The organism is Chryseobacterium sp. MIQD13 (assembly GCF_050496705.1).
Taxonomy (GTDB): domain Bacteria; phylum Bacteroidota; class Bacteroidia; order Flavobacteriales; family Weeksellaceae; genus Chryseobacterium.
The window spans coordinates 57,672-173,014 of the sequence record NZ_JBNWAF010000004.1 but is presented as its reverse complement, the minus strand read 5'-3'; the positions used below and the strand labels follow the sequence as shown (position 1 = coordinate 173,014).

Sequence of the window (115,343 nt, the reverse complement as noted above, 5' to 3'; positions counted from 1 at the left end):
TGCACGGAATGTCATTCCTGCTAAAACTTCAGCTGTCGTTAATTTTTCAAAAGTTGCTAAAACAGAAGCCTGGGTAATTAAATTCCCCATCGGGGCCGAACCAGGATTCCAGTCACTGGCAATAGCAACAATAGCTCCCGCATCCAGCAATTTTCTGGCAGGAGTAAATTTTTCTCCCAGTCCTAAGCTAGCGCCCGGAAGTGCTGTTGCCACTGTATCTGATTTTGCCAGGAATTCAATGTCTTCATCAATAGTAGCTTCCAAATGGTCTGCAGACTTTGCTCCCACTTCTACCGCAATTCGGGAACTTCCGGGTGTAAACTGATCAGCATGAACGGTAATATCAAAACCTAAGTCTTTAGTTTTAAGAAGAAAATTCCGACTTTCTTCAGGCTGAAATGCAGACTTTTCTATAAAGATGTCCACACGTTGTGCAAGCCCCTCTTCTTTTACTTTCGGTAAAATTTCAGTAAGGATATAATCTAAATATTCCTGGTTGGTTCCTTCAAAATCTCTTGGTTTCAGGTGAGCAGAAAGGCATGTAGGGACCAGTTTAGCTTTTGTCTGCCCCTGTGCTTTTTTGATAATTCTGAGCATTTTCAACTCATTTTCCACGTCCAATCCATAACCACTTTTTATTTCAATGGTTGTAATTCCTAATGAAACCAGAAAATTGATCCGTTCAAGTAATGTTCTTAAAAGTTCTTCTTCTGAAGCGTTTCTCGTATGCTGTACAGAACTCCATATTCCCCCACCGCTTTCTGCAATTTCAAGATATGTTTTCCCGGCATTACGCATTGCAAAATCATTGGCACGGTTTCCTCCGAAACAGATATGGGTATGAGAATCTACAAATCCGGGAAGAGCAATCTGGTCTCCTTCGATAAGTTCTGTCTCTGCATCCTGGTTTTCAGTCTTTAATGTCTTAAAGTCTCCCACTTTCTTAATCAAGCCATTTTCTATCAAAATTCCTCCGTCCGTAATAATATTGATTTGTTCATCAGATATTTTCCCTCTTAACGAAAGATCTGCCAACGTCACGATCTGCTTGAAAGGTCCTATTAATTTCATTTATTTAAGATTAAAGCTACAGCTTGTTTTATAATTAATTTTTCCTCTCAAAAATACTTAAAAATATCTTAATATACTTAATCAAAATTAGCTTTGACTTCAGCTGATATCTTTATCTCAGCCTTATGGCTCTCATTTTTTCAATTCCTGAATTTTCTCAATCTAATCCTTAACCTTAGTCTAAATTTCCTATCTTTGAAGTAAATGAAATGAATTAATGCCAGATTTTTTACATCCAGATAAAGAAAACTACTCGCATGAAGAGCTTATGCAGGAGGAGCAGATCCGTCCGCAGAGTTTTAAGGACTTTGCCGGACAGAGAAAAACTCTGGAAAATCTTGAAGTTTTTGTAAGTGCTGCCAAAAGACGTGGTGGCGCTCTTGATCATGTCCTTTTGCATGGTCCGCCGGGTCTGGGTAAAACGACTTTAGCCAATATTATTGCCAATGAACTTGGGGTAAACTGCAAGATTACTTCCGGTCCTGTTTTAGATAAACCTGGAAGCCTAGCTGGTTTGCTGACAAATCTGGAAGAAAATGATGTTCTTTTCATTGATGAGATTCACCGTCTGTCTCCTGTTGTAGAAGAATATCTGTATTCTGCCATGGAGGATTACAAGATAGACATTATGCTGGAAACCGGTCCTAACGCCAGAAGCGTCCAGATCGGTCTGAATCCTTTTACTTTGGTAGGGGCAACCACAAGAAGCGGAATGCTTACGAAACCAATGCTGGCAAGATTTGGGATTCAAAGCAGACTCGAATATTATTCGGTTGAACTTTTATCTATGATTATTCAGCGAAGTTCAAGGGTTCTGGGAAGTAAGATTTATGAAGATGCAGCGATAGAGATTGCCAGAAGAAGCCGTGGAACACCTAGAATTGCCAACGCTTTATTAAGAAGGGTACGTGATTTTGCCGAGATTAAAGGAAACGGAGAAATTGAGATCAACATTACAAAATATGCCTTGAACTCTCTCAATGTGGATGAGTTTGGCCTGGATGAAATGGATAATAAGATCATGCGCGTCATGATTGAAAATTTTAAAGGAAAACCTGTAGGAATTTCCGCTCTTGCGACTTCGATTGCTGAAAACCCTGAAACACTGGAAGAGGTTTATGAACCATTTTTGATCCAGGAAGGATTCATTATCAGAACACCAAGAGGAAGAGAAGTAACAGAAAAAGCTTATCAGCATTTAAAAATAGCCCGTCCGAAAAATCCGGGAGAATTATTTTAATCATTTATGTTTATTCCAAAATTATACAGAAGCGAAGATCATGATCTGATGAGGGAAATCATCAGAGAAAATGCGTTTGCCTTACTCATTTCTTCGGTTGAAAAAATCAGAGCAACTCATTCTATGATGATGCTTAATGAGGATGATCCTGAGAACATCTATGTGGAAACCCATATTTCAAGAGCTAATCCGCAGGCAAAAACATTAAAGGACGGGGATGAAGTTCTTTGTGATTTTCTGGGAGCTCATGCTTATATTTCGAGCAGCTGGTATGATCATATGAATGTTTCAACATGGAATTATGAAGCTGTACAGATTCATGGAAAGGTACAGCTTATGAATAACGAGGAACTGTATCAGCATCTGGAAAAATTAACTGCCAAGTATGAAAAGTTTCAGAAGTGTCCTGTGATGGTAGAAAATATGGGAAGGGAATTTGTGGAAAAGGAAATGAAAGGTGCTTTTGGCCTGAAAATAATTCCTACAGAAATATTCATCAAGCAAAAACTTTCTCAGAACAGAAAAGACCATGATTTTCAGAACATTATTGCAGAACTGGAAAATTCAGACGAGAACGGCAGAAAAATTGCCGGGAAAATGAAATTAATAAAGAAATAATAATCAAAAATATATATGAAGCTATATCCAATACAATGTGGAAAATTTAAACTGGATGGCGGTGCCATGTTTGGAGTCGTCCCAAAGAGTCTGTGGGAAAAAACCAATCCTGCAGACGAAAGAAACCTGATTGAACTGGGAACACGTTCCCTCCTTATAGAAGACGGCAAGAAACTGATTCTTGTAGACTGCGGTCTTGGCAACAAACAAGATGATAAATTCTTCGGGCATTATTCGCTTTGGGGAGATGATAACCTTGATAAGAATTTAAAGAAATTCGGATTTGTAAAAGAGGATATTACAGATGTATTCCTTACCCATCTTCACTTTGATCATTGCGGAGGTGCTATTGAATGGAATGATGACAGAACGGGATACAGACCTGCTTTTAAAAATGCCCAGTTCTGGACAAATGAAAACCACTGGCAATGGGCTACAGAACCTAACGCAAGAGAGAAAGCAAGTTTCCTGAAGGAGAATATCATGCCGATGCAGGAAAGCGGGCAATTAAACTTTTTACCGCTTCCTACTACAGGAAATTACGGCTTTGCTCCTGATCTTAAAATGGATGTGATTTTTGTGGACGGACATACTGAAAAGCAGATGCTTCCGGTGATCCAGTACCAGGAAAAAACAATTGTTTTCGCAGCAGATCTTATTCCTACTGCGGGGCATATTAACCCTGTGTATGTGATGGGATACGATACAAGACCCCTTCTGACAATGGAAGAAAAAGGAAAGTTCCTGAAACAGTGTGTAGATAATGAATATCTTCTGTTCTTTGAACATGATGCCCACAATGAGTTAGCAAGTCTTAAAATGACTGAAAAAGGGGTAAGATTGGACGAAATTCACAGTTTTAATGATGTTTTTGGATATTAATTTTGATTATGGAAGATTTACATTCAGAAACACAGAAAGCAGAACCGGAACCATCGTCACCCAAGATCATTGGACTTACCGGCGGTATAGGTTCAGGAAAGACTACAGTAGCCAGATTTATTGAAGAATTCGGATTTCCGGTTTATTATTCGGATGACCGGGCAAAAGCTATCGTAAACGAAAGTGAAGATTTGAAAATAAAGATCAAAGGGTTATTAGGTGATGAAGCCTATGATGCGAATGGTCTTTATGACAGAAAATTTGTGGCCGAAAAAGTTTTCAATAATAAGGAACAGCTTCATGAATTAAATGAAATCATTCATCCTGCTGTACGGATTGATTTTGAAAAATGGCTGAAGCAACAAACTAAATATTTGGTCTTCAAAGAAACAGCCCTATTATTTGAATTAAAACTGAACAGACAGTGTTATAAATCACTTCTGGTTACAGCAGAAGATAATATCAGAGCCAAAAGAGTGATGGACAGGGATGGAAAAACCTACCGCGAAGTAGAAGCTGTCATGGAAAAGCAAATGCCAGAAAGGGATAAGATAAAGCTTGCAGATTATATTATCTATAACAATACCAACCTAGAGGATCTTAAGGAACAGACCGAACAGATTATTTTCGGGATTGAATAAAATAAACCTCGTTAGAAAAATTCTAACGAGGTTTTTATTTAAATTAAAAACCATTAGCAGCTGTTTTCTTTATTCATTTTTGTAAAGGTTCAGTTATTTAGAATTGAAAAAAAAATTTTATGATAATGATAAAAAACTATTGAACCTAAAAATATTGCGAAATATTATTTACAAAAAGCTCAAAAAGATATTTTGATAAGTAGCAACTATTTGGTTTACCAGAGCTTTAAGTCAGGACAAAACTCACCAAACTTTAGCATAAAAAAGCCCTCATTTCTGAGGGCTTCTTGTATTTGAAATTTAAATATTATTCTTTAATAAATTTCTTTTGAACTGTTATACCATTGTCTTCGATATCTATTACATAAATACCATTGATCAATTTGCTAACGTTGATCTGATTGTTCAGCAGAATACCGTCTCCGATAACCTGTCCTGTAGAATTGTAGATCTTATATTTAGCTTTTTTGCTGATATTTTTCACATGTAATATCGTGCTTACCGGGTTAGGGTATATCATGATATCAGTCTGGTTAACAGAATTTGGCACTCCCGGTTTAGAGATTCTTACTGAGTAATCTTCCACTTCCCCATTGGCAAAATTTGTACAGTTCACAGGAATTCCGTCTCTCATCATTGCCACTCTCATTACTACATACTTATAGCTTGTCATGCTTATGTAAGCATCTACCGGTACATTGAATGTTCCTGTAACAGGACTTGTGGTATTTGGAGGTGACGTAAATACTCTTTCATCAAGATCAAAGTATCCGTTTCTGTTGAAGTCGATCCATACTGCAATACCTTCGTCATGATTAGTTCCGTTCCATTTTTTCTCGATCGTTATCTGATTCCCTGTAGATCCCTGAACCATTTCAATGAATGTATCAGGTACTCCTGTGTAATTCGTATAACTAGAAGGTCCTGAAGCATTTTCCATTTTAGGTCTTCCGTTTGGAACTACCGTAACTTTAGAAATATGTTCATTAACTGCATTTTGAGAACCCATCTGACAGTAGATAACTGTAGGTGTCGTGAAATAGTATGGAGGTGTATATGTACCCGGTGTACCGTTACAAACATTTACAACCTGCATTTCGTATTTCGTTTCTTCTAATAGTCCTGTTATTGTATAAGTATTCGTTGTTAAAGGAACATTTGTCCAGCTTGGAATACCTACTTTTCTATATCTCAGGATATAAGTAGCACCAGGGAAACCTTCCCATGTAACTTCAGCCCATGTAGGATTGATCTGAGTTATTGTTAATCCCGGAGGAGGAAGCTCACATGTTCTTTCCGTAGTAAATACTTTCGGATTTGAATATGGATTAAGAGTAGTTTCTCCCACACATTTATTAGCAACTCTTACTTCATATTTTGTATATGGGTCTAAACCTGTTAACAAATGAGTATTAGTAGGAGGTGCAATGTTAGGTACCTGAGTCCAAGTAGTAGCTCCTACTTTTCTCCATTCCAATGTATACGTAGAACTTGCTGAAAGCGGAGCCCATGTAATCAATGCAGAATTGGTTGTAATATTACTTACTGTAACATTCGGAGGTGTAGGATCACATCTTGTTACGAATGTTTTGATAGGTGTAAATGTACCAACAACATCTCCACAAACTGTAGCCACCTGAACTTCATATATGGTAGCCGGAGTTAAACCAGTCAATACAAGTGGAAGGTTGTTTAACAATGCTGAAGCATATACTTCCGTCCATGCTCCCGGAGGAGTAGCCTGAATTCTATATCTTACAAGATAAGTTACGTTAGTTGCTGATCCTGTTAATGTAAGTGTAGCAGAATTATGTGTTGCTGTAATTGTAGGCTGGTTTGGCGTTGCATTACTACATGGTCTGATTCTTACCGCGTAATCTTCAACTTCACCATTTACCGCATTTTGACATAATACCGGAGCACTGGTACGTTTAAGAACCACTCTCATAGTAGTAGTAAGCGGACCTGTATAAGCCGTTGCCGGAACAGCGAAACTGTTGTTAGTAACAGGAGTTGCAGTACTTGCTGCTGAATTGATAATCTGTTCTGATGTTTCAAAAACTCCGTTTCTGTTATAATCTATCCAAACTGACACTGCATCGTTACTTGTTGCACCTGTCCATCCTTTTGATACAGAAATTTTATTATTTGAAGAACCTGCATCAAGAGTGATTAATGTTTGAGGTGTAGTATAACTTGTGTAGTTATTCTGTACAGTTGTATTATTCATCACCGGAACCCCAGGGTTAGAAGAAGTAACAGTTACATTTGAAATGTGGTCGTTAGTTCCTGTACCCGTCATAGGGCAATATGTAAGCGGCGGTGTTGTAAACTGTATTGCTGTAGAATATGGTCCTGTAGAAGTTCCACATGTAGTAGAAACTTGTACATCATATTTAGTCTGTTCAGCAAGACCAGGAATAGTATAATAATTTTGTCCTGCTGGTAAAGTCACAGGCGGAATTGTATAGGTTCCTGCAGTAGCCAACTTCCATCTGATAGTGTAAGTAGCATTTGCTGCACCCAGCCAATAAACCGTAGCCGTAGAAGCTGTAAGGTTTGTAACAGTAATATTTGTAGGAGGTGCAGTAGTACAAGCAGGCTGATCAATAAGTTTCACAGCATAATCTTCTACTTCACCCCAAGTGAAGGTTCCACAAGGAGCAGCAGTTGCACTTTCTCTCAGTGCTACACGCATACGGGTAGTAAGGTTTCCTGTATAAACTCCTCCGGCTGCATTCGGTACCGCAAAAGTAGCAGTCACAGGTGTGGTAGTATTACTTGGTGAGTTCAATACCTGTTCAGAAGCTTCAAAAACCCCATTTCTGTTAAAGTCAATCCATACTCCTGTTCCGAACGACCACTGAGTGCCCGGCCAGGTTTTTTCAATAGTAACAGTATTAGCCCCTAGACCTCTTACTAAAGTAACCAACCTTGCAGGATCAGCAGTATAATCTGTATAATTGCTGAAATCTGAAGTACTGGTCATTGGTATTGCAGCATTTGGAGTTACATTAACTTTACTGATATACCCATCAATTGTAGAGCTTGTAGAAGCTGAAGTACAATAAGAAATAGCAGGAGTCGTGAAGGTTGTACTTGGAGAGAAGGCTCCTTGTGTACCACAGATTGTAGCAATCTGAACTTCATACTGTACCTGTTCTGTAAGGTTGTTTATTGTATAGCTGCTTGTAAGCGGTGTAGTAATATTCACCGTAGTCCATGTCCCACTAGATACTGGCTTATATCTTAATACATAAGTAGCACCTGTTGAAGGTAACCAACTCACAAGCGCTGTAGATGGTGTAACGTTTGAAACTGAAATATTACTTGGAGGTGCCGTAGTACATGGCTGTAAAGACATAACGGTTAATGTAAAGTCTACATAATTACCATAACTTGCCTGTCCGCAAGGAGTAAGTGCACCTGACCAAGATGTTGCTGTTCTTACCCTATAGTTACCTGGTGCTTGTGCTGCCGGGATAACAATTGATGCCGTTCCGTTGGTAGCATAGGTCGTAGTTGCCAGAACAGTTTCGCCCGGATCATTAAAGTTCATATTATTATTCCAGTCAACCCAAACATAATAATAATAAGTACTGGTTCCTGTATTCAGGTTCATAGTTACAGTATTACTAGGTAATGCTGTAATAGCTGAAGCTGTATTATTTACATAAGCTGAATAAGAAGTAGCCGTATAGTTTAAGTTCGTGATTCCTCCTGTTGTAGTAACAGTTTTCAGATAATATGAAGTTGAGGTACCTCCTGTCGGAGTACAGTATCCTGTAAATATATTAATAGGTCCTACCCATGTACTCTGATCTGCTGTACTACATTTTGATCTTACCCATACATAATAAGCAGTATTGGCTGTCAGTGGAGAAAGTGTTGCACTCGTTCCTGTAGTAACTGTTTGTGAAGCTGGAGTTGTAGGTGTTGGAGCTGTCGCAGATGTACTGTAATAGATTTCATAACCTCCTGCCGGTGCAGGCGAAGGAGCAGTCCAGCTGACTGCTGCAGTCGCTGGGGTTACAGTACCCAATGTAAATCCTGAAGGAGGTATACATGAAGGAGCTGGCCCAAAAGTTAACTGAACATTAGGTCTGTTAGAGTTAACATTTGAAGTATTCGTTGTAGGAGGTGAAGTATCAACCTCAATATACATATGTCGTGACGTAGCACTTGAGTAAGTAAAGCCGCTTCCTGCTGTACCTCCGGTTCCGCTGCCGCCATAATTGGTCTCAACCAATACCACTAAGTTCTCCGTTCCATTATAATAGTAAGGAGTTTGCAGGGTTAGTGTATTCCACCCTGTAGTTATATTATTAAGAGTTCCGGTATACACCAATGAAGCTCCGGCTGTTGCTGTAGGCCAGTCTTGTGATGTAAAAGTAGTTGTTCCAGCAGGAACAGATTTCATATAAACCTTTACCGGAGTAGCTGCACTTGTAGCTGTTGTCGCATTCCATGCTACAGACAAAACACTTCCGCCTGCAGGCAGACCAATTTCTGCAGCAGTATAAAGTGATGCATCTCTCTGATACCCATAGTACACACTCAAAGGATATCTTTGAGTAGTGGTGCCTGTACCAATGGTAACTGTTTGTGCCTGTGAAAACAGTCCGAAGACCATACAAAGCAATGTTATGAGCACTTTGAAGGGTCGGCTCATTTTACAGAGTAAAAATCCACTCATATTTTTTAAAATTTAGTTATAATAACAATAGTATAAGATAGTATTTCTTATTTGTTGATGTCCAAATACCCTTTGAGACATCCATTTTTACAGATAATCTGTATTGGAAAAAGTAGTTTTTTAATTCATACGCTAATATTTTAATAATTACACAAATCTAATAATTTTTTCACTATTAATATATTCATTCAAATATTTTTTTGTAAAAATTTCACAATAATAATACATTCTGCATATAAAAACATAAAATCCTCAAGAGAACCTGAGGATTTTATATTACTTTAATTATTGTTATTTTTTGATGAACTTGGACCTGAACTGATCTTTTCCTTTTTCATCAATTGTGATCACATATCCGCCTTTCACAAGAGAAGAAACATTGATCTTTCCATCATTAATATTTCCGTCTCCTACCAGCTGACCTGTAGCACTGTAAATTTTATACATTGCCTTATCTGATACTTTAGTTACATTTAAGACATCATTTGCCGGATTAGGATATAATTGAATACCATCCTGAGGGTTAGCAATATCTTTTGTACCTAAAACAGCTGCAACAACTACGTTATAATCTTCAAATTCTCCGTAAGTACCATAAGTACCACAAGGGTTGACAATAGCTGCATTTGCCTGAGTAGTATACAACATTCCGATACGCATTCTAAGACCTAAACCTGTAACTGCACCTGCAGGCACTGTAAAGTTTGCCGTAACCGGAGTTTGAGTAGTTGTAGTTGAAGTAAGAATTCTTTCTGCATCTTCAAAAACACCGTTTCTGTTAAAGTCTATCCAAGCTGATGTAGCTCCGGAATACGGACCTGTACCGCTTAACCAAGCTTTTGATACTGATAATGTATAAGTACCTCCTGCCGTTAAGTTAACCTGTAATGCTGCATTTGTAGAATAGTCTGTATATAGACTGGCTGATGAAGTATTATTTAAATTGGCTAAAGTAACATTTGAAATATGGTCATCCGTATTATTATTAGAAGAAACTGCACAATAAGCTATTCCTAATGTAGTAAAGTTTGAAGAAGCCGAATAAGCTCCAGGTGTTCCTGAACAAACTGCCGCAATTTGAACTTCATAAGCCGTTCCATCTACAAGGTTTGTTAATGTAACACTAGGAGATGAGCTTGTCGTTTGCTGCCAGGTCGTGTCAGCTATCTTTTTGTAACGGATGATATAGGTAGCTCCATTAACAGGCGCCCAGCTTACATTCGCAGAATTTATTGTAATACCACTAACTGAAACTCCTGTTGGGGCTGTTCCATCACATGCAGCAAAAGGAGCAACTGATGCAGATCTAATAGCATAGAATACATTTCCAATAGAAGAAATTCTTATTTTAATTGTCTGTCCGTTTAATGCAGCAGGGAAACTATAGTTTTCACTTCCGTCATTTGCTGTTGAAGCAGAAATAACTGTCCAAGTAGTACCATTATCTGTCGTATAGTCAATTTTTACATTAGCTACATTATATGGTGCTGCTGTAGTATTCGCTACATCCCATTCAATTACAGAAGGAACAGTCGGTTGAACATATTGCGTGTTCACTTTAAATGGTCCGTCATTACCTACAACAATAGTCTGCTCAGCATACTGAGTTTGTTGTTGGTTAGCTGCAGGATTATTATCTCTTACTGTTACAGCAAACTTAGTTGTTCTTGCAACCATAGAAACAGATTCCCATAAATTATTTGAATTGTTTAAAACTCCTGCTAATACGGAAGATAATTTAGGGAAATATCTGGTTGGGTTGGTTGTTGGCGCTAAAGATCTGAATGAAGCCCCGGTTGAAGTTGTTCCCAAATTGGTTTTATTAATGCTGACACTTGCATTATCTATCTCTTCCCAGGTATATGTCATCGGATCATTTTCAGCATCGGTTGCAGAAGCAGTCAGTACAAATGCAGTTCCTTTAGGAATATTATAAGTAGGAAGTGCAGCAATTACCGGTGGATTGTTGGCAATCGCAGTTTCCACATCACAAGTTTTGTTGATTAAATTAGTCTGAATCTGCTTAATACTTACATGATGAAAATAAGCATCAGAGTGTGGCTGAACATCAGTATTAGGTCCTGTAATACCTGCATATCCCATAATTGTCGTTCCTGAACCCGGTTCAACATTTACCCCGGACCCTTCAAGATTATGCGAGAATGTATGGTTACCTCCCAATTGGTGTCCCATTTCGTGAGCCACATAATCAATATCGAAATTATCTCCCTGAGGAATACCATCTGCCGGGGAAGTATATCCTGAACCTTTTCCTTTTGGAACAGCTGTTGTAGGATTAATACAAACGCATCCGATACATCCTGCATTTCCTCCGCCTCCGGAAGCTCCGAACAAATGCCCGATATCATAATTTTCATTCCCTACATTATTCGTTAAGGCTGTCTGTAATTCCTGATTCCAAGCTCCTCCAGCGCCGGTACTAGCAGCTGAATAAGGGTCAGTGGCAGCATTAGTATAAATTACATTCTGAAAATCCTGTAAGTTTAAATGTAAAGCGAAATCTTTTTCAAAAACACCATTTACTCTGGTCATTGTAGCATTGATAGCTGCCAATGCTCCGGGAACTGTTCCTCCAAAATACTGAGTATACTCGCCTGTTACAGACATTGCCAGTCTCATGGTTCTGTATTTCTTATCAGACATTTTTGAGAAATCAGTTGGCTGATTGGTAAACGTTTTACCGTTTTTATACATCTCATTGATCTGATTTACAGCTGCCGGACTTTCTTCAGTACTACAAACAAAGCTTTTCCCTTCTGTCGATTTTGTTTTAGGATGAACTCCATATACAGTTTTATCTGAATTTTGCGGCTCTATGAATTCATACTTCCCATCTTTGATAATCATAGACTGGAAATCATTAGGAGCTACCGAAAATCTTAGATATTTGGAAGGATCATCAATCCCAACTCCTACATAAGATCCTAGTTGATAGCGGTCAGCCAGTTCTTTTACTACAACCGGAAAGCTGTAAACTGCAAATCTTTCAACCTTACCGCCCAAAGTTGGTAAAGAAATCTCAACAGATTTTGCATTTGGACCTGTCTCCTGAGCATTTTTAAGCTGTTCTTTAATTTTATCAAGATCCAGCTTATAATAATTACGCACCAGTGAGAACTTTTCCTTTGCTCTGTAGGTAGTGGGAGTCCACTGTGCCAGAGCAGAGCCTCCTATCAAACTACAAAATAAAGCAGTAATGATTTTTTTCATAAAAACTATTTTTAAATTCCTCAAAAATAGCCATACATTTACAAAAAAACCAAATAATATTTATTTTATTTTAAATTTATCACAACAATACCAGAACAGATAGCAAAAACCCACAATAAATACAATAAAAAAAGTACTAGGAATATCCTAATACTTTTTATTATTTAATGGGAATTACATCTAATTCACTATATTTTTATACAAATTCAATATTTTTGCAAATATTATTTACATAAGAATCTTCAAGAGCTTTATAATGCCTATTCCATTCTAGAATTTATATGCAATATTCCATGCAAAACCCATATTGAATTTGGATGAACTTCTTCCAAATCCCGGAACGATCATAGGAGTAATATCATCCTGCTTGGAGGTGTATACCAGGTATCTTGGCTGAAGATTGACATCGATATAAAAGTTTGACTCAAACAGCTGCACTCTTCCTCCCAAAGTACCCTCCACCCAGGCAGAGGTTTGTGATGATGACGGAAACGCTACAGATGAAGCACTGCCCCCGAATCCGCGAACCGGAACTGCCATATATTCCTGATTATAGAATGCTGCTCCTATTTTTCCTCCCGCATAAAAACCGTTGAATTCATTTTCAAGATCTTTTGCAAGCATATAAAATGCTCCCAGTTTCACAAAAGGGCCGCTTGCTTTTGCATCGTAGCCATTTTTCTGGTACACATTTTTTTCGAAACCCGCTTCAGCAATAGCATGCACGTTTCCTTTTATTTTTGATGAAATAAAACCCTGGTAAAGCTTTCTGTCCGAGAAAAAAGAAACACCTGTATTAAGAACATCAACACCAACCATAAAGTTCGGCTTGTATTTCTCCTGTACCTTTTTAGTCTCTTTGGTTTCCTTTTTTTCCTGAGCAAACCCGGATATTGCTATCAGGCTAAAAAAGAAGGAAAAGATTAGTCTTGTCTTCATTCTCTATTTGGTTTTGTCCTGCTTCGAGCTGTTGTACAGGATTTGATTGTATTAATTCTGAGCTTAAATTCTCGTAAGTTTTTTTGATTCCGCACCCCGGAGACACATATTGGGTTTTCGTAGTATAATTAACCCGGACATGAGATTCCACTCCTTTATCTTCAAACCTGAAATAAACGTCTGTAAAAGGAGAATCATCAACTCTTAACGGGATAAGTCTTGAATCTATTTTCTGAAGTTTCCCAAGCTGTACTTTACCTGATCCATAATCTACTGCCACATATAACGAATCCAAAGTCACTGCCTTTCCGGATTCCAGAGACTTAAATGCTACCTTCATCCTAGGGGTTCCTTCACCGCTTTCGCAGATATCATCATCTCCTCCACAGGAAAAAAGCATTCCTAAAAAGCAGATCACGATGAGAAATTTAAAATATTTCATCTGTATATTTTTATTTTTTTATTTAGTCAGATGGAACTGGCGTTTTATATTAAGATTTGAAATTCAAATTTAAATAAATTTATTTTTTAACAAGCAATGCTATGTTTTCAACGTGGTGGGTTTGCGGGAACATATCTACCGGCAGGATTTTCACTAAGGTATAATGTTCTTTCATTAAAGCGAGATCTCTTGCCTGTGTTGCTGAGTTGCAGCTTACATAGACTACTTTTTCAGGTGAAAGTTTAATGATCTGTTCTACCACTTTCTGGTGCATCCCGTCTCTTGGCGGATCGGTAATTAAAACATCTGCCTTGGGATGATTTTCTAAAAATTCATCGTTAAAGACATTTTTCATATCTCCGCAATAAAAGGTCGTGTTGGTAAGACCGTTTAATTCGGCATGTTCGATGGCTGCATCTATTGCTTCCTGAACGGATTCTATACCGATCACCTGCTTTGCATTTCTTGCTACATACTGGGCAATTGTTCCTGTCCCTGTATACAGGTCATAAACCACTTCATCACCTTTTAAGTCAGCGAACTCTAATGTTTTTCTGTAAAGCTCCAATGCCTGTTTGTAATTGGTCTGAAAGAATGATTTGGGACCTATTTTAAACTTTAGCCCATCCATTTCTTCCATCAGGAATCCTTCTCCCGAATAAATGTTGATATCTAAATCGTAAATAGAATCATTCTGTTTTGAATTGATAGCGTAAACCAAAGTTTTGATCTGCGGGAATTGCTCAAGCAAGAACTGGAAAAGCTTTTCTCTGTTTTCTTTTTCTTCTCTGTAAAGCTGAAATAGTACCATCCATTCGCCTTTAGAGTTCTGCCTCATCATTAAGGTTCTCAAAAAGCCTTCCTGATTTCTTACGTCAAAGAAATCCAATCCGTTGTCTACGCCAAACTTTTTCACAGCCAGGCGGATCGCATTGGAGGGATCTTCCTGCAGGAAGCATTCTTTAAGATCTAAAATCTTGCTCCACATTCCGGGAATATGGAAACCTAAAGCATCTTTGTTTCCGAAATTCTCTTCGGAGCTTATTTCATATTGGGTAAGCCATCTCGCATTGGAGAAGGAAAATTCCATTTTATTTCTATAGAAATACTGTTCTTCGGCACCTAAAATTGAAATGGTTTCAAAGTCATCAATTCCTCCGATCCTTTTGATATTATTATATACTTCTTCCTGTTTGAAATCAAGCTGCTTTTCGTAGCTCATATTCTGCCACTTGCATCCTCCGCAGGTTCCGAAATGAATACATTTAGGATCTACTCTGAACGGCGACTTCTCTACAATCTCTGTGGTTTCAGCTTCATAGTATTTGGACTTGGATTTTTTCACTCTGGCATTGACTACATCTCCGGGAACTGCTCCGGAAACCAGTACGGTTTTTCCTTCTTCTGTTTTCCCTATGGCAACGCCTTTGGCTCCTGCACCAAACAATTTAATATTTTCAAGAATTATATCTTTCTTCTTTCTCATCCTAAACTCTATTTCTATTTTTCTAATACAGCCGAAAGAAATCTTCCGGTTTGATTCCGCAAAAATACAATAAAAAAAACCTTATCCGAAGATAAGGTTTCCATCTATATTAAAGTTTATTATTTTGCAGGGGCGGGTTGAGGATTTGCAGGCTGTGCAGAAGGATCAATCTGCATTCCCGGCATCATCTGAGGATTAGGCTGTACTCTCGGTGCAGTAAGGCCTGTAAGTTTATCCAAAATTGTCACTACTTCCTGTTCGCCAAGGTTTACAAAAGATCTGCTTGCAATTTTACCGTCTTTATCAACGATCACAAAGCAAGGTAATTTAAATCCGTAAACTCCATATTTTTTAGCAGCATCTGAGTCCAGACCTTTATCTCCATAAACATTTGTCCCCGGAATTCCTTTTAATAATGCACTGCTTGTTTTTACAAACTGATCTTTTGTATCGTCTACGTTTACAAAAACAAAGTTCATTTTAGATTTATAGAAATTCACCACTTCTTTCAGTACAGGAACTGTAGCTTCACTAATGTAAGGATTCCAAGATGCGTAGAAGAACAGCATGTATGGTTTTCCTTTATTTTCAGAAAGCTGGTAAGATTTACCGTCTGCTTTTACCAATGCTGCTTCAGGAGCAGCTTCACCTACTTTAAGACCGTTAACAGCTAACTGCATTTTAACTAAATCTGCTTTGATGGCAGCATCTGTAATATCTGTATCGATGATTTTTTTAACTTTATCCATATTCTTTGCCGGAGCACCTGGATGAATATCCTGAGCTACTACAAACGCCAAAAGATAATCTTTCGCTGTCTGAGAAACTTCTTTTCTGTCTTTCAGGAATTGTGCAAAGATTTCAGAAGTTGTTACGTCCGTTTTTCCTTTGGTTTTTGCTTCAGCAAATTTTTGAAAGTCAGGGCTCATTTTAACAAGCAGATATTGTCTGTATAATGGGATTGTTTTCACCATTACATCCTTATTTTCTTCAAGTTTTGTCTCGTAATCTTTGAAAGCTTTTGACACTTTAAATGAAGGGTTTCCTGACATCTGACGCTGTGCCATTTCATAATTGGCAAGAAGGTTAAGAATAGTTACTTTAACGTCATTCTTTTTCCATTCTAAGATTCCTTTACCAGGGTTATTTTTCTGAGCAAGGTCTTCTACATTTTTATTGATATCAGCTTCGATTTTCTGAGCTCCTTTTAAGAAAGTTTTTTCGTCTCCGCTCATTAGCTGCTGAACATTGATCTTACTTCCATACTCACCCAAAAATTTTTGGCTGGCCTGAAGAAAGTCGTTGTTTTTCTTAGCATCCCCTGTAACTACGAATTCGTTTGGAAAGGTCATTGCATTCCCTGAAATATTCAGCTTCTGCCCACCTTCAAGATAAATAAGATTTTGTCTTCCTGCATAGTTGATTACATACATTCCGTCTTTAGGAGCTTCAAAGCTTCCTGTAAAGTTTCCACTTTTATCTAAACCAATATTAACAAGCGGAAGGGTTGCCACACCGGAAGCTTCAACAAATTCAATTCTTTCGAGCGGTGAACTTCCTGTAATTTTTCCTTTAACTTCAACTTTTTTTGAACAAGACATCACAAAAGCTGTGATGATAAACAATAAAAGATATTTTTTCATTTCAATTTTAATATTACGCAAAAATACGTTTTTTACGGCTTGTTAATTAACACTATTTATTTTTTTTGAAAATTTTATGAAGACCTGTAAAAATGGGACTTTAAAGGTCTTTTTGTTCTATAAAATTTTTCACAGGAAAAAGAATACTGAAAGTAATAATCTTTTTCTGATGTTCACCAAATATAAACTTATTAAATAAGAATACCTTACCTGATCAACAACTTAACAAATTTTAACAGCCATATGGTATGTATAAAAAAATCGCCTTCATTATGAAGGCGATTTTAAATGTATCTGAATGGATTCTATCCGTTATCTACCATAGCGGCCATATATTCTCTGTTCATTCTTGCAATGTTTTCAAGAGAAATTCCTTTCGGACATTCCACTTCACATGCACCAGTATTTGAACAGTTTCCGAAACCTTCTTCGTCCATAGCTTTCACCATGTTCAGAACTCTTCTTTTCGCCTCTACTCTACCCTGAGGTAAAAGAGCGTACTGAGAAACTTTCGCTCCTACAAACAGCATTGCAGAACCGTTTTTACAAGTTGCCACACATGCACCACATCCGATACATGCTGCAGCATCCATTGCTTTGTCTGCATCTTCTTTAGGAACCGGAATTGCATTAGCATCCAATGTATTACCTGAAGTATTCACTGAAATGAAACCTCCGGCAGCCATTACTCTGTCAAATGCGCTTCTGTCTACCATTAAGTCTTTAATAACCGGGAAAGCGGCACTTCTCCAAGGCTCAATAACAATGGTTTCACCGTCTTTGAACATTCTCATGTGAAGCTGACAGGTTGTGATACCGGTATCAGGACCGTGTGCTCTACCATTGATGTAAAGGGAACACATACCGCAGATTCCTTCACGACAGTCGTGGTCGAAAGCGATAGGTTCTTTTCCTTCGTTAATGATGTTTTCGTTCAGAATATCCAGCATTTCAAGGAATGAGGAATCTGTAGATACATCTGATATTTTATAGGTCTCGAATTGACCTTTCGTTTTGCTATTTTTTTGTCTCCAAATTTTTAAGGTAAGATGAAGGCCTTTTTTTGCACTCATAATTATTTATTTATAGGTTGGAGATTATTTGTAACTTCTTGCTTTAACTTCAATGTTTTCGTAGATCAGATCTTCTTTGTGCAGAACTTCTGTTGTGATATCATCTGTCTGATATTCCCAAGCTCCTACATATTTGAAGTTCACATCATCTCTTTCTGCTTCACCTTCCGGAGTCGCATGATCTTCTCTGAAGTGTCCTCCACAAGATTCGTTTCTGTGTAAAGCATCGATTGCCATCAATTGACCAAGTTCGATAAAGTCTGCAACTCTGAACGCTTTTTCAAGCTCTGTGTTCATTCCATCGGCGTCACCAGGAACTTTCACGTCTGCCCAGAATTCTTTTTTCACTTGAGCAATTTCAGCAATAGCTTCTTTCAATCCTTCAGGTGTTCTTCCCATACCTACTTTATTCCACATAATGTGTCCTAATTTTTTATGGAAATGATCTACTGAATGAGTTCCTTTATTATTTAAGAAGAATTCTACTTTATCTTTAATCCCTTTCTCAGCTTCATCAAATGCTGCTGAATTGGTAGGAATTGTTCCTGTTCTGATATCTGCAGAAAGGTAATCGGCAATCGTGTAAGGAAGTACAAAATATCCGTCTGCCAAACCTTGCATCAAAGCAGAAGCTCCTAATCTGTTGGCACCGTGATCAGAGAAGTTAGCTTCACCAATTACGAAACATCCAGGAATAGTAGATTGAAGGTTATAATCTACCCAAACACCACCCATTGTGTAGTGAACTGCAGGATAAATCTTCATTGGAGTTTTATAAGGATCATCAGCTGTAATTTTTTCGTACATCACGAATAAGTTACCGTATTTCTCCTCGATCCAAGCTTTTCCTAAATCATAGATCTGCTGATCTGTAGGATTATGAATATGTTTTTCGATAGCGGCTTCTTTACCTTTTTTAATGATCTCTGTAGAGAAATCTAGGTAAACACCTTCTTTAGTATCATTATTTTCGATTCCAAAACCGGCATCACATCTTTCTTTACCTGCTCTGGACGCAACGTCTCTAGGCACCAAGTTTCCGAATGCAGGATATCTTCTCTCTAAATAATAATCTCTATCTTCTTCTTTAATATTTTCCGGTCTTAATTTACCTTCTCTGATCGCTACTGAATCTTCAATTTTCTTAGGAACCCAGATTCTTCCTGAGTTTCTTAATGATTCAGACATCAAAGTCAGTTTAGACTGCTGTGTTCCATGAACAGGAATACAAGTCGGGTGGATCTGCACATAACAAGGATTCGCGAAATACGCACCTTTTTTGTGAATCTTCCAAGCCGCAGAAACGTTTGAACCCATTGCGTTAGTAGAAAGGAAATATACGTTTCCGTAACCCCCTGAAGCAATAACAACCGCGTGAGCAGAATGTCTTTCGATTTCACCTGTTACAAGGTTTCTTGCGATGATACCTCTTGCTTTTCCGTCAACAATTACAAGGTCAAGCATTTCATGACGGTTGTACATTTTAATTCTTCCTTTTCCGATCTGACGGCTCATTGAAGAATATGCACCTAATAATAACTGCTGTCCTGTCTGTCCTTTTGCGTAGAATGTTCTTTTTACCTGAACCCCACCAAATGAACGGTTATCTAACTGGCCGCCATAATCTCTTCCGAACGGAACACCTTGTGAAACACACTGGTCGATAATATTCGCAGAAACTTCAGCTAATCTGTAAACGTTTGCTTCTCTGGCTCTGTAGTCACCTCCTTTGATGGTGTCATAGAATAGCCTGTATGTAGAGTCACCGTCACCCTGATAGTTTTTAGCTGCGTTGATACCTCCCTGAGCTGCAATTGAGTGCGCTCTTCTTGGAGAATCCTGATAGCAGAACGCTTTTACATTATATCCCTGTTCAGCCAATGTAGCTGCAGCAGAACCTCCTGCCAAACCTGTACCTACAACAATAATATCAATCTTATCTCTGTTGTTTGGTGCAACAAGGTTCATATGGTCTTTATGATGCTTCCATTTATCCTTTAAAGGACCAGCCGGAATTTTTGAATCTAATTTACTCATATTGGTATATTGATATTATTGAGTTACGAAGTGAAAAATTGCAATAAAAATAAAACCTGCAGGAATAAGGATTGAATACCATTTTCCAAAAGCTTTAATTACCGGAGTATATTTCGGATGTCTTGCACCAATTGACTGGAACGAAGACTGGAACCCGTGAGCCAGGTGTAATCCTAATAAAACAAAAGAGATTACATATAAAGCCACTCTCCAGATGTCTGCAAATTTCTCATGCAGCTCCGGCCAGAAACGTTCAGCATCGGGAGCAAGTCCTTCTACGTATTTGTAATTGATTTCATGCAACCAGAAATCATATAAGTGAAGCGCAAGAAATGCCAAAACAACAGCTCCGGAAATAATCATATTTCTGGACATCCATGAAGAGTTCACAGATGGGTTGTTGGAAGCATACTTTATCGGACGCGCTTTATTGTTCTTAATTTCCAGTACAAATCCCATGATGAAATGGAAAATAACTGCAAAACCGAGAACAGGCTGCATTAAGAACTGCACAAAAGGATTATAGCCCATAAAATCTGATGCGGTATTAAATGCATCACGATTCAGGACTGATAACAAATTGGTCGTCAAATGCAGTATAAGAAAGATCAGCAAAAACATAGCTGATAATGCCATCGCATATTTTCTACCTATCGTAGAACTCGTTAAACCTGCCATATAAGTTTAAATTTGAATTTCCCACAAAATTAAGAAATGTTAACAATATCGGGAAGTGAGAAATCTCACAATTAGCCAGTTTGTAATCTTTCTAAATAAGAATATAATACTTTATTTAAAGGGAATAATGAAATATGGGATTTATTATTTCAAATTATAAATTCTGCCATTATAAACCACCTTTTCTGCTGTTTGTGGAAAGGTCTTTATTTTAATATTCTGAATACGCCTCGAAGAGCAGTAAGGGTTGGCTATAAATCTGGAAATTTTCTCTCTGTCCGAATTTTCTCCTACCCAGAAACAGACTTTATTTCCTTTTTTCACAGATAACACTTTAGCTTTATTAAAATCATGAAGCAAGATCTCTTCTTTCTGGTTCTCATAGATATTAAAGCCTGTTCTAATCATACAAAAAGCTATAATCATTGCTGTCACCCTGATTAAATTTTTAAAATTGATCTTTAAAAATAATGGTCTCAGCATGTAAACGATAAAGGATAAAGACAGAACCTCAACAAAATTCATCGCTATATTTGAAAAAAACAGCCCGTCAGCTTCTGCAAACCAATGAATAAGATTTAATAAAAATTGGATGGATACATCATATATGGAATCAATCCATATAAAATCTAATTGTAGCCCGATGAGAACCGTCATCAGAAAAGAAAATACAATGAGTATTTCTGAAAACGGAACAATCAGAATGTTGGCAGGAATAGAAACCAATGAGAACTGGTGAAAATAATACAACATAAGCGGAAGTGTCGCCAGCTGTGCAGACAGTGAAATGGTAATAGTATTGCATATCAGCTTCTTGAAATAACCGTCCTGCCGTGGAAAATATTTCAAAAGAGGCTGGTTGAGCCAAAAAATCCCTAACACCGCCAGAAAACTCAACTGAAAACCGACATCGAAAAGCTGTTGTGTATCGCTAACCAGAATAATCATTGCAGATAATGAAAGAGAATGAAGCAGATCCGGTTTTCTCTGGAGAAGTACATAAATGAAATATACTGTAATCATAACGCAGGAACGCAGCACAGAATTTCCAAACCCTATAAATGCAGCAAACAGCCAGATAAAAGCAATACTTGAAATAATGGCATACTTTCTAAACTGCAAAGGACTGAACCGCGTCAACAAAAAATATAACATTCCGAAAATCACTACAATATGGGTTCCCGAAATTGCCAACAGATGAACCATCCCGGATCTGTTAAAATCCTGTACGGTTTCACTATCCATTTCCGTTCTGTCCGCCAGAATGATTCCTTTTAGAAATTCCCGTGTTTTTGATGACATCGCCACTTTGTCAATCTTTTGCAGTATTTCAATTCTGCGCTGTTGAATTTGCTCATTTATATTCAGATCAGTTCTTTCTGCTGAGGAAATTCCTTTAGACAGATAACATTGATATTCAATATTTCTCCTTTTAAGATATCGTGCATAATCGAACTGGAAATCAGATTTCGGAGGTTTTGGTTTTGACAGGTATGCATCAGCTTTATAATAATGTCCAAAGTCGAGTTCTTTATCTGTTTTGGGAATATAGAGAATGGCATTGAAATTTTCTTTTCCTGACTGAACAACAGCCTCATATTTTTTGTTTTTCTCTGTAGAATTCAGCTTCTTTGAGATTTTAAAGACGACTGTACCGTTTTGTGGAACAGACAGATTATTGGAAGAATATGTGCTGAAAAAATGAAGAAGTATTCCGGCTCCGAAAAACATCAATCCTAACATTACAGCTTTTGATTTATGCAGAAAATAAGAGTGTAAAAAGTATAAAAGGACAATCAACAGACAACCCGCAGATATAAGATAGATTATCATTACATCTAATGAAAATTTATCCTGAAGAAAAATTCCAAGGATAAAGCAGACGGACAAAATGAGAAGCGGCTGTTTGTTCAACTGATACAATTATTTACAGCCAAAAAGTAATTCATTTGCCCGGTTATTGAGTAACACAGATTTTGCAGAATTCAGGCATTATTTATTGTCTGAATGAATAATATAAGGCCTGATTATTTACTAGAAAATAAGAGTTTATCTTAAAGAACAAAAGCTACCCATAAAAGGCAGCTTTATATCTGAACAATGCCGGTAAAAGCAGTTGTATTCTTTCAGTTAATTTTTTCAATTCAACATCCTTATCTGAAAAATAAATCTGTCTGCAAAAAAGGAATTTTCAGAATTATTTACCATTCAGAAACTGATCTGTCAGCCGTTTGGTTTCTTTTATGTACATCCGGGAATCTTTTCCGTAATCTTCATAATTGAAGTTTCCTGATTTTTTCGGAATTGCAGGTTCAATCTGTGTTCCTTCATGCCATTCATTAAAAGAAGTGATTCCGATAAAGTCCGGATTTACTTTTGCAGCTGCATTAAACATTCTTTCGTAATATTTTCCGTTTTCCCTGCTTTTGAAATTGGCTTCATTCCAGGGTCTTATCCTTGTATCCGAGTACCCTGGCCCCACGCAAGGTATAAAAATAAGATTGTGACTTTTTGCAAATTCAGAAAGATAATTCCAATTGGAAGTTGTGCTCCCGAATACGAAACCTTCACTGGCAAAATAAGTATAAAAGCCATCAAAACCGGATGCATCAAAGAATGCAGAATGTTCTTTTTCAACCCACAGACCTATATAAAGTCCATCCAGATCTGTATTCCGTACGGTATTTTCTCCATTTTTAGAAAGCAGCTTTGACCATTCCGCAGGTGAAATCTTGTAACTGTCATATACATAATACAATGGTTTACCATCTTTTTTATAAAAGGCGTGATGATGAGAATATGTTTTGACCAGATAGGAAATCTGTTCCCTGAGCTCAACAATATTTTTGTAAAACGGTTCTATGTGAAAAGCAACTTTTAAATCAAGCTGATCGGCTATATCAAGATATTTTGTGATGCTTTTATCTATGGACGAATCTTTTCCAAGCCAGCTTAAAACAACCACACCAACACCGGATTCTTTGATCATTTTCATATGCTTCCTGATGATTTCCGGATCATTTGAACTGTAATTTCCTAAAGCAGGATAAAAATTAGCCCCGATATCATCCCCGCCTTTATGGTTTCCTAAATTATTCCATTTCGGGTTGCTCCAATGGGGTAAAATTTCATGATTCCAGTGTTCATACTTTCCGTCTGTTGCAGGATTTGCGTACCATCCGTAATAGAAAATCTGAACCTGATCCCTGGATTTGGTATTTTGAGCAAAGCTTTTCATTGAAATGCTCATCAGCAGAATAAATATAAGTAAACTTTTAAAATTCATTTAATAAAAATTTAAATCAGTAAATCATATGACAGAAGCCAGATTTCGGACCAAGCAACAGAAATACTTAAACACTTAAAATTACTTCAGCAGCTTTTTCACTTGCCCCTTTTCCGCCCAATTTTTCTCTTAAAAGGCTGTAATCTGCCAGAACCTGGTTTCTTTTTTCACCTGCTATCATTTTATTAAGCTCTTCTACAAGATTTCTGGTATTCAGGTCGGTCTGGATCAGCTCTTTCACTACTTCCCTGTCCATAATCAGATTAACCAGGGAAATATATTTGATGTTTTTAACGAGTCTCTTGGCAATAGCGTAAGAAATTTTACTTCCGCGGTAGCAAACGACTTCCGGAACATTAAGCAAAGCAGTTTCTAAGGTAGCTGTTCCCGAAGTTACCAAAGCTGCTTTCGAACACCTCAATAGGTTATAGGTTCTGTTGGAAACAAAATGAACATTGTCGTCCACATATTTCTGATAGAATTCCTTCGGAAGACTTGGTGCACCGGCAATAACAAACTGGTAATTTTTGAAATGCGGCCTCACGGAAAGCATAATTTCAAGCATTTTCTCTACTTCCTGCTTTCTAGAACCGGGAAGAAGGGCAATGATTTCTTTTTCATTAAGGCCGTTTTCTTTTTTGAATTCATCAATGCTTATATCTTTCAAACCTCCTATGGCATCCAGAAGCGGATGTCCTACAAAATGGGAATGAACACCATGTTTTTTATAAAAATCTTCTTCAAAAGGAAGAATAACCATCATTTCATCCACATATTTTTTAATGATCTCTACCCTGCCTTCTTTCCAAGCCCAAAGCTGAGGAGAAATATAATAGACTACTTTTATCCCAAGGTCTTTCGCAAATTTTGCAATTCTCAGGTTAAACCCAGGGTAATCGATCAGGATAAGGATATCGGGCTTATGTTTCCGGATGTCTTCTTTACAGAATTTAATATTATTCAGGATGGTTCTTAAATTCATAGCCACTTCCAGGAAACCCATAAAAGCGAGGTCACGGTAGTGTTTTACCAGGGTTCCGCCCTGTGCTTTCATCAGATCTCCACCCCAGAATCTTATTTCTGCCTGCGGATCTTTCTGTTTAAGGGCTTTCATTAAGTTACTCCCGTGCAGATCACCGGAAGCTTCTCCTGCAATAATATAATACTTCATTTCTATAGTAAGGATAGAGAACAAATTAAGGTTTGCTTGATCTTAATTTGTAAATTTGTCCAAAGATAATGATAAAAAATGTCAGAAGAATTTGAAATCCGAAATAAAGTTGCTGAAAGCGGTCTTGTGAATTTCGACCTTTCCACTCTGGTTCCCAAGGGAATAAGAAAGGGTATTGATCTTAAAGATTTTCTTTTCCAGGAAATGATTCTTAAGGAAAAAGATTTCAGGGAAAAAGTAGAAGCTGTCAATACGGAAGAATATAAAGACGCTTATATATATATTTACAATTCTGTGGATACCATTGTTCCGCTGTGGGCTTATTTTGTACTGACTGCAAAGCTTACAGACGTTGCCAAAAAGATTGTTTTCGGAGACCGTGAGGATCTGGAAGTGATCCTGATGCATAATGCAATCCAGACTCATGATTTTGAAGATATGAGAGGGAAAAGAGTTCTTGTAAAAGGCTGCTCTGACAAAGAAATTCCCGAAAATGCATACATAGAACTGGTTGAACAATTAAAACCAATGGTAAAATCCCTGATGTTCGGCGAAGCTTGCTCGAACGTTCCTATTGTAAAGAATTAATATATGTTTAAAAATTTTTACGCGGTATTTATATTTTTCATTTTCCTAGCTATTTATTATGCCGGAAGTTTTACAAGAATTCCATTTGCAGACTGTGTTGGTTTTGTTCATATGGTTGAAATAGGCAAATATATAACAGTGGCTACTGCAATTACCCATTTTCTCTATGCAAATACAGGTATTCTGATCAAAGATATTACAGGACTTGATGCTATTGCTGCAAGCCGACTTCTAATTATTGGTTCTGCTGCTGCTACGGTATCGGTTATCTACCTTACAATAATGAGTATTACCAAAAAAGAATGGGTTTCTATTACAGCAGCATTCGTTTTCGGGCTCAGTTTTTCTTTCTGGAGAAATGCGGAGATTGTGGAAGTATACACATACAATGCTTTTTGGATAAGCCTTTTCTTTTTTTCAATGGTAAAAACCTTTACAGAGCATAAGAAGAAGTATATTGTATTAAGCGGAGCATTTTTAGGAATAAGCCTGTGGCTGCATATCCAGAATGTTTTATTGGCTCCTGCACTGCTTGTTTTCCTTTATTATTTTAAAGAAGAGAAGAAATATGCTTACTCTTCTCTTTTCATATTTTTGTTTCTTTTTCTGTCTATAACTGTTTTAAATGTTTCTCAAGGCCTTCCGTTAAATTCCCCATACACTGCACAAGGAGCTCACTGGATTCAGGATACCTTTAAAAAAACACCGAAACAATATTTAATCGATCTTGTGCAATCTGTGGCCTATCTGGTTTACAATTTCAATATTTTTATCATTTTTGGGATCATCGGAATAATACATTTATACAGATCGGATAAAAAAATGTTCTTTGTGTTTTTCACTGCTTCTTTTTGTGTATATGGCTTCTCCACATTCTATGCGGTTTCAGATAATTATGTTTTTTTCATCCCTTTCAATATGATTTTTGCCCTTTCGATCGGGTATGGACTTTCATTACCGAAATATGCTCCATTAAAAAAATTCTCGTGGATATGCCTTTTTATTCCTTTAGGCTATTATGCAACTTATAAGATGGCATTTTTTACAGAACAGGGAAGAAATTTCCATGAAGCTAAAAAGTACAAAGGAGGTCTGGATTATTATCTGGTTCCCTGGATGAATAACAATGTAGGCATCCTGAAATTTATTATTGAAAAAAAGAAATCCCCTGACCCGATGCACTGGATGATCAACGGAGCAAAGGATTATATAGAACTTATGAAGAGTAAAGGATACACTGAAGAGGAGATCAAAAAACTTTAACAATAATTGTGAAGTAAAAAATTCTGCGAATCATATTTTTTGATAACTTTGATTTACTTAATATTTAAAAATAAACACAAACATGAGTTTAATCGACCTACTTACAGGTAACACCAGCAATCAGGTTGCTGAACAGGCAGAAAACAAATTCGGAATCAGCAAAAACCAGATAATTGCTCTTTTGGCGGTAGCTGCTCCTTTGGTTATTTCTTATCTTAGAAACAAATCTCAGGATGCTAACGAAGCAGAAGCTTTAAATAATGCATTAGATAAAGACCACGACGGAAGTATTCTTGATGATGCTTCACAGGCTGAAGCAAGACAGGCTGAAGGAGGATCTATCCTTGACCACGTTTTCGGAAGCCAGAAAAGCAATGTTGAAAACCAGCTTTCTCAGAATACAGGAATCTCAATTGACAAAATCGGGCCTGTTTTAGCTATGCTGGCTCCGGTAATCATGGGATATATCGGTAAAGAGAAACAACAGAATAATGTAGGAGCAGGAGGTTTAGGAGATCTTTTGGGAGGAATCCTTGGAAATGCATCCAACCAGGCTCAGGCACAACAATCTAACCCATTGAATGACATCTTAGGAAGCGTTCTGGGAGGAGGACAGGCTCAGTCAGGAGGAAATCCACTTAATGATATTCTGGGAAGTGTACTAGGCGGCGGTGGACAGCAGCAACAGCAAGGAGGTGGATTAGGAAGCATCCTTGGCAACATTTTAGGAGGAAGATAATTTAATTTTGTATATTAAAAAGGCTGAAGATTAATCTTCAGCCTTTTTATTTTTTAGCTCTTTGCCTTAGTCTCAGAAGAACCAACTGACTTAGAAGCTTTTTTAGGTCTTCTTTTACCATAGCTTCCAGCATTGATCTTTCCTCTTCTCGATTTTTTGTCTCCTTTTCCCATATTGATAAATTTTATTGGTTAAATACTAAATTAGTGAATAAGGTGTTTATCAAAAAATTAAGGCTGTTAAAATTTTTATAAAACTAAGCAAGGAAAGTTGAAGCCGGAAGAAGGAAGTTATCTTAAGTTACAGAAATAAACTTTCATCCACTACACTTTTACGGTCTTCCATTTTCCTTTTTTAAATAGAATAAAAGCAACGATAGTAATTAATATTTCGGCAACAGGAATAGAAATGAATACTCCTTTCGGACCTATTCCAAAATGTTTGGAAAGCAAATAAGCCAACGGAATTTGAAACAGCCAGAACCCGAAGAAATTCACCCAGGTTGGAGTCCACGTATCACCAGCTCCATTGAAAGCATTGATTAATACCATACCTATCCCATAAAAAAGAAATCCCACACTCATAATGTGCAATGCATTCCTGGCAAAAACTTTAATCTCTGGCTCCCGTGTAAAAAAGCTTACAAGAAAATCTCCGAGAAAGAAAAATATTAAACTTACAGCCAGCATAAAAATCACATTATATTTTACGGTTTTCATAACAGACTGTTCTGCTCTCAACATTTCATTCGCACCCATATTTTGTCCTACCAGAGTAGAAGCTGCATTGCTCAGTCCCCACGCAGGAAGCATAAAGAACATCATCAGCCTCAATGCTGTCTGATAACCCGCTGAAGCATTTTCACCTCCGGTAGTTGCCACCAGCTGAGCCAGAAATATCCAGCTGCATGAAGCTATCACAAACTGAAAAATACCAGGCGTTGCAATTTTTACAATGGATTTTATCTGTTTAAAATCAGGGGTAAAATAAGAAAGCACGATACGGATCTGTGTATCTGCTACCAAAAGATGATACAGCTGGTAAATCACACCAACACTTCTACCTATTGTAGTTGCCAGAGCCGCTCCCGTAAGCCCCATCGCAGGAATGGGTCCAAAGCCTTTAATAAATACCGGACAGAGAATGATGTTCATAATATTGGCGATCCAAAGAGATTTCATAGCAATGGCTGCATTTCCTGCTCCCCTGAAAATCCCGTTGATCAGAAATAAAAGCATAATAATGACACTGCTCCCCATCATGATCCTTGTAAAATCTTTCCCATAGGCTGCTGCTTCTGGTTTTGCGCCCATCAGAATTAAAATTTCCTCAGCATACATTACTCCGAACAAGCTTAGAATAACGGTAATAATAAACGAGACCAGTATAACCTGCGCAGCACTTCTGGAAGCCTGTTCCGGATTCTTCTCCCCTATTCTGCGTGCCACCAAAGCTGTTGCAGCCATACTCATCCCTATTGCGATAGAATACATTACCGAAAGTACAGATTCCGTTAAACCAACACTTTGAATCGCATAACCACTTTCTTTCAGATGCCCTACAAAATACAGGTCAACTAAAGCAAATACAGATTCCATAGCCATCTCCAACATCATTGGAATAGCCAATAAAAGAACAGCGCTTCTTATCGTTATTTTTGTGTAATCTACTTCATCACCGCTAAAAGCTTTTTTCAAAAAATCTATATATTTTGTCATTTTCTAATCAATAATTATCTGATTATCAAAAATACAAATTCAATTCTTACGAAAAATTAGTTACTCATATCAAAAAAATAATTTAGATTTGTATATTGTTAAAATGAATCTTATGAAAAAAATAATCTCTACTGCTTTTATTCTTGCAATATCGGTTTCTGCCAATATGCTTTCTGCTCAGACTCAGACACTAAGCAAAGCTCAGATGCAATCTATTCAATCTGACAATGTTGCTACATTTAAAAAGAATTTTTCAAAAGCAGATTATAATAAATGCTTTCCTCTTAAAGATGAGACTTTCAGTGCATTAGGTTTCAGCTCGCTTTATGGTAGAAACAATATTGTTAAATTTCTTTTAGATAATCAGGCAGATGTCAATAAAGAATGTAACGGCAAAACTCCTCTTGCCTTAGCAAAACTTGGAAATAAAGAGCAAACTGTACAGTTGTTGTTACAAAAAGGTGCTACTAATAATTAAAAGGCCTTCAGATAATATATAAAACTTCCTTTGGAAGTTTTTTTTGTTTCCAATTAAAATAATTTACAATAAAATTTTATTGTATTACGATAAAATTTTATACATTTACAATAAAACAAAATTATATGAAACTTATTGGTGAAAACTCTCTTTCAACGGCCATTAATAAACTTTTAATTATTGGTTTTGCAGGACAGGTTATGTATTTAGGATACCTGATTTTTGGATTTATAGTCAGTTATATCAATCAGAATACAGAAAGTAATTATTTCCCGGAAACATTCAAAATCGGAAACTTTGAGAATGAAATAAAAAAGACAAATCCCGAATCTTTAAGTTTTCAATTTAAAATGCCTTTTTCAGATGCTGTAACAAAAGGAGATTACACTTTGCTGGCTCTTACTTCCATTATTTTCTTCTTAGGATTCTATAGTATTTTTACATTTTATTTATTCAAAATATTTAAAGGAATGAGTATTGAAACTATTTTTAATCAGAAGGTTATCATTCATTTAAAGCAGTTCGGGCTACTGAATATTGTGTTTATCCCTTTTTATTGTATCCTTCTGTTTCTCATTGATCAGTCTCTGTTCCGTATTGATCCAATATTTATATTACTTCATCTCTCAATAGGAATTATTATCCTGTTTATTATAGAGTTTTTCAAAAAGGGTTATGAGCTGCAGACACAAAATGATTTAACCATATAACTATGCCTATTATTATCAATATAGATGTCATGCTTGCCAAACGTAAAATGCAGTCACAGGAACTGGCCGAGAAAATCGGAATAACGCAGGCCAACCTTTCCATTTTAAAAAACGGAAAAGCTAAAGCGATAAAAGTATCCACTTTAGAGGCTATCTGTACAGCTTTGGACTGTCAGCCCGGTGATATATTAGAATTTAAACCTTAAAAAAATAAATTATGAAATTATCTCAAATGCTGAGCGCAAAAATTATTGTTATCCTGAACATTCTTATTGGATCGCTTGTTTACGGGCAAGAAGAACTGACCAATGAACACAAGCAAATGTTGAAATATGACAATACAGCTTATTTCTCCACTTTGGTAAATAAAGAAAATATTGATAAATGCTATGTCATAGAAAACAATTCCTATACTTTACTGGCTTTGGCCATTAAGATGAACAGTACCCAGATTTTCCAGAAACTTATTGATGAAAAAGCAGATCTGGAAAAAATATGTGACGGAAAAACAGCTTTAATGTTTGCTGCAAAATACGGAAATACTGATATGGCAAAAAAACTCTTACAGAACGGAGCTAAAAAAGACACCAAAACGGATAAAGGCTATACTGCATTGGACTATGCCAGAAAATATGAAAAACCGGATATCATCAAACTTCTGGAATAATTTTAATGAATTGCTTCATAAATAAATCCTTTCAGGCATCAAAATCTGAAAGGATTTTTGTATAAAAGTCCTATCTTTGCAGCGAAAATTTCAAACAAATAATTATGTTTCGATCACACACGAACGGAGAATTATCTCTGAAAAATCTTAATGAAGAAGTTACACTTTCCGGATGGGTACAGACTATCCGTGATAAAGGATTTATGATTTGGATAGATCTTCGAGATCGTTACGGAATTACCCAACTGGTTTTCGACCAGGAGCGTTCTTCTGCACAACTGATGGAGGAAGCAAAAAAACTGGGCCGCGAATTCGTGATTCAGGTTACAGGAAAAGTAATCGAAAGGGTAAGTAAAAACCCTAATATTCCTACAGGAGAAATTGAAATTTTAGTTGAAAAACTGACAATTCTTAATGAATCCCAACTTCCGCCTTTTACCATTGAGGATGAAACAGACGGCGGTGAAGAATTAAGAATGAAATACCGTTATCTGGATATAAGAAGAAATCCTGTAAAAGAAAAGCTGATCTTCCGTCATAAAATGGCTCAGAAGGTAAGAAACTATCTTTCAGATGAAGGATTTATTGAAGTGGAAACTCCGGTTTTAATCAAATCTACTCCGGAAGGAGCAAGGGACTTCGTGGTTCCAAGCAGAATGAATCCGGGACAGTTTTATGCCCTTCCGCAATCGCCACAGACATTCAAGCAGCTTTTAATGGTAGGTGGAATGGATAAATATTTCCAGATTGTAAAATGTTTCCGTGACGAGGACTTAAGAGCAGACAGACAGCCTGAATTTACACAAATTGACTGTGAGATGGCTTTCGTAGAGCAGGAAGATATTATGAATGTTTTTGAAGGAATGACAAAAACATTGATCAAGGATATTACAGGACAGGAATTCGGGGACTTCCCTAGAATGACTTTCGCAGATGCAATGAGAAAATACGGAAATGACAAACCGGACATCCGTTTCGGAATGGAATTCGTAGAACTTAATGAGCTTGTAAAGGGAAAAGACTTTAAAATATTTGATGACGCCGAATTGGTAGTCGGAATCAATGTAGAAGGATGTGCTGATTATACAAGAAAGCAGATTGATGAACTGGTAGACTGGGTAAAGCGTCCGCAGATCGGAGCATCCGGAATGGTTTGGGCCAAATTCCAGAATGACGGTGTGAAAACATCTTCTGTAAACAAATTCTATAATGAGGAAGATCTTACTAAAATTATTGAAAAATTCGGAGCTAAAGAAGGCGACTTAATGCTGATCCTATCCGGAAATGAAAATAAGGTAAGAGCACAGCTTTCCGCTTTGAGAATGGAACTTGGAAACCGTCTGGGACTGAGAAAAGGGAATGTATTTGCTCCGCTTTGGGTAGTAGATTTCCCGCTATTGGAATTCGATGAAGAAAGTGGCCGTTATCATGCGATGCACCACCCTTTCACTTCTCCAAAACCGGAGGATATTCACTTACTGGAAACAGATCCGGGCAAAGCCAGAGCCAATGCTTATGATATGGTTCTTAACGGAAATGAGATTGGTGGCGGTTCTATCCGAATTTTCGATAAAGATCTTCAGTCTAAAATGTTTGATCTTTTAGGATTCACAAAAGAAGAAGCGGAGGCCCAGTTCGGATTCCTGATGAATGCCTTCAAATACGGAGCACCTCCTCATGGTGGTCTTGCTTTCGGATTTGACCGTCTGGTGGCTATTCTTGACGGAAACGAAGTGATCAGGGATTATATCGCATTCCCTAAGAATAATTCAGGCCGTGATGTGATGATCGACGCTCCGGCATCTATCGCAGATGCACAGCTGGATGAATTAGAAATACAATTAAATTTAAAAGCATAATATAAAGCGGGGCAAATGTCCCGCTTTTTTAATGAGAAAAAAGATGAAAATCGCAGCAGCACAAATCAAACCAATAAAAGGAGATATTACAGGTAATATAGAAAATCATAAAACACTGATTAATCTAGCCATTAACAATAAGGTTAATCTGATTGTCTTCCCAGAACTCTCAATTACCGGCTACGAGCCTGAATTGGCAGAGCAGCTTTCAATTTATTATGAAGATCCTGTTTTGGATATTTTCCAAAAAATGGCAGATGAAAATAACATCACCATCACTGTTGGAATGCCGACAAAAGCAGATGATAAATTACTGATCAGCTCAATAATATTCCAGCCGGGAAAGAAAAGAAGTATTTATTCAAAAAATAATCTTTTCCGGACAGAGACAGGTATTTTCTCTAAAGGCGACCTACCTTATCAATTAGATATATTACAAAACAAAATTTCACTGGCAATCTGCTATGACCTGTCTGATCCCATACATTCTCAGCAGGCTTATCAGGCTGGTTCCAACATTTATACTGCAAGTGTTCTTAATTCTGTAAATGGGATAGATGATGACCTTATTAAACTGTCCGATATTGCGAAAAAATATAATATGCATGTTTTAATGGCAAATTTTACAGGAGAATCCGGAGGTTATAAATGTGCCGGAAAATCTTCGATCTGGAATAACAAAGGTCAATTGATCGCGCAGCTTAATGATCAGAATGAAGGCATTATTATTCTAAATACAGAAAACAATCAGACTGAAACAATTTACATCAGTTAATACTAAAAAAGCGGAGAAAATTTCTCCGCTTTTTTATTTTACCAGTTCCAATTCTTTTATTTTCAATATCTGATCTCTTCCCGGACCGGTTGAAAGATAAGTAACAGGCACTCCCAGCTCTTGATTAAGAAAAGAAAGAAAATCTTTCAGCTCTGCAGGTAAATCAGAAGCGTCATTGATCATTGAAATATCTCCTTCCCACCCTTTCATCAATTTCAGAGCAGGAATGGCATTTTCCGGTAAGTTTCCGGAAATCATTTCATTTCTTCCGTCTTCCAGTTCATAGTGCGTACAGACAGCTACCGATTCTATTCCGCTCAAAACATCTGCCTTCGTTAATATAACCTGAGTAACTCCATTGATCATTATAGCATATCTTAATGCCGGAAGATCCAGCCATCCTATTCTTCTTGGGCGGCCTGTATTGGAGCCAAACTCATTACCTCTGTTTCTTATTTCCTCACCCAGTTCATCAAAAATCTCTGTAGGGAACATACCATTGCCTACTCTTGTACAATACGCTTTCGCGATTCCAAATATTTCACCGACTTTTTTAGGGGAAATACCCAATCCGCTGCTTGCACCTGCCGCTGTTGTTGAAGAAGACGTTACATAAGGATAGGTTCCGTGATCAATATCCAGCATAGCTGCCTGAGATCCTTCCGCCAGAATTCTTTTCCCGTCAGACAAAGCTTTATTTAAAAATATTTCCGTTTCTGTACGGATAAATTTCTTTAAAAAATCTATAGCATCGAAAAACTCATTCCGGATTTCCTCAAGAGAAGGAAAGATCATATCTCCACCGGCAAGCATCCTGTAATCTCTTTCTAAAATATGCTCTACCCTGCTTTTAAAATCAGCAGATTCTATATCTCCGACTCTTAAATTCTGTCTTAAAATTTTATTGGAATAAGCTTGTGCAATCCCGTTTCTTGTAGTTCCGATTGTTGTATAATCCGGATTTTCTTCCATAAAAATATCCAGAAGTCGGTAGGTCGGAAGAACCAGATGGGCTTTTCTTGAAATAATCAGATTCTTTTCCGGCTGAACAGCTCCGTCGAATTGCTGCAAGTTTAAAATTTCCTTTCTGAAACTTACCGGATCCAACACTGTTCCGGTTCCAATTACATTTTGAACACCATTCATGAAAATTCCTGAAGGCAGAGATTTCAGTGTAATTCTTTTTCCGTTACGTTCTATACTGTGCCCTGCGTTTGCACCACCGTTAAAACGGGCTGTAATATCATAATCTTCACTGATAAGATCAATAAATTTACCTTTACCTTCATCCCCCCACTGCAGACCTAATACAATATCCATATTCATACTTTACATTTTTTATAATGCAAAACTATAACAGTCAGTAAGGGAAGCCATTGTCATTTGGCAAAAAAGTATTCAGGTAATATTTCTTCTGATCCGGCTCAAGGAAGAAGGTGTGATTCCCAGATAAGATGCCAGCATAGATTGTGGCACCCTGTTGGCAAGTCCCGGATAATGATTTAAAAAATGAACATACCGGGATTTGGCATCAAGATTAAGCATTGTACTCGCTACTTTAAGCTTATTTTCTGCTACAAAAGCATGAAGTTTGGCAAATAACACAGGCCAGATGGCAATTTCTTTTTCCAGTTGTTTAAAATGTTCCAGATCTATTGCAAGAAGCACTCCATCAGTTATAGCCTCAATATATTCAAGAGAAGGAGTCTGGTCCGTAAAACCATGAAAATCTCCGATAAACCTTCCTTCGTAAATAAAATATCTTGTAAAATCATCTCCCTGCCTGTCATAATACAATGACCGGAAAACTCCTTCCTTTACAAAAGCAATCTTGCGGCTTACCTTCCCTGCTTCTATGAAAGCATCACCTTTCTCTATAGTAATTTCCTGCAATCCTTCAGCGATCAGCAGCTCTTCTGATGCATTCAGTATGCCGAATTTCCTTATGTAATTAAAAAGTTCTTCCATATTATTTTATCCATATTTCGGAAAAATATAAAGGTACAGAATCAGTCTTTAAAATCTATTGTCATTTGACAATAAAGCATATAAAATATACCACACCACCCTCACACGGCATGTTAATTGATTGATTTTTAAAAACGTAAGACAATGAAAGCAATTTGGAATGGCGCCATTGGATTCGGTTTAGTTAATATCCCTGTTAAGATCTACTCCGCCAACCCGGGCTGAAACCTACTGATTTTACCATTGATAATGCTTTGGAAAGAATTAAGGAAAAAGGGGATCTTTTTAAACCTGTTTTGGGCAAAGGGATTGATATGATGAAGGCGTTGGAAATACTACAGAATATCTGATAATTTTAATATTTTTGAATACAACCGAAAATTAAATGAAAACCTTTTTTTTGATCTGTTTATTATTACTTTTTACAAGCTGTTCAAATAAAGAAACTCTTGAGAAAATTAATTTAGAACAATCTAAATTTTCATTTGAAAATATTTTAAGTAATAATAATGAGGATACAATTTTTATAAAATCCCGATTTGCAGACTGTGGTGAATGGGGAGGTCATGAAGAGCTTATCAAAGTGTATCGTTCGGAAAGAAAAATCAAATTAACATATATTAAATATAAAGTTAGCTGTGATAGGATGGACAGCTCAGGCTTAATTATTCAGAATAAATATTTTACAACTAATTTTATTCTATCTGATGTACAACAATTAAGCTTAATGAATTACTTTAATAATTTGATGAAATTAAAATTCATCGATAAAGAATATGGTAATAGTGGAAATTCTTTTTTAATTGAAGATAGTAAAGGACAGTTGAGGATTTCTCAATATGGAAATAATATTCAATTACTTTATAACTACAATAGTTTGATGAAGAGTTTTGGTCTTTCAAAAGTCATTATTGAAAACAAATAATCTAAGGAAGCTTCGCAACCAAACTTTCCGGCAGTATTTTTAAAATAAGGTAAATAATCTTCCACTTAAAGTTCGGAACAATAATGAAAGTGTTTCCTGCATTCACAATATGTTCCGCCACATAATCAGGTTCCATAATCAAGAATTCATTGAGCTGAAGACCTTCATTGATCTTGGTTCTGATATAACCGATTACCAAAGCGTTGACTTTTATTTTTCTTGACACTAATTCCTGCCTTAAACCTGCTAAATATTGTGTAAATGCTGCTTTTGTACTTCCATACACAAAATTACTTTTCCTCCCTCTCACCCCTGAAAGAGAAGACAATCCAATGATTCTTTCCAGGTTTTTATTACTTTCATCCATGGCAATAATATTCAGAATGGAAACAGCTCCCATATAATTGACCATCATCATCTGTCGGGTACCTTTAAAATCTCGCAATGCTTTTTCATTATCCACCAAAAAACCGGCTGCATATACAACAATATGAGGCTTTACAAAAAGTTCATCATAAAATTTCTGATGAGAATCAAAATCTATAGCATCAAAATAAAGAATAGTCATTTTTGCATAATCAAGATGATTGTCGTCAACAAATTTCTGTAGTGAAGCAGTATCTCTTGAAGCTGCGATTACTGAAAATCCTTTTTCGAGGTACTGTTTGATGCATTGCTTGGCAACATCTGAATTGGCTCCTAAAATGAGAACGGTTTTACCTGTATTTTGATTCATAGTGCAAAGATATTTTATTTGTTTTTATGAAACGGGAATTTTAAAGGTAGTTGAGAGCTTAAGCACAAATCTAAACGCAAATTTTATAGATTCGGGTTATGCAATATTTTTTTAACACAATGGTTTAATGTTATATGTATTAGCTTAAGTTTAGCAAAGAGATGTGACTTCGCTACTGATTAAGGATATGCTTATACTATATGGTTCATCAGATCAATCAAAGATTGATTCTCTCTTTGCATTCTTAAATTACGTGGTATCTAAATTAAACTTTGCGCTAAATAAAAAAAACAAGATAACAACTAACATTATACTTGTATAAAAAGACTCGGCGCGGTGAACTTCGTTCACCGCGCCGAGCTGATATTGTCAAACTAAAAAACTATTTCTTTTCAGTTTCTATTTCTTTTTTCTCTGCAGTTTTTTCAGCAGCTTTTGCTTTATCTCCAAAACGAGCTTCAGTAAATTCTCTTGAAACTGCTGCTTTTTCGAATTTCAATTTTCCGGATAGTGTTTCAATAACAAATCCGTCATCCTGAACCTGAGCAATTCTTCCGTGAAGTCCTGAAGTAAGAACCACTCTGGTTCCAACTTTTAAAGTTTCCTGAAAGTTTTTCTCCTGCTTCTGCTTTCTCATCTGTGGTCTTATCATCAGAAAATAAAACCCGACAAACATTACCCCCATCATAATCAGCATCATTGATGAAGATCCCTGTGGTTGTGCCTGTAAAAAGATTGTCAACATATTTTTAAATTACGGTTGAATGTTCGCTGTGAACGTTAATTTGATAGGAGCCTTATCTACGTTTGCAAATACGTCAGCATACTTCTGAACGTTTCCGTCAAAGTTTGAAGAGTCGAAATGCAAAGTGATGTTTCCTTTTTTACCTGGAAGGATTGGATCTTTTGTAAAATCAGGAGCTGTACATCCGCATCCGGGTTTTACTTCAGAAATCACCAAAGGATTTTTCCCTGTATTGGTAATTTCATAGATGTGCTGTACTTTCTCTCCTTTTTTGATGTTTCCAAAATCAAAGTTACTTTCAGATAATGCTACTGATGTTAACGGCTGGTTAGAAACCGGAGCAGCTGCAGCTGTCTCAGCGGAAACCGGAGCAGCAGTGTTCTCAGGGGCTAAATTGGTTGCACCTGCTGTAGAATCTGTAATATTAGCAGCTTCAGCACCTGTAGCAGCTTGCTGATTTTCTTTTTTACAAGAAACCAAACCAAAGCCTATAATAGACAAAGCGATAATTGATAACGTCTTTTTCATGTTAAATTCTATTTTGATCTTTACAATATTTATCCAAAATTCCGTTAATGAAGATATTGGAACGGTCGGTTGCAAATACTTTTGCAATTTCAATATATTCATTGATAATAACTCTTGAAGGCGTAAAAGGAAATTTATCCAGTTCCGAGATAGCAGTCGACAAAATAACTTTATCCATTAGAGAAACTCTTTCCAGATCCCAGTTTTCCAGTCTTTCACCCAATTTTTTCTCATTGTCTTCCCAACCGTTAAGGGTATCTTTAAGAAGTTTTGCTGCGAAAGTTTTATCCTCTTCATCTTTAATCATTTTAATTAAAGTTCTGCTTTCTTCATCTTCTTTCAGGAATCCGATTGTTTTTTGTACCATTGAATTCGCAATATGGATATCATCATACCATGAAAGCTCCTTATCACTCAGATAATCCTGAAAATCATCATTTTCAGCAATATATCTTAAGAACAGCTTTCCGATAAATTTCTGATCATCTTCAAAAGAGTATCCATCTTCCTTCATGAAGTCCTGATAACGTTTTCCTCCTGTAATTCTCTGGAAAGTTTTTACCAGTAAATCATCATGCAGATCCCATTTCAGCTGTTTGTGCTGACCTGTAAAAAATAATCTTTCAGGGTTTTCTTCAAGCTTAATCAGTACCTGGTTATTGATGAATTTTTGGTTAGGATTAATATCAGCATCGGTTTTGATATATTTATTCTTTCCGATTTCAATCTGGGTCTCTGCCAATTCTTTCAGAGCTACCAAAAAATTAAGCTGATAGATATAGAGATTATAGATTTTCTCTATTCCTGAGAACATGTTTTTCTCTAAAACATCAAATTTTACAGGATTCTGATAGTATGAATACACTGTTTGTACTACTTTTTCACGGATTTGTCGTCTTCCTAACATTCAAAGAGCTTTTTATGGGTGCAAAGATACGAAATTTAAAATTGATGAAATTCGTAGTCTGTCTACATTTTTGTAAATTTGTAAAACTTTATGAAAGCGTTAAAAACCTTAAACCCTTACTTTTGGAAGCACAAAATATTATTGTTTTGGGGGTTGTTATTTATCATTGCCAGTAATTTCTTCAATATCTATAAAGTTCAGTTTGTAGGAAAGTCTGTGGATGAACTTACAAAAAGTGGAAATCTGGGTTTCAATAAGCAGGTTTTGATTTATGTTGCTATTATTGTGGGATGCTCACTTTTAACAGGATTTTTTACTTTTATGATGAGGCAGACCATTATTGTTGCCTCCAGAAGAATTGAATATGAACTGAAAAATAAAATTTACAGACATTACCAGGAGCTGTCTCTGACGGATTATAAACAGACAACCATTGGTGATCTGATGAACAGGTTAAGTGAAGACGTTGTTGCTGTCAGAATGTATCTGGGACCGGGTGTAATGTATGTCGTGAATTTAGTAATCCTTCTTCTGATCACCAGTATTTACATGGTGAAAACAGATGCTTCCATGACTTTATGGACCTTGCTTCCTCTTCCTATTTTATCCTATATTATATTTAAGGTAAGCTCAATTATCAATCAGAAGTCGAAGATTATGCAGAAAAGTCAGTCTGCGATCTCCACTTTTGTACAGGACAGTTTTTCAGGAATCCGGGTTGTAAAGTTTTTTGCCAAAGAAAACTACATTAAGAAGAATTACGGAATAAAAGTAACTGATTATCAAGACAAAGCATTAGATCTGGCAAAAACCGAAGCGTATTTCTTTACTATTATCTTATTTGTAATCGGATTATTGAACGTTGCCGTTATCCTTATCGGGGGGCAGAAATATATTGCAGGACAATTAAGCGTCGGTAAAATTGCAGATTTCTTTATGTATATCAATATCCTGATCTGGCCGTTCTCAATGGTAGGCTGGGTAACTTCTGTAAATCAGAGAGCGGAGGCTTCAATGCAGAGAATTAATGAATTTCTAGATAAAAAATCTGAAGTTATCAATACCAATTTTGAGAATTATCCTATTAAAGGTGATATTGAATTTAGAAATGTTTCTTATGTTTATCCTAATACAGGAATCAGGGCATTAGACAACTTAAGCTTTAAAATTGGTGCCGGAGAATCACTTGCGATCATGGGTAAAACAGGAAGCGGAAAATCTACAATTGCTCTTTTGCTCTGCAGGCTTATTGATCCTACCGAAGGAGAAATCCTGATTGACGGTAAAAATCTGAAGGATCATAATCTGGCCAATTACAGAAATTTCATAGGTTACATTCCCCAGGAAAGTTATTTATTCTCAGATTCCATTGAAAACAATATAGGGTTTGCCATAGATAATCCTTCCCATGAAAAAGTAGTGGAATATGCTAAAATTGCTGATGTCGACAAAAATATCATTGGATTTAAAGAACAGTATAAAACGCTTGTAGGTGAGCGCGGTGTAATGCTTTCGGGAGGTCAGAAACAAAGAATATGTATTGCAAGAGCTTTAATTAAGGATCCAAATATCATTATTTTTGATGATTCTTTGTCTGCTTTGGATACGGAAACCGAGCAGAATATCCTTGAAAATATTGACAGGAAAATCAGCAATGCTACATCCATAATTATCACACACAGAGAGTCTAGCGCTCAGAGAGCAGATAAAATCATCAACCTTACCGAAATTGCCAATTCTGTAACCGCTTAGCTGTTTCGTTCTCAATTGTTAAATAAATCATAAAAAAAATTTTGTGATTAAAAGAATTCTTTTATATTTGTTCTTAACAAGATTAAAAAATATCTAACAATGAGTGAATACAAGGAACGCCATGAAAATGAAATTTTCACGAAGGTGTTAAAAGCAGGAAGAAGAACTTATTTCTTTGATGTGCGCGAGACGAAAGCAGGAGATTATTATCTTACGATTACTGAAAGTAAAAAGAATTTCGGGGAGAATGGGGAAGCTACATTCGAGAAACACAAAATTTATCTTTATAAAGAAGATTTTAAAAGTTTTCAGGAGATGTTTAATGAATCCACAGATTTCATCATTAACGAAAAGGGTGAGGATGTAATATCAGAAAAACATGACAAAGACTTCAAAAGCAAATCATTCACAATTGATTCTGACGACGAGGTTTAAAAAAGAATATCTAAAAACACAAGCATCTGAAAAAGATGCTTTTTTTATGCCCAAACTGAAGATTTAAAATCATTAAATCCTTCCGGAATTCACGGATTAATAGCACCAGACTTAAATGGTTCAGGAAATTCTAAAATAAATTTAAACTGGCTGATGGTTTAAGAATAAGAAAATTGATTTTAAAATAGTATAAAATAAAAAAGTACACTTTTAAAAAGTGTACTTTTCTTGGGTGAATGATGGGTCTCGAACCCACGACCTTCGGAACCACAATCCGACGCTCTAACCAACTGAGCTACAATCACCGTTTTGTGAGTGCAAATATAGGAAAGATTTTTTAATTACCAAACAATTCCGTCAAAATTTTTCATCGCAATCAACTTCTCAGACGTAAATCCCTCAGCATAAGTCACTCCCGATAATCGTCCTAAATCCTGTGCGCGATAAGTTAGGCTTTCAAAAAAATCTTTTGTTGCAATCGGAGTAACAGGTTCATTGGAAGTAGGATCATAGAACTGGGTTTTGAAAGCCATACAGGCTGCAATCTTTTTATCCAGATGTTCTGATATGTCGATAACAAATTCAGGCTTGATATCTTTCCACTGTATATAATGAAAAATTTGCTTTGGCCTCCACACTTCCTGATTTTCGCCTTCCAAAACAGTTACAATCTTTCTCAACCCGGACAAAAAGCACGCATCTGACACTAATTTCGCTCCTTTTGCATGATCCGGATGTCTATCATCAATTGCATTGGCTAAAACGATTTCTGGTTGGTATTTGCGGATCATTTTTACGATCTCCATCTGATATTCTTCAGAATTCACCAAAAACCCATCCTTCATTCCTAAGTTTTCCCTGGCAGAAACACCAAGGATCTTTGCGGAGTCAGCAGCTTCCAGTTTTCTGGTTTCATCAGTTCCTCTTGTTCCGAGTTCTCCTTTTGTAAGGTCTACAATGACACATGTTTTACCTTCCGAAATCATTTTGGCAATAGTTCCGCCGCATCCCAGCTCTACATCATCAGGATGTGCCCCAAAAGCAAGTATATCTGTTTTCATATTTTCAAAGATAAGACTTAAAATAAAAACTTCCCAAACATTACGAATGGGAAGTTTTAATATCTATAATTTAAATTTTAAATTACTTATTGAGTTCTGCATTTAATTTTACAGCATCCTGATAAGTAGGATCAAGCTGTAAGGATTTAGCTACATAATCTTTAGCCTTAGCAGCATCCGTATCTTTATTCATATAAGCTACCGCGAAGTAAGCATATGCTAAAGTCTGTTTGTTAGCTTCCTGATCAGCCGGTTTTACTGTGCTGATGAATTTTTCATAAGCTAATTTTGCAGCATCATTATTTCCTGCCTGCTGGTAAGAATAACCCTGGCTGTAGTATGCCGGAGCCCAATCCGGAAGAAGTGCACTCATTTTCTGCCAAGTAAGAATAGCTCCGTTCCAGTTTTTAACATCCTGGTAAGCTGTAGCCAGCTTAAATAATGAATCTGAATCTTCTTTATTGGCAGCTACTTTCTTCTTCAATGCTTCAATCTCAGGGTTAGTAGGTCCTTTTTCTGCTTCAGCCTGAGAAGCTCCTCCTCCTGCAATATTGGCAAGCTCTACATCCCACTTCATTGTTTCATCTTTAGCCGCTTTAGCGATAGCAATTTTCTGCTGTGCTTCTGTATTTAAAGCTGATTTTTTAGCAGCGTCAGTTTCAGTTTTAGCTAATCCAGCTGCGATAAGTCCCTGAAGACCCTGGTCAGCCGGCTGTATTCTTGTTTTTTCAGCCTGAGATACGAAAGTATCCATGTTCTGTTTTGCATCTGCATAGTTTCCATCTGCATAAGACTGATAAGCTCTCAATTTGAATTTGATAGGGTCATCAATTTTATCAAAGATCTTATCTAGCACTGTTTTAGAGTTTGCATAATCTTCATTAGTGAAGTATAATTTAGCAATTTCTAATTGAGTATATGGATCCTCATCAGCATATTTTGTATAGTTGATAAGATCTTGTGTTGCTTTTGCATTCTGCTGGTATCTGATATCATAAGAAGCTAAAGCCTTGTACGCAGGTGCATAAGTTGCATCTACACCAATTGCTTTATCAATGCTTTGTTTAGCTTGCTGCCATTGTTGTGCTGCCATCCATAAAGTAGCCATTCTTGTATAAACAGATGCCTTATTTTTAGCTAAAGGAAGTGCTTTATCATAAGCTGACATAGCATCACCAGGAACTCTTTTTAGTCTGTAAGCATCTCCAAGTGTATAGTAATAATGGGCAGGAACTCCTTTTTTCTCAGCTTTTTCAACAGCTTTAGTCAGGAACTGAATAGCAAGATCAGGAGCACTGTTTTTTTCAAATAATGTTAAAGCTTCCGCAGCTCTGAATAATACTTCAGCATCTTTTTCTTTGGAATCAGCAACAATTTTCTGAATTTCAGCAACTGCACTTTTATCTCCTTTACCTAATTTTACTGTAGCCAATCCTATTTTGTTAAGATAGCTTTTGTTATCAGCAGCTAAACCTTTGTTAAAGCTTTCTGTAGCTTTAGCATAATCAGGCTCGCCTTGCTTCAGGTAAGTATTTCCTAAATAGAAGTAATTTTCTGCTGTAGGTGCTTTGGTAACCATATCCGTAAAATTGGTCTTAGCCTGTGCAAATTTATCACTGTCTATACTGTTGATACCATCCTGCAGTGTTTGTGCAGTAGCTAAACCGGAAAAGAATACCACGGCTGCCCCAAAAGCAATTTTCTTTACATTCATAATCATTATATCTTTCATTTTATATTTTTCTAATATTTGAGTTATATGCTCCACAATTTTTGGACCAAAATAATATTTTTATAAAGGGTGTAATATTTTTTTAATATTTTTTAACGCATCTGCACTTCTCTCTTATATACATTATACGGTTGCAGGCCTTCTTTTTGTACAATCATCTGGCCTAACTGCGTACATGAATATCTTATAAATCCATTCGCTATATTAAAGTTACCTTCATTCGTTAAAAAGTAAAGAACACGGGTAAAAGGATAGGTCATCTCACGTAAATTTTCGCTATCAACAGTATATAATTCTCCATTATTTTCCACCGGAAGAACTTTTACCATATCTCTCAGTCTTTCAGAAGTCTTATCATAAGGACGGCTGAATGTATTCAGACCGATAACCCCAATTTTATCTGGGTATTTCCCCAATTCTTCTATGATATTCTGATTACCTGGAATAATAGAGAATTTAAGATCTTTTGGCTGTTTCTTCAGTTTCTGTGCAACAAAATTCAGATTGCTTGAATTGGTCCCGTCAAAAATAAAATTCTTGGCATCAGATTCCAATCCTTTATTGATTTCATCCATTGAAATACTTTGTTTCGGGGAATCTTTCGGTACTACAAATACTACAGCATCTGCAGCAAATTTAGCAGGGAGAAATTTCAGATCTACCTGTTCTTCATAAGCTTTCTTCTCTTCAGGGGTGAGATCTCTTGACATTACTGTTATCCTTGCCTTATCTTTCAATAAATCAAGGAAGGCTAAATCTTCTTTTTGAGTCACTACCTTGATATGGGTTTCCGGATAGTTGATCATATATCCGTCTGCCAATGCTTCAGTAACGCTTTTAAAAGATTCATCGGTGAGTATGGTAAGGTCTCCTTTATGATAAGATGGAGATTTATCTTCTTTTTTGCAGCTTAGAGCAATGATGCCCATTATGGAAAGCAGCCCAATTTTTAAACTATTTCTCATTTCCTGAATCTTTAATTCTTGAAACTGCTCTATAGATTCTAAATATTCCATAAAGAATAAGCACCGCACCCATTGCATAGGCAATAGCGGGCTCCAAAACCGTAAAGAAAAATTTGTAGATAATAACTACAACTCCCAATACGATATAAAAAAGTCCTGTAACTAAGGATAACCAATTGAACATCATGTAACAAAAATACCAAAAAAAATAAAAAAGAGAAGCATATGCTTCTCTTTTTTATTTATAAGTTGAATAAATAAGTCTTATTCAAAGTTCATAGTAAATGGTACGCTATAGTAAGATCTTACGCTCTCCCCGTTTCTTTTCGCAGGAGTCCATTTTTTAAGTTTCTTAACTACACGAATTGCTTCATTGTTGAAGTCGCCATTTGGAGATTTCTCTTCAATAGTAACTGCTGAAACAGTTCCGTCTCTTTCTACAACGAACTTAAGTTTAGCTTTAAGAGTACCTTCACCTCCTTCCATTAAAGAAGTATCAAAGTTTTCCCCAAGGAACTTTCTTAATGCTCCCATACCTCCAGGATATTCTGCAGACTGGTCTACATCTTTGTAGATCTCATTAGGGTTGTTTGTTTTTACTTCTACAGTGGTAGCTTTAGTACCTGTAGATGGCGGTGGTGGAGGTGGTGTATAAGCCGGAGCTTTTACCCCTTCCTGATTGTTCAAACCAGTCGTCGTTTCTAACTGCTTAGAAATTGGTGGCGGTGGAGTTTCAATCTTCGGAGCTTTTACAGGCTCAGGAACCACGTTCTGGATTACCTCAATTTTTTCCTCTTCTTTTGGAGGAGGTGGTGGAGGTGGTTCTTCTTCTTTTGGTTGCTCAATGATCGGGTCTTCTTCAATAATGTTTACCAAATCTGCCTTCACTTCTTGTTTAGGAGGTTCAGTAAGTCTCTTAATGGTAAGATAAATAAAAGGAGACAAAGCCGCAACCAGGAATAATGCCGTTCCAACAATAAAAGATTTTGTCAGAAGTCTTGGATACTGATGTCTCAGATCATAGGCACCATATTCCTTGTTTCTATTTTCAAATACAATCTCGTCTAAAGTAAGATTCTGATTGTATACATTTTCATCTGCCATAGATATACAATTTTATGGTTAAATTACTTTGTAGCTGGTGCAGCCGCAGCTCCATTATTCCCAACTTTTCTGTCATAGATGGTTTTCTCCCAAGGCTTCACATCGGTTACCCCGTACTGCTCGCTTTTGGTAATGGCCATTTCATCAAGAATATCTACAAAGTTTTTATATACAGCATCGTCAGTCGGCTTGATAATAACAGTAAATTTTGTTTTGTCAGCTGCGCCTGCTCTTGCCTTCTCAATTATTTTTCTAATTCCTTCTCTATCGTAAGTTGTTTCATTAAGATTCTGATCAGTTAAAGATGTAGGATCCTGCTGATGCCAAAATATCTTATTGTCTTTACCCAATAATAAAGAAATTGAGTTAGAAAGTTTAATTTCTGTTGGAGGTGGTTTCGGCTGATCCTTTTTAGGTTTTGCCGGAAGTCCCAAATCCATTACATTCGGTTTACTGAATGTGGTTGTGAACATAAAGAAGGTAATCAATAGAAAACCCAAGTCCACCATCGGAGTCATATCTACTCTGGTATTCTGCTTCTTGGAACGGACCTTGCCGCCCTTGCCGCCTTTTTCCTGTACTTGTACTTCTGCCATTTCTAAATGATATTATTATGGTTTACCTTCTTGTGATGTAATCAACCAGAATTTAAGAAAATCAATATCTCTTAAACCTTCAAATAGGCTTTTAACTTTTGGATACTGAGTGGTAACGTCTCCTTTGATTGCTAATTTGTAATCAGGATTTACGCTCAAACTCTGCTGTACCCAGTCTACTAACTGCTTATTTGTACTATCCATAGGAATCCCTGTAGGACTCTTGAAACTTTTCTGATCCTCATCTGACATATCGAGATAGCCTTTCAGTTGGCTCATAGGAACCCCAATCGCTTGTACTTTCTGAAATGCCGCTTTTTGCTGGTTGCTAAAAGTCATATTATACTTTTGCCCCATTTTGTCTAAAAGCTGTAATCTCTCTGATGCATTGTCTACCGGCTGGAAATAGAATTTTCCATCCGGAGTAGCGTTGATTGTCATCAAACTTGCATCAGGAAGTAACTTCTCTGATATTGAAGATGGCGGTTTAATCTGCTCCACGTCAGGTTTTTTAAACTGAGTGGTCAAGATAAAGAATGTAAGTAGTAGGAAGGCAACGTCACACATTGCCGTCATATCCGTCACTACACCATGTCTTTTAGGTTTGACTCTCGCCATTGTTTTGAATTATTTTTAATTAAACTTCTTTTATTGGAATGCAAATTCCTTGCTACAAATTCTTAGTTGAATTCAGCGAAAGACTGCTGGATGCTCATAGCGATCTCGTCGATCTTATAAGTTAATCCGTCAATTTTAGATGTAAAGAAGTTATAAAGGATAATCGCGATAGCTGAAGTACCAATACCTAATGCCGTGTTGATCAAGGCTTCAGAGATACCTGTAGAAAGTGCAGCAGCATCCGGAGTACCACCACCTGAACCTAATGCGAAGAATGCTTTGATCATCCCGATTACAGTTCCTAAAAGCGCGATTAGTGTTGCTACAGTACCTAAAGTAGAAAGAATCATCATGTTCTTTTCAAGCATTGGCATCTCAAGAGTTGTAGCTTCTTCGATAGCTTTGTTAAGAGCTACCATTTTTTGCTCTTTATTTAAAGTAGTATCGTGAGAAAGTGCTTTGTAAGTAGTAAGACCTTCTTTCACTACGTTACCTACAGATCCTTGTTGTCTGTCACACTCTTCTAAAGCTTCATCAATTTTGTTTTGATTCAATAAGCTTCTTACTTGTACTACGAAGTTGTCTAAGTTTCCTTTTCCAGCAGCTTTGCCAAGAACGAAATATCTTTCAAAAGAGAAAACGATTACAGTGATCATGAAAGTAATCAAGATTGGTACGATAACCCCTCCTTTGTAGATAATACCTAAAAACGATTCTGGATGAATGTCTTTTCCTTCAACACTTGAGAAAGCTACAGATCCACTACCTAGTTTTTCTGCATCTTTAAAGTTTCCTGGATTCCCAAGAACAAATAAATAAATACAAACTCCTATAACGAATAAAATAGGAATAATAACAGCCGGGTTTAAACCTCCTGCTTTTCTAGCAACTACTTGCTCATCATTTTTTGAAACATTCATTTCCATATTTAACTAAATTATATTGTTTTAAAATTTTACAAGGTGTAAATTAAAGGCAAAATTAATTAAAATGCAAGAGTCTTAAATAAACATTTTGCATTTTTCTGATAAAGAAATTTTAATACGATTTCGATATAATAATTATTTTTAAATATTTTATTTATTTTCCCCAAATTTAACATTTGAGTTAGAAATTTAAAAAAATAAGACCCCCATTTTTTTTAATTTCCCAATGTTAACTTTTTTTTAAATTACGATATTCACAATACGGTGATGCACTACGATGATTTTTTTAGGCATTTTACCTTCTAAAACCGACTGTATTTTTTCATCTGAAATCACCAAATCTTCCACTTCTTTAGCTGATAACTGCGCAGAAAGCGAAATTTTGAACTTCATTTTACCGTTTACACTTACCGGATACTCAATTTCATCTTCTACAAGGTATTCCTCATTTAATACAGGGAATTTCTCAAATTCGACAGATTCCTTATTTCCTAATAGGCTCCAAAGCTCTTCACAGATGTGTGGTGCATACGGAGAGATGATAACGGCTAAGGGTTCTAAAATATTGCGTTTGTTGCATTTTATTTTCTGAAGCTCGTTAACAGCAATCATAAATGAAGATACAGAGGTATTGAATGAGAAGTTCTCAATATCATAAACAACCTTCTTTATTAAGGTATGTAAAACTTTGTATTCCGCTTTTGTAGGCTCTTCATCGGAAATCTCAAAAGCATCTCCGTTGAAGTACAGATTCCAGAATTTTTTAAGGAAACCATATACTCCGCTTAATCCCTGTGTATTCCAAGGTTTGGATTGCTCCAAAGGTCCTAAGAACATTTCATAAAGTCTTAATCCGTCTGCTCCATATTCTTCACAGATATCATCAGGATTTACAACATTGTATTTAGATTTGGACATTTTTTCTACTTCACGGTCTGTAATGTATTTTCCGTCTTCCAGAATAAATTCCGCATCAGCATAATCCGGTCTCCATGTTTTGAAGGTTTCCGTATCCAGTTCATCAGATGTTCCTTTTAATAAGGATACGTCAACGTGAATCTTCTGAGTCTGATAATTACCTGACAGATTTTTGGAAACATATTGGTTGGTTCCGTCAATTCTGTATACAAATGCGCTCATCCCCAAAATCATTCCCTGATTAATCAGTTTCTGGAAAGGTTCATTATTATTAATATATCCTCTGTCTTTTAGGAACATGTTCCAGAAGCGGGAATACAATAAGTGACCGGTTGCATGTTCGCTACCTCCTATATACAGGTCTACCTGTCCCCAATAATCTGCAAGTTCTTTTTTCACAAAAACCTCCTGATCATTCGGATCCATATATCTGAGGAAATACCATGAGCTTCCTGCCCAACCCGGCATTGTGGATAATTCTAACGGGAATACTGTTTTATCATCAATCAGATCTGTAGAAACAACTTTCTGGTTGGCTTCATCCCATGCAAATACTTTAGCATTTCCTAATGGCGGATCTCCGTCTTCAGTCGGTAAATATTTTTCAACCTCAGGAAGTTCTAATGGTAAAGCTGAAACCGGAAGCGTGTAAGGCATTTCTTCCTTATAATATATAGGAACAGGCTCGCCCCAATAACGCTGTCTTGAGAAAATGGCATCACGCTGTCTGTAATTTGTAGTTCCGTGGCCAATTCCTTTGTTTTCTATTTCAGAAATTATTTTTGATTTGGCATCATTATAATGTAATCCGTTTAAGAAATCAGAGTTGACACAAACTGAATCCTTAGAATCAAAAGATTTTTCCTGAACATCTTCATCAGTCTCAACAACCTTTTTAATAGTAAGATTGAATTTCTTTGCAAATCTGTGATCTCGTTCATCGTGTGCAGGAACGGCCATTACTGCACCAGTTCCATACCCCATCAATACATAATCTGAAATATAAACAGGCATTTTCTCTCCGCTGAAAGGATTGATCGCATAACTTCCTGTAAAGGCACCGCTCACGTTTTTCACGTCAGACATCCTGTCTCTCTCTGTTTTTTTGGAAGTTTCTTCTATATAGGAATCTACTTCTGCTTTCTGAGCTTCTGTAGTAATAGTATCCACTAAAGGATTTTCGGGAGCCAGTACCATAAATGTTGCTCCGAAAATAGTGTCAGGTCTTGTAGTAAAAACTTCAATAATCTCACTGTGATTCTCAACCTGAAACTGAACCTGCGCTCCCTGGGATTTTCCGATCCAGTATTCCTGGGCATCTTTAAGAGGCTGTGGCCAATCCAATGTATTAAGGCCCTGTAATAATCTTTCGGAGTAAGCAGAAATTCTCATGCTCCACTGCATCATTTTCTTTTGGAATACAGGGAATCCTCCTCTTTCGGATTTTCCGTCTTTCACCTCATCATTAGCCAATACGGTTCCCAAAGCAGGACACCAGTTTACAGTGGTCTCTGCTCTGTAAGCCAGACGGTAATTTAATAAGACATCTTCCTTATCAAGGTCTGAAGAATTTTTCCATTCTTCTGCCGTAAAGTTTAATTCGTCATTCTGGTTGGCACTTAATCCTTCAGTTCCCTTTTCTTCAAAGTGCTGAATTAAGGTATCGATAGATTCTGCTTTATCCGTATTTTTATTATACCATGAATGGTACAGCTCGATAAAGATCCATTGTGTCCATTTATAATAAGAGGCATCTGAAGTTCTTACTTCCCTGCTCCAGTCGAATGAAAAACCGATCTTTTTCAACTGCTCTTCATATCTGTTGATATTCTCTTCAGTTGTGATTGCCGGATGCTGCCCTGTCTGGATAGCATATTGTTCAGCAGGAAGGCCGAAACTGTCGTACCCTACCGGATGGAGAACATTGAAACCCTGATGTCTTTTATATCTCGCATAAATATCTGATGCAATATATCCCAGCGGGTGCCCCACGTGAAGCCCTGCCCCGGATGGATACGGAAACATATCGAGAACATAAAATTTAGGTTTATCTGTGTTGTTAGAGGTTTTGTAGGTCTGATTTTCCTCCCAGTACTTCTGCCACTTTTTTTCTATCTGCTGATGATCGTAAAACACTTTATTATAGATATTAGATGTTAGATATTAGATGTTAGTTTTTTGTCAGCTTCCATTCTAATTTTCACAAAAATAATGATTTTAAAAGAAATGGAAATTTTAATTTTTGATTAATTCACTATTACCATTAACAAAAAAATCCCATCCTGAGATGAGATCTATGTTTGGATATGAAATGTATATTTTACTGAGGTATTCTCCTCATCGTAAACGTTCTTGTTTTATATACCGTCGGATCCTGAGTCTCTTCTCTTATGGCAAGGTTCAAGGTAGTTTCATCGAGGGTGATTATTTTCCCGTTGGCCGGTTCCACAGTTCCCTGGTATTTGATCACTATTGTTTTTGCACTTCTATCATATGTGTAGGTAAAATTCTGATCAGATAGGATAGTACATTGCGGTGTTGTTCCGATCTCTCCATTTTTGGTTAATTTCCCTGTAGCGTCAGAGGTAAATCTCCATCTGCTCTCTTTCTCACAGTCGGTATACGTAATAAGGTCTGAAACAGGCTCTTCACCAGTTTCTACTGTAGTAACCACTTCTTTCAGCGGCTGCCAAACCCCTACAAGAGGATACTCCATCTCCTTATCATCATCATTACACCCTGTAGCTACAAATAATGATAAACCTGCAAATAGTAATGCTAATTTCTTCATAAATAAAATTTTCAAGCGCTAAAATTATAATTTTTTTGATTTATATCACCATTTTTTGTGAAAAATAATTTCGATAAAGTATATTTCTGAAAATTTTAGAACATTAATGCTTAAAACAGGCATTATTTAACAAAATATTGAATCCCGGCTTTCTCTATTATTTATTAAAAAAACTATTTTTGCAGAAAGAAAACAAAAATGCAGAGTATAACGAAAAATAATTTTGACTTCATACGTGTTCTCCTTGCTTTCATTGTCTTTGTAGGACATTTGGGAGCGTTAAGCGACTCAGACCAGCTTTACTTTTTAACCAACAGTCCCGTAGAAGTTGCCGTTTTTTCGTTTTTCATCGTCAGCGGATTCCTTATTGCAAGAAGCTACGAAAGATCTTCCAGCCTGAAAAGCTATGCAAAAAAAAGATTCAACAGAATTGTTCCTGCCTATTTATTGGTCGTATTTCTCTGCACTACCCTTCTGAGTCTGGTAAGCACCCTGTCTTTTTCAGATTATTTTGGGAATATACAGGTTTATAAATATCTTTTCTGGAATTCTATTTTCATGAATTTCATGGCACCTTCCCTTCCCGGAGTATTTGGTAATGAGGCTGTAAACGGAGCTCTCTGGACCCTTAAGATTGAAATGTGCTTTTACTTTGTTGTTCCCCTGATCTTTTTATTATTTGGGAAAAATAACAAATACAGAAATATCAGCCTGATTGTACTGTATTTTCTTTCTCTGGTATTTCTTAATTATTTCGAAATGGCCGGAAAAATTTCTGTTTCCAAACAGCTCCCCGGCTCACTGTGCTATTTTATAGGCGGAATGCTTGGCTATTTTCATTTTGATAAGTTTATTAAATATAAAAATATCCTTTTCATCATTGCAATTATTACAGTTTGGATAGACCTCGTCTTACATATCAAGCTGTTCTCGCCAATTATGATCAGTATTATCGTGCTGTACATTGCCTATTCATTTAAATTCCTGAATAATTTCGGGAAATACGGGGATTTCACTTATGGCATTTATATATTCCATTTCCCTATTATCAGGGTATTTGCTACGCTCGGACTATTTGCAAATTTCAATCCTTTCTTTATGAGCTTTGTATGTATGCTGGTGGTTATCACAGTAGGTATTGCATCGTGGCATCTGTATGAGAAAAAATTTTTATAATTTTACCCCAGTTAAAACACAAATGAAAGACCTCGTCTCCATCATCACTCCCTGCTACAATTCTGCTGAATTCATCGAAGAAACGATACAGTCTGTTTTAAACCAAACCTATGAAAACTGGGAATGGCTTATCACCGATGACCTGTCCAAAGATAATACGGTAGAAATTATACGAAAATATAATGACCCAAGGATAAAATTACAGGTTCTAGAGAAAAACGGCGGTGCCGGAAATGCGCGGAATAATAGCCTGGAAAGAGCTACAGGTCGATATATTGCCTTTCTGGATTCTGATGATTTCTGGTATCCTGAATATCTGGAAACCATGACAGATTATATGCAGGAGAATAATGCAGAACTGGTCTACTGTAATTATTCAAGATGTAATGAACAGCTGCAGCCTGTCTTAAAGGATTTTCTGGCGGATAAGGTGGTAACTTTCTCCAATCTTCTTAAAACCTGCAGACTGGCACCGGTTTCCACAATGTACGATACCAAAAGGGTTGGGAAATTTTTATTCCCGATAAAAAGCAAACGTGAAGATCACGTAATGTGGCTGAATCTTTTAAAGGTAATCCCTGAAGGAATGCCTATCAATAAGACACTGGCGAAATACAGGATGCGCGAAAACAGTGTTTCCAGAAAGAAAAAGAACATTATCAAGGATCAGTATCTGGTATACAAAGACTTCATGGGATTTTCTACAGTAAAATCTTTTTATTATACTGCCAATTGGGCTATTAACGGATTTCTGAAGTATTCTAAAATTTTCAATTAATGGAGTATTCAAAGGAGTTCAAGGCTGCATTGAGTGCTTTTTCCAGTGTAGAAAAAGACCGTCTTATTTTCAGATTACTGAAAAAGGATAAACTTTTGTCTAAAAAACTTTATTTTGAACTGATTGATCAGGAAACCACGGATGATAAAAGAAATGCAATGGAAGAACATGTTGCAGAACAGGTTCTCCTTGCCTCAAAATATGTTGGAAATGCCAAATATTTCCTGAGCACTATCCGGAAGCTAAGCGCCGAAATAACGGAGCACATCAAAATAACAACAGATAAATTCGGGGAGGTTTCGCTGAATCTTTTGCTGGTCAACAGAATTCTGGATTCCAACGGTGATCTCAGCAGACAAAGATTTGACAATGTTTACAAATTGTACATCTATATCATCAATAAAGTATTCAAAGCTCTGGTATTAACTAAAAAACTGGATGAAGATTACTGGATGGAGATTGATGAACTTCTGAGAGAAACCCAAAATAAGATTTCCGAAAATCATTACCTGCAAAAGCTTTGCATTAATAACGGTTTAGATATGAACTGGCTTGAATCCGACAGTATTCCGGAAAACATAGAGCAGATCATGAAAGACACCAAAAGTCAGGGATTTTTAAGATAGAATTTTCTGCAGGATAAGATTCGCGGCATCAGGTTTTTCTTTTATAAATTTTCTGGCATTGCCGGACATTTCCTGCAATTCCTCTTCATTATTAAGAAGAAACAACACAAAATCCGCTGCCGCATATTCTTCTGAAAAAGATTTTCCGCCACCGGCTGCAATAAGATCGTCTGCCTCAGGATTTTTTCTGTAATGGTCTCCAAAGATCACAGGAGTACCAAATGTAGCTGCTTCCAGGATATTATGCAGGCCTGCATCGTGAAAACCGCCACCTACCACTGCCACATCCGCATAGGAATAAAGCTTCGATAATAAACCGATACTGTCTATGATTAAAATCTGATAATCAGAAACGGGAAGTTCTGCTTTATCTATCCGGCTGTACAATAATGCTTCAGGAAAAATATTTTTCAAATGCTCCACCCTTTTCAGATCATGAGGAGCTATAATCAATCTTAAACCGGCATTCATTCTGAAAACTGCAGAGGCAATCTTTTCTTCAGCCTGCCATGAGCTTCCAAACACGACGGACTGATGATTTCCTATAAAATCTGAAATAAATTCAACGTGATTATCTCTTGCCCGGAGCTGTTTTACCCTGTCAAATCTTGTATCTCCCGTCACAGAAGAATTCATAAGCCCGACACTCTTAGCTAATGCAAAAGAAAAAGCAGTCTGATGAAAAAACCAGTCAACGTCTTTTTTAAGCTGCTTTACGAACCACTTTCCATAAGATGTGAAGAAAGCCTGGCTTTCATAAAACAAAGCAGAGATCACATAGATTTTGGCCCCCTGGTTTTTAAGCTCACCCAGAAGATGATACCAATAATCATACTTAACCGTAAAAAACAGTTCTGTATCAAACTGGGAAATAAATTCTTTTACCGTGTTTTTCTTATCAAAGGGCAAATAACAAATTACATCCGCAATATGCTTCTTTTTCACTACATTTTCATAGCCTGAAGGGGAAAAGAAAGTGACAAGGATCTTATAACCCGGAAATTGCTCTTTAAGCTTTTCTAAAACCGGAAGCCCCTGCTCATATTCTCCCAGACTTGCTGCATGCATCCAGATGACTTTATCTGATGGTGAAAACGCTGCTTTTACTTTGCTTAAAGACTGTTTTCTTCCTTCAACTCCTTTTTTAGTTTTATCATTAAACAATGAAAAAACCTTCATTCCAAAAATGAGAAGACTTACAAATATGTTGTATAGGAAAGACATTCTAATTACTTTTCAATTTCAATTCGGTCATTATGGGTAGATGGACTGGAAATAACCAGAAATTCCAATTCTTCATGAGATTCATTGGAAATAAAATGCTCTGATTTGGGCTGAATGGAAATACTTTCTCCTGATTTTACCACAAACTTTTTGTTATTGATGTACAGTACTGCTTCACCTTTTAAAATATAAAAGACCTGTTCTGCTCTTTCATGGAGATGGAGTTTTTCAGCTGTTCCTGCAGGCATTTTTTCCTGTTTTACGGAAAGATTGGCTGAATCGTTTAATATCCAGCTGTCACAGCTGTTTCCCCAAATATAGTGTTCTGAATTTTCTTTAGAATGTATCATTTGAATATCGCTACAAAAATAAAAACAACAATTAAGCTTCCGATCACCGATAAAATAGCAGTGGGTAACGGAACTCTTGGTCTCACTTTTTCATCAAAGGAATACCTGAACATATAATCCTGTCCATTCATAAAGATAAGCATAACCAGCACAAACAGCCATCTTATAAAAATTTCCATAATGAGGAACTGGGCACTCCTGTTCTGATTTGTAATTTCAACAGGGAAATTAACAGATTCAGGATGCCTTAGTGCATATGTAAACAGAAAATAGAAAGCAGTTCCCAGAACCGGCGTTAAAAAAGAATAAGCTTTGTTCCCGAAATTATCTGCTTTTCCGTCAAAATCAAAATGTACAGGAATTCTTTTGGGAAGGGTTTTATAATGTTTCAGGGTAAACCACCAGAAAAAAACGACTAATCCGAAATTAAAAATATCAAAAATTGTAAAAAGAATATTTTCCATTCAGATTCTGTTTAAAGCTAGAGTACGTTTTTAATTACTCTCAGTTTATGGGTGTGCTTATTCATTTCTTTATTAAAAATTCCTGTAGAATCAAGGGTATCTATTCTCACCTTTCCTGAAGCATGAATGATCTTTTGATTATCAAGCATGATTCCTACGTGAATAATTTTACCTTCAGGATTCTCAAAAAAAGCTAAATCACCCGGCTGGCTTTCTTCCACAAAGGTCAAAGGCACACCAACTTCCGCCTGCTGATAAGTATCTCTGGGCAGTTTAATATCATGAATTTTATAGATAAGCTGGGTAAAACCCGAGCAGTCTACTGCAAAAAAGCTCTTGCCCCCCCATAGATAGGGTACATTCAGGAATTCTTTTGCTGCTAAAGCAATACTCTCACGAAGATCATGGCTCCTTCTTGAAGCCACTGCAGGAAACTCTACCTCAGAACCCATTGACAGCAGGGTCTTTCCGTCATTCATCAGCACTGAAGAGAAATCTTCAGTTACTATGGTAACTTTTCTTTTTGCCAATTCCTCGTCTGTTACAGGTTTCAGCTGTTTGGTATCCATCCATCCTTCATATCCGTCATAGTGCATTTTTATTCTGGTCCAGTTTTTATTTACTTCCAGAATATCAGCGCTTTCCCCAAACAATATTTCCGTAACAATTTCCGCTTTGTCAGAATTCTCTGCACGAACCGGTGCTACTGTAACATTACAAATTCCTTTATTCATTCGTTAAGATTAAAAGATTGAATAGTTTAAAGATTAAAAACATTAAAGTCTGTAAAAATTTAATCTTTAACTATTTTAATTACTTCCTCCGAAGGAAGTTTACTCCATCACGCAAAGGTAAAATAAGATTTTCAAAATCGTCGTCTTTTGCGATCAAATCATTCAGTTCTTTAATGATCTGTGTAGATTTCTGTTTAGGATCTTCTTCCAGTACTTTTCCGTACCATAGAACGTTATCAAACATTACCACAGAACCGGATGTTGTCCTGGGTTTGATGAGTCTGAAATATTCGGCATAATTTTCCTTGTCGGCATCTATAAAAACAAGGTCAAAAACCTCATCTGTTTCTCTTAAAAACTCTTTGGCATCCTGAATCTTAAAATCAATCTGTCCGGCATATTCACTTTCTTCAAAATATTTCTTCGGCAGATAAGCAAGATCTTCATTAACGTCCAGTGTTATAATTTTCCCGTCTTTCGCCAGCCCAGCTGTAAGGCAAAGTGTTGCATACCCTGTAAAAGTTCCGATTTCCAGTACATTTTCAGGCTGCATCATCTGGGAAATAATAGTTAATAGCCTTCCCTGCTGATATCCCGATATCATATGTGGCTGTGTGGTTTTCTGATAGGTCTCTCTTCTCAGTTTTTTCAGAATTTCAGGTTCGGAGGAAGCATGCGTTTCCAGATACCTGTCCATTTCAGGATTTTTTTCTTCAAAAAAGCTCATACTGCAATCTTTTTATATTATTCAAAAGTACTTAAATATAAAGAAAAATTATTACTGATCGGCATTTTTCATCTTTTCTCCCGTAAAACCCCTGTTTAAAATACCGTAAAAATACGGATATGTTCACATTGAAGATAATTCTACATTTGCAGAGAACAAGGGGTAAAAACACTAAAGAAAAAAGAAAATGAATGTAGGGGGAAAACTAATTAACACAGAGAATCAGAAGACCGCAGGGCCAAAAGGCAAGGCGGATTCTTCGTCCAAAAAAACTAAAACAGAAATATCTAATTCTTTTCTTCAACGAATTATTTCATTATTGAAAAAAGAAGAATTGATTTGATGAAAAAATAAATCCCGAATAATTTCGGGATTTATTTTTTTGAATATATTTTCAATTATTTTTTAGGAGCAATATCCATTAATTTCATGAATTCATCCAGCTTCGGCATAATGATAATTTCCGTTCTTCTGTTTTCAGCTCTTCCGGAAACGCTCATATTCGTTGCTTTAGGATTGTATTCGGAACGTCCTCCTGCTGTAATTCTTGCCGGATCTACACCAAACTGTGTCTGAAGAACCTTAGCAATCGCCGTACCTCTCAATGCAGAAAGATCCCAGTTGTCTCTTGGCAGATTAGGAGAGCTTAAAGGAGCATTATCCGTATTACCTTCAATCAGTACAGAATACTTATCATAATCATTGATTACTTTAGCCACTTTTCCTAACACTTCCTGAGCGGCAGGCAATACATTGTAATCCCCTGTTTTGTAAAGCATTTTATCTGATAACGAAATCATTACCACTCCTTTCAATACTTTCACCTGTACATCATCATCAGCTACGTTATCAAGAGATCTTTTAAGCTTGTTAGACAATGCCATGTTCAGACTGTCATTTTTAGCATTATTTGAGATCAGCTGTTTGATATATGAATTTGAAGCATTAATTTCTCCAACCAGTTTATCAATATTAGCTGAACTTTTCCCTGTATTGGCAAGACATGCATCCAAAGATGATTTCAAAGCATCATGCTGACTTTTTAAAAGATTATTTTCCCCTGACAATGCAGAATTTTGAGATTTTAAATCCTGAATCTCTCTTTGTCTTTCCCCTATATTTTCAATACACTGCTTATAGTTTGAGCTTAATGCATCGTACTGCTTTTTGCTGACACAAGATGTCAATCCCAACGCCATTGCAGAAATTCCTAAAATTTTAATAATCTTCATATGTAATCATTTTTAGACGAATCAAAGTTAGGGAAATTGAATTGAATTTTATGGATTATCTTTGCATAAAAGAAATCTTCAACATACCTCTTGGAAAAATCTAGTTTTAAAAATCAGCTTGAAAACCTTGTCAGAAATCCGGAAAACCACGGTTATCTTCTGGCGGTAAGCGGCGGTGCCGATTCTATGGTTCTGGCCTCTCTTTTTCAGGATTTGGGGCTTACCTTCCAGGTGGCTCATATCAACTATAAACTTCGGGGTGAGGATTCCGATCTGGATCAGAAAACAGTTCAGGTTTTTTGTGAGAAAAATCATATTCAGTTTCATCTTTATGAAGTTTCAGAAAAGGATAAAAAACCGGAAAATTCCATTCAGCTTTGGGCAAGAGAACTTCGTTATCGTTTTTTCAGAAAAATCCAGGAAGAGGAAAAACTGGAATTTCTTGTTACAGCACATCATTTGAATGACCAGCTGGAAACTTTTATCATCAATCTTTCTAAAGCTTCCGGCATCAACGGGCTAAGTGGAATTCCTGCAGACAGGAATAATACAATCCGACCTCTCTTAAATTTTTCAAAAAAAGAGATTTATGACTATGCTGAGGAAAACGGTATTGATTTCCGGGAAGATCTTTCCAATAAAAAAAATGATTATTTAAGAAACAAAATCAGGAACGAAATAGTTCCCCGACTTTTAGAAACAAATGAGCATTTTCTTGAGAACTTTAAAAAAAGTACTTCTTATCTAAACCAAACTAAAGATTTTATAGAAAAACAGATTGAAGAAATTGAAAATAAGATCACTTTATTTAACTCTGACCATAAAATTCTATCAAAAGGAAAGCTGGGCCTGGAAAGCGCTTTTGTACAGTTTGAAATTTTAAAGAAATACGGATTCGATCGCGAAGAAGAGATTCCTAAAATATTTACTGCAGAAAACGGCAGTTCATTTTTTTCAAAAGATTATCAATTGATGATCGGCCGTGATGAATTAATTTTCATTCATAAAAATGGAAAGAAAGAGAGCAGGAATGAAATTCTATTGATCGAGAATTTTGATTTTGCTGAAAACCAGATCAGTATCAGCCTTGAAAACACAATTGAAAACATTGACGGAATCAATAACAGTTTTGAATGGAATTTTGACGCCTCAAAACTTCAGTTCCCATTACGATTAAGAAAGCTACAGGATGGCGATGAGTTCTATCCATCCGGTTTTTCGGGCAAAAAGAAAGTTTCTAAGTTTTTTAGGGACGAAAAATTATCTATTTTAGCGAGGCCAAAAATTTGGATCCTGTGTGACGACAACAATTCCGTACTTGGGATTATCCCTCTCAGACAGGACAGAAGATATGCAAATGATGAGAAAACGCAAAGTATTCTCAAAATTTTTAATGAAAAGAAAAAATGAAATTTAGAAACTGGTTTTTAGTAGTGCTGCTGTTTTTAGCGGCAGGAATTAATGCACAGATCAAGAATCCCGTAAAATTCAAATTTACAATCAATGATCTGGGGAATAACCAATATGAAGCTGTTTTGAATGCTACTATGGAAAGCGGCTGGCATATTTATTCCAAAGATCTCCCTGAGGATACAGGAATTCCTACCGAATATAAAGTTTCAGGAAAGAATATCGAGCTGATCGGAAAGTTTACTGAGGTTGGTAAAAAGCATGAAGAATTTTCGGAAGCTTTCGGGGGAACGATTGTCTTTTACTCCAATTCCGCCGGTTTCAAACAGAAATTCAAATTAAAAGATCCTGCAAAACCTGCAGATGTGGTTTCTGAGATTACATATCAGACTTGTGACGACAGGGTTTGCCTGGCTCCAAATACTCTAGAATTTAATCAAAAAGTAACTCCAAAAGGAGCTCCGGAGGAAGCTACAGAAGAAAAAACTGAAGTTCCAAAAGATTCAGTAAAAGTGATAGAAACTGTTGTTGCAGATCCTGCAAAAACAGAAGCAACAGTGGCCGAAACTTCAAAACTAGATCCAAAGCAGCTCAAAATAGCAACAATTGATTTCCAGAAGCCTTTGACAGATTGCGGAACTGCTTCAACAAAAGTTGACGAAAACTACTGGACCTATTTATTCTTAGGATTTGTAGGCGGTTTAATTGCCTTGCTGACACCATGCGTTTTCCCTATGATCCCGCTTACGGTTTCTTTTTTTACAAAAGGAAATAAAAATAAAGCAAAGGGTAAAAGAGATGCATTAATCTATGGATTTTTCATTCTTCTGATCTTTGTTCTTTTAAGCCTTCCTTTCCATCTGATTGATGGAATTGCCGGAAATATTTTCAATGAAATTTCTACAAGCGTATGGCTGAATATTGCGTTCTTTATCATATTCATCTTTTTCGCAGGAAGTTTCTTCGGATATTATGATATCACATTACCGAGTTCTATTGCCAATAAGTCTTCAAAAGCAGAGGAAGCAGGCGGAATTATCGGTATTTTCTTCATGGCTTTAACCTTGGTTATTGTTTCTTTCTCATGTACGGGACCTATCCTGGGAAGTCTATTGGGAAGTGCAGTAACAGGATCTACCAACGTTCCTATGCTGCTGACATTTGCTTTGGCAGGATTCGGGTTGGCGTGGGCAATTGTTTTCGGACTGCTGGCTTTATTCCCGCAGGCTTTACAGAGTCTTCCGAAATCAGGAGGATGGATGAATACGGTGAAAGTGGTTCTCGGTTTTGTGGAACTGGCTTTAGCTTTAAAATTCTTATCTAAAGCGGATCTGGTTTCCAAAACTTTCTTATTAAAAAGAGAGCTTTTCATTGCTATATGGATCATCATTGCATTGGGACTGGCGCTTTATTTATTCGGAATTATAAGATTCCCGCACGATGATAAGAAACCGAAAATATCTGTTACAAGAAAAATATTAGGAGCTTTGGGAATAGGTTTTGTGATCTATCTGATTCAGGGATTAATTCCTTCTGACCGTCCAAAATTACAGTTATTAAGTGGAATTCTGCCTCCACTGAATGTAAGCTATTTCCATGATGAAAAGGACGGAATTCTGGGAATGCATCCTGAGCATGATTTCTTTAAAGCCATAGAGATTGCCAAAAAGGAAAACAAACCTATTCTGATTGACTTCACCGGTTATGGCTGTGAAAACTGCCGTAAAATGGAGGAATTCGTATGGAGCGAACCGGATATTCTTCCAATCTTACAGAATGATGTGGTACTGGCATCTTTGTATGTGGATGATAAGGAAGAGCTTCCTGAAGATCAGAAAACAAAGATTGACCTTGGAGACGGACAGGTGAAAAAGGTAAAAACAATCGGAGACAGATGGAGCTTATTCCAGCAGGTGAATTTCAATAATAATTCCCAGCCGCACTATGTTCTGATAACTCCGGACGGAAAAGTGATCAACACGCCTGTATCCGGATATATGCCGAAAGAGGATTTCAAAAAATTCCTAGAATGTGGTGTAAATTATTATAAAACTACAAAGTAAGACTTACTTAACTTAAACATAACAAAAAGCCTTATCAATTTATTTTGATAAGGCTTTTTTATACACTTATTAGAAGAACAACTACACTTACTAATTTATATGAAAACAATTACTTTTTTTTACTAAATTCAGCCGTTATCCATTCAAATACAATTACATATGAAATTCAAATTTACTTTTTTATTTTTCGTTGCCGTGTATCCTTTTCTGTCAGCACAAACTGCTCCTGCTGTAGAATGGCAGAAATCATTGGGAGGAAATTACACCGAACGGGTTCCTGATATTCACCAGACCTCAGACGGAGGATATGTAATGGCAGGCTCTTCTAATTCTATTAATGGAGATGTTACAGGAAATCATGGAAATAGTGATTACTGGATTGTAAAATTAGGCTCCAACGGAAACATTCAGTGGCAAAAATCATTGGGAGGAACAGCATTTGACGAAGCACACTCTGTACGTCAAACTACAGATGGCGGATATATCATAGCTGGTACCACAGAATCCAGCAACGGAGATGTTACAGGATATCACGGAAACGGTGATTACTGGGTCGTTAAGCTGAACGCTTTGGGTATTTTAGAGTGGCAGAAAGCCCTGGGTGGGAGCAATAGTGATATTGCCAGATCGGTACGACAGACTTCTGACGGAGGATACATTGTTGCGGGAACTTCTACTTCCACCAATGGAGATATCAGTTTAAATCACGGAGCCAGCGATTACTGGATAATAAAGCTGACCCCTACCGGAAGTATACAGTGGGAAAAGTCTTTCGGAGGCTATGGCGGCGATGATGCCAATTCAATTGAACAGACAATAGACGGAGGGTATATCGTTGCGGGAACTTCTACTTCCACCAATGGAGACGTTACAGGAAATCACGGAAGTACCGATTACTGGGTTGTAAAACTTAACTCAGCAGGAGATCTTCAATGGCAAAAATCTCTTGGAGGCAGCGATACAGACTTTGGATATTCTATTACACAAACCCCGGACAGTGGATATGTTGTTGCCGGAACCTCATTTTCCGATGATGGAGATGTTACGGGGAATCATGGAAACTTTGATTACTGGATTGTGAAACTGGATACCACAGGTAATCTTCAGTGGCAAAAATCTTATGGCGAAATTTATTATGACTATGCATTTGATATTAAAAACACAAGTGATGGCGGATATATTGTTTCCGGATATTCAGAATCCACCCCCATTAAAGGTTATGGATCTAATGATTACTGGATGATAAAATTATTACCTAATGGAAATATGGAATGGGATAAAAAACTGGGCGGCCCCACAGATGATTATGCAATGGCAGCTCAACAGACCTCAGATGGGGGATATGTCATCAGCGGTTTTTCCAACTCTGTTACAGGACCTCCTACATTAAATTATAATTATTGGGTCGTAAAACTATTAGGAAACAAAGAATTGGGGATAAGCGAAGCTTCAGGTTCCGGTAAGCCTGTATTATACCCCAATCCTGCAAAAGATTTTGTGTATATCAGTTCTTTGCCGGGTGAGACAACAATCAGTATTACCGATATGTCCGGAAGAAAATTATTCTCTGAGAACTATAATGATGCCAAGGTTTCCATAAATATTTCTCAATTTACCAATGGAACATACATTATTCAAATAGAAAGCCGAGGAAAAATTATTTTATCTGACAAACTGCTTATAAACAAATAACAGCCAGCCTCTTAAAAAATCACAAAACCTTATGAATATATAACTTCATAAGGTTTTTTTATGCCAAACATTCTATAAATTTTAAATTTTATTATCATTCATTAATTTTAGGTATAAACTTTGTATAGATTTCCTCAAATAAGTATCGATACTTTACTTTTCATCAAATACCGTTTAACATTTTAAAAATATGAATTATGGCTGAAGTAATTGCACAAGAAAAACAAGGAGGAAGCAAGCAAAGAAAAAAATTAATCAGAGTAGATATGACCCCGATGGTGGATCTGGGATTTCTGCTGATCACCTTCTTTATGTTTACAACCAATTTTACCAAACCCAATGTGATGGATCTGGGGCTTCCGGCAAAAGGAAACCCTCCAAGCGGACCTGTCGTAGACCAAAAAAACCAGGTTACCTTTATTCTCGGTAAAGACAACAGGGTATTTTATCACCAGAGCAATGAGAAAGACCTGAATACAGGAAACCTGAAAGAGACAGATTTCAGTGGTGTGAAAATCTCTAAAATTATTTCTGAAGCTTATAAAAATGCTCCGGTACCTGAAAACTTTACCATCATTGTAAAACCTACCGATGACGCCAACTATAAAAATTTTGTAGACATCCTTGACAATATCGCAATCTCTAAAAAAGAAAGATACGGCATCACAGATATAAAACCCTGGGAAAAGAAAGTTTATACAGAAGTAACAAAGTAATACCAAAGAGCATTTTTACAATGCTCTTTTTTTATTTAAATTTGAAGAAACAACTAAGATTATGCTGAACTTTGAAAGAAAAGGAAACGGAAAGGAAATACTGGTACTGCTTCACGGTTTTATGGAAAACCTTTCTATCTGGAGTGATATGGAACCTCATCTTTCTGATCATTTTTCTCTGCTGAAAATAGATCTTCCGGGTCATGGGCAGTCTGATATCCTGGCCGAAGTTCATACTATGGAACTGATGGCAGATGAAGTGAAAAAGGTTCTAGACCATGAAAAGCTCGATAAAGTACATCTTTTGGGGCACTCCATGGGAGGATATACTTCTTTGGCTTTTGCTGAAAAATATCCTGAAACCCTTAAAAGCCTGACCTTATTTTTTTCAACTTATTTTCCTGATGACGAAGAGAAGAAGGAGCAACGGATCAAAAGTTACAGAATCATCAAAGATGCTTTTGCTCATTATGCAAGAGCCGGCGTTCCCAATCTTTTCAACCCCAATGAAAGAGATATTCTGGAGGGTAAAATTGAAACCGCGCTCGAAACTGCCCTTTCTACCAACAATCTGGGGGCTCTTGCCTGTGTAAAAGGTATGGTGGAAAGAACAGACAAAAAACATATCCTGGAAAATCTGGAAGCCAAAATTTTAATATTGGCAGGAAAGCACGATAATGCCGTGAAAACAGATGTTATGATTAAGCATCTTCCGGACAGAACCAATATAAAATCTTACATTCTGGACTGCGGACATAATGGACATTGGGAAAAACCGGGGATCTGTGCTGAAATTATCAACACCGAACTTCTTCACAACCTTCCGAAAAAATTAGTATTGTAAATAAACCGGAAAAGGCTGTCTTAGCCAATGCATATCAAAATTTCTTGTATCTTAGTCCTGATTAATATTTTTCGATGGGTTTATTCTCGTTCAAAAAAAAGAAACCGCCTATTATTGGCCTTACGCTTTCCGGTGGGGGCATGCGTGGGATTGCCCATATCGCAGTTCTGAAGGCACTTGAAGAATATGATCTGAAACCGCATATTATTTCAGGAACCAGCGCAGGATCCATTGTGGGGGCATTTTATTCTTTTGGGAAATCACCGGATGAAATGATGGACATTGTAAGGCAGACCACATTCTTTTCAAGATCTTACCTGAAGCTCTCTAAAAATGGTATTTTCAGCTCCAATTTTATTTTAAAACTTTTTAACGATCATTTTCCTGAGAATAATTTTAAGATCTTAAAAATTCCCGTTTACGTTACCGCCACAGAAATGACCCATGGAATTGTGGATTTCTTTTCGGAAGGTGAGCTTTTCGGGCCTCTTCTGGCTTCATCAAGTGTTCCGTTTATTCTACCCCCTGTAAGAATAGGAGAAAAAATATATGTTGACGGAGGTGTTATAGACAATCTCCCTATAGAACCTATTATTGATAAATGTGATTTTTTAATTGCTTCCCACGTCAATTCAATAAGCTATGATGAATTAAAAAAGATGAGCCTGATGAAAGAATTCGACAGAATCCTCCATTTAGCGATTGCAAAGTCAGTTTATTCTAAGGTGAAATCCTGTGATATTTTCCTAGACCCTCCTAAAATGACAAAATTCAGTTTATTCAGCAAGAAAAACCTTGATGTGATGTTTCAGGAAGTTTATGAATATACCTGTGAAGAACTCGAAAGCAAAGGATATACTAAAGGTTTGAGGATGTAAGAGTTTGAGGGTTTTAGAGTTGGCTTGTATAAGAGTTTATCGAGTAATAAGCTCATAATTTATCTTTTACCACTTATAATTCCTCTTCCTGCAGTCTTTTCTTAAATGTTTCGATAGTATCTGCCAGAGATTCATTGGATTTTCCACCCGCAGCATTAATATGTCCGCCTCCACTGAAATACTTTCTGGAAAACTGGTTCACATCCACATCATCCTTACTTCTGAAAGAAATTTTAATAAAATCATCGTACAGGTCTTCCATAAAGAAAGCTGCCATTTTTACTCCGGCAATACTCAGTCCGTAGTTTACAAAACCTTCTGTATCTCCTTTCTGGAAACCGAATTCTTTCAGTTCATTTCTTGTAAGCGACAATACCGCCACTTTACCATCGTTTACCACTTCTATTCTTCCCAAGACAAGAGCAAGAAGATGAAGACGGGAAACTGTATTGGTATCCCAGGTATTTGAAGTGATAACTGAAGGATCTGCTCCTTTTTCTATCAGATTGGCAATAATCCTGTGGGTAGTTGCACTGGTAGAACGGAAACGGAAGCCTCCCGTATCGGTCATGATACCGGTATAAAGACATTCGGCAATGTTCTGATCTACCAGCTTCTCATCTTCCATAGCCTCAATAAAATGATAAATCATCTGTGAAGTGGCAGGAATTACCGTATCTGAATACACAAAATCAAAATTTTCCGGCTGCTGATGATGATCGATAAGAATTTTCTTCGCCTTGGATTTAATCAGCCACTCTCCTAATAATCCTATTCTCGAAGGAGAATTAAAATCAAGACAGAAGATCACATCCGCCCCGCTGATCAGATCAAATGCATATTTTCTTTTATACTCACCGATGATTACCTTTTTAGATTCCGGCATCCATTTCAGAAATTTCGGAAAATCATTAGGCACAATTACTTCTGCCGGAATTCCTTTTGCTCCCAGATAGTGTTTTAACCCCATACTGGAACCTATAGCATCCCCGTCCGGATTATAATGAGTAAGGATTACTATTTTGTTTTCGGGCGTAAGTAATGCATTGATATCTAAAAGTTCTGCTGGTGTAAACATCCTGTGTTTATTTTTCTTTAAATTTGAGTTTCCAAAGATAGAGTTTTTAAATAAATCATCTACATATTATTTATTTACACAAAATTTCGTTTCCAGGCAGAGTTTGTCTGGATCGGGATAAAAAGCATTTCAAATAATTTCTAAAAAAAGATGAGTAAAGTTTGTAACTTTTAAAAATTTCTATATCTTTGCAACCTGAAAATTAATAGATTAATTACGATTTAAATATATAGTAATGAGTAAAAGAACATTCCAGCCATCAGAAAGAAAGAAAAGAAACAAACACGGTTTCAGAGAAAGAATGTCTACGCCAAATGGAAGAAGAGTTTTGGCAGCAAGAAGAGCTAAAGGCAGAAAGAGTTTAACTGTTAGTGCATCTCGCGCTAAGAGATAATATCTCGAATTATCATATACAAATCATGCTTGAAAAGTAGCTTTTCAGGCATTTTTTGTTGTTAAAATTTCCCAAAGTTTAGGGTTTTTAAGCTTCTTTTTTTTATTTTTAAGATCTGAAAAAATATTTTAGAAATAGCACCATAAAATTGAATTATGCCGCATACAAATATCTCCGGAGATAATATTATAAGTTTACAGAACGCAAAGATTGCTCAAAAAAATTTCACTGTACTTTCTGATGTTAACCTTAACATTAAAAAGGGCAGATTCTGCTACCTTATCGGAAAAACAGGTTCCGGGAAAAGCTCACTTCTGAAAACACTTTACGGACATATTCCTTTAGCAGCAGGACACGGAGCTGTAGTAGGTTTTGAACTTGCCAAACTGAAACCTTCAGATATTCCTAACCTGAGAAGAAAACTTGGAATTGTATTCCAGGATTTCCAGCTTCTTTCTGACAGAACGGTTGAGAAAAACCTGAGATTCGTTCTTGAGGCAACCGGATGGAGCGATAAGGTAAAAATGGAAGACCGTATCAATGAGGTTTTGGGAAGCGTAAACATGAAAAGCAAGAAGCATAAGATGCCACACGAGCTTTCCGGAGGTGAACAGCAGCGTATCGCTATTGCCAGAGCATTACTGAACCATCCTGATCTTATCCTTGCCGATGAGCCTACAGGAAATCTTGACCCTGAAACTTCCAATGAGATCATGACCCTTCTGAAGCAGGTAGCTCTTGAAAACGGAGCTGCTGTAGTAATGGCAACACACGATTATCACATGATCCAGAACTTCCCAGGAGAAGCTATCAGATGTGAGGACGGAAAAGTTTCCGTATTGGATACCGCAGAACTATTTGAGTAAGATTTAAAAATGTAAGAATCAGAGATTGATATAATCTAACTTCTAATCTCTAACTTCTGCTTTTAAAAACATGAAACTCATTTGTGAGTTCAAGATATTGGTCCGAGTATTGTCTCGGACTTTTTTCTATCACAAAATCAGATTCCTGAACAGCTTCTTCTGTGAATGAAAACTCAAGAACCAGTCTTTTCGTTTTTGAATTTTCAATTCCTCTGATATTAATTTTACGTTTTAAGAATAAACGATTTTCTAAAGCTATTGCTATAAAATTGCTTCCCGCTTCAACAGGAATAATAACAGACAAAATTCCATACCCGGATAACAATCTTGCAGAAGCTTCAATCAGCTGTTGAAAGTTCAGTTCAATAGTCTGACGAGCCAATTTATCTTTATCAGATTCCGATTCTTCAAAATAAGGAGGGTTTGAAACGATCAGGTCGAATTTCTTTTCTGTTTTAAAAGTCTTAAGGTCCTGATGGATATTTTCCAGCCTTGAATGGAAAGGGGAATGTTCAAAGTTCATTTTAGTCAGTAAAACAGCCTCTTCGTTGATATCAATTCCCAAAAAAGATGCATTTGAATTTCTCTGGGCAAGCATTAATGAGATCAGACCTGTTCCTGTTCCTATTTCCAGAACTTCCGAAGCTTTTTCCACATCAGCTAAAGCACCCAGCAAAACCCCATCTGTTCCTACACGGAAGACGTCTTTTGACTGTTGAATTTCAAAATATTTAAAGGTAAAAGGTTTCACTATAAATTGGTAGGAAGTGTAATAGTAAATGTAGACCCCTTCCCTACTTCTGATTTCACAGCAATCTCCCCTTTGTAATCTTCGATCATTTTTCTTACCATGGAAAGCCCAAGGCCCATTCCGCTGTTTTTAGAGGTAAAATTAGGTTCAAATATCCTTTCGTACATATTTTCAGGAATACCAATTCCATTGTCCTGTACGGAGATCATTACCCTTCTCTGATGCTGTTCCACGTCTACATTAATGATCAGTTTACGATTATCGCTCTGAGCCTGCTTTGCATTGGTCACAAGGTTGGTAATGATCCTGGAAAGATAAATCCTGTCCATATTGATCATAATATTTCCTTTATTGGAATGCATAAAAATACTGTCATCATTGAAAACACGCAGAATATCTTCAACTTCGGTATTCAGATTAATGACTTCGTTATTTTTTTCGGGAAGCTTTGCAAATTCTGAGAAAGCAGAGGCCACAGTAGCAATCAGATCGATCTGATCTACCATAGTTTTACTCATCTGTTTTACCCTTTCTCTGATATTCGGATCTTCAGGATCAAATTTTCTTTCAAAATTCTGAATGGTAAGCTTCATAGGAGTAAGCGGGTTTTTAACTTCATGAGCCACCTGCTTTGCCATTTCCCTCCAGGCCTCTTCAGAGGCTTTGAAACGCAGCCTTTCTTTCTGATCCTGAATTTGAAGTATCATTCTGTTGTAAGCTCTTGCCAAAGCATTAAGCTCATCATTTTTATAATATCTGATGGGCCGCATTTCATTTTCAAACAATGTAATACGGGTGATCATATCAGAAAATTTAGTAATATTTTTTGCGAGACTGTTAGAGGTCACCCAGCTAATCCAGACACTGAACAGAATAAGGAAAATATCTACCAACAGGATATATTTTACATACTGATGAAGAACATCCAGATAGGCAGATTCATTATGATACAAAGGAATATATACAATTCCTATAGGTTCAAGCTCATTATTCTTTAAAAGAAGATAGGATGAAGTACGTCCTGCATCTTTGGTCTTATCATATCCTTTAATATCAACTCTGGAATCAGTGGCCAGAATTTTATTGACTATATTAATCGGGATGGTTTTCCGGTCAATAAGGCTTTCATTATTAGAAAGAAGATAATTTCCTTTCAGGTCATAAATTACAATATCATGCTGGTTGATATCTGCTATTTCAAAAATCTTATTGCCCAGAACCTGCGGCAGATCTTTAGTTTCAACAAGAGTACGGCTGACTGCGTAATCCAGATATCTCATCACAGCATTGGTCTTCTCCTGCATATCAATATTGCTCTGCTGAAGGGAATTATTCCTTAAAACAAAATAGGGAACCAGTGATGTGGCAACAACACTTAAAAAACATACGAGCAAGAACCCGAAAAATACCCGGTTTCTTAAACTATATCCTTTGTATTTACTTATTGGCATCCTATTTTTTAATTAACCTAGCAATATACTTACCAATAATGTCAAATTCTAAATTAACCTTATCCCCTATTTTAAGGTGCTGCATATTGGTAAACTCCCAAGTATATGGAATAATAGCTACAGAAAACTGCGTATCTTCACTTTTTGCCACAGTAAGGCTTATTCCGTTTACCGTAATAGAACCTTGCGGAACAGTTACAAAACTACCGTTATCTTCATATTTAATGGTAATGAAATAGCTTCCGTCCTTATTTTCAATTCCTGCTACTTCACCTGTTTTGTCAACATGTCCCTGTACAATATGCCCGTCTAATCTTCCATCCATCTTCATGCATCTTTCAAGATTTACCACAGTGCCCACATCCCATTTTCCAAGGTTGGTCTTTTCCAGCGTTTCGTTGATTGCCGTTACTACATATTGATCACCTTTGATCTCAACAACCGTAAGGCAGCATCCGTTATGGGCAAGGCTTTGGTCTATCTTCAGTTCGTTTGTAAAAGGGCAAGTAAGTGTAAAATCTATGTTGCTTCCTTTTTCTTCAATCTTTTCAATAACGCCAACTGCTTCAATAATTCCTGTGAACATATTATTTTTTGCTAAATTTGTAAATTATAATCTTCAAAGATAATCAAAATGAGCCCAAAAAACCATAAAGTACGAGTAGGAATTTCAATCGGTGATTTTAACGGCATCGGTCCGGAGATCATCATGAAGTCCCTGAGTGACAAAACCATTACGGATTTTTTCACACCGGTGATTTTTGGGTCCGGAAAGTTATTTACCTTCCAGAAAAATATTTTCAAGCTGAATCTGAATTTCAACTATGTAAACGAAGCTTCACAGGCTCAGGCCGGAAAACTCAACATGGTGAACCTTACCAAGGATAATGTGAATGTAGAACTGGGAGTTCCTACAGAAGAATCTACCAAAATGGCTATTGATTCCCTGGAACTTGCTACAGAAGCTTTAATAAAAGGTGATATTGATGTTCTTGTTACCGCTCCTATCAATAAGGATGAAATGGTAAAAATGGGCTTCAAACATGCGGGGCATACAGGGTATTTTGAAGAGAAATTCAGTAAAAAAGGACTGATGTTCTTAGTTACGGAAGATCTGAAAGTAGCTGTTTCCACCCATCATATCCCAATTGCAAGTGTTGCAGAGAATATTTCCAAGGAAAAAATAAAAAAACAGATCAGAGCTTTAAACCAGACATTAATTGAAGATTTCTGTGTACAGAAACCCAAAATTGCAGTACTGGGGCTGAATCCTCATGCGGGAGACGGAGGCGTGATCGGGAAAGAAGAGATCGAGATTATAGAACCGGCTATAAAAGAACTTTCCGACAATGGAATTCTGGCGTTCGGCCCTTATCCTGCGGACAGCTTCTTCCAGCCTAATAAATATAAAAACTTCGATGCAGTTCTGGCTATGTATCACGATCAGGGACTTGCACCTTTCAAAACATTAGCTTACGAAGAAGGTGTCAACTATACGGCCGGACTTCCGTTTATCAGGACTTCTCCTGACCATGGAGTAGCCTATGATATTGCAGGAAAAAATGTTGCTGACGAGCAGAGTTTTACCGAAGCAATCTTCACTGCCATCAAAATTTTCAAGAACAGAACTGAATATAACGATCTGATGGGTAACCGTATGCAGCCGAGAAAGATGGCTGTTGATAACGGAGTGGATGAAGATCTGCCGGATGAAAATGAAGGATAAATTGTTAAAACAAATTTTAAATTAATTTGTTGGGGATTTTATTTGTTATTATAAAAAAATTGCATATTTTTGCACACTCATTTTATGGACAAGTTAAGAAACTATGACGTAAGCTTTTCCGGACTTAAAAACGGGAAGCACGAGTTTAAATTTGAGATAGATAAAACGTTCTTTCAATTATTTGACACTGAACAGGAATTTACAAATCCTAAAATAGCAGCAGATGTTTTTCTTGAAAAGCATACTACATTTTTAGAATTTGAGATCAAAGTACATGGAACAGTAGAGCTTATTTGTGACATCACAAATGATGAATTCGACTACCCTATTGAAAATGAGATCAGAATTCTGGTGAATTTTGGTGAAGAATACGACGACAGCAATGAAGACGTTATTACCATCCCGGCATCAGATCACGCATTCAATGTAGCACAGCTGATCTACGAAAACGTACAGCTTTTCATACCGATGAAAAAGATTTCACCGAATGTAAGCGATGAAGATCTGGAAATTCTGAACAGGTTCAGTCCAAAAGACATTGAGGAAATTGAAGAAGAGGAACATGACAGCGACCCAAGATGGGACGCGTTGAGAAAGTTAAAAGACAATAATTAAATAAAATAATTTAAATATGATGAGATGATGAATCTCATCGCTCATCAATTAAAAAAGTTATTCAAAATGGCACATCCTAAGAGAAGACAGTCGTCCACAAGAAGAGATAAGAGAAGAACTCATTATAAAGCAGTAGTTCCTCAATTAGCTAAAGATGCAACAACTGGTGAACTTCACCTTTACCACAGAGCTCACTGGCATGAAGGAAAACTTTACTACAGAGGTAAAGTAGTATTGGAAAAAGAAGTAGCAACTACAGAAGAAAACTAAGAGTCGCTTTTCGCTGAAAAAGCCTCATTTTAATACAAAAACCGCCCAATTTTGATAAAATTAGGCGGTTTTTTGTTGTTTTTTGTGTTTTTTTGGTATCTTTGGGACAAAATCAAATATCAAATTTATGGACATTAAAGACATACAAAATCTTATTAAGTTTGTATCTAAGGCTGAAGTTTCAGAAGTAAAATACAAAACTAAAGATTTCGAAATCACTATTAAAACTCCATTAGCCGGTAGCGATGCGGTTTATGCACAGCCAGCAGTTTACCATACAGCTCCTCAGGCAGCAGCTCCAGCTCCTGTAGCAGCAGCTCCGGCAGCAGCTTCTGTTGAAAAAACTGAAGCAGCATCTGATGACAGCAAATATGTGGCGATCAAATCTCCTATGATTGGTACTTTCTACAGAAAGCCATCTCCGGATAAAGATGTATTCGTAAATGTAGGCGACGAAATTTCTGCAGGAAAAGTAGTTTGTGTAATCGAAGCAATGAAGTTATTCAACCAGATCGATTCTGAGATCAGCGGAAAAATCGTGAAGATCTTAGTAGATGATGCTACTCCGGTAGAATACGATCAGCCATTATTCTTAGTAGATCCATCTTAAGGAATTTCAGATTAAAGATTATAAATTTTAGATGAATGCTTTTTCATTTAAAATAATTTAAAATTCAAAATTTATAATTTAAAATTTCGGAAAGATGTTCAAAAAAATATTAATAGCCAACCGTGGCGAAATTGCAATGCGTATTTTACGTACCTGCAAAGAAATGGGGATCAAAACCGTTGCAGTATACTCTACTGCAGACAAAGACAGTCTTCATGTAAGATTTGCTGATGAGGCAGTTTGTATAGGTCCCGCTATGAGTAAAGACTCATACCTTAAAATCCCTAATATTATTGCAGCAGCAGAAATTACCAATGCTGACGCCATTCACCCAGGTTACGGATTCCTGTCTGAAAATGCCAATTTCTCAGGAATCTGCCAGAAAAACAACATCAAATTTATTGGTGCTTCTCCTGAGCAGATCGAAAAAATGGGTGATAAAGCCAATGCCAAAGCAACGATGAAGGCTGCAGGAGTACCATGTGTACCAGGTTCTGACGGGCTTATTGAATCTTACGAGCATGCTGTAAAAGTAGCTGAAGAAACAGGATATCCTGTTATGATCAAAGCTACTGCAGGTGGTGGTGGAAAAGGGATGAGAGCCGTATGGAAAGCTGAAGACCTTAAAGATCACTGGGAATCTGCAATTCAGGAAGCTGTGGCTGCCTTCGGAAACGGAGGAATGTACATGGAAAAACTGATTGAAGAGCCAAGACATATTGAAATTCAGGTTGCCGGAGACCAGTTCGGTAAAGCATGTCACCTTTCTGAAAGAGACTGTTCCGTACAGAGAAGAAACCAGAAACTTACCGAGGAAACTCCTTCTCCATTCATGACTGACGAACTTCGTGAGAAAATGGGTGCAGCCGCTGTAAAAGCAGCAGAATTTATTGGGTATGAAGGTGTAGGAACCATTGAATTCCTTGTAGACAAGCACAGAAATTTCTATTTCATGGAAATGAATACAAGAATCCAGGTAGAACACCCTATTACTGAGCAGGTAATTGATTATGACCTGATCAGAGAACAGATTCTTCTTGCTGCAGGAACTCCTATTTCAGGGATCAACTATTACCCGAAATTACACTCAATTGAGTGCAGAATCAATGCTGAAGATCCGTATGCAGACTTCAGGCCATCTCCGGGAAAGATCACAGGATTAAATATCCCTGGCGGACACGGAATCAGAGTGGATACTCACGTTTATTCAGGCTATACTATTCCTTCCAACTATGACTCAATGATCGCTAAGCTTATCACTACGGCTCAAACCCGTGAGGAAGCTATCGCTAAAATGAGACGTGCTTTGGAAGAGTTTTATATTGAGGGAGTAAAAACAACCATTCCTTTCCACAGACAACTGATGGATAATGAAGATTATCTTGCAGGAAACTACACTACAAAATTCATGGAAGATTTTGTAATGGATAGAAAATATGATAATCACTAAGATTATTTTTATATAATTTAAACTGCCTCATTTCGGGGCAGTTTTTTATTTCCCATTCTTCCCGGTTATCTTATTTTTAAAAAAAATTCCGGCTTCATTCTCATGAACTCTTCCTATCACAATGCCTATGATGAATTAATAAACACATAATATTAAGTTCATAAACTATTGATTATTAACAAGCAACAAACCTAACACTTGTTAGTCGCAGAATTACTACACTTTTTAAAATTTATTTAAAAAATTTTTTTTGCTCATATAATTACTTCTATTTTTGGTGATATAAATAACAAATCACAAAATATTAATTATTAAAATTTACTAATCATGGCAGAAAGAAATTCAAGAGGAATTCTAAAATTCAACGGCGGTGAAGGACAGAAGTTATTAAAACTTAACTACAGTGTATCCCGTTCTACAGACGTATCAGGAAGAGTGGCATCAGATCCTTCCAATGCACTTATCAAAATTACAGTAGAAGCTACTGAAAAATCAGACATTCTGGAAAGTCTTCTTAACGGAAAATACAAACCTACAACCGGAGAAGTTACATTCAACAAATCTCACGAAGAAGGAACACTGACTACTTTGAAGTGGGAAAACGGATATGTAATTCAGCACGAAGTAGATTTTGATGCAGTGGATGAAAACAGTATGTACATCAGCTTTATAGTAAGTGCGGAACTTATTGATCTGGGTAATTCTTCTTACAAAGCAGAGTGGCCTACATCTTAAGAATGTAATTCCTACATCAAGAAAAACAGCAGACAGAATGGTAAACCCGGCTTGAGGGATGCTGTTCTGTCTTTTTTGGCTGTAATGACTGTCTTTATTTATTTTCTGATGAAAAAAATACAGATAGATGATATAGGATTTATATTAACAGGTTTTTAGTTTACACCAAAACAATAATAATCATGGAAGAAAACAGCAATTTTTCATTCCGCCCTAATAGTCATAAAGCTCCTGCCAATGCTGATAAAATTTCGGTAAACCATATTCCGGGGATTAATCGTGTGGTAAAACTGGATATTGTGATTGAAGGAAAATCCGTTAATCATTTTAAACATTTCCGTTTACAGCAGAGTGCAAGAAGACATCATCATTTTGAGCTTGTTCTTGCTCATGACTCTTTGGGCTCTACACAAAATCATACTTTAGAAGAAGCCCGGCAGTTCTTAGGAAAAAGGATAACCGTAGTTTTTAAATATAAGGATTACGAAAATGAAAGCCCGGAAAGAACTTTTGTAGGGGTTATTACCAAAGCTGCATTCAGTCAGGAAAAAATGAGTCTTGGCAATATCGTCCTGAAAGGTGAAAGCCCTACAATCCTTATGGATTCAGCTCCTCATACACAGAGTTTCGGAGGTCCCCAAACTGTTAATACAGGAATTATTGCAGACAAGATCATTAAAGATACTTTAGGGTCTTCTAAATTCGATTTCAGGGTTGATACTCAGAATAAAAGCTATATCAACTACAGCTCACAATACAACGAAACCCATTATAACTTTCTTGCAAGAACTGCAGAAGCCTATGGGGAACAATTCTATTACGACGGTGAGATCCTCCATTTCGGAAAACTGCCTCCGGCTGAAAAGCCTGTCCGTCTTATTTACGGAAGCAATGTAAGTGATGTACAGGTAGAAATGAAAGCAGTACACACAAAACCTGAATTTTTTGGATATAACAGCAGCAGCCATACTAAAATGGAAGGCTCTGAAAATAATATCAGGCACCTGGGAGAAGTTCCGGCTAAAGCCTATGAATTGAATAGCAATATCTTCAAAACCCGTTCCCTCTCTCCCGCTCCGGTAAACGCCAATATGTTTATGGATGTTGACGATTCTCAAAAGAGTGCAGCAGGAAGTGCAGCAGTAGAAGTTTTTACAGTTTCAGGAAATACCACTGTTCCGTTCTTATACCCGGGATGTGCTGCAGATATTGAAATGCGAAAACCTGATACCAGCGAGACCTCTTATTTCACAAAAGTGACTATTACAGAAGTCACCCATGAAGTAAATGCAAGAGGATATTATACCGGCAGCTTTGAAGCAATGGCCGAAGGAACAGGATTCATGCCTAAACCGGATTTTATTATACCTAATGCACAACCGCAGATAGCAACTGTGATTTCCAACACTGATCCTATGAATCAGGGAAGAATACAGGTGCAGTTTGACTGGCAGCGAAATCCTGACACGACTCATTTTATCAGAATGATGAGTCCCGACGCAGGAGGAACAGATGCCATTACCCAGAACCGAGGTTTTGTAGCTATTCCTGAAGTTGGAGACCAGGTTATGGTAGGCTTTGAATACCATCATCCTGATTTTCCGTTTGCAATGGGAGGAATGTTTCATGGGCAGGTTGCATTGGGAGGAGGATTGAATAATCATATAAAATCAATCCAGACCAGGAGTGGAAATAAAATTATATTTAATGACCAGGAAGGAAGCATTTTTATAGAAGATCCGAGTGGAAATACTTATTTAATGGATGGAAAAGGAAATATAACCGTGAACGCTCCAAAGAATATGACATTCACTGCAGGAGAAAATGTACAGATCAATGCAGGACGGAATATTATCGCATCGGCACAAAGAAATATCAATATCATGGCCGGTGAAGATATCACTGAGACAGCAAATGATGATTATAACCTTACTGCAAGCAACATTATTGAAACAGCAGAAGTAGGCAGAAGTTCCAAAGCAAAAAATATAACAGAAAATATGGAAGCCGGCTCTTACATCAGTACGAAAGATGCCATCAATGTGGAAAGCGCTAAGGAAGTTAATATTAATAGTGGGAAACAGGTAAAAATGCAATAAAGGGCATATAAATATATGTTGAAAAATATTTTCAGATATCTTTTTATTTTAGGAGCAATATGGTTTGTGATCCATTCGGTTTATATAATAACAGATGGTTTAACCAACACTCATCAAAAGGCTGATTTAGCAGTTGTACTTGGCAATAAAATCAATGAAGACGGAACCCCGTCTCCGAGGTTGAAAGCCAGATTGAATGAGGCTCTTGAACTTTATAGAAACAAACAGGTAAAAGAAATACTGGTAAGTGGCGGCCTGGGAAAGGAAGGATACTGGGAAGGAAAGGAAATGAAGAAATATTTAATTGAAAATAAAATTCCTTCCGAAAAAATTATTACAGATAACTATGGAGATACTACTGAGAAAACAGTTATCAACACAATAAGAATAGCAGACAGCCTAAAGTATAAAAGTGTTATTTCAGTATCCCAGTATTATCATCAAACCCGTATTAAGAAATTATTTAAAAAACATCATTTTAATAATGTAACCAGCTCCAGCCCTATCTATTTTGAAATCAGAGATGTGTATTCAATTCTCAGAGAATTTTTCGCATATTATTTATAATAAAAACATATCAAATAACCGATGTAAACTTAAAACAACCATGGAAGGCGGAAATATCATACGTAATGTCTTTGGCAAATCTTATAAGGAAGCGGAACATATCATGAAAGATGCTTCCAAAGGTGCATTGGATTTTAAATCACCACAGGAAAATACTTTTTATGGTAAAAAAGGCGGTAAGAAACTAGATGAATATCAGGCTAAAAAAGACAATACTTTACTTGTAACCAAAGTTGAAGGCCCTCTTGACGATAACGGCGGAAAAATAAGTAAGCCTAAAGAAGGAGAAAAACACTGGTTCAAGGCAACATTCAACAGATCTGCAGCAAAAAACGAATATAAAAAACTTTTATGGCAAATAAAGATAGGTGGAATTCCTATCCCCTTCTTCTTTGACTACTCTTCCATAGAAGGAAATACGCAGACCATACAGGTAAAACTCCCATGCTATGACATGCGTGCCTATGCCTATTTTAAAAGTCCTATTGATAAGGTAAGTGTTGAAGTAAGTATAAAGAAGCTTACATTTCCAATGCTTATTCTACAAGGTACCAGAAGAAAAGGGAAAAAAATTATTGTTAAAGACGGGAAAAAAGTCAGTAGCAATGACACAGCTGTTGATATGCTTTATGGAGATTATCCTGAAAATCAAACCGGGTTCAATAAACTTAAATCAGAATTATATACTGAAAACTATGATGTAGAAAAACAGGATAGCTGGTATAACACTACTTCCAGAACAGATAATGCAACTAATAATTCAGATTATACTATAAAAAAAGTAGAAGATTTCTGTAAAAAATCCAGTGATGATCTGTTTAAAATCTTCAAAAGCGAGATTGAATGGTACTCAAAAGGCAAAATAGAAACCGTTGCTAAAAAAATGGTTGACAGAATGCAGGCAAATTCAGGAGGCGAATTTTCCGATAAGGATCTTACAGATGCAGTCATTCAGCATGAAAACTCACAGGCATTTATATCATCTATAAAATCTGTTATAAAAGCCTATCTTACCAAAAATAACGGAGACATTCAAAATCTCGAGATCACAGATTCCTCAAATGGAGTTTTATATAAAGATCTTGTGGACAGAGGAGTTGACAATCCTAAGTTCAGTGATAAATTCAGCGGATTGGGTATCACAATCAATGATGTCTGGGCATATCAGATCTATATAACAAAATATAAAAAGAACGGTCGCAGCTTCGAAATGGGGCTGGAATATGTTTATTACGACCATTTTGGACTGGACTACCCGGACATTCAAAAATATGACAAGGATATATTTTACAGCTGGTTTATTTTGCAACACTTCAGAGGGTATAAACCTTTCATTACCAAAATAGATATAGTAGGAGAATTTAAAGGAACATTTTAAAAATGATTTAAATCAATGAGCAAAAAAATTTATATCATCATTATTGCACTGGCTGTTATAGCCGGCGGCATTATTTATAACAACCTAAAAATGAAAAATATAAAAATAGAGCCGATAGACAAAGAATTTAATTTACAACTGGAATTTGGAATTCAGTACTACACTATTTCCGGCTACAAAGATTACAAATCCGAAGATCTGGCTTCATATATCCATAATTATCTGGATCAAAATAAAAATGAAGTTAAAAATGCAAAAATGATTTTGTTCTATGAAGATTCATTTTTTAATAATTATAAAAAAAATATGCGTGAATCAGCAAGAGACAATGAATTTGGAGGCATTGAGGGGCACCAGGACGATTTGGTTATTAAAGTATGGTATGATACATCCGGTACCAAGGCTGAAGAGCATCTTATTATATACAAAGACAGTAAAATAGTATTTGACAAAATAAATCAATAAAAACAACATGGAAGAAAACCAGGTAAAACCTTTTCAGAAATATTCATTAGAAGAGCATACCTACCAGGCGGAAAATGCTCTTGAGATACGTTTTGGAGAAACTAAGGGTTTTCATTCCTCTTACAAAGTTGTCATTCAGGAAACTGAAAATGATGACCAAACCAAGAACTGGCTGGTAGAGAAAATAGAAGATGCTCCTCTTCCTTCTGAAAACAACTTTATGGAAATTCTCCACGAACTGGAAAAAAATTCATATCCGGTAAAAATAAAAGTAGATGAAAAGGGAGTATTCTTAAATGCTATAGATCATCAGAAAAATATAGAAGGCTGGAAACAGAAAACAGAGCACATTCACGAAAAATATGACAATTCTGAACTTTTCAGAAACCAATATCTTGCAGTTTTTGAGGATGAAGAGCTCTTTTATAAAAATAAATTAAAAGAACCCTTCTGGAATCTTCTGCTTTTTGCCCCTTCCTATGTAGACAACGGAGGCAAAAATCAGGAATCTATTGCATGGAATATCAAAGGAATTGGCAATATAGAATGTCCCGGAATTATCCGGGCAGAACAAAGAGACTATGGTTTTGATGCCTTCTTCACTTCGGAAACCATAATCCCGGATAACATCAAAGAAGAAATAGATAAAAAATATTTACGTCAGGCCGGACAATATAAAGCAGAACTGACCATACAAATGCAATATAACTCCCGGAAAAGGCAGTATGCAAAGAAAAAAGCAGATTTCATCATATTGGACGGAGACAAAATAGTATATCAGGAGACAAGCAGTATTATATAACTTTATGAACACATAATATGGCGAATAAAGGATTGATCATTGTAGAAGGAGCTACCGCATACTGCAGTAGTTCCGTAGCCAATAATTCCAAAGGGACTGCTGTTCCTATGGAAGTAAAAAGCCAGAAAAAGAAGCTTGGGAAAAACAAATATTTTGCCCAGAGCAAACCTGTAGCTACTTATCTGGACGATAAAGCAGAAAGTTTTGGAGGGGGAAACGGATTCGGCAACTGTAAAGGTTCAGACGGTAAAACCTATCCGTGTAAAGGAAAGTGTAACCTTAAGTATAAAGATTATTATGAAAATGTAGAATTTAACAAAAGTATGAAAGTACTTCTGGACGTTTCTACCGCTACCTGTCCCGGATACGGAGTTCCGGGAACCATTGCATTCGCAACTACCGGACAGGCCAACAATGTCTCGCAGATTGATGTAAAAGAAGCAGATGAATTTTCTGTAGCCAATACTTCGCCGCAATGGGAAACTTCCGGAACGGCGGCTGCCTCTACATCAGTTAGTTCAATTTCAATGACTCTTCCTGCTCTGGTAGCTAAACCTACAGGAACCTACTATTACATTCAGATGCCTAAAAACCCTCTGACTTCTTTTTTAAATCCTCTTTCAGCAGATAATCTTACACTTAATGCCCAGTTTAAAGGAGATGCGACAAAAATCATCTGGGCAATCTTCAAGGGTGAAGACACAAAAGATAAGGTAAAAACCTTTGTAGGGCTGGGAAGTATATTCAACCAGTCTTTAAGCAAAATTTTTGACAGTCTTCCGGAGGGCAAATATAGAATTGAAGCATATGGAAAAAAAGCCGGTGATAAGAACTGTGCAATCATTATTGAAGTTGTAAAAGACTTCGTTAAAAAAATTATCGTTCCCGGAGCTTCAACTCTCATCAATATCCCTGTTCCTGTTTCTGTAGAATATAAACTGAGCACAAATGCCGATCAGATGAAAATCCTGAACAGAAACAGTTTCATGCCTCTCGTTAATACGGTACACTGGACAATAAAACAAGGCACAACCGTATTATATAACAGTTATTCAGGAGCTGCTTCACCTCATATTGTTAAGGTCGGCAAAGTTGGTGGAACGATAATGCTCAGCTTTAAAAATGCAGATAAATATACAGTAGAAGCATTTACTGATCCCAATGACCCCAAACCAGAATCCGTGGAATTAAAAATTGAAAATGTATTAAGCGTGATGGGAGTCAGTGGAGAACCCGGACTGCTTCGGCCGGGTGATATGCTAAAAGTTCAGGCATCCAAATTTAATGTAACCTATCTTCCCACAACAGGGAAAACAGTACACTGGTATTTAAAAAAAGAAGGCAAGGGAAGAATTGCAGCATTTGAAAATTCTTCATCATTCAAAGCTCCTACAATTAATAAAAGAGCAGATGCATTTCTAAGTCAGGATGCGCAGCTTTCTACGGGAGATTATATAGGAAAATATGTACTTGAGGCATACGCTAATCCACTTGGAGCAGGGAAACAGCCTGCATTTACAGGATCGGATACTTTCCATTTTGAGGTCATTAAAAATGTAATTGATAAGTTTTCGCTGCCTGCAGGAAATATTCCGAAAGGAACAAAAGTGAAATATACTGCTACCGCAAGAATCGCAACATTGGCCGGAAATGAAGCCATAAAAATAGAAGTTCCTCAAAACGTTACAGATAATGGAGACGGCACCCTCACATTCAATGAGCTTGGTGAATTTACCATTTCTGCTTATTTGACAGGTGATAATACTGATAATAAAAAAATTGACACTAAAATAAAAGTTTCCGAACCTTCTGTTAAAAGAGCACTTTGGGCTTACGGAACAGGGGTGAAACGTACAGAAACCGGTTTTGGAGAGGAAACTTACGGTTTTATTGAAATTGATGGTCTTCAAAACCAATCTCTTAAAGTAAAAATCTGGGTAAAAGGAGAAGGTGATGATTTTTATAACGAGAAAGAAAAATATATGCTCGAAGAAAAGAGCGTAACACTTAACAACGAAGGCAAAGCTTCTTTTGTCATCAACACAACTGAAGACTACAAAAAAAAGCTGGATACCGCCATTCCTAAAACAGCCGAAAATCCTACACCAAAATACCGCCTTGTTTTTACCATAGAATTGCAGGCCGGTACCTCAACGGATATAATGCTTCCTGCAAGTATTTCAATACAAGGGACACGACCTGTAGTTGTAGATGCTGCGACTACCTATCTTGAAGTCCTGGATTCCAATGAAGAACTCGTCATTACTTCCGAACAGAAAATTGTTTCCATTATGTTTTCCACTGAAAACGGGAAGGATATACAGCGTATGCAGACATTCTATGGAAAAACTCATAAAATATGGGTGCATACAGTTAATATGACAGAAGAAACTCTGAAAATTGATGTTTTCAAAGAAGTACCGAAAGAGGGTCTCAATGAAAAAGATCACATTGTTTACACCCATGAAAGTAAAGAATCCTACAAAGATGAAAAAGTAGGAAAAGATGGTCTTTTAGAAGTTTCTTTCACCGCAAAAGAGGAATGGAAAACTCCACCTAAAAACTTCGATTATTATATTGCACAGGTTTCCCGACAACTGAAAGATCCGGCAGATCCCTCTAAAAAGATATGGAAAGCCGAAAAAATACAGGTTACCATTAATAATACCCTTCCTGCTGATCTGGTACGTACCGAAGATATGGAAAAGCTGGGTATCAAAGCTTACAAGCAGGACGGAACACCTTTCACACAAAACGAAATGCTGGAGCTTCGCAAGCAGTTTATATTTTATGAGGCTGGTTGCCTGAAAGTATCTCAAAAAGAGACACCCGAAGCAATTGATAATGATGTAATGCCTGTTGTGGTAGAAATGGCAGAGGTAAAGAAACAGAAAACTTGTTACTGCAACAGAGGATTTACAGAACAGGAAATGGAAGATCTTATAAAAACTATGACAGGTGGTACGAAGATATGGCAGGGAATAAAAGAAAAGTGTGATATTACGGATAAGACTATAAAAAGCTTGACCGCCGAAGTTAATGCCATGTTTGCAAGCAACGGAATTAACCGATGTATGCAAAAAATATCATTTCTAGCAAATGTTTCGGAAGAAACAGGTTTCTTTGTACAAAGTAAAGAGGAAGAAAGTAAACATTTATCCAGTAAAAGTAAATACAAAGGCAGGGGCATTTTACAAATAACAGGAGTTGATGATGGAACAGGTTTTTATAATCTTCCCGGCCCTTACTCTAAATACGGTGAAGAACGTCACGCAAATGAAAAAAAATTTATTGGTGATAATGCAGACTTAATTTCAACAAATCTACACTATGCTGTAGATGTTGGAGGTTGGATATTTAATTATAAAAAAGTACCATCCTGGACTCCCAATCCTAAAAAAAAATATTCTAAAGAAGTGCTGGACGTATTTAAATGGAAGCGAGAATATTTTAGCAAAGGTCTGGGAAAAAGTCTTAATGATTTAGGTTTATTAATGGAAGAAGAAGAGGAAAAATACTTCTTCTTACAAGGAAAAATATTAAATGGATATTCCATCGAAGATAAACTGGAGCGTCCTCCCAATGGCTGGGAAAACCGCAAAAAGGCGTTAGAAAAATTAAAGATTTGGTTTAAGTATGATAAGAGTGCCTGCAATGGTGAGGCAACAGCAATGCCTGAGCTTGCTGATAGAGCCCCTTGGATGGTAATTGCTTTAAAAATTGCAAAAGAAATGAAGGGATGTGAAGAATCAAAAGAACCAATGTATTCAAAAGCAAAATCTTACCTCCGATATTGTGGTAATACTTTTGAGCCGACAGATGGAGAAAATGGACCATGGTGTGCCGCTTACATGAATTGGTGTATAGGACAAACCTTAAACCCTCAAACCAATGCACCATATATGCATGCGAAATCAGCTTCATCTTTAGCTCCTATTGATAGTGTTGCGGGTAAGAAGTACAAACAAATTTCCGAGCCAATTTTTGGTTGCTTGGTAGTTTACAGACATTCTTCAAAATGGAAAGGGCATACAGGCTTTTTATATGGTATGACAAAAAAAGGAGCATATATACTTCTTGGAGGAAATCAAGATCAAACTGTAAAGTTTAGTTCCTATGATGAATACACAAGTAAATCAAAAAAGAAAAAATTATGGGGATTTTATATTCCAACAGATTATACCCCAACTGAAAAAGATAAACTAGGCGCATCAGATTATTATGATGATGGAAATAATGATAATTATGATGACGGTGATATTATTAATGCTAAATTTGGTATAGGAACAGGTAATAATAGTGGTTCAACAAATTAAATGTTTACATTATGAAGTTTTTAAATATTTTCATATTCGTCCTATTTTTTATGGGTTGCAATAATAAAAGCCAACAAAATAACGTAAATACATCGGGAAAGCAACAAATAAAGTCAGAAAAGATGCATGAAGTACTTGATTTTGAAAAAATAAAAAAACATATAGAACTACAAGAAAGAGTAGAATCTGATGAAAAAGAATATGATAACCCTTATGAACTTACTATAGAAGATTTAAAATTAACCTCAGATATTATTTATTCTGATTTGGCAGACAATGCTTATATCCAGCCAAAAAGTGAAGAGTTCAACGAAAAAATTAAAAAGATTTTTTCAGTTGATGACAAAGCTTTAAATAAATGCACCAGCATCGACAATAAAAATGGATATATTACATTGTTTGGTAATATGATGGATGGTAACCCAAAAACATTGGAGGAGAACAAATATGATCTTTACGCGGCAACTCAAAACATTTTCATCAATACAAATGGACGCTTTATACATCCTATGTTTTTATTAAAAGATTTAGGAGCTGTAAGCAACAACAATTCATTTAAAACTAAAATTCCTAGGTATGTTATTGCACGAAATATGTATCTGTTTAATGACAGTAAGCCTCAATACAAATGGCTTATTATTAATGATCAGCAATTCATGGAAAGTTTAGTCAAAACTTTTGGTTACACTCAAGATACAGATTTACTAAAGTGGGTTATAGAAAAAACAAGATTTGATAAAAATGATCCTCAGAATTATGGCAAATTGTTTTGGATAAAAAAATGTGACAGTAGTTTAAAACTTCATGCGAACACATTTAAAATACTTCAAAAATTATATCTACCAAAAGACCCTTCTGAAAATAGATTTATCTTAGACGACATACAAAGCTATCTTGAATATTTAGGTGAAAAAAGCGCAGAAAATAATTTAAATGAAGAGGAGAAAGTAAAAATAATGGCAAATCTTGCTTATTTTGCAGAACAATATAAATATAATTCATCTTATAACGATGGTTCCAGAATAATGGGCAGACTCAGATTTTTTCTTAATCAGGAGGATGTTAATATTTTGATAAAAAACAATTATTTCAGCCTTCCAAAGTTCAAAGAATGGTGGGACAATGCTGATTATGATGAATATTTTGTTGAGGAATGTGAATATAATGGTACATGTGGACCAGATAACAAGCCTATGAATATAACAGAATGGCGAAAGCAACATCCAAAGAAATAACACAAAAGCATAGCCAAACGGTTATGCTTTATTTATAAAATACAAACAATGGTAAAATATATTTTAATATTACTCGTATTTTAATTCAATGTACTGGACAAAAGAGATTTTCGGTGAATGTGTGACCTCTTGATCTATTGAAGAAATAAATTCACTTACCAATAAAATGGATATCAAAAAGCTATAAATACTTAAAAACATATTCTCAATCGCTATTATTTTCTTTCAGCTCTGAAGAAAAAATATTAGCTGATAAAGATATAAAACCTGTAACCCATAATCCAGAAAAGAAATATTTTCTGAAACTACCCACCCAAACCTTAAAATATACTTTAATTACTGCTATATACCCTATTACGTTTTTGTTTATACATCTCATTAATAATGCTTAAATTTGTAGAAAACCAAAACATATGTCAACAGCAGCAACAGCAAAAAATTCACAGTATCTTATTGACCTTGAAGACAAGCACGGAGCACACAATTATCACCCTCTTCCAGTAGTTCTTGACCGCGGAGAAGGTGTTTTTGTATGGGATGTGGAAGGTAAGAAATACTATGATTTTCTTTCAGCATATTCTGCTGTTAATCAAGGACATTCGCATCCTAAAATTGTATCTGCTCTAGTAAATCAGGCTCAGAAACTGGCACTTACTTCAAGAGCATTTTACAATTCAAAATTAGGAGAGTACGAGCAGAAAATTACTTCTCTTTTCGGATTTGATAAGGTTCTTCCTATGAATTCCGGAGCTGAAGCTGTTGAAACTGCCGTAAAATTAGCAAGAAAATGGAGCTATGAAGTAAAAGGGATTTCAGAAAATGCAGCCAAGATCATTGTTTGTGAAAATAATTTCCACGGAAGAACAACTACCATTGTTTCTTTCTCCAATGATCCCGATGCCAACCAGAACTATGGCCCTTTTACACCCGGATTCATAAAAATTCCTTACAACGATATTGCAGCATTGGAAGAAGTTCTGAACAGAGAAGCAGGAAACATTGCCGCATTCTTAGTAGAGCCTATTCAGGGTGAAGCCGGTGTGTATGTTCCGGACGAAGGTTTCCTGAAAAATGCCTCTGATTTATGTAAAAAACATAACGTTTTGTTTATTGCAGATGAGGTTCAGACCGGAATTGCAAGAACAGGACAATTAATCGCATGTCACCATGAAAATGTACAGCCGGATATTCTTATTTTAGGAAAAGCCCTTTCAGGGGGAATGTATCCCGTATCAGCCGTATTAGCCAATGACGATATCATGAATGTGATCAAGCCGGGACAGCACGGTTCAACATTTGGAGGAAATCCAATTGCCTGTGCAGTGGCAGTAGCAGCGCTTGATGTAGTTGCTGATGAAAAACTGTCTGAAAGAGCAGAACAACTGGGTCAGCTTTTCAGATCCGAAATTGAAAAGATCATCGAAAAAAATAGTCTTATTACCAAAGTAAGAGGAAAAGGCCTTTTAAATGCTATTTTAATTAATGACACTCCGGAAAGTTCAACAGCCTGGAATTTATGTCTGCAGTTAAAAGAAAACGGCCTCCTTGCAAAACCTACCCACGGAAACATTATCAGATTGGCACCGCCTTTGGTTATTACAGAAGAGCAGCTTTTAGACTGCGTAAAAATCATTGAAAAAACTATTACAGAATTTCATTAATGAAGTTATCAGTCTGTTATATTGTTTTAAATGGGGAAAGAATCATTGAGAAAAGCATCAGAAGCATCCATGAGATAGCTGATGAGATTATTGTCGTTGATTCTTTTTCCACAGACAAAACCGAAGAAATCTGTACCGGGTTTCCAAAGGTAAAATTTATAAGAAAAAAATTTCACGGCTTCGGCTGTCAGAAAAACTATACCCTGTCCGAAGCTTCAGGAGAATGGATCCTGTTTTTAGATTCCGATGAAGTTCCGGACGAAACGGCTATAAATGCCATTAAAGAGATTTTAAAAAGTTCAGATCCTTCTTTTAATGTATACGAGATCCATTTCAACAATATCCTATTGAAAAAAACCATTAAATATGGAGGCTGGGGAAATGTATGGAGAGAAAGATTCTTCAAAAAAGGGCACGGAAAATATACTGACGATCTGGTGCATGAATGTTTTATTACACAAGATAAAAAAGGGAAATTACCCGGAAATATTAATCATTACACTTACAAAAGTATTGCCCATCATATTGAGAAAATCAATAATTATACACAGCTGATGGCAGAAAAAAAGGTCTCCAACGGAAAATCAGTATCCATTCTCAAGATCATTTTTTCTCCTTTCTATGACTTCATGAAAACTTATTTTTTCAAGCTGGGTTTTTTGGATGGTCTCGCCGGATTTTACATATCTATTACTGGAGCATTCTACACTTTTCTGAAATATATAAAGATCAATGAGATCCTTAAATTCAAATAAGATTTTGGATTTAAAACAGAAGCAGCCAACTTCTATTTTACCGATGATCTCCTTCATCTGTTTTAAAAAATATTATAAGTTATAGATAGGTAATTAGTTTCTGTTTGTCCTTTTAACACCTTTATTCGGTATCTCTTTCTTTAATTTTGTAATCAGTTTCAGTCATTTACAATTCATTTTAATTTATTTTTAAGCTCATGCATTCAATATTTAATTAATTTTGAAAATTGTAACAGATGTCTTTTTATGTAGACTCATAGTAATAAATTAGTCAATATATAAAAATAACAGAATTATATAAACCATAAATAAATTTTATAGGTATACATCTTATAAAAACATATGGTTTAAAATTCAGATAACCATGCTCAAATTCGTCAAAAGGACACTCGGATTTTCAAAAACAGACAGTGTTCGTATTCTCATGTATCATAAAATTCTGCCCGAGAAAGAAATTCCAGGCAGAGACACGCTTACTGTGTCAGCAGAAAATCTGGAAAAGCAGCTTAAGTATATTAAAAGCAATTACAATACCTTATTCTTCAATGATCTGAATACCAACACACAGCTGAAACATAAACTGATTCTTACTTTTGATGATGGCTACCTCAACAACCTTCAGCATCTGATACCATTATTGGAGAAATATCAGCAAAAAGCTACGATCTTTATCCCAACCGGACTTATACAAAATAACCAGGAGGATACAAAGCGTGAAATGATGACATTTGATGAGATCAGATCCCTTAATCCAAAATATGTAGAGATTGCCCTTCACAGCCATTCCCACAGGAATTATTCCCAGATCTCCCTTCAGGAAGCAGCTGATGATATTCATGAAAATATCCGTACCCTGGAGGAAAAAGAGATTCCTTTTACAAAGGTACTCGCCTACCCTTACGGTAAGTTTCCTAAAAAAGGAGAACAGAAAAAGGAATTCTTTTCCATCCTTGAAAAGGCAGGAATTACCTCAGCAGTACGTATCGGTAATAATATAGCCTATTATCCGTGGAAGAATAAATTTGAAATCAAAAGGATTGATATCAAAGGAGATGATAGTTTCAGTACATTTAAATGGAAACTGAGACTCGGAAAGATCAAATTTTAATTCAGCAGTTCGCTGTAAAGCTTTTCATAAGCATCAGCCATCTCAAGATATCCGAACTTTATTGCCCTTTCTTTTAACCGTAAAGCATACTCTTCCGATTTAGAAGCATAAATCTGCATTCCGGATGCATAAACCTGCTGCATACGTTCTGCTGAAAAATTATCAAAGTAAAAAGCCAGATCTCCGCCAATTTCCGGAAGGCTCGTCAGTTTACTTAAAAAAACAGGCTTTCCAAAGTACATTGCTTCCACAGGAGGAATTCCAAAACCTTCTGCCAGTGAAGGATGACAATACGATTCACAATGTGCAAGAAGGAAATATTTTTCGGAATTATCAATATTTTCCATGATGTGTACCCTGTCTTCCAGTCCTAAAGTTTTAACTTTTTCCAGAAACTTCTCTTTATAATCAGACTTTGCAGACGAAGTTACCAGAACAAGATCCCTGTCGTTTTTTGCAATAAGGTCCAGCAGCACATTCTGATTTTTTTTCGGAAAAAGCACTCCGATATTTAAAATATATTTCTTCCCGATAAAATTGTATTTTTTGTCAGAATTTACTTCTGTGGTTTGGGGAAAGATCAGGCCGTTGTAGATTACTTCTACTCTCACATTAGTTTTAAGAGTAAAAAGCCCCTTGTTTTTAAGAAAATCTTCTTTTACAAATTCTGAAATACAAACTATGGCATCTGCATTTCCTATATTCTTCTGAACAACTTTAGTATATTTTCTTACTTTCTGCTCTGAGCTTCCATCATGAAGAAAATTAAGATCATGGAGCGTAACAACCTTTTTCTGCCCGTTTTTTACAGTATGAAAATATTTAGAAAGCTGGTGAGTTGTATGAATCAGGGCAAAAGACCGGGTATTGATCGAAATTTTCTTTTGCCAGAACTTCCAGTCAATGATATTAAACTTTTTTTTCGTCTCCGGAATATTTTTTTTTGGTCCATAAAAACTATACTCAAAATCAGAAGCTTTCTCGTCCAGACCCTTTATTAATGAAACACATACGTTGGCAATTCCCGACTTCGGGTACTTTAATCTTTCGGCATCAATAAGAATTTTCTTTTGCATTCCAGTCAGGGTTTTCATCAAAAATATAAATTTAATTATGAAATTTTTATTTTTGCAGTATGAAAATTTGTTTAATCAGCTTCGATTTCTGGCATTATGATGAACACATAGTGGAAAAACTGAGTGATAAAGGCATTGAGGCATGCCATATCAACATCGGAGCCTTTACCCATAAAAATACCGGAGAGCGTATAAAAAACACTTTCAGTAAGATTTTTCTGGGCAAAAACCCGAAATATCACAAAAGACAAAGTTTCATACTGGAATCTCTGGAAAAAATAGGACGACAGGACCAGATTCTGGTTATTAACCCAGAGGCTATTGACGAAAGTATTCACCAGAAGATCCGGGAATATGCAGACCGGAACATTGCCTATCTTTACGACAGCATGGCCAGAAACCCGGCAACACATCTTCTGCATTATTTCGATACGATATTTTCTTTTGACGATAATGATGTGAAAAATTTCGGATTCGAAAAAATTACCAATTATAATTATCTTGATCATATTCCTGCATCGCAGCAGCATCCGAAGCTGGACCTGTTCTACATCACATCTTATGATCAAAAAAGGCTTTCCGGGCTGAACTTACTGATCAACCGTCTATATCCGATGAAACTAAAATTCGAGGTATATATGGTGGGCAAAAAAGGCTGGAAAAATAAGCTGAACCAGATCATTGATCAAAAAAACATTCATATTTTAAAATTCGGAAGAAAAAAAATACCTCATCACGCACTACCGGCCTATTATAAAAATACGAAAGTGATTCTTGACCTGATGCGTGCAGACCAGACCGGACTAAGCTTCAGGATATTCGAAGCAATGGCTCTGGAAAAGAAAATTATTACAGATAATCCTACCATCAAAATGTATGATTTTTACAATCCAAATAATATTTTGGTGCTGGATAAGAATTTCCGTAATGTGAAAAAAGATTTTTTCAGTACTCCATACGAAAAGCTGCCTGAAGAAATTTATAATAAATATACTCTCGACCATTGGGTAAATACAGTATTTAAACTGAATTCATGAAAGAAATAAAAAATGTGCTTATTGTAACCAGAGAATACAAATCTTCCCGCACTCCTAAAGTAGGCGGTACAGGCGTTTTTTATAAAAATTTATGTGCAGAACTTGTAAAGAGAGGAATCTCGGTACGTGTGTTCCTGATCTCAAAATACACATTTGATGTAGAGGAAGACGGGGTAAAGATTCATTCCGTGAAAGATATTTTCAAAGCCAATCCTTTTCTTGAACTGCTAAGATCATCTACCGGAAAAGTAAAAGCTTTTGAACAGATTCATTTTAAAACCTATTTATCCGAGAAGAAAATCATATCGGATAAAATAAGTGCATGGATCAAAAAAAACAACTTTCATTTCGATATTGCAGAAACCCATGACTTTGATGGTCTGGCGCTTTCCATACCAAAAGATATCCCTTACGTGATCAGGTGCCACGGCTCCTGGTCTGTTCTGGAAAAATATTTCGGATATAAAAAAGTTCACAAAGGGCGGATCTTCTGTGAAAAAGCAGCTTTTAAAAGCTCAAAAAACATCATTACGATATCCAGATATAATGAATCGATCAATAAAAACCTGTTCGACATCAAAGAGCCGAAACTTATCTACAACGGGATTGATGAAAAATTCTACAAACCTGTAGAAAATGCGGAAATTATTCCCGAATCTGTCTTTTATTTAGGAAATGTCTCTTTTGAAAAAGGGGCAGAAACCCTGATCAATTCTTTTATTAAACTTAAAAAAAATTATCCGGAAGCATCCCTCCATTTCATTGGAAAGCCGAATCATTACCCTGACTATATAGCTGATATCCAAGATTCTGAAATCAAAAATTCGGTTTATTTTTATGGCAATAAATCCGGTCCTGAAATTGTAGACCTCATCAGCAAAGCAGAGGTAGTATGCTTCCCCTCTAAAGGTGAAAATTTTAGCTTATCTTTGCTCGAGGTAATGGCCATGCAGAAACCTGTTGTATGTTCTGCGATAGATTCATTTAAAGAGATCATCGAAGAGCCTGTAAATGGCCTCATTGCCAGGGAAGAAAACTTCCATGAAAAAATAAGTCTTATTTTTAAAGACGATGACCTAAGAAACAGACTATCAGTTAATGCAAGAAAATTAATAGAATTAAAATTCGGCATTGATAAAATGGTTGATGAAACCATACGTTATTACCAGGAGGTTAAATAGAAAATACACCTATGCATCATCTGAAATAATGACCGAACTTCTTAGTTCATCTTAAGTTTTAGAATATGAATGCTAAGGAACAAATTGAAAATTTAGAGAAACAGCTTAAAGCACTCAGAAAAAAATATTATATCAAATCTTTTTTCAGAAAAGCAAAAAGACTGGTAACAGATTTTTTACCGCTGGATTCTATACCATCAAAATATTGTACGGAAAGAATTAAGATTACTGAAAAACAGGAGTCAGAACTTTTTCTGCCCAAAACTTTTGATGCTCCACAGGTTTCTGTAAAAACGCCTAAAAATGCCATAGAGATTTTTGCTCTTCAAAATGTATTGTGCATTCCGAATTCCACTTATTTTTTAGATCTGAAAAAAGAAAAGATCTATTATGAAAAATGGCATGATGATGACAAGATCACCTATGTGTACAACACCAACAATCTGATGCAGCATTCAATAACTCTTGCCAAGGTAAAGAATTATAAGAATGTGTATTATGATGAGGAGGCGATTTTTCTGGGCGGAACTTTTACCTTCAACTATTATCATTTTCTGGTTGACATCCTTTCCAAAGTTGAGTTTTTCAAATATATTCCCGATGCAAAAAATAAGCTTATCGTTATAGATGAGGATATACAGAAGGTTGAAAATTTGAAAGACCTGTTAATGTTCTTTCTCAAAGATTATAAAATTGTATTCCTCAGCCACGAAAAAAATTATTACCAGTTTAAAAAGCTGTGGCACATCACAAGCAATAATTATGCAGTCCCGAATATCATGCCGGGTATGAAGTATGAAGCTGGATTTGCCAAATTATCAAAATCTTCCCTTCAATATCTCAGAAAAACAGCTTTTGATAACTTAGATCTTACCAAAGTTCATATTCAGCCCGTTAAAAAAATATTTATTTCCAGAAGATCCCAGTACAGAAAATATAATGACGAAGAAATCCTGGAAGTTGCAAAAAAACATGGATTTGAAGAAGTTTTCTTTGAAGACCTGAATATTCATGAGCAAATCTATATGGTAAACAACGCTGATTATATGATAGGCCCCAGCGGTGCAGCCTGGACGAATGGGCTGTTTGCTAATGCAGACGCAAAAGGTTTAAGCTGGTTCAGCTCTATCTGGGGAGATTTCGCTATTTTTTCTACGCTAGCCAAAGAAGTAGGTTTTGATCTTTATTTTTATATTTATCCTCAGGATCATGAAGGTTTTCATGAAGATTACAGACTGGATCCTGAAGTTTTCAGTCAATATCTGGATAAACTAATCAATATACCAAAAGAAGCAGATTAAACACACGATAATTACAAAATATGAATTCAGTACCGGCTTATAATAAAAAACAGATTTTCTCCTACGGAATATTATTTTTATCAGGTTTGTATTTTGCTTTCATAAGTGTTTATTCCATTAACCAGGTTGATTTAGGCTTTCAGCTGTCTGCAGTAGGAAGGTTAAAAGCCGGACAGGTTATTTACAAGGATTTCGATTTTATCCGTCCTTTTTTTGGAGTTATCTTCTGGGATTACCTTCTAAAGTTTATTCCGCTGCAGTTTGATTATTCAATTCTCATTTCCAGGATTCTTGTTATTATAGAAAGCTTTATCATCTGCCATGTTATACAGAAGCTGATTTTTGAAAGGAAGGATCTGCAGACTACTGTATTTCTGGTATTATGTTTTCTCCATACTTTTCCGGTCATGCCATGGCATACCATAGATGGAATTTTCTTTTCTGTACTTGCTTTATTATTTTATAAAAAAAAATGGTATCTCAGCTCACTCCTCTTTATTGTATTTGCCTCACTTACCAAACAGTCATTTATTATTTTCGGGCTGGGTGCATCTGTCATTATCCTGATTGATCTGTTTAAAAAATTTGTGATTACAAAAAAGGATTTATACGTTTTTATTCCTTCTTTTTTATTTTTAGTTGCCATACTGTTTCAGTATCGGATTATTGAAAATTTCAACTTATTTGTGGAGCAGGTTTTACAATCTGCATCACCATCATATCTTTATGAAGGCTGTATAGCTCCCTACTTTTCTTTTGAAAAAAATTTTCACACTATAATCTATATTCTTTTACTGATCCTGATCTATTTTATAAAAATTAATAAAAATATAGTTGAAACAGTATTACTGGTTGTATTGCCCATTTTCATCATATCTCCTTTTTTTAATGACGGACAATTCAAAGGAGCCTATGTTTTATATGTTCTCTTATTCATCCTGTTTCTAAAGTATGAAAGGCAGAATAAATTTATATTTTTACTTCTGTTTCTCGGATGGTGTTCTTCTATTTCCTGGGGATATAATACACCGGCTTTTTTTATTTTGATTCTTCTTTATAAATTCATAGAAAAGCAAGACAGGTTTTTCTTCCTTTTATGGGGAATCGTATTAACCGTTTTTTCGCTCTACAGAAGCAAGTATCCGTACTCTTCAGAAAGCCTTTCATCTAAACACCTCTTTATTAAAAACGTTCCGGCAGTTTCAGGATTACTGGTTTCGGAAAAAGAATATTCGTATATCTTGGAGGCACAACAGATTCATAGCATACACAAAGATGTTATTTTCCTGCCTGCTTCCCCTCTTCTGGATATTATTAATTTAAGTTTTTTAAACCGTGCATCATGGGAGATTGATGTTGAATATCCAAGCTGGAAATCTGATCTGCAAAAATTAAAGACAAATACAATCGCTGTAGATAACGAACTTCTTCCTTATTATAAAGAAGGTTTCTTTGTCAGTTCAATGACTCTTGAACTTATAAAACAGAAAAAAGTAATTAAGAAGACAAAATACTTTACAATTTACGGCAATTAAATTCATCCTATCTAAAATCAGTATCTTTAAACAATGAATACTCCCCCGCTTGTAAGCCTTATCATCATCACCATGAACCATGAGCAGTTCATTGAGCAGGCTTGCACATCCGCTATTTCGCAGACTTACCCTAATTATGAGATTATTTTTTTAGATAATGCTTCCAAAGACAATACATTTGAAAATGCTGAGAAGGTCCTTTCAAAGTTTGGCCGGCATTACAAAATGATCAGGAATACAGAAAGTTTTGGTGTGGCAAAGAATATTAACATTGCTGTTTCGCATGCGTCAGGAGAATATATTTCTCTTCTTTCAGGGGATGACTGGTATACGGAAGACAGTATTGCGGAGAAAGTATCCTATATCCAGAAGAATCCTGTAGATTTTATCCTTTCAGACGGTTACAAATACTATCAGTCTGAAGATAAAATGACAGATGCCTATACCCAAAAAGACAAAAAAGAGATCATAGATACCCTTGACAATTTTTTCCATGAAAATGTTTCCGAAAACAAAACAGCCAATGTAGGAACATTTGTAAAAAAAGAGATTCTGGTACAATATCCGTTTGATGAAAATATCAACACCGAAGATTGGGACATGAATCTAAGGTTGACCTCAAAAGGGTATAAAATAGGATTCATCGACAAAAAACTATTTTATTACAGAATACTTTCCACCAGCCTTTCGAGAAACTGGAAACTGATGAAAGACTCTTATGAAAAGGTTACCGATAAATATATCGATTATATAAAAGCCGATCAGGAACTTTATAAAAAATACAGGCTTAAGCTTATCCATTTCAAATATGAGATTCTTTTATCAGAAACGGATTCAGAATCCGAAAAAGAAAGACTGCGAACAGAATGGAAAAAAGAAAAATACAGAGTCAAGTACAAAAATCCTGTCCTGTTCTTTAAACTGCTGATGCTTAAAAAATAAATAAAAAGGATGGAGTCATTTTCGACTTTATCCTTTTTTAATCTTTGAAATAAAAAAAGCCGATAACAGAACTGTAAATAATCCTTAAAACATATAATTTTAAGTAAATTTGCACAAAATTTTTATTGAAATGGAGAAAGTAAGAGTCCGTTTTGCTCCAAGTCCTACAGGACCTTTGCATTTGGGAGGCGTAAGAACCGCATTATATGATTATCTTTTTGCCAAAAACCAGGGTGGTGAATTTGTACTTCGTATTGAAGATACAGATACGGCAAGATATGTGGAAGGAGCTGAAGAATATATCGAAGAAGCTTTAGAATGGTGCGGAATCATTCCTGATGAAAGTCCTAAGAAAGGAGGAAAATTTGCCCCTTACAGACAGTCCGAAAGAAGAGATATCTATGACAGATACACAGAGCAGATCCTGAAAACAGATTATGCCTACATCGCTTTCGATACCCCTGAAGAGCTGGATGCCATCCGTGCTGAGTTTGAAGCCAACGGAGAGGTTTTCTCTTATGATAACAAAACCAGAAACCGACTGAGAAACAGTGTTGCACTTTCTGAAGAAGAGGTTCAGAAACTACTGGATGAAAAGACCCCTTATGTAGTAAGATTCAAAATGCCGGTGGACAGAACCCTGAATCTTGAAGATATCATCCGTGGACATTCGTCTGTGAATACCAATACATTGGACGATAAAGTTCTTGTAAAGAACGATGGAATGCCTACTTACCATTTTGCCAACATCATTGATGACCACGAAATGGAAATTTCCCACGTAATCCGTGGAGAAGAATGGCTGCCGTCTTTAGGACTTCACACTTTACTATACGAAGCAATGAGCTGGGAAGCGCCTCAGTTTGCCCACCTTTCCCTGATTTTAAAGCCGGATGTATCAACTTTAATTAATAAAGATAATATCGACAGCATTACAAAATCTTTTACAGAAGAATTTGTATTGAAAAACAGCCAGTTTTCTTTCGATGAATCAGCAGAGCTTATCAAATCATTCTTTGCAGAGGTAAAAAGCCCGAGATTCAAATCTATGTTGGGAGAAAATGACAAGGATAATCCGTTAACTGCTTCTGTAAAACAGTTTTTAAAGAAGGGGCTTTCCGGAAAATTAAGCAAAAGAGATGGTGATAAATTTGGGTTCCCTGTATTCCCGCTGGATTTTAAAGACCCTGCAACGGGAGCTGTTTCCAAAGGATATAGAGAAAACGGATACCTTCCTGATGCATTCATCAATATGGTAGCCTTGCTGGGATGGTCTCCTGCAGATGATAAAGAAGTTCTGTCTCTGGAAGAAATGGCGAAAGAATTCGATCTTCATAAAGTACATAAGGCAGGTGCTAGATTCAGTAAAGAAAAATCTGAATGGTTCAATCATCAGTATATCCAGATGAAGTCGGATGACGAACTTCTTCAGATGCTTAAGAATACAAATTTTAACCTTTCCGGTGTTTCTGATGAAAAACTGGTCAAGATCATTGGCCTGATGAAAGAAAGAGCAACTTTTCCTAAAGACATTTACGAAAACGGAAAATTTTTCTTTGAAGCTCCTGTTTCATATGATGAGAAAGCATCGAAAAAAGCATGGAACGATGAAACGTCTGCTATTTTAGGTGAATTGGCAGAAAACCTTACCACTATTGAATTTACCTCAGAAATACTGAAGCAGGAAGTCCATGATTTTGTGGAAAACAAAGGCCTGGGGATGGGAAAAGTGATGATGCCGCTTCGTTTGTCTCTGGTAGGAGAACTGAAAGGCCCGGACGTTCCGGATATCATGGAACTGATTGGAAAAGAGGAAACTATCTCCCGAATAAACAATGCTATCAATAATTTTAAATAGTTTTTCATAATTTTTCATAAATTTGAAAGATTTAATTTACTTCAAGAAATGGAATATTTAAGTTTCGAACTTCCTATAAAAGATCTGATGGATCAACTTCAGACTTGTTCTTTAGTAGGAGAAGAAAGTGGTGTTGATGTAAAATTAGCATGCAGCCAGATTGAGGATAAGATTTTGGAAAAGAAAAAAGAAATCTACGGAAACCTTACCCCTTGGCAGAGAGTACAACTATCCCGTCATCCTGATCGTCCTTATACAATTGACTATATCAACGGAATGGTAGATAAAGGAAGTTTTCTGGAACTTCACGGAGACAGAAATTTCGCAGATGACCCTGCAATGATTGGCGGACTGGCTACATTGGACGGTCAGAAAGTAATGATCATAGGAACCCAGAAAGGGAGAACTACCAAAGAAAGACAATACAGAAGATTCGGAATGCCGAACCCTGAAGGATACAGAAAAGCTTTAAGACTAATGAAGCTTGCTGAAAAATTCAATATTCCTGTAGTAACTTTAGTAGACACACCGGGAGCTTATCCGGGATTAGAAGCTGAAGAAAGAGGCCAGGGTGAAGCTATTGCAAGGAATATTTTTGAAATGGTTCAGCTTAAAACTCCTATTTTCACTTATATCATCGGTGAAGGAGCGAGTGGCGGAGCTTTGGGAATAGGTGTAGGAAACAAAGTATACATGCTTGAAAATACATGGTATACCGTAATTGCACCGGAAAGCTGCTCTTCCATCTTATGGAGAAACTGGGATCACAAAGAAGATGCAGCCAATGCATTGAACCTTACTCCAAAAGATGCTTTAAGAGAAAAATTCATTGACGGTATTATTGAAGAACCGCTTGGAGGTGCTCAATATGATCCGGAAGCAGCTTATCTGAATCTGAAACATTCGATTTTACAGAATATCAAAGCTTTTTCAAAGTTCTCAGGACAGGAACTTGAAACCCAAAGACAAGAGAAATTCATTGCAATGGGACAGTTTAAAGGATAAAAAAATAAACGGTTAAGAAAATTTCTTAACCGTTTTTATTTATAGTACTTCTTAATTACATTATTTAGTCGTCCGCTACGTTGAGCGCAATCTCAATATCCTGGGTAACTTTTTTGATTGAAGAGTATTTTGCATCACATACCATGGTAGTCAGTACATACTCTCCCTTATCTATCAGAATAAAATTCTGTCCTTTTGCCGGAACAGTTAAATTATAATATTTCTTTCCGCTTATCTTTATAACCAGATTACAGCTCGATCTGTTCTTGATATTAACATAAGCTTCATTTTTATTCATATCATTATTGAAAAGATGGGTAAGCATTGCCGCAGTTTTTTTATTGGCTTCACTAGGCTCTGACTTGGCAACACCGGCAGTCTTGTTTGAACTTGTTGAAGCATAGCTTGCAAGTCTCTCTTCTTTCAAGGCATTGATAGCATCATTCACTTTGTCCGTGTTCTTGGCACTATTTTCAGCAGATGTTTTATTGGCAGCTGCCACTTTACCGCTGTTCAGCTCATTATTCTGAACAATTTTTTCAATTTTTTCTTTACTGATCGGCTTGATGGTAGGTTTGGCTTCAGGAGAATTATCAGCCATAATCATATCAATCAGTTTTCTTTTAAAATAATCTGTTTTGGCGTGTCCGGGATTTTGTTTCAGGAAGCCTGCAATTACCCTTGCTTCTTTCGAAGCCTCAGCATCCTGTTCTGTATAGATGATTACTGTTTCTTTTTCTACTACAGCCTTGGATTTCGATTTCTTCTTTTTTTGGGAGAAACCTAAGGCAAAAATGCATAGAAATATAAGCAGAAAGTTTTTTTTCATTAATCAAGTCTTTAAAATAGTATTAAATATATCAATAACGTGAAAAGTCATTTTTTAGTTTATCATTAAAATCATTATCTTTGCACTGCTTTAAAATTAAGCTAAAAATTAATACTAATCTTAAATAAAAAAATAATAGATATTATGTCTTATACACCAGCTGCTGCAGACGTAGCAAAATTAAGAAACCAAACAGGTGCAGGTATGATGGACTGCAAGAAAGCTCTAGTTGAAGCAGAAGGAGACTTCGAAAAAGCTGTAGATATCCTTAGAAAAAAAGGACAGAAAGTAGCTGCAAACAGAGCTGACAGAGAATCTTCTGAAGGTGCAGTAATTGCAAGAGTAAACGAAGATAACACTTTAGGTGTTGTAATTTCTTTGAACTGCGAAACTGACTTCGTTGCTAAAAACGAAGCTTTCATCGAGCTTGCTTATGAATTGGCTGAAATGGCTATTTTCGCTGCTACTAAAGAAGAGCTTTTAGCTACAGATTTCCACGGACTTACTGTTGCTGATAAATTAATCGAGCAAACAGGAGTTATCGGTGAGAAAATCGAGATCGGAGCATTCGAGAGAATCGAAGGACCTTACCTGGGAGCTTACATCCATGCTGGAAACAAAATCGCTGCTATCACTGCACTTTCTGCTAAAGTAGACGGAGCTGATGAGGCTGCTAAAGCTGTTTCTATGCAGGCTGCTGCAATGAACCCTATCGCTCTTGACGAAACTAGGGTTTCTCAGGAAACTATCGATAAAGAATTGGAAATCGAAAGACATAAACTTACTGAAGAAGGTAAGCCTGCAAACATTATCGACAATATCCTTAAAGGTAAAATGCAGAGATTCTACAAAGACAACACTTTGGTACACCAGGATTTCATCAAAGACAGCTCTATTTCTGTTGCTGACTATGTAAAATCTGTAAATGCAGACCTTAAAGTAACAGGATTTGTAAGAGTAAGCTTAGCTTAATCATCTTTCAAAGAATAATACAATCCCGGTGAAAATTTCACCGGGATTTTTTATTTATTAATATCAAGTTTCAGACAACATTAAAAAATATTAAATATTCAACAATAGTGAGCATTATAGAAATTCATTATTCAATTTTATGTAAAATATTGATTTTTAATACTTACATTTGCATCCCTTATTGAGAAAAATGAAAAAAATTCTACTAACCATCTGTACTTTTCTTTGTTTATTATTCAATGCACAGCTTGATACCGACCATTGGTTTGCACCGATGGCGTCAAAATCCGGTATGGTAGGGCTTCAGGGATATTTATATCTTTCAACGAACGAGACAACTCCGTTTAGTGTTCAAATATTTAACAATAATGTACTTTATACAACGGTTCAGGTTAGTAAAGGAAATCCGGCTCAGGTCAGTATTCCCAATAATTTTTTAATTACAGATAATCAATCAAATCTTTTTACCCCAAATTCGATGGGTTTAAATGTAAAGGGGTCTAAAAAATTCTTTGCTAATTACAGGTTTTCTGTACCCAACCACGCTGAAATTATTACTTCAAAAGGTTTAGCGGGACTTGGAAAAACATTTTACGTAGGATTGGCTCCATTAACAGGTACAGCAGCTTATGTAAATTCCACAATAGGAATTACCGCAACCGTAGATAATACTACCGTAGTTGTTTCCGGCTACAATCCAAATGTAATTTTTTCAGACGGAACTTCAAGCCCTACCAGAACTTTTACATTAAATAAAGGGCAATCTTATATTATGGATGCCCTAAGTACAGCTTCCATGAATAATCTTGACGGGTTAATTGGCGCAAAAATTCAGGCATCACAGCCTGTGTCTGTCACAAATGGAAACTGTAACGGAATTTACACCAGCTTAAATTTAACCAACAATGATATTCTGATGGACCAGGCAGTCCCTGTTGAGAGATTAGGAAAAGAGTTTGTTGTCGTAAAAGGAAACGGAACAATCCTTTCTGAAATGGAAACCGCCTTAGTTGTTGCCACTCAAAACGGCACTAACATTACCGTCAATGGAATTCCTACAGGCATTACATTAAATGAAGGGCAATATTACATGGTTCCCAGCATGAATTATGTACAGCATGGAGCGGGTGACAATTATAATATGAGCATTTCGGCTAATAACAATATTTATGTATATCAATTATTAGCAGGAGTTTCCAGCACAACAGGAGGCAATGAATATGCGACAGGCGGAATGAACTTTATTCCACCTTTAAGCTGCTTTATGCCAAATAAAGTGGATGAGATTGGTTTTATCAATCAGATTGGAAGTCAGAATTTTAATGCCAGATTAAATATTATTACTCAAACCGGAGCAACAGTTACCTTAAATGGGAATCCTATTGCTACAGCAAACGGACCTTATCCTGTGAATGGAAATCCAAACTGGGTAACCTATACAGTTCCCAACATTACAGGTACTGTAACTGTGAATTCAACCAAGTCTGTAACTGCGGGAATTGCAGCAGGAAGTGGCGCAGTAGGCTATGGAGGATATTTTGCAGGATTCTCATCAGTTCCAGTAATTTCAAAAACAGGAGATTGTTATACAGGTGTTTTATTACAGGTGGATAACTCTTATGATTCTTATCAGTGGTATCTTGACGGAAATCTTATTCCGGGAGCTACATCTTATTCTATTGACCCTGAATTGTACGGAACAGGAAATTATACGTGCTCAGTTGCAAAAAGCGGTTGCGGGTCATTACTTACAGACAATTATTATCATATTAAATGCCCGCCGATTACAACAACGATTTATAATATCGGATCATGTAACACAAAAGTAATCACTCCTGCATTTACAAGTTCAACACAAACGATTGTTCCTGCCAATACAAGCATTGTTTCTACCCCTTCTTTAGGAACAGCAACAGTATCCCCTGCAACAGGGCAAATTACTTATACTCCGAATACCGGGCTTACAACAGACACAACAGATTCTTTTGTCTATTATATTAATGGAAACAGCAGTCCGGCCGATTTTGAATATTTCAAGGTGGAGGTGAATATTGATGTTCTTCAAACCCAGAATGCAGCTATGTCTTCGTGCTCAGACGTCAACGGGAACGGAACCTTTAACCTTACCTCTGCAGTTTTAAGTCCTGACACAGGTACAACAACAACCTATTATACGAACTCCAATTTAACAGGCTCAATCACAAACCCGGCTGCCTATTCAGGACCTGCAGGAACAGTTTATGCTAATGTGACCTCAGCATTCGGATGTTCCAAGACAGCCCAGATTACATTAACAGTGAATCCTTCCCCTAATATAAATACCGGAAACTTCAATGCAAACCTTTGTGATAATGATTTTGACGGGATTATCAATGTAAACTTTGCAACTGTTACTCCACAAATCGTAACGAATCCTGCCAATTTCAATGTACAATATTATCTTGTTCAGGCAGATGCCACTGCAGGAAATAACAATACCCTTCCGGCAAACTGGACCTATAATGCTGCCACTACTGTTTATATAAGAGTTTCGCCTGTTGTTGGCGACTGCCCTACTGTATTTGGGCAGATTAATTTCACCGTAGGAAATAAAATTACTTTAATTGCAAGTTCAGTTACGGCTGATGTATGCGACAACGATATCAGCGGATCTGAATCGGCCAACCTTAATGATTATAAGAACTTATTTACAACAGACCCTGCTGTTATACTTTCATTTCATGCCTCGCTGGCTGATGCTCAGGCAGGAACAAACATCCTTTCCCCTACGCAGAATATCACTTCAGTTCATACCTATTATATAAGGTTCCAGAGCAGTACGGGATGCCCGAACACAGGACTCCTTAAGCTTACATTAAAAACGCCTAAAAAATCCGGAATGCTCCACAATCAGGTAGTGTGTCAGGGTGAAAAAGTGCTCCTGGATGCAGGTCCCGGGTTCTCTTCTTATCTATGGAGTACCGGTGCGACAACACCAAGTATCACAGCAGGTGCCGGAAATTATTATGTGGATCTCGGATTTAACGGATGTGTGTACCGTCAGACTGTAAGTGTAACAACTACTGAGGCACCTACAATTACCAAAATTGACACATCAGGTTCTACAGCAACGGTTTACGTGACCGGAGGCACACCTCCTTATCAGTATTCCCTGAATGGAATTAATTATCAGGCTTCCAATGTATTTATCGGGCTTTCAAGAGGAATACATAAAGTATATGTACTGGGTTCTGACGGATGTACACCGGTTATAAAAGAATTTTTGATCCTGAACCTCGTTAATGCTATTACTCCTAATGGTGACGGGCTTAATGATGTCCTTAATTATTCCGATTTAAGGATTAAGCAAAACGTAAAAATAGAGGTTGCTGACCGTTATGGTTTTCCTGTTTACAAATCATCCGACAAGAATTATATCTGGGATGGAAAGGTAAACGGGAGAAATCTTCCTACGGGAACCTATTGGTTTGTGATTACCTGGACAGAACCAGATACGAAATTACCAGTTTCATATTCCGGATGGCTTTTAATTAAAAATCGTGATTAATTTTTAACTTTTGTCATATTTATTTAATACTATTTCAAATATTATTTTAAATTTGTAGAAATCCTAATTCCACACACATGAAAAGATTTCTACTCAGCTTAGTATTATTTCTTTTATCAATTAACCCGCTCTTTGCACAAAGGGATACTGAACACTGGTTTGCGCCTATGGCAGCTAAATCCAATGTGCTCAACAGTCCTAAACAGGCATTGTATTTTTCCACAGATTCCGTAACTCCGTTTCCTGTAGAAATATACAGCAACAATGTACTGCTTGGGACGGTAACTATTATGAAGGGGGATCCTAAAGTATTTGATATTACAACAGCTACAATGATTACATCGAATGCTGCAGAGATGTTTGTACCCATTGGTAAAGGAATTTATACTAAAGGAGCAAAACCATATTATGCTAATTTCAGATTTAGTGTCACCAGCCACGGAGAAATATTAATTTCTAAGGGTAAAGCAGGTACAGGAAAAAAATTCTATGCTGTCTCTAGTCCGATGACCGGGCAAAATGTTACTCTTTTAAATTTTACAACCGGTGTTCTGGCCACAGAAGATAATACAACGGTTACTGTTTCCGGATATAATTCAGGAGTACAGTTCTCTAATGGGAGTACAGGAACTACCACTCCCACCCTTACATTCACCCTTAATAAAGGGCAGGCTTATATTATAGAGGGGAGGGAAAATAATGGAGCCAACGCCTCCGGTTTTATCGGTGCAAAAATAGTATCCAATAAACCCATATCAGTAACTAACGGTAACTTTAACGGGCAGTTTGCTCTTCCACCAAGTGCAGGATCAGGCGGTTCTGATATTGTTATGGACCAAACCATCCCAACTGACAGACTAGGAAATGAGTTTGCCCTTGTAAAAGGAAACGGAGATAGCGATGACGGAGACGAAGATGCAATAATTGTTGCAACTGAAGATAACACGGAAGTATTTCTTAATGGTTCCACCACTCCGGTTCAAACCCTGAACGAAGGACAATGGATGAGAGTGGGACAAGGACCCAACAACACCTATATATTTCCATACATTGATCAGGGAAGCTCTCATTTTAATATGCATATTAAGACTTCAAAGAACGCTTATGTTTATCAGCTTCTGGCAGGTCTTCCAAATAGTACGGCAACGGAAGGATTCAATTATATTCCACCTTTGAACTGCTTTCTGCCTAGAAAAATTGACGAGATAGGTTTGATCAATGAACTTCCTGAAACCAACTCCAGTGGTACAAAAAATATTAAACTAAATATGATTACTGAAGCTGGAGCAATCGTTAACGTTACTGTAAATGGAGCTCCTGCACCAACGGTGCAAGGACCTTTCACTATAACAGGAACTACAGCATGGGTATCTTATACTGTTCCCAATGTAATAGGCAATGTTACTGTTACATCTTCAAAAGCAATTACAGCAGGGATCTCTGCGGGAAGTGGAGCTGTAGGATACGGTGGCTACTTTGCTGGCTTCTCATCAATTCCTGTTATTGCTAAAAAAACAGGTGAATGTGCACCTGGTATTGTATTAGAAGTGGATGACAGTTATGAAAGTTATCAGTGGCTCTTAAACGGAACACCTATTCCGGGAGCAACAAGCAATACATTCTCACCAACAACCTCAGGAAACTATACTGTAAAAGTAACAATGGGTTCATGTCCGGCTGTTACCACTCCAATTTATAAGGTATTTACCTGTTTAAAACTAACCACACAAACATTGAATGCATGTTCTACGAAAGTCATTACGGCAGCATTCACCTCTTCAACACAGACTCCGGTACCTAGTACACTGGTTATCATTACCGCTCCAACACATGGTACTGCTGTAGTGAATCCAAACGGAACGATTACCTATACTCCTAATGCCAACTATTATGGTCCGGATCAGATTGTATACAAATTCTGCGGTAATGCCGCTGAATTTATTGACTGCGAGCAGGTTACCTTAAACCTTACTGTAGTACCTTTCGTTGTGAGAGATGCCATAATCAAAGCATGTCAGTATGATGTAGATCCTTATGCTTATTTTGATCTTACTAAAGCCAGTGTTACCGACTATACTCCGGTAACAAAAAAATACTATCCTACATTGGCCGATCTTGCTGCGGGAACTAATGAAATCACCACACCTGCAAATTATCCATCTGCCGGAGGGTATATTTATATAAAAGTTACCACTAATGAAGGATGTACAGCTAACGCAAAAGTTCAACTGATTGCACTTCCGATAAAAAAATCACCAATTCTTGTTGACCAGTTTATCTGTGCAGACGGCACAACGACTTTAGATGCCGGTCCGGGATATGAATCTTACCAATGGAGCACAGGAGCTACGACACCTTCTATTCAAAATGTAGGTATCGGAGAATATACTGTAATCCTGGGTAAAAACGGATGTTTACTTCCACAGGTTGTAAGAGTAAGAAAAGCTGAAGATCCGGTAATCACTAAAATTGAAATTTCCAATACTACAGCAACAGTAATTGTAAACGGAGGAAATCTCCCATACAAATATGCTGTGGATTCACCAAGCAACTGGCAGGATTCCAACATATTTACAGGGCTTACAAGAGGTCAGCATACTTTCTACGTAAAAGATGCCTACAATTGTGATCCTGTAGCTGTGGAAGTAACAGTTCCTAATCTGTTAAATGCCATTACTCCTAACGGTGACAATAAAAATGATTTTATAGACTACAGTGAACTGGCTTATAAAGAAAACCTTTCTTTTGTAATTTATGACCGTTACGGAAACATGGTATTCACAGGAAATAAATTCAATAATTACAAATGGGACGGAAAACATTTTGATAAAAAACTTGTGACAGGAACTTATTGGTATCATATCAACTGGAATGAATCCAATAAAGAAAAGACTCCGATCTACTACACAGGATGGATTTTAGTTAAAAACATTGAATAAACCATTCTGCCTATAAATAATGAACCGCGATTTGAAATCGCGGTTTTTTTTTGATCTAAAACTGATATTTTTTACATATTTTACAATGCTACATTAAATATTCCCTTATTTTTGCGACAATCCTAATTCCCATATACATGAAACATTTTTTACTAACTTTTCTTTTGCTGTTTATAACAGCCAGCCCATTTTCGGCCCAAAGAGATACGGAGCATTGGTTTGCTCCGATGGCGGCACGAAGTACAAATGTCCTCAGCCCCCAGCAGGCTCTTTATTTCTCTACGGATTCTACCACTCCTTTTCCTGTAGAAATTTACAGCAATAACATATTGCTTGGAACAGTTACAGTTTCCAAAGGAGCTCCGCAGACATTTAACATTCCTTTGGGAAGTATTGTTACGAGCAGTACTTCTGAAATGTTTACTCCTGTAAATAAAGGATTATACACAAAAGGAACAAAACCTTATTTTGTAACCTTCAGGTTTTCTGTAAGCAGCCACGGTGAAATCCTTACATCTAAAGGAAAAGCAGGAATCGGCAAAAAGTTTTATGCAGTAGTCGCTCCCATAGAAAACCCTGTGGTAGCACTCAATTTTACCACCGGTATAATGGCTACAGAAGATAATACTACAGTGACCGTTTCGGATTATTCACCTGATGTTATCTTTACCAACGGATGGACTGGGGTAACTAATCCCTCTCTAACATTTACGCTTAATAAAGGCCAGTCCTACATCATTGAAGGAGTTGGTGACAGCGCAGGAAACAAAGAAGGCTTTATCGGTGCAAAAATAGAGGCCGATAAACCTATTTCTGTTACCAATGGAAACTTTAACGGCCAATTTGCCATCATCCCGCCTGGTACTATTTATGACGGATCTGATATTGTAATGGACCAGTCCGTACCTACGGACCGACTTGGAAATGAATTCGTCCTTGTAAAAGGAAACGGTGATATCAGTGAAAGGATGGAAGATGCCCTGATTGTTGCCACTGAAGGCGGCACTCAGGTATTCATCAACAATGGAGCAACACCTGCAATAACCTTAAATGAGGGAGATAGTTACAGGGTAAACAAATTGAATAACAATAATTACATCAATCAGGGAGGCAACCACTACAACATGTATATTAAAACGACTAAAAACGTTTATGTGTACCAGTTGCTGGCAGGTGTTTCAAACAGCAATGCAACGGTAGGATTTAATTATATTCCGCCTTTGAACTGCTATCTTCCAAGAAAAATTGATGAAATAGGGAACATTAATATCCTGCCTCCTACAACCAACACTGTTAAGTTAAACATCCTGACGGAAACAGGAGCTGCAGTGACAGTAAACGGTGCAGCGCCTCCTGCCGCTCAAGGTCCCTATCCTGTATCAGGAACCTCATCATGGGTATCCTACTCTGTACCGAATGTCACAGGCAATATGACAATTACTTCTTCAAAAGCTGTGACTGCAGGGATTTCCGGAGGAAGTGGTGTGGTTGGCTATGGTGGTTATTTCGCAGGATTTTCATCCATTCCGGTTATTGCCAAACAGACAGGCGACTGTATTCCTGGAATCGTACTGGAAGTAGATGACAGTTTTGATTCCTATCAGTGGTACAGAGATAATACTCCCATTACCGGAGCTACAGCCAATTCTTATATTCCGACACAGTCCGGTAACTATACTGTAAAAATAACGGTAGGTTCTTGTCCTCCGATAACCACCCCGGTGTATAAAGTATTCACATGCCTTACGGAAACCACATCAAACCAAACAGTGTGTGATGGGGTTAAATTGATTGTTCCGACATTTACAAATTCTACACAATCTGTAGTACCGGGCAGCGTAGTTATCATTACACCACCTGTCAACGGTAATGCAGTAGTTGATCCTACTACAGGGGTTATCAGCTATGCTCCCGCTTATAATTATGTTGGACCCGATTCTTTTGTTTACAAATTTTGCGGAAATAATCCTGACTTTACAGACTGTGAAGAAGTAACATTAAATTTAACGGTTTCTGAGAGTCCTATTGTCAATAATGCCTCTCTAAGAACATGTTATCTGGAAGCTAATCCGGCTACAGGACTGTTTAATCTTACCAACGCTTCAGTAACCACACAGATAGGGGTTACCAAAAAATATTACCCTTCTCCTACAGATGCTGACAATAGTACCAATGAAATCTTAAATCCGGCAAATTATATTGCTCCTACCGGTGTAGCTTATGTAAAAGTGATCAATGCGAATGGTTGCTACAGAATTGCAGAGGTTTCTCTCACTGTTCTCCCACCCGTAAAATCTACAGTTCTTGTTGATAAGATTATTTGTGTGGAAGATAAAACAACACTTGATGCAGGACCTGGATTTAATGGCTATGAATGGAGTACGGGAGCTACAACACAGGCCATCCAAAATGTTGGTGTAGGAACCTATTGGGTGAAACTGAAAACCGGCGACTGTATTACACTTCAGACTGTGAAAGTATATGCTTCTGAGCAGCCTGTTGTTTCCAATATTGATATTTCAAATACTACAGTTACCGTATATGCAATAGGCGGAAATCCTCCGTATCAATATTCACTTGATAATATCCAGTGGCAGGATTCCAATATATTTACGGATGTGGCGAGAGGAATATCTGCAGTATATGTAAAAGACAGCTATAACTGTGAACCAATTAAAGTGGAGATTACCATTCCTAATTTAATCAATGCTATTACTCCTAATGATGATGGGGTAAATGATGTACTTGATTATTCATTGCTATCAGGCAAAAAGGATCTGGAGTTTGCTATTTTTGACCGATATGGAAGTAAAATATTCCAGGGAGACAAATCAAATGCTTACAAATGGAACGGAACTTTAGGCGGAAGCAAAAGGGTTCCTACAGGAAACTATTGGTTTGAAATTCACTGGAATGAGCCTGCAGGTAAGCAAACTGCTGTAAAATACACGGGCTGGATCCTTGTCAAAAGCAGAGAATAATTACTAAAGAATATAACTTTCCAAACCGCGATTTTAACATCGCGGTTTTTTTGTTACTTTTTCAGGGCATGAATCCATTTTATTATTAAATTTGTGTTAAACTCCCTCAGCTGAATGAAAAAAATTTTATCTTTTTTGTTTATAGTTTGCTTTTTCACCTTTTCCTTCGCCCAATTGGACAGGGAACATTGGTTTGCCCCAATGGTGGACAGAAGTTCGGGACCCAATCCTTATCAGAAGTTATATTTATCTACCAACAGGACAACCCCTTTCCCGGTAAGCATCTATAATAACAATATCCTTATCGGTACGGTAACCATCAGTAAAAACAATCCTCAGAAATTTGACGTATTAAGAAAATATATCATCACAACACTTCAGGCAGATGTATTTACTCCTACTACAAAAGGATTATATGTAAAAGCCGAGTTCCCTTTTTATGCTAACCTTAGGTTTTCCGTATTCAATCATGCTGAGATTATTACTTCGAAAGGAATACCTTCCACAGGAAAAAACTTTTATGTTGCAAATGCTCCCATAACGGTTAACAACCCCATCTTAAACTTTATGGCCAGCGTTCTTGCAACTGAGGATAATACAACAGTTACAGTCAGCGGATACAAACCAACGGTACAGTTTTCCAACGGAACTACCGGAACCACCAATCCTACAATGACCTTTACCCTTAATAAAGGACAGTCATACATTATGGACGGATCGGGGACAGTAAACACTGATGGTTTCATCGGTGCTAAGATCACAGCCAGTAAACCTGTGAATGTTACCAATGGAAATTTTAATGGCCAGTATGCTGGAAGTTTCCCTTCAAGCTCTGATATTCTGATGGATCAGGCTGTCCCTGTTGAAAGGCTTGGAACTGAATTTGCCCTGGTAAAAGGAAACGGCAGTGTCGGGTCCAATATGGAAGGAGCTATTGTGATTGCTACAGAAGACAATACCCAAATCTTCGTCAACGATGAAATTCCTCCGCTTACAACTCTGAATGCGGGCCAGTATTTTATTGTTCCCAATACGAAATATAAGCTACAAGGAGCAACCCATTATAATCTTTACCTTAAAACGTCCAAGAATGCTTATGTATATCAGATTCTTGCCGGAGATTCCGTTTCAGGAAGTGAAATAGCAACCGGAGGGTTTAATTTTATTCCCGCCCTGAACTGCTATCTTCCCAAACAGATCAATGAATTGGGATTGATAGATGAAAACTTTGTTCATTCCACTGCCAACCCGTCAGGGCTTCTTAATATTCCGACAAAGCTGAATCTTATTACGGAAAGAGGCGCCAATGTTACCGTAAACGGAGGTATTCCACCGGCAACAACAGGTCCTTTCAATATGACAGGTACAAACAACTGGGTTACGTATGGTATTCCTAACGTTACCGGAACTATCACTGTAATTTCAGATAAAGCTATTACTGCAGGAATTACTGCAGGGAGTAATGCTGTAGGATATGGAGGATTTTTTGCAGGTTTTCCTACACAACCTGTTATTCTAAGGTCAGGAGGAACCTGTGTTCCCGGCATTGTTCTTACCGTAGACCCTGTTATTTATGATACTTATCAGTGGTATGTAAACGGAACTCTTATTCCCGGAGCCACTGGAGCATCAATTACGCCAACACAATCCGGATATTACACATGTTCAGTAACTATGGGAAGGTGTGCAGCTTTGGTGACCGATCAGTTTAAAGTACTGAATTGTACCAAACTGACTACATCAACATATACTGTCTGTAATACGCAAACCATTACTCCTACATTCAGCAGTTCTGCGCAAACACCTGTACCTTCTACAGTTTCTATCGTAACTGCTCCTACATTAGGAACTGCGGTGGTAGATCCTGTAACAGGTATCATTACTTATACCGTCAATACACCCGGAAGTACAGGGACAGATACTTTCACCTATACTTTCTGTGGAGACGATCCTGTTTTCCCGGACTGTGAAACCGTAACTGTAACCGTTAATATTCTATCTCTTATCGTAACAAATGTCACCTTACATGCCTGCAATATTAACGGACAGGGGACTTTTAATCTTACTTCTGCCAATGTAACCAACAACTCTCCGGTAACTATAACGTACTACCCTACTTTGATAGATGCCCAGAACGAAAATCCGGGAGCAGTTATCACTTCTGCCAATGCTTATACGGCACCAGACGGCACCATTGTGTATGCAGTGGTAAAAAATAATCTGGGTTGTAAAAGTATTGCTCAGATCACCCTGTCT

At 36.7% G+C, this 115,343-nt stretch carries 98 protein-coding genes and 1 tRNA gene (2 of these 99 cut by a window edge); 55 read left to right on the top strand and 44 right to left on the bottom strand.

The genetic code is table 11. The features are described 5' to 3' along the window. Positions 1–1,071, bottom strand: partial view of an imidazolonepropionase gene (gene hutI / locus ACQWU4_RS17710; RefSeq protein ID WP_429937088.1) — the 5' portion only. 156 nt of this gene lie to the left of the window's left edge; 1,071 of the gene's 1,227 nt are visible here — the first part of the coding sequence; it begins with the start codon at positions 1,069–1,071; the stop codon falls past the left edge of the window. Between the two features lie 217 nt (positions 1,072–1,288). Here hutI and ruvB point away from each other — a divergent pair, with 217 nt between their 5' ends. Genes ruvB through coaE form a run of 4 tightly spaced genes read left to right on the top strand, consistent with a single transcriptional unit; the run spans position 1,289 to position 4,452 of the window. Continuing rightward, on the top strand, positions 1,289–2,311 hold the full coding sequence (gene ruvB / locus ACQWU4_RS17705; protein ID WP_429937087.1) for a Holliday junction branch migration DNA helicase RuvB: 1,023 nt from the start codon (positions 1,289–1,291) through the stop codon (positions 2,309–2,311). Positions 2,312–2,317: 6 nt separating this feature from the next. Then, positions 2,318–2,929 carry an FMN-binding negative transcriptional regulator gene (locus tag ACQWU4_RS17700; RefSeq protein ID WP_429937086.1) on the top strand — a complete coding sequence of 204 codons (612 nt, stop codon included), beginning with the start codon at positions 2,318–2,320 and terminating at the stop codon, positions 2,927–2,929. 15 nt (positions 2,930–2,944) lie between these two features. Then, on the top strand, positions 2,945–3,811 hold the full coding sequence (locus ACQWU4_RS17695) for an MBL fold metallo-hydrolase (protein ID WP_429937085.1): 867 nt from the start codon (positions 2,945–2,947) through the stop codon (positions 3,809–3,811). Positions 3,812–3,819: 8 nt separating this feature from the next. Further along, entirely contained in the window at positions 3,820–4,452 is a 633-nt protein-coding gene (coaE, locus tag ACQWU4_RS17690) for a dephospho-CoA kinase (protein ID WP_429937084.1), read from the top strand. Between the two features lie 307 nt (positions 4,453–4,759). Here the strand turns inward: coaE and ACQWU4_RS17685 are convergent, their stop codons facing one another. The 12 genes from ACQWU4_RS17685 to lpxB form a co-directional block, all read right to left on the bottom strand. Continuing rightward, on the bottom strand, positions 4,760–9,148 hold the full coding sequence (locus ACQWU4_RS17685; protein ID WP_429937083.1) for a GEVED domain-containing protein: 4,389 nt from the start codon (positions 9,146–9,148) through the stop codon (positions 4,760–4,762). A gap of 291 nt (positions 9,149–9,439) precedes the next feature. After that, a complete protein-coding gene (locus ACQWU4_RS17680) occupies positions 9,440–12,379 on the bottom strand; it encodes a reprolysin-like metallopeptidase (RefSeq protein ID WP_429937082.1) in 2,940 nt (979 codons plus the stop codon). 270 nt (positions 12,380–12,649) lie between these two features. Further along, positions 12,650–13,318 carry a DUF6048 family protein gene (locus ACQWU4_RS17675; RefSeq protein ID WP_429937081.1) on the bottom strand — a complete coding sequence of 223 codons (669 nt, stop codon included), beginning with the start codon at positions 13,316–13,318 and terminating at the stop codon, positions 12,650–12,652. Further along, positions 13,284–13,760, bottom strand: a complete 477-nt coding sequence (locus tag ACQWU4_RS17670; RefSeq protein WP_429937080.1) for a DUF6452 family protein — start codon at positions 13,758–13,760, stop codon at positions 13,284–13,286. Before ACQWU4_RS17670 ends, ACQWU4_RS17675 begins: the two co-directional genes overlap by 35 nt. A 79-nt stretch (positions 13,761–13,839) precedes the next feature. Continuing rightward, positions 13,840–15,246 (bottom strand): 23S rRNA (uracil(1939)-C(5))-methyltransferase RlmD, encoded by a 1,407-nt coding sequence (gene rlmD, locus ACQWU4_RS17665; protein WP_429937079.1) that lies wholly within the window; start codon positions 15,244–15,246, stop codon positions 13,840–13,842. Between the two features lie 119 nt (positions 15,247–15,365). Next, positions 15,366–16,889, bottom strand: a complete 1,524-nt coding sequence (locus tag ACQWU4_RS17660) for a TlpA family protein disulfide reductase (protein ID WP_429937078.1) — start codon at positions 16,887–16,889, stop codon at positions 15,366–15,368. A gap of 305 nt (positions 16,890–17,194) precedes the next feature. Continuing rightward, a complete protein-coding gene (locus ACQWU4_RS17655; RefSeq protein WP_184167172.1) occupies positions 17,195–17,962 on the bottom strand; it encodes a succinate dehydrogenase/fumarate reductase iron-sulfur subunit in 768 nt (255 codons plus the stop codon). Between the two features lie 24 nt (positions 17,963–17,986). Next, complete coding sequence (locus tag ACQWU4_RS17650; RefSeq protein ID WP_429937077.1) at positions 17,987–19,999, bottom strand: fumarate reductase/succinate dehydrogenase flavoprotein subunit; 2,013 nt, start codon at positions 19,997–19,999, stop codon at positions 17,987–17,989. Positions 20,000–20,014: 15 nt separating this feature from the next. Further along, positions 20,015–20,677, bottom strand: coding sequence for a succinate dehydrogenase cytochrome b subunit (locus ACQWU4_RS17645; RefSeq protein ID WP_429937076.1), 663 nt, complete (start codon positions 20,675–20,677; stop codon positions 20,015–20,017). 144 nt (positions 20,678–20,821) lie between these two features. After that, positions 20,822–22,567: a ComEC/Rec2 family competence protein gene (locus ACQWU4_RS17640; RefSeq protein ID WP_429937369.1), complete on the bottom strand. Its 1,746-nt coding sequence runs from the start codon at positions 22,565–22,567 to the stop codon at positions 20,822–20,824. Between the two features lie 307 nt (positions 22,568–22,874). Beyond that, a complete protein-coding gene (locus ACQWU4_RS17635) occupies positions 22,875–23,963 on the bottom strand; it encodes a glycoside hydrolase family 99 protein (RefSeq protein ID WP_429937075.1) in 1,089 nt (362 codons plus the stop codon). Positions 23,964–24,030: 67 nt separating this feature from the next. Beyond that, positions 24,031–25,134 carry a lipid-A-disaccharide synthase gene (gene lpxB / locus ACQWU4_RS17630; protein ID WP_429937074.1) on the bottom strand — a complete coding sequence of 368 codons (1,104 nt, stop codon included), beginning with the start codon at positions 25,132–25,134 and terminating at the stop codon, positions 24,031–24,033. 78 nt (positions 25,135–25,212) lie between these two features. Here lpxB and ACQWU4_RS17625 point away from each other — a divergent pair, with 78 nt between their 5' ends. The 3 genes from ACQWU4_RS17625 to ACQWU4_RS17615 all read left to right on the top strand — a co-directional run bounded on the left by ACQWU4_RS17625 (position 25,213) and on the right by ACQWU4_RS17615 (position 27,724). Further along, positions 25,213–25,722 carry a DUF2480 family protein gene (locus ACQWU4_RS17625; RefSeq protein ID WP_429937073.1) on the top strand — a complete coding sequence of 170 codons (510 nt, stop codon included), beginning with the start codon at positions 25,213–25,215 and terminating at the stop codon, positions 25,720–25,722. 3 nt (positions 25,723–25,725) lie between these two features. After that, positions 25,726–26,985 carry a protein O-mannosyl-transferase family gene (locus ACQWU4_RS17620; RefSeq protein ID WP_429937072.1) on the top strand — a complete coding sequence of 420 codons (1,260 nt, stop codon included), beginning with the start codon at positions 25,726–25,728 and terminating at the stop codon, positions 26,983–26,985. 82 nt (positions 26,986–27,067) lie between these two features. Beyond that, positions 27,068–27,724, top strand: a complete 657-nt coding sequence (locus ACQWU4_RS17615; RefSeq protein ID WP_429937071.1) for a DUF937 domain-containing protein — start codon at positions 27,068–27,070, stop codon at positions 27,722–27,724. Between the two features lie 53 nt (positions 27,725–27,777). Here the strand turns inward: ACQWU4_RS17615 and ACQWU4_RS17610 are convergent, their stop codons facing one another. Further along, positions 27,778–27,897, bottom strand: coding sequence for a 30S ribosomal protein THX (locus ACQWU4_RS17610; RefSeq protein WP_429937070.1), 120 nt, complete (start codon positions 27,895–27,897; stop codon positions 27,778–27,780). Between the two features lie 150 nt (positions 27,898–28,047). Beyond that, complete coding sequence (locus ACQWU4_RS17605; protein ID WP_429937069.1) at positions 28,048–29,442, bottom strand: MATE family efflux transporter; 1,395 nt, start codon at positions 29,440–29,442, stop codon at positions 28,048–28,050. A gap of 112 nt (positions 29,443–29,554) precedes the next feature. Here ACQWU4_RS17605 and ACQWU4_RS17600 point away from each other — a divergent pair, with 112 nt between their 5' ends. The 6 genes from ACQWU4_RS17600 to ACQWU4_RS17575 all read left to right on the top strand — a co-directional run bounded on the left by ACQWU4_RS17600 (position 29,555) and on the right by ACQWU4_RS17575 (position 33,931). Further along, positions 29,555–29,920 (top strand): ankyrin repeat domain-containing protein, encoded by a 366-nt coding sequence (locus tag ACQWU4_RS17600; protein ID WP_429937068.1) that lies wholly within the window; start codon positions 29,555–29,557, stop codon positions 29,918–29,920. A gap of 125 nt (positions 29,921–30,045) precedes the next feature. Next, positions 30,046–30,630 carry a hypothetical protein gene (locus tag ACQWU4_RS17595; protein ID WP_429937067.1) on the top strand — a complete coding sequence of 195 codons (585 nt, stop codon included), beginning with the start codon at positions 30,046–30,048 and terminating at the stop codon, positions 30,628–30,630. 2 nt (positions 30,631–30,632) lie between these two features. Next, positions 30,633–30,836, top strand: coding sequence for a helix-turn-helix domain-containing protein (locus ACQWU4_RS17590; RefSeq protein WP_047488898.1), 204 nt, complete (start codon positions 30,633–30,635; stop codon positions 30,834–30,836). 11 nt (positions 30,837–30,847) lie between these two features. Then, a complete protein-coding gene (locus ACQWU4_RS17585) occupies positions 30,848–31,297 on the top strand; it encodes an ankyrin repeat domain-containing protein (RefSeq protein ID WP_429937066.1) in 450 nt (149 codons plus the stop codon). Between the two features lie 104 nt (positions 31,298–31,401). After that, positions 31,402–33,156: an aspartate--tRNA ligase gene (aspS, locus tag ACQWU4_RS17580; RefSeq protein ID WP_429937065.1), complete on the top strand. Its 1,755-nt coding sequence runs from the start codon at positions 31,402–31,404 to the stop codon at positions 33,154–33,156. Positions 33,157–33,199: 43 nt separating this feature from the next. Continuing rightward, entirely contained in the window at positions 33,200–33,931 is a 732-nt protein-coding gene (locus tag ACQWU4_RS17575) for a carbon-nitrogen hydrolase family protein (protein ID WP_429937064.1), read from the top strand. A gap of 33 nt (positions 33,932–33,964) precedes the next feature. Here the strand turns inward: ACQWU4_RS17575 and ACQWU4_RS17570 are convergent, their stop codons facing one another. Together ACQWU4_RS17570 and ACQWU4_RS17565 are read right to left on the bottom strand one after the other, a co-directional pair. Beyond that, positions 33,965–35,257 (bottom strand): adenylosuccinate synthase, encoded by a 1,293-nt coding sequence (locus ACQWU4_RS17570; RefSeq protein WP_429937063.1) that lies wholly within the window; start codon positions 35,255–35,257, stop codon positions 33,965–33,967. A gap of 72 nt (positions 35,258–35,329) precedes the next feature. Continuing rightward, a complete protein-coding gene (locus ACQWU4_RS17565; protein ID WP_429937062.1) occupies positions 35,330–35,899 on the bottom strand; it encodes a Crp/Fnr family transcriptional regulator in 570 nt (189 codons plus the stop codon). A 385-nt stretch (positions 35,900–36,284) separates the two neighbouring features. Between ACQWU4_RS17565 and ACQWU4_RS17560 the strand changes: the two genes are divergently transcribed. Further along, positions 36,285–36,824 carry a hypothetical protein gene (locus ACQWU4_RS17560; protein WP_429937061.1) on the top strand — a complete coding sequence of 180 codons (540 nt, stop codon included), beginning with the start codon at positions 36,285–36,287 and terminating at the stop codon, positions 36,822–36,824. Between the two features lies 1 nt (position 36,825). On the opposite strand, the gene ACQWU4_RS17555 is transcribed toward ACQWU4_RS17560, so the two are convergent. The 4 genes from ACQWU4_RS17555 to ACQWU4_RS17540 all read right to left on the bottom strand — a co-directional run bounded on the left by ACQWU4_RS17555 (position 36,826) and on the right by ACQWU4_RS17540 (position 39,740). Then, positions 36,826–37,560, bottom strand: a complete 735-nt coding sequence (locus ACQWU4_RS17555; protein WP_429937060.1) for an SDR family NAD(P)-dependent oxidoreductase — start codon at positions 37,558–37,560, stop codon at positions 36,826–36,828. 382 nt (positions 37,561–37,942) lie between these two features. Next, positions 37,943–38,305: a preprotein translocase subunit YajC gene (gene yajC / locus ACQWU4_RS17550; RefSeq protein ID WP_429937059.1), complete on the bottom strand. Its 363-nt coding sequence runs from the start codon at positions 38,303–38,305 to the stop codon at positions 37,943–37,945. 9 nt (positions 38,306–38,314) lie between these two features. Then, complete coding sequence (locus ACQWU4_RS17545; protein ID WP_429937058.1) at positions 38,315–38,833, bottom strand: DUF1573 domain-containing protein; 519 nt, start codon at positions 38,831–38,833, stop codon at positions 38,315–38,317. Between the two features lies 1 nt (position 38,834). Then, complete coding sequence (locus ACQWU4_RS17540) at positions 38,835–39,740, bottom strand: transcription antitermination protein NusB (RefSeq protein ID WP_429937057.1); 906 nt, start codon at positions 39,738–39,740, stop codon at positions 38,835–38,837. Between the two features lie 90 nt (positions 39,741–39,830). Here ACQWU4_RS17540 and ACQWU4_RS17535 point away from each other — a divergent pair, with 90 nt between their 5' ends. After that, positions 39,831–41,492, top strand: coding sequence for an ABC transporter ATP-binding protein (locus tag ACQWU4_RS17535; RefSeq protein ID WP_429937056.1), 1,662 nt, complete (start codon positions 39,831–39,833; stop codon positions 41,490–41,492). A gap of 99 nt (positions 41,493–41,591) precedes the next feature. Continuing rightward, positions 41,592–41,927, top strand: coding sequence for a DUF3276 family protein (locus ACQWU4_RS17530; RefSeq protein WP_034701927.1), 336 nt, complete (start codon positions 41,592–41,594; stop codon positions 41,925–41,927). A 230-nt stretch (positions 41,928–42,157) separates the two neighbouring features. On the opposite strand, the gene ACQWU4_RS17525 is transcribed toward ACQWU4_RS17530, so the two are convergent. From ACQWU4_RS17525 to ACQWU4_RS17475, 11 genes are all read right to left on the bottom strand, one after another. Continuing rightward, positions 42,158–42,233, bottom strand: a tRNA-His gene (locus tag ACQWU4_RS17525). Positions 42,234–42,268: 35 nt separating this feature from the next. Next, complete coding sequence (bshB1, locus tag ACQWU4_RS17520) at positions 42,269–42,988, bottom strand: bacillithiol biosynthesis deacetylase BshB1 (protein WP_429937055.1); 720 nt, start codon at positions 42,986–42,988, stop codon at positions 42,269–42,271. 82 nt (positions 42,989–43,070) lie between these two features. Continuing rightward, entirely contained in the window at positions 43,071–44,720 is a 1,650-nt protein-coding gene (locus tag ACQWU4_RS17515; protein ID WP_429937054.1) for a tetratricopeptide repeat protein, read from the bottom strand. Between the two features lie 92 nt (positions 44,721–44,812). Continuing rightward, a complete protein-coding gene (locus ACQWU4_RS17510; protein WP_429937053.1) occupies positions 44,813–45,685 on the bottom strand; it encodes a PstS family phosphate ABC transporter substrate-binding protein in 873 nt (290 codons plus the stop codon). Continuing rightward, on the bottom strand, positions 45,675–45,872 hold the full coding sequence (locus ACQWU4_RS17505) for a DUF308 domain-containing protein (RefSeq protein ID WP_429937052.1): 198 nt from the start codon (positions 45,870–45,872) through the stop codon (positions 45,675–45,677). Before ACQWU4_RS17505 ends, ACQWU4_RS17510 begins: the two co-directional genes overlap by 11 nt. Before the next feature lie 77 nt (positions 45,873–45,949). Next, positions 45,950–46,789 (bottom strand): energy transducer TonB, encoded by an 840-nt coding sequence (locus ACQWU4_RS17500; RefSeq protein ID WP_429937051.1) that lies wholly within the window; start codon positions 46,787–46,789, stop codon positions 45,950–45,952. A gap of 23 nt (positions 46,790–46,812) precedes the next feature. Then, positions 46,813–47,385: an ExbD/TolR family protein gene (locus ACQWU4_RS17495; RefSeq protein ID WP_429937050.1), complete on the bottom strand. Its 573-nt coding sequence runs from the start codon at positions 47,383–47,385 to the stop codon at positions 46,813–46,815. A gap of 15 nt (positions 47,386–47,400) precedes the next feature. Continuing rightward, positions 47,401–48,003, bottom strand: coding sequence for an ExbD/TolR family protein (locus ACQWU4_RS17490; RefSeq protein ID WP_429937049.1), 603 nt, complete (start codon positions 48,001–48,003; stop codon positions 47,401–47,403). Between the two features lie 62 nt (positions 48,004–48,065). Further along, positions 48,066–48,929, bottom strand: coding sequence for a MotA/TolQ/ExbB proton channel family protein (locus ACQWU4_RS17485; RefSeq protein ID WP_048502767.1), 864 nt, complete (start codon positions 48,927–48,929; stop codon positions 48,066–48,068). Positions 48,930–49,169: 240 nt separating this feature from the next. Beyond that, the gene (gene leuS, locus ACQWU4_RS17480; RefSeq protein ID WP_429937048.1) at positions 49,170–51,983 is read right to left on the bottom strand and encodes a leucine--tRNA ligase; all 2,814 of its coding nucleotides are present in this window, start codon (positions 51,981–51,983) and stop codon (positions 49,170–49,172) included. A gap of 184 nt (positions 51,984–52,167) precedes the next feature. Continuing rightward, positions 52,168–52,638 (bottom strand): lipocalin family protein, encoded by a 471-nt coding sequence (locus ACQWU4_RS17475; protein WP_429937047.1) that lies wholly within the window; start codon positions 52,636–52,638, stop codon positions 52,168–52,170. 198 nt (positions 52,639–52,836) lie between these two features. Between ACQWU4_RS17475 and ACQWU4_RS17470 the strand changes: the two genes are divergently transcribed. The 3 genes from ACQWU4_RS17470 to ACQWU4_RS17460 are packed head-to-tail and all read left to right on the top strand — an operon-like array spanning position 52,837 to position 55,218. Continuing rightward, on the top strand, positions 52,837–53,814 hold the full coding sequence (locus ACQWU4_RS17470; protein WP_429937046.1) for an acyltransferase family protein: 978 nt from the start codon (positions 52,837–52,839) through the stop codon (positions 53,812–53,814). A 22-nt stretch (positions 53,815–53,836) separates the two neighbouring features. Then, the gene (locus ACQWU4_RS17465) at positions 53,837–54,592 is read left to right on the top strand and encodes a glycosyltransferase family 2 protein (RefSeq protein WP_429937045.1); all 756 of its coding nucleotides are present in this window, start codon (positions 53,837–53,839) and stop codon (positions 54,590–54,592) included. After that, the gene (locus tag ACQWU4_RS17460; RefSeq protein WP_429937044.1) at positions 54,592–55,218 is read left to right on the top strand and encodes a deoxyuridine 5'-triphosphate nucleotidohydrolase; all 627 of its coding nucleotides are present in this window, start codon (positions 54,592–54,594) and stop codon (positions 55,216–55,218) included. Before ACQWU4_RS17465 ends, ACQWU4_RS17460 begins: the two co-directional genes overlap by 1 nt. On the opposite strand, the gene ACQWU4_RS17455 is transcribed toward ACQWU4_RS17460, so the two are convergent. The 6 genes from ACQWU4_RS17455 to ACQWU4_RS17430 all read right to left on the bottom strand — a co-directional run bounded on the left by ACQWU4_RS17455 (position 55,210) and on the right by ACQWU4_RS17430 (position 59,949). Then, positions 55,210–56,442 (bottom strand): 3-deoxy-D-manno-octulosonic acid transferase, encoded by a 1,233-nt coding sequence (locus ACQWU4_RS17455; protein WP_429937043.1) that lies wholly within the window; start codon positions 56,440–56,442, stop codon positions 55,210–55,212. The two genes, ACQWU4_RS17460 and ACQWU4_RS17455, sit on opposite strands and share 9 nt — an antisense overlap. Before the next feature lie 5 nt (positions 56,443–56,447). Further along, positions 56,448–56,792: a cupin domain-containing protein gene (locus ACQWU4_RS17450; protein ID WP_429937042.1), complete on the bottom strand. Its 345-nt coding sequence runs from the start codon at positions 56,790–56,792 to the stop codon at positions 56,448–56,450. After that, on the bottom strand, positions 56,789–57,256 hold the full coding sequence (locus ACQWU4_RS17445) for a DUF1648 domain-containing protein (RefSeq protein WP_429937041.1): 468 nt from the start codon (positions 57,254–57,256) through the stop codon (positions 56,789–56,791). Before ACQWU4_RS17445 ends, ACQWU4_RS17450 begins: the two co-directional genes overlap by 4 nt. A gap of 17 nt (positions 57,257–57,273) precedes the next feature. Next, positions 57,274–57,990, bottom strand: a complete 717-nt coding sequence (locus ACQWU4_RS17440; protein ID WP_429937040.1) for an NlpC/P60 family protein — start codon at positions 57,988–57,990, stop codon at positions 57,274–57,276. A gap of 79 nt (positions 57,991–58,069) precedes the next feature. Next, the gene (locus tag ACQWU4_RS17435; RefSeq protein ID WP_429937039.1) at positions 58,070–58,717 is read right to left on the bottom strand and encodes an O-methyltransferase; all 648 of its coding nucleotides are present in this window, start codon (positions 58,715–58,717) and stop codon (positions 58,070–58,072) included. A gap of 398 nt (positions 58,718–59,115) precedes the next feature. Then, the gene (locus tag ACQWU4_RS17430; protein WP_429937038.1) at positions 59,116–59,949 is read right to left on the bottom strand and encodes an OmpA family protein; all 834 of its coding nucleotides are present in this window, start codon (positions 59,947–59,949) and stop codon (positions 59,116–59,118) included. 90 nt (positions 59,950–60,039) lie between these two features. On the opposite strand from ACQWU4_RS17430, the gene tilS reads away from it, so the two are divergent. From tilS to ACQWU4_RS17400, 6 genes are all read left to right on the top strand, one after another. After that, positions 60,040–61,359, top strand: coding sequence for a tRNA lysidine(34) synthetase TilS (gene tilS, locus ACQWU4_RS17425; protein WP_429937037.1), 1,320 nt, complete (start codon positions 60,040–60,042; stop codon positions 61,357–61,359). Further along, positions 61,356–63,422, top strand: coding sequence for a protein-disulfide reductase DsbD family protein (locus ACQWU4_RS17420; protein ID WP_429937036.1), 2,067 nt, complete (start codon positions 61,356–61,358; stop codon positions 63,420–63,422). Before tilS ends, ACQWU4_RS17420 begins: the two co-directional genes overlap by 4 nt. 159 nt (positions 63,423–63,581) lie before the next feature. Next, positions 63,582–65,114, top strand: a complete 1,533-nt coding sequence (locus ACQWU4_RS17415; protein ID WP_429937035.1) for a T9SS type A sorting domain-containing protein — start codon at positions 63,582–63,584, stop codon at positions 65,112–65,114. Positions 65,115–65,311: 197 nt separating this feature from the next. Continuing rightward, the gene (locus tag ACQWU4_RS17410) at positions 65,312–65,830 is read left to right on the top strand and encodes a biopolymer transporter ExbD (RefSeq protein ID WP_429937034.1); all 519 of its coding nucleotides are present in this window, start codon (positions 65,312–65,314) and stop codon (positions 65,828–65,830) included. Between the two features lie 61 nt (positions 65,831–65,891). Then, the gene (locus ACQWU4_RS17405) at positions 65,892–66,674 is read left to right on the top strand and encodes an alpha/beta fold hydrolase (RefSeq protein WP_429937033.1); all 783 of its coding nucleotides are present in this window, start codon (positions 65,892–65,894) and stop codon (positions 66,672–66,674) included. A 74-nt stretch (positions 66,675–66,748) separates the two neighbouring features. After that, complete coding sequence (locus tag ACQWU4_RS17400) at positions 66,749–67,552, top strand: patatin-like phospholipase family protein (protein ID WP_429937032.1); 804 nt, start codon at positions 66,749–66,751, stop codon at positions 67,550–67,552. Positions 67,553–67,625: 73 nt separating this feature from the next. On the opposite strand, the gene ACQWU4_RS17395 is transcribed toward ACQWU4_RS17400, so the two are convergent. Further along, the gene (locus tag ACQWU4_RS17395) at positions 67,626–68,630 is read right to left on the bottom strand and encodes a DHH family phosphoesterase (protein WP_429937031.1); all 1,005 of its coding nucleotides are present in this window, start codon (positions 68,628–68,630) and stop codon (positions 67,626–67,628) included. Between the two features lie 235 nt (positions 68,631–68,865). Here ACQWU4_RS17395 and rpmH point away from each other — a divergent pair, with 235 nt between their 5' ends. Next, on the top strand, positions 68,866–69,024 hold the full coding sequence (gene rpmH, locus ACQWU4_RS17390; protein WP_040997588.1) for a 50S ribosomal protein L34: 159 nt from the start codon (positions 68,866–68,868) through the stop codon (positions 69,022–69,024). Positions 69,025–69,179: 155 nt separating this feature from the next. Beyond that, positions 69,180–69,890: a cell division ATP-binding protein FtsE gene (locus ACQWU4_RS17385; protein WP_429937030.1), complete on the top strand. Its 711-nt coding sequence runs from the start codon at positions 69,180–69,182 to the stop codon at positions 69,888–69,890. Positions 69,891–69,939: 49 nt separating this feature from the next. Here the strand turns inward: ACQWU4_RS17385 and ACQWU4_RS17380 are convergent, their stop codons facing one another. Genes ACQWU4_RS17380 through ACQWU4_RS17370 form a run of 3 tightly spaced genes read right to left on the bottom strand, consistent with a single transcriptional unit; the run spans position 69,940 to position 72,678 of the window. Further along, entirely contained in the window at positions 69,940–70,641 is a 702-nt protein-coding gene (locus ACQWU4_RS17380) for a tRNA1(Val) (adenine(37)-N6)-methyltransferase (protein ID WP_429937029.1), read from the bottom strand. Then, on the bottom strand, positions 70,641–72,092 hold the full coding sequence (locus ACQWU4_RS17375) for an ATP-binding protein (protein ID WP_429937028.1): 1,452 nt from the start codon (positions 72,090–72,092) through the stop codon (positions 70,641–70,643). The genes ACQWU4_RS17380 and ACQWU4_RS17375 overlap by 1 nt, the downstream gene beginning before the upstream one ends. Before the next feature lies 1 nt (position 72,093). After that, positions 72,094–72,678, bottom strand: a complete 585-nt coding sequence (locus tag ACQWU4_RS17370) for a riboflavin synthase (RefSeq protein WP_429937027.1) — start codon at positions 72,676–72,678, stop codon at positions 72,094–72,096. Between the two features lie 48 nt (positions 72,679–72,726). Here ACQWU4_RS17370 and pdxA point away from each other — a divergent pair, with 48 nt between their 5' ends. The 16 genes from pdxA to ACQWU4_RS17290 all read left to right on the top strand — a co-directional run bounded on the left by pdxA (position 72,727) and on the right by ACQWU4_RS17290 (position 91,884). Further along, positions 72,727–73,818 carry a 4-hydroxythreonine-4-phosphate dehydrogenase PdxA gene (pdxA, locus tag ACQWU4_RS17365; RefSeq protein WP_429937026.1) on the top strand — a complete coding sequence of 364 codons (1,092 nt, stop codon included), beginning with the start codon at positions 72,727–72,729 and terminating at the stop codon, positions 73,816–73,818. Between the two features lie 84 nt (positions 73,819–73,902). Beyond that, entirely contained in the window at positions 73,903–74,433 is a 531-nt protein-coding gene (locus ACQWU4_RS17360; RefSeq protein WP_429937025.1) for a YceD family protein, read from the top strand. Positions 74,434–74,499: 66 nt separating this feature from the next. Continuing rightward, a complete protein-coding gene (gene rpmF, locus ACQWU4_RS17355; RefSeq protein ID WP_007843326.1) occupies positions 74,500–74,703 on the top strand; it encodes a 50S ribosomal protein L32 in 204 nt (67 codons plus the stop codon). A gap of 127 nt (positions 74,704–74,830) precedes the next feature. Further along, positions 74,831–75,313, top strand: coding sequence for an acetyl-CoA carboxylase biotin carboxyl carrier protein (gene accB, locus ACQWU4_RS17350; protein ID WP_429937024.1), 483 nt, complete (start codon positions 74,831–74,833; stop codon positions 75,311–75,313). Between the two features lie 94 nt (positions 75,314–75,407). After that, a complete protein-coding gene (accC, locus tag ACQWU4_RS17345; RefSeq protein ID WP_429937023.1) occupies positions 75,408–76,763 on the top strand; it encodes an acetyl-CoA carboxylase biotin carboxylase subunit in 1,356 nt (451 codons plus the stop codon). 327 nt (positions 76,764–77,090) lie between these two features. Continuing rightward, positions 77,091–77,498 (top strand): type VI secretion system tube protein TssD, encoded by a 408-nt coding sequence (tssD, locus tag ACQWU4_RS17340; protein WP_048508307.1) that lies wholly within the window; start codon positions 77,091–77,093, stop codon positions 77,496–77,498. 182 nt (positions 77,499–77,680) lie between these two features. Next, entirely contained in the window at positions 77,681–79,597 is a 1,917-nt protein-coding gene (locus ACQWU4_RS17335; protein WP_429937022.1) for a type VI secretion system Vgr family protein, read from the top strand. Positions 79,598–79,612: 15 nt separating this feature from the next. Further along, the gene (locus tag ACQWU4_RS17330) at positions 79,613–80,164 is read left to right on the top strand and encodes a YdcF family protein (RefSeq protein WP_429937021.1); all 552 of its coding nucleotides are present in this window, start codon (positions 79,613–79,615) and stop codon (positions 80,162–80,164) included. Between the two features lie 40 nt (positions 80,165–80,204). Beyond that, a complete protein-coding gene (locus ACQWU4_RS17325; protein ID WP_429937020.1) occupies positions 80,205–81,542 on the top strand; it encodes a DUF3289 family protein in 1,338 nt (445 codons plus the stop codon). Between the two features lie 15 nt (positions 81,543–81,557). Then, the gene (locus tag ACQWU4_RS17320; protein WP_429937019.1) at positions 81,558–82,007 is read left to right on the top strand and encodes a hypothetical protein; all 450 of its coding nucleotides are present in this window, start codon (positions 81,558–81,560) and stop codon (positions 82,005–82,007) included. A gap of 7 nt (positions 82,008–82,014) precedes the next feature. Next, entirely contained in the window at positions 82,015–82,809 is a 795-nt protein-coding gene (locus tag ACQWU4_RS17315; RefSeq protein WP_429937018.1) for a hypothetical protein, read from the top strand. Between the two features lie 17 nt (positions 82,810–82,826). Further along, positions 82,827–87,125, top strand: a complete 4,299-nt coding sequence (locus tag ACQWU4_RS17310) for a hypothetical protein (protein WP_429937017.1) — start codon at positions 82,827–82,829, stop codon at positions 87,123–87,125. Positions 87,126–87,136: 11 nt separating this feature from the next. After that, positions 87,137–88,360: a hypothetical protein gene (locus ACQWU4_RS17305; RefSeq protein WP_429937016.1), complete on the top strand. Its 1,224-nt coding sequence runs from the start codon at positions 87,137–87,139 to the stop codon at positions 88,358–88,360. A gap of 413 nt (positions 88,361–88,773) precedes the next feature. Then, on the top strand, positions 88,774–90,021 hold the full coding sequence (gene rocD / locus ACQWU4_RS17300; protein WP_429937015.1) for an ornithine--oxo-acid transaminase: 1,248 nt from the start codon (positions 88,774–88,776) through the stop codon (positions 90,019–90,021). Then, the gene (locus ACQWU4_RS17295) at positions 90,021–90,776 is read left to right on the top strand and encodes a glycosyltransferase family 2 protein (protein WP_429937014.1); all 756 of its coding nucleotides are present in this window, start codon (positions 90,021–90,023) and stop codon (positions 90,774–90,776) included. The genes rocD and ACQWU4_RS17295 overlap by 1 nt, the downstream gene beginning before the upstream one ends. A gap of 364 nt (positions 90,777–91,140) precedes the next feature. Next, positions 91,141–91,884 carry a polysaccharide deacetylase family protein gene (locus ACQWU4_RS17290; RefSeq protein ID WP_429937013.1) on the top strand — a complete coding sequence of 248 codons (744 nt, stop codon included), beginning with the start codon at positions 91,141–91,143 and terminating at the stop codon, positions 91,882–91,884. Here ACQWU4_RS17290 and ACQWU4_RS17285 read toward each other — a convergent pair. After that, a complete protein-coding gene (locus ACQWU4_RS17285; RefSeq protein ID WP_429937012.1) occupies positions 91,881–92,978 on the bottom strand; it encodes a glycosyltransferase family 4 protein in 1,098 nt (365 codons plus the stop codon). The genes ACQWU4_RS17290 and ACQWU4_RS17285 overlap by 4 nt on opposite strands. Before the next feature lie 41 nt (positions 92,979–93,019). Between ACQWU4_RS17285 and ACQWU4_RS17280 the strand changes: the two genes are divergently transcribed. The 7 genes from ACQWU4_RS17280 (at position 93,020) to ACQWU4_RS17250 (ending at position 101,819) form a co-directional block, all read left to right on the top strand. Continuing rightward, the gene (locus ACQWU4_RS17280; protein ID WP_429937011.1) at positions 93,020–93,997 is read left to right on the top strand and encodes a glycosyltransferase family protein; all 978 of its coding nucleotides are present in this window, start codon (positions 93,020–93,022) and stop codon (positions 93,995–93,997) included. Beyond that, entirely contained in the window at positions 93,994–95,178 is a 1,185-nt protein-coding gene (locus ACQWU4_RS17275) for a glycosyltransferase family 4 protein (RefSeq protein WP_429937010.1), read from the top strand. Before ACQWU4_RS17280 ends, ACQWU4_RS17275 begins: the two co-directional genes overlap by 4 nt. Before the next feature lie 65 nt (positions 95,179–95,243). Then, positions 95,244–96,479, top strand: coding sequence for a glycosyltransferase family 61 protein (locus ACQWU4_RS17270; protein ID WP_429937009.1), 1,236 nt, complete (start codon positions 95,244–95,246; stop codon positions 96,477–96,479). A 20-nt stretch (positions 96,480–96,499) separates the two neighbouring features. Continuing rightward, entirely contained in the window at positions 96,500–98,014 is a 1,515-nt protein-coding gene (locus ACQWU4_RS17265) for a hypothetical protein (protein ID WP_429937008.1), read from the top strand. Positions 98,015–98,047: 33 nt separating this feature from the next. Continuing rightward, a complete protein-coding gene (locus tag ACQWU4_RS17260; RefSeq protein ID WP_429937007.1) occupies positions 98,048–98,956 on the top strand; it encodes a glycosyltransferase family 2 protein in 909 nt (302 codons plus the stop codon). A gap of 130 nt (positions 98,957–99,086) precedes the next feature. Continuing rightward, positions 99,087–100,814 (top strand): glutamate--tRNA ligase, encoded by a 1,728-nt coding sequence (gene gltX / locus ACQWU4_RS17255; protein ID WP_429937006.1) that lies wholly within the window; start codon positions 99,087–99,089, stop codon positions 100,812–100,814. Between the two features lie 48 nt (positions 100,815–100,862). Then, positions 100,863–101,819: an acetyl-CoA carboxylase carboxyltransferase subunit alpha gene (locus ACQWU4_RS17250; protein WP_429937005.1), complete on the top strand. Its 957-nt coding sequence runs from the start codon at positions 100,863–100,865 to the stop codon at positions 101,817–101,819. Between the two features lie 64 nt (positions 101,820–101,883). Here the strand turns inward: ACQWU4_RS17250 and ACQWU4_RS17245 are convergent, their stop codons facing one another. Further along, entirely contained in the window at positions 101,884–102,648 is a 765-nt protein-coding gene (locus ACQWU4_RS17245; protein ID WP_429937004.1) for a DUF6759 domain-containing protein, read from the bottom strand. A gap of 144 nt (positions 102,649–102,792) precedes the next feature. Here ACQWU4_RS17245 and tsf point away from each other — a divergent pair, with 144 nt between their 5' ends. The 5 genes from tsf to ACQWU4_RS17220 all read left to right on the top strand — a co-directional run. Further along, positions 102,793–103,620 carry a translation elongation factor Ts gene (tsf, locus tag ACQWU4_RS17240; RefSeq protein ID WP_429937003.1) on the top strand — a complete coding sequence of 276 codons (828 nt, stop codon included), beginning with the start codon at positions 102,793–102,795 and terminating at the stop codon, positions 103,618–103,620. Between the two features lie 190 nt (positions 103,621–103,810). After that, positions 103,811–107,167 carry a T9SS type B sorting domain-containing protein gene (locus ACQWU4_RS17235; RefSeq protein WP_429937002.1) on the top strand — a complete coding sequence of 1,119 codons (3,357 nt, stop codon included), beginning with the start codon at positions 103,811–103,813 and terminating at the stop codon, positions 107,165–107,167. 77 nt (positions 107,168–107,244) lie between these two features. Further along, positions 107,245–110,106, top strand: a complete 2,862-nt coding sequence (locus ACQWU4_RS17230; RefSeq protein ID WP_429937001.1) for a gliding motility-associated C-terminal domain-containing protein — start codon at positions 107,245–107,247, stop codon at positions 110,104–110,106. Between the two features lie 137 nt (positions 110,107–110,243). After that, the gene (locus ACQWU4_RS17225) at positions 110,244–113,087 is read left to right on the top strand and encodes a T9SS type B sorting domain-containing protein (RefSeq protein ID WP_429937000.1); all 2,844 of its coding nucleotides are present in this window, start codon (positions 110,244–110,246) and stop codon (positions 113,085–113,087) included. Between the two features lie 114 nt (positions 113,088–113,201). Then, positions 113,202–115,343, top strand: the 5' portion of a protein-coding gene (locus tag ACQWU4_RS17220; RefSeq protein ID WP_429936999.1) for a T9SS type B sorting domain-containing protein. Its footprint extends 1,251 nt past the window's final position; 2,142 of the gene's 3,393 nt are visible here — the first part of the coding sequence; its start codon is at positions 113,202–113,204; its stop codon lies off the right edge, out of view.

What these genes read in the sequence shown, in the direction of transcription:
- rlmD (WP_429937079.1), bottom strand. Translation starts at nt 15,246, where the DNA reads ATGAGAAAGAAGAAAGATATAATTCTTGAAAATATTAAATTGTTTGGT.
- aspS (WP_429937065.1), top strand. Translation starts at nt 31,402, where the DNA reads ATGTTTCGATCACACACGAACGGAGAATTATCTCTGAAAAATCTTAAT.
- ACQWU4_RS17375 (WP_429937028.1), bottom strand. Translation starts at nt 72,092, where the DNA reads ATGCCAATAAGTAAATACAAAGGATATAGTTTAAGAAACCGGGTATTT.
- ACQWU4_RS17700 (WP_429937086.1), top strand. Translation starts at nt 2,318, where the DNA reads ATGTTTATTCCAAAATTATACAGAAGCGAAGATCATGATCTGATGAGG.
- rpmH (WP_040997588.1), top strand. Translation starts at nt 68,866, where the DNA reads ATGAGTAAAAGAACATTCCAGCCATCAGAAAGAAAGAAAAGAAACAAA.
- ACQWU4_RS17600 (WP_429937068.1), top strand. Translation starts at nt 29,555, where the DNA reads ATGAAAAAAATAATCTCTACTGCTTTTATTCTTGCAATATCGGTTTCT.
- ACQWU4_RS17385 (WP_429937030.1), top strand. Translation starts at nt 69,180, where the DNA reads ATGCCGCATACAAATATCTCCGGAGATAATATTATAAGTTTACAGAAC.
- ACQWU4_RS17615 (WP_429937071.1), top strand. Translation starts at nt 27,068, where the DNA reads ATGAGTTTAATCGACCTACTTACAGGTAACACCAGCAATCAGGTTGCT.
- ACQWU4_RS17695 (WP_429937085.1), top strand. Translation starts at nt 2,945, where the DNA reads ATGAAGCTATATCCAATACAATGTGGAAAATTTAAACTGGATGGCGGT.
- ACQWU4_RS17330 (WP_429937021.1), top strand. Translation starts at nt 79,613, where the DNA reads ATGTTGAAAAATATTTTCAGATATCTTTTTATTTTAGGAGCAATATGG.
- ACQWU4_RS17575 (WP_429937064.1), top strand. Translation starts at nt 33,200, where the DNA reads ATGAAAATCGCAGCAGCACAAATCAAACCAATAAAAGGAGATATTACA.
- ACQWU4_RS17500 (WP_429937051.1), bottom strand. Translation starts at nt 46,789, where the DNA reads ATGGCAGATGAAAATGTATACAATCAGAATCTTACTTTAGACGAGATT.
- ACQWU4_RS17260 (WP_429937007.1), top strand. Translation starts at nt 98,048, where the DNA reads ATGAATACTCCCCCGCTTGTAAGCCTTATCATCATCACCATGAACCAT.
- ACQWU4_RS17620 (WP_429937072.1), top strand. Translation starts at nt 25,726, where the DNA reads ATGTTTAAAAATTTTTACGCGGTATTTATATTTTTCATTTTCCTAGCT.
- ACQWU4_RS17245 (WP_429937004.1), bottom strand. Translation starts at nt 102,648, where the DNA reads ATGAAAAAAAACTTTCTGCTTATATTTCTATGCATTTTTGCCTTAGGT.
- ACQWU4_RS17225 (WP_429937000.1), top strand. Translation starts at nt 110,244, where the DNA reads ATGAAACATTTTTTACTAACTTTTCTTTTGCTGTTTATAACAGCCAGC.
- ACQWU4_RS17370 (WP_429937027.1), bottom strand. Translation starts at nt 72,678, where the DNA reads ATGTTCACAGGAATTATTGAAGCAGTTGGCGTTATTGAAAAGATTGAA.
- ACQWU4_RS17540 (WP_429937057.1), bottom strand. Translation starts at nt 39,740, where the DNA reads ATGTTAGGAAGACGACAAATCCGTGAAAAAGTAGTACAAACAGTGTAT.
- lpxB (WP_429937074.1), bottom strand. Translation starts at nt 25,134, where the DNA reads ATGAAGTATTATATTATTGCAGGAGAAGCTTCCGGTGATCTGCACGGG.
- ACQWU4_RS17645 (WP_429937076.1), bottom strand. Translation starts at nt 20,677, where the DNA reads ATGGCAGGTTTAACGAGTTCTACGATAGGTAGAAAATATGCGATGGCA.
- ACQWU4_RS17230 (WP_429937001.1), top strand. Translation starts at nt 107,245, where the DNA reads ATGAAAAGATTTCTACTCAGCTTAGTATTATTTCTTTTATCAATTAAC.
- coaE (WP_429937084.1), top strand. Translation starts at nt 3,820, where the DNA reads ATGGAAGATTTACATTCAGAAACACAGAAAGCAGAACCGGAACCATCG.
- ACQWU4_RS17435 (WP_429937039.1), bottom strand. Translation starts at nt 58,717, where the DNA reads ATGAGCTTTTTTGAAGAAAAAAATCCTGAAATGGACAGGTATCTGGAA.
- ACQWU4_RS17440 (WP_429937040.1), bottom strand. Translation starts at nt 57,990, where the DNA reads ATGAATAAAGGAATTTGTAATGTTACAGTAGCACCGGTTCGTGCAGAG.
- ACQWU4_RS17555 (WP_429937060.1), bottom strand. Translation starts at nt 37,560, where the DNA reads ATGAATCAAAATACAGGTAAAACCGTTCTCATTTTAGGAGCCAATTCA.
- yajC (WP_429937059.1), bottom strand. Translation starts at nt 38,305, where the DNA reads ATGTTGACAATCTTTTTACAGGCACAACCACAGGGATCTTCATCAATG.
- ACQWU4_RS17530 (WP_034701927.1), top strand. Translation starts at nt 41,592, where the DNA reads ATGAGTGAATACAAGGAACGCCATGAAAATGAAATTTTCACGAAGGTG.
- ruvB (WP_429937087.1), top strand. Translation starts at nt 1,289, where the DNA reads ATGCCAGATTTTTTACATCCAGATAAAGAAAACTACTCGCATGAAGAG.
- ACQWU4_RS17660 (WP_429937078.1), bottom strand. Translation starts at nt 16,889, where the DNA reads ATGAAAAAATATCTTTTATTGTTTATCATCACAGCTTTTGTGATGTCT.
- ACQWU4_RS17235 (WP_429937002.1), top strand. Translation starts at nt 103,811, where the DNA reads ATGAAAAAAATTCTACTAACCATCTGTACTTTTCTTTGTTTATTATTC.
- ACQWU4_RS17360 (WP_429937025.1), top strand. Translation starts at nt 73,903, where the DNA reads ATGGACAAGTTAAGAAACTATGACGTAAGCTTTTCCGGACTTAAAAAC.
- pdxA (WP_429937026.1), top strand. Translation starts at nt 72,727, where the DNA reads ATGAGCCCAAAAAACCATAAAGTACGAGTAGGAATTTCAATCGGTGAT.
- ACQWU4_RS17400 (WP_429937032.1), top strand. Translation starts at nt 66,749, where the DNA reads ATGGGTTTATTCTCGTTCAAAAAAAAGAAACCGCCTATTATTGGCCTT.
- ACQWU4_RS17490 (WP_429937049.1), bottom strand. Translation starts at nt 48,003, where the DNA reads ATGGCGAGAGTCAAACCTAAAAGACATGGTGTAGTGACGGATATGACG.
- ACQWU4_RS17505 (WP_429937052.1), bottom strand. Translation starts at nt 45,872, where the DNA reads ATGATGTTCAATTGGTTATCCTTAGTTACAGGACTTTTTTATATCGTA.
- ACQWU4_RS17310 (WP_429937017.1), top strand. Translation starts at nt 82,827, where the DNA reads ATGGCGAATAAAGGATTGATCATTGTAGAAGGAGCTACCGCATACTGC.
- accB (WP_429937024.1), top strand. Translation starts at nt 74,831, where the DNA reads ATGGACATTAAAGACATACAAAATCTTATTAAGTTTGTATCTAAGGCT.
- ACQWU4_RS17415 (WP_429937035.1), top strand. Translation starts at nt 63,582, where the DNA reads ATGAAATTCAAATTTACTTTTTTATTTTTCGTTGCCGTGTATCCTTTT.
- ACQWU4_RS17470 (WP_429937046.1), top strand. Translation starts at nt 52,837, where the DNA reads ATGCAGAGTATAACGAAAAATAATTTTGACTTCATACGTGTTCTCCTT.
- tsf (WP_429937003.1), top strand. Translation starts at nt 102,793, where the DNA reads ATGTCTTATACACCAGCTGCTGCAGACGTAGCAAAATTAAGAAACCAA.
- ACQWU4_RS17560 (WP_429937061.1), top strand. Translation starts at nt 36,285, where the DNA reads ATGAAAACCTTTTTTTTGATCTGTTTATTATTACTTTTTACAAGCTGT.
- ACQWU4_RS17605 (WP_429937069.1), bottom strand. Translation starts at nt 29,442, where the DNA reads ATGACAAAATATATAGATTTTTTGAAAAAAGCTTTTAGCGGTGATGAA.
- ACQWU4_RS17405 (WP_429937033.1), top strand. Translation starts at nt 65,892, where the DNA reads ATGCTGAACTTTGAAAGAAAAGGAAACGGAAAGGAAATACTGGTACTG.
- ACQWU4_RS17565 (WP_429937062.1), bottom strand. Translation starts at nt 35,899, where the DNA reads ATGGAAGAACTTTTTAATTACATAAGGAAATTCGGCATACTGAATGCA.
- ACQWU4_RS17475 (WP_429937047.1), bottom strand. Translation starts at nt 52,638, where the DNA reads ATGAAGAAATTAGCATTACTATTTGCAGGTTTATCATTATTTGTAGCT.
- tssD (WP_048508307.1), top strand. Translation starts at nt 77,091, where the DNA reads ATGGCAGAAAGAAATTCAAGAGGAATTCTAAAATTCAACGGCGGTGAA.
- ACQWU4_RS17270 (WP_429937009.1), top strand. Translation starts at nt 95,244, where the DNA reads ATGAATGCTAAGGAACAAATTGAAAATTTAGAGAAACAGCTTAAAGCA.
- ACQWU4_RS17450 (WP_429937042.1), bottom strand. Translation starts at nt 56,792, where the DNA reads ATGATACATTCTAAAGAAAATTCAGAACACTATATTTGGGGAAACAGC.
- ACQWU4_RS17635 (WP_429937075.1), bottom strand. Translation starts at nt 23,963, where the DNA reads ATGAATTTTAAAAGTTTACTTATATTTATTCTGCTGATGAGCATTTCA.
- ACQWU4_RS17280 (WP_429937011.1), top strand. Translation starts at nt 93,020, where the DNA reads ATGAAAATTTGTTTAATCAGCTTCGATTTCTGGCATTATGATGAACAC.
- ACQWU4_RS17515 (WP_429937054.1), bottom strand. Translation starts at nt 44,720, where the DNA reads ATGAAAGATATAATGATTATGAATGTAAAGAAAATTGCTTTTGGGGCA.
- ACQWU4_RS17595 (WP_429937067.1), top strand. Translation starts at nt 30,046, where the DNA reads ATGAAACTTATTGGTGAAAACTCTCTTTCAACGGCCATTAATAAACTT.
- ACQWU4_RS17305 (WP_429937016.1), top strand. Translation starts at nt 87,137, where the DNA reads ATGAAGTTTTTAAATATTTTCATATTCGTCCTATTTTTTATGGGTTGC.
- ACQWU4_RS17315 (WP_429937018.1), top strand. Translation starts at nt 82,015, where the DNA reads ATGGAAGAAAACCAGGTAAAACCTTTTCAGAAATATTCATTAGAAGAG.
- ACQWU4_RS17410 (WP_429937034.1), top strand. Translation starts at nt 65,312, where the DNA reads ATGGCTGAAGTAATTGCACAAGAAAAACAAGGAGGAAGCAAGCAAAGA.
- ACQWU4_RS17495 (WP_429937050.1), bottom strand. Translation starts at nt 47,385, where the DNA reads ATGGCAGAAGTACAAGTACAGGAAAAAGGCGGCAAGGGCGGCAAGGTC.
- ACQWU4_RS17265 (WP_429937008.1), top strand. Translation starts at nt 96,500, where the DNA reads ATGAATTCAGTACCGGCTTATAATAAAAAACAGATTTTCTCCTACGGA.
- rpmF (WP_007843326.1), top strand. Translation starts at nt 74,500, where the DNA reads ATGGCACATCCTAAGAGAAGACAGTCGTCCACAAGAAGAGATAAGAGA.
- ACQWU4_RS17335 (WP_429937022.1), top strand. Translation starts at nt 77,681, where the DNA reads ATGGAAGAAAACAGCAATTTTTCATTCCGCCCTAATAGTCATAAAGCT.
- gltX (WP_429937006.1), top strand. Translation starts at nt 99,087, where the DNA reads ATGGAGAAAGTAAGAGTCCGTTTTGCTCCAAGTCCTACAGGACCTTTG.
- ACQWU4_RS17675 (WP_429937081.1), bottom strand. Translation starts at nt 13,318, where the DNA reads ATGAAGACAAGACTAATCTTTTCCTTCTTTTTTAGCCTGATAGCAATA.
- ACQWU4_RS17455 (WP_429937043.1), bottom strand. Translation starts at nt 56,442, where the DNA reads ATGTCTTTCCTATACAACATATTTGTAAGTCTTCTCATTTTTGGAATG.
- ACQWU4_RS17395 (WP_429937031.1), bottom strand. Translation starts at nt 68,630, where the DNA reads ATGTTTACACCAGCAGAACTTTTAGATATCAATGCATTACTTACGCCC.
- ACQWU4_RS17680 (WP_429937082.1), bottom strand. Translation starts at nt 12,379, where the DNA reads ATGAAAAAAATCATTACTGCTTTATTTTGTAGTTTGATAGGAGGCTCT.
- ACQWU4_RS17610 (WP_429937070.1), bottom strand. Translation starts at nt 27,897, where the DNA reads ATGGGAAAAGGAGACAAAAAATCGAGAAGAGGAAAGATCAATGCTGGA.
- rocD (WP_429937015.1), top strand. Translation starts at nt 88,774, where the DNA reads ATGTCAACAGCAGCAACAGCAAAAAATTCACAGTATCTTATTGACCTT.
- ACQWU4_RS17535 (WP_429937056.1), top strand. Translation starts at nt 39,831, where the DNA reads ATGAAAGCGTTAAAAACCTTAAACCCTTACTTTTGGAAGCACAAAATA.
- ACQWU4_RS17295 (WP_429937014.1), top strand. Translation starts at nt 90,021, where the DNA reads ATGAAGTTATCAGTCTGTTATATTGTTTTAAATGGGGAAAGAATCATT.
- ACQWU4_RS17585 (WP_429937066.1), top strand. Translation starts at nt 30,848, where the DNA reads ATGAAATTATCTCAAATGCTGAGCGCAAAAATTATTGTTATCCTGAAC.
- ACQWU4_RS17545 (WP_429937058.1), bottom strand. Translation starts at nt 38,833, where the DNA reads ATGAAAAAGACGTTATCAATTATCGCTTTGTCTATTATAGGCTTTGGT.
- ACQWU4_RS17460 (WP_429937044.1), top strand. Translation starts at nt 54,592, where the DNA reads ATGGAGTATTCAAAGGAGTTCAAGGCTGCATTGAGTGCTTTTTCCAGT.
- ACQWU4_RS17590 (WP_047488898.1), top strand. Translation starts at nt 30,633, where the DNA reads ATGCCTATTATTATCAATATAGATGTCATGCTTGCCAAACGTAAAATG.
- bshB1 (WP_429937055.1), bottom strand. Translation starts at nt 42,988, where the DNA reads ATGAAAACAGATATACTTGCTTTTGGGGCACATCCTGATGATGTAGAG.
- ACQWU4_RS17420 (WP_429937036.1), top strand. Translation starts at nt 61,356, where the DNA reads ATGAAATTTAGAAACTGGTTTTTAGTAGTGCTGCTGTTTTTAGCGGCA.
- ACQWU4_RS17485 (WP_048502767.1), bottom strand. Translation starts at nt 48,929, where the DNA reads ATGGAAATGAATGTTTCAAAAAATGATGAGCAAGTAGTTGCTAGAAAA.
- ACQWU4_RS17320 (WP_429937019.1), top strand. Translation starts at nt 81,558, where the DNA reads ATGAGCAAAAAAATTTATATCATCATTATTGCACTGGCTGTTATAGCC.
- ACQWU4_RS17285 (WP_429937012.1), bottom strand. Translation starts at nt 92,978, where the DNA reads ATGAAAACCCTGACTGGAATGCAAAAGAAAATTCTTATTGATGCCGAA.
- ACQWU4_RS17570 (WP_429937063.1), bottom strand. Translation starts at nt 35,257, where the DNA reads ATGAATATGGATATTGTATTAGGTCTGCAGTGGGGGGATGAAGGTAAA.
- ACQWU4_RS17510 (WP_429937053.1), bottom strand. Translation starts at nt 45,685, where the DNA reads ATGAGAAATAGTTTAAAAATTGGGCTGCTTTCCATAATGGGCATCATT.
- accC (WP_429937023.1), top strand. Translation starts at nt 75,408, where the DNA reads ATGTTCAAAAAAATATTAATAGCCAACCGTGGCGAAATTGCAATGCGT.
- ACQWU4_RS17290 (WP_429937013.1), top strand. Translation starts at nt 91,141, where the DNA reads ATGCTCAAATTCGTCAAAAGGACACTCGGATTTTCAAAAACAGACAGT.
- ACQWU4_RS17650 (WP_429937077.1), bottom strand. Translation starts at nt 19,999, where the DNA reads ATGAGTAAATTAGATTCAAAAATTCCGGCTGGTCCTTTAAAGGATAAA.
- ACQWU4_RS17445 (WP_429937041.1), bottom strand. Translation starts at nt 57,256, where the DNA reads ATGGAAAATATTCTTTTTACAATTTTTGATATTTTTAATTTCGGATTA.
- ACQWU4_RS17275 (WP_429937010.1), top strand. Translation starts at nt 93,994, where the DNA reads ATGAAAGAAATAAAAAATGTGCTTATTGTAACCAGAGAATACAAATCT.
- ACQWU4_RS17250 (WP_429937005.1), top strand. Translation starts at nt 100,863, where the DNA reads ATGGAATATTTAAGTTTCGAACTTCCTATAAAAGATCTGATGGATCAA.
- ACQWU4_RS17430 (WP_429937038.1), bottom strand. Translation starts at nt 59,949, where the DNA reads ATGAAGATTATTAAAATTTTAGGAATTTCTGCAATGGCGTTGGGATTG.
- ACQWU4_RS17325 (WP_429937020.1), top strand. Translation starts at nt 80,205, where the DNA reads ATGGAAGGCGGAAATATCATACGTAATGTCTTTGGCAAATCTTATAAG.
- ACQWU4_RS17625 (WP_429937073.1), top strand. Translation starts at nt 25,213, where the DNA reads ATGTCAGAAGAATTTGAAATCCGAAATAAAGTTGCTGAAAGCGGTCTT.
- ACQWU4_RS17655 (WP_184167172.1), bottom strand. Translation starts at nt 17,962, where the DNA reads ATGAGTGCAAAAAAAGGCCTTCATCTTACCTTAAAAATTTGGAGACAA.
- ACQWU4_RS17685 (WP_429937083.1), bottom strand. Translation starts at nt 9,148, where the DNA reads ATGAGTGGATTTTTACTCTGTAAAATGAGCCGACCCTTCAAAGTGCTC.
- ACQWU4_RS17465 (WP_429937045.1), top strand. Translation starts at nt 53,837, where the DNA reads ATGAAAGACCTCGTCTCCATCATCACTCCCTGCTACAATTCTGCTGAA.
- ACQWU4_RS17670 (WP_429937080.1), bottom strand. Translation starts at nt 13,760, where the DNA reads ATGAAATATTTTAAATTTCTCATCGTGATCTGCTTTTTAGGAATGCTT.